Origin of the sequence: Mesorhizobium sp. M0030, assembly GCF_040323695.1 — a bacterium.
Classification (GTDB): domain Bacteria; phylum Pseudomonadota; class Alphaproteobacteria; order Rhizobiales; family Rhizobiaceae; genus Mesorhizobium.
The window spans coordinates 1-112,671 of the sequence record NZ_JAMYVE010000008.1 but is presented as its reverse complement, the minus strand read 5'-3'; the positions used below and the strand labels follow the sequence as shown (position 1 = coordinate 112,671).

At 62.3% G+C, this 112,671-nt stretch carries 110 protein-coding genes and 5 pseudogenes (1 of these 115 only partly in view); 44 read left to right on the top strand and 71 right to left on the bottom strand.

Annotated features, from left to right (window positions below):
* The 3 genes in view from NKJ80_RS17595 to NKJ80_RS17585 are tightly spaced (at most 30 nt apart) and all read left to right on the top strand, a layout consistent with a single transcriptional unit that may run on beyond the window.
* On the top strand, positions 1-500 hold the 3' end of the coding sequence (locus NKJ80_RS17595) for an aminotransferase class III-fold pyridoxal phosphate-dependent enzyme (protein WP_352498024.1). It extends 853 nt beyond the left edge of the window; 500 of the gene's 1,353 nt are visible here — the last part of the coding sequence; its start codon lies beyond the left edge, outside the window; its stop codon occupies positions 498-500.
* A gap of 30 nt (positions 501-530) precedes the next feature.
* Positions 531-1,838 carry an aminotransferase class III-fold pyridoxal phosphate-dependent enzyme gene (locus tag NKJ80_RS17590; RefSeq protein ID WP_352498023.1) on the top strand — a complete coding sequence of 436 codons (1,308 nt, stop codon included), beginning with the start codon at positions 531-533 and terminating at the stop codon, positions 1,836-1,838.
* The gene (locus NKJ80_RS17585; RefSeq protein WP_352498022.1) at positions 1,835-2,866 is read left to right on the top strand and encodes a phosphotransferase enzyme family protein; all 1,032 of its coding nucleotides are present in this window, start codon (positions 1,835-1,837) and stop codon (positions 2,864-2,866) included. The genes NKJ80_RS17590 and NKJ80_RS17585 overlap by 4 nt, the downstream gene beginning before the upstream one ends.
* Before the next feature lie 17 nt (positions 2,867-2,883).
* Here the strand turns inward: NKJ80_RS17585 and hpaH are convergent, their stop codons facing one another.
* The 5 genes from hpaH to NKJ80_RS17560 are packed head-to-tail and all read right to left on the bottom strand — an operon-like array spanning position 2,884 to position 7,502.
* Complete coding sequence (hpaH, locus tag NKJ80_RS17580; RefSeq protein WP_502902206.1) at positions 2,884-3,690, bottom strand: 2-oxo-hept-4-ene-1,7-dioate hydratase; 807 nt, start codon at positions 3,688-3,690, stop codon at positions 2,884-2,886.
* Positions 3,687-4,562: a fumarylacetoacetate hydrolase family protein gene (locus NKJ80_RS17575; protein ID WP_352498021.1), complete on the bottom strand. Its 876-nt coding sequence runs from the start codon at positions 4,560-4,562 to the stop codon at positions 3,687-3,689. The genes hpaH and NKJ80_RS17575 overlap by 4 nt, the downstream gene beginning before the upstream one ends.
* Before the next feature lie 29 nt (positions 4,563-4,591).
* A complete protein-coding gene (hpaD, locus tag NKJ80_RS17570; RefSeq protein WP_023682712.1) occupies positions 4,592-5,572 on the bottom strand; it encodes a 3,4-dihydroxyphenylacetate 2,3-dioxygenase in 981 nt (326 codons plus the stop codon).
* A 14-nt stretch (positions 5,573-5,586) separates the two neighbouring features.
* A complete protein-coding gene (gene hpaE / locus NKJ80_RS17565; RefSeq protein WP_352498020.1) occupies positions 5,587-7,104 on the bottom strand; it encodes a 5-carboxymethyl-2-hydroxymuconate semialdehyde dehydrogenase in 1,518 nt (505 codons plus the stop codon).
* An 11-nt stretch (positions 7,105-7,115) separates the two neighbouring features.
* Positions 7,116-7,502, bottom strand: a complete 387-nt coding sequence (locus NKJ80_RS17560; protein ID WP_023667827.1) for a 5-carboxymethyl-2-hydroxymuconate Delta-isomerase — start codon at positions 7,500-7,502, stop codon at positions 7,116-7,118.
* A 201-nt stretch (positions 7,503-7,703) separates the two neighbouring features.
* Here NKJ80_RS17560 and hpaR point away from each other — a divergent pair, with 201 nt between their 5' ends.
* Positions 7,704-8,099 (top strand): homoprotocatechuate degradation operon regulator HpaR, encoded by a 396-nt coding sequence (gene hpaR, locus NKJ80_RS17555; RefSeq protein WP_023714916.1) that lies wholly within the window; start codon positions 7,704-7,706, stop codon positions 8,097-8,099.
* 10 nt (positions 8,100-8,109) lie between these two features.
* Here the strand turns inward: hpaR and NKJ80_RS17550 are convergent, their stop codons facing one another.
* Positions 8,110-8,619: a flavin reductase gene (locus tag NKJ80_RS17550; protein ID WP_023692271.1), complete on the bottom strand. Its 510-nt coding sequence runs from the start codon at positions 8,617-8,619 to the stop codon at positions 8,110-8,112.
* Positions 8,620-8,625: 6 nt separating this feature from the next.
* Entirely contained in the window at positions 8,626-10,170 is a 1,545-nt protein-coding gene (locus tag NKJ80_RS17545) for a 4-hydroxyphenylacetate 3-hydroxylase N-terminal domain-containing protein (protein WP_023825931.1), read from the bottom strand.
* A 92-nt stretch (positions 10,171-10,262) separates the two neighbouring features.
* Here NKJ80_RS17545 and NKJ80_RS17540 point away from each other — a divergent pair, with 92 nt between their 5' ends.
* The 3 genes from NKJ80_RS17540 to NKJ80_RS17530 all read left to right on the top strand — a co-directional run bounded on the left by NKJ80_RS17540 (position 10,263) and on the right by NKJ80_RS17530 (position 12,400).
* The gene (locus tag NKJ80_RS17540; RefSeq protein WP_023699850.1) at positions 10,263-11,132 is read left to right on the top strand and encodes a helix-turn-helix domain-containing protein; all 870 of its coding nucleotides are present in this window, start codon (positions 10,263-10,265) and stop codon (positions 11,130-11,132) included.
* 268 nt (positions 11,133-11,400) lie between these two features.
* On the top strand, positions 11,401-12,147 hold the full coding sequence (locus tag NKJ80_RS17535; protein ID WP_023667822.1) for an IclR family transcriptional regulator: 747 nt from the start codon (positions 11,401-11,403) through the stop codon (positions 12,145-12,147).
* Positions 12,148-12,169: 22 nt separating this feature from the next.
* Complete coding sequence (locus NKJ80_RS17530) at positions 12,170-12,400, top strand: helix-turn-helix domain-containing protein (protein WP_023708113.1); 231 nt, start codon at positions 12,170-12,172, stop codon at positions 12,398-12,400.
* A gap of 86 nt (positions 12,401-12,486) precedes the next feature.
* Here NKJ80_RS17530 and NKJ80_RS17525 read toward each other — a convergent pair whose 3' ends face one another.
* Positions 12,487-13,212, bottom strand: a complete 726-nt coding sequence (locus tag NKJ80_RS17525) for an SDR family oxidoreductase (RefSeq protein WP_023682721.1) — start codon at positions 13,210-13,212, stop codon at positions 12,487-12,489.
* A 147-nt stretch (positions 13,213-13,359) separates the two neighbouring features.
* Between NKJ80_RS17525 and NKJ80_RS17520 the strand changes: the two genes are divergently transcribed.
* Positions 13,360-14,256 carry an AraC family transcriptional regulator gene (locus NKJ80_RS17520; RefSeq protein ID WP_023667819.1) on the top strand — a complete coding sequence of 299 codons (897 nt, stop codon included), beginning with the start codon at positions 13,360-13,362 and terminating at the stop codon, positions 14,254-14,256.
* Positions 14,257-14,326: 70 nt separating this feature from the next.
* On the opposite strand, the gene NKJ80_RS17515 is transcribed toward NKJ80_RS17520, so the two are convergent.
* Positions 14,327-15,346 (bottom strand): NAD-dependent epimerase, encoded by a 1,020-nt coding sequence (locus NKJ80_RS17515; RefSeq protein WP_023695199.1) that lies wholly within the window; start codon positions 15,344-15,346, stop codon positions 14,327-14,329.
* 31 nt (positions 15,347-15,377) lie between these two features.
* The gene (locus tag NKJ80_RS17510; protein WP_023823578.1) at positions 15,378-16,658 is read right to left on the bottom strand and encodes a nucleotide sugar dehydrogenase; all 1,281 of its coding nucleotides are present in this window, start codon (positions 16,656-16,658) and stop codon (positions 15,378-15,380) included.
* 88 nt (positions 16,659-16,746) lie between these two features.
* Between NKJ80_RS17510 and NKJ80_RS17505 the strand changes: the two genes are divergently transcribed.
* From NKJ80_RS17505 to NKJ80_RS17495, 3 genes are all read left to right on the top strand, one after another.
* A complete protein-coding gene (locus NKJ80_RS17505; protein ID WP_352498019.1) occupies positions 16,747-16,944 on the top strand; it encodes a hypothetical protein in 198 nt (65 codons plus the stop codon).
* A 179-nt stretch (positions 16,945-17,123) separates the two neighbouring features.
* Positions 17,124-18,101 (top strand): UDP-glucuronic acid decarboxylase family protein, encoded by a 978-nt coding sequence (locus NKJ80_RS17500; RefSeq protein WP_023667815.1) that lies wholly within the window; start codon positions 17,124-17,126, stop codon positions 18,099-18,101.
* Positions 18,102-18,325: 224 nt separating this feature from the next.
* On the top strand, positions 18,326-20,287 hold the full coding sequence (locus NKJ80_RS17495) for a 3-hydroxyacyl-CoA dehydrogenase NAD-binding domain-containing protein (protein WP_352498018.1): 1,962 nt from the start codon (positions 18,326-18,328) through the stop codon (positions 20,285-20,287).
* A gap of 8 nt (positions 20,288-20,295) precedes the next feature.
* On the opposite strand, the gene NKJ80_RS17490 is transcribed toward NKJ80_RS17495, so the two are convergent.
* The 5 genes from NKJ80_RS17490 to NKJ80_RS17470 all read right to left on the bottom strand — a co-directional run bounded on the left by NKJ80_RS17490 (position 20,296) and on the right by NKJ80_RS17470 (position 25,428).
* Positions 20,296-21,567, bottom strand: a complete 1,272-nt coding sequence (locus NKJ80_RS17490; protein WP_023748007.1) for a cysteine desulfurase-like protein — start codon at positions 21,565-21,567, stop codon at positions 20,296-20,298.
* A 45-nt stretch (positions 21,568-21,612) separates the two neighbouring features.
* Positions 21,613-22,287: an amino acid ABC transporter permease gene (locus NKJ80_RS17485; protein WP_023667812.1), complete on the bottom strand. Its 675-nt coding sequence runs from the start codon at positions 22,285-22,287 to the stop codon at positions 21,613-21,615.
* Positions 22,288-22,437: 150 nt separating this feature from the next.
* Positions 22,438-23,235, bottom strand: coding sequence for an ABC transporter substrate-binding protein (locus NKJ80_RS17480; RefSeq protein ID WP_023682726.1), 798 nt, complete (start codon positions 23,233-23,235; stop codon positions 22,438-22,440).
* A 76-nt stretch (positions 23,236-23,311) separates the two neighbouring features.
* Positions 23,312-24,511 (bottom strand): pyridoxal phosphate-dependent aminotransferase, encoded by a 1,200-nt coding sequence (locus NKJ80_RS17475; RefSeq protein ID WP_023745664.1) that lies wholly within the window; start codon positions 24,509-24,511, stop codon positions 23,312-23,314.
* Between the two features lie 155 nt (positions 24,512-24,666).
* Positions 24,667-25,428 (bottom strand): HpcH/HpaI aldolase family protein, encoded by a 762-nt coding sequence (locus NKJ80_RS17470; RefSeq protein ID WP_023686922.1) that lies wholly within the window; start codon positions 25,426-25,428, stop codon positions 24,667-24,669.
* 120 nt (positions 25,429-25,548) lie between these two features.
* Between NKJ80_RS17470 and NKJ80_RS17465 the strand changes: the two genes are divergently transcribed.
* Positions 25,549-26,640, top strand: a complete 1,092-nt coding sequence (locus NKJ80_RS17465; RefSeq protein ID WP_286460991.1) for an LLM class flavin-dependent oxidoreductase — start codon at positions 25,549-25,551, stop codon at positions 26,638-26,640.
* A gap of 23 nt (positions 26,641-26,663) precedes the next feature.
* Here NKJ80_RS17465 and NKJ80_RS17460 read toward each other — a convergent pair whose 3' ends face one another.
* The 14 genes and pseudogenes from NKJ80_RS17460 to NKJ80_RS17400 form a co-directional block, all read right to left on the bottom strand.
* Positions 26,664-27,059: a RidA family protein gene (locus tag NKJ80_RS17460; protein ID WP_023667806.1), complete on the bottom strand. Its 396-nt coding sequence runs from the start codon at positions 27,057-27,059 to the stop codon at positions 26,664-26,666.
* A gap of 55 nt (positions 27,060-27,114) precedes the next feature.
* Positions 27,115-28,263, bottom strand: a complete 1,149-nt coding sequence (locus NKJ80_RS17455) for an acyl-CoA dehydrogenase family protein (protein ID WP_023667805.1) — start codon at positions 28,261-28,263, stop codon at positions 27,115-27,117.
* Positions 28,263-29,075 (bottom strand): enoyl-CoA hydratase family protein, encoded by an 813-nt coding sequence (locus tag NKJ80_RS17450; protein WP_023667804.1) that lies wholly within the window; start codon positions 29,073-29,075, stop codon positions 28,263-28,265. Before NKJ80_RS17450 ends, NKJ80_RS17455 begins: the two co-directional genes overlap by 1 nt.
* Positions 29,072-29,542, bottom strand: a complete 471-nt coding sequence (locus tag NKJ80_RS17445) for a MarR family winged helix-turn-helix transcriptional regulator (protein WP_023667803.1) — start codon at positions 29,540-29,542, stop codon at positions 29,072-29,074. Before NKJ80_RS17445 ends, NKJ80_RS17450 begins: the two co-directional genes overlap by 4 nt.
* Complete coding sequence (locus NKJ80_RS17440; protein WP_023667802.1) at positions 29,536-30,309, bottom strand: SDR family NAD(P)-dependent oxidoreductase; 774 nt, start codon at positions 30,307-30,309, stop codon at positions 29,536-29,538. Before NKJ80_RS17440 ends, NKJ80_RS17445 begins: the two co-directional genes overlap by 7 nt.
* Positions 30,306-32,600 (bottom strand): bifunctional salicylyl-CoA 5-hydroxylase/oxidoreductase, encoded by a 2,295-nt coding sequence (locus tag NKJ80_RS17435; protein ID WP_023667801.1) that lies wholly within the window; start codon positions 32,598-32,600, stop codon positions 30,306-30,308. Before NKJ80_RS17435 ends, NKJ80_RS17440 begins: the two co-directional genes overlap by 4 nt.
* Before the next feature lie 141 nt (positions 32,601-32,741).
* Entirely contained in the window at positions 32,742-33,341 is a 600-nt protein-coding gene (locus tag NKJ80_RS17430) for a VOC family protein (RefSeq protein ID WP_023667800.1), read from the bottom strand.
* A gap of 77 nt (positions 33,342-33,418) precedes the next feature.
* Positions 33,419-34,249, bottom strand: coding sequence for an ATP-binding cassette domain-containing protein (locus NKJ80_RS17425; RefSeq protein WP_352498017.1), 831 nt, complete (start codon positions 34,247-34,249; stop codon positions 33,419-33,421).
* Positions 34,242-35,120, bottom strand: a complete 879-nt coding sequence (locus NKJ80_RS17420) for an ABC transporter ATP-binding protein (protein ID WP_023695186.1) — start codon at positions 35,118-35,120, stop codon at positions 34,242-34,244. Before NKJ80_RS17420 ends, NKJ80_RS17425 begins: the two co-directional genes overlap by 8 nt.
* Positions 35,117-35,965, bottom strand: coding sequence for an ABC transporter permease (locus tag NKJ80_RS17415; protein ID WP_352498016.1), 849 nt, complete (start codon positions 35,963-35,965; stop codon positions 35,117-35,119). The genes NKJ80_RS17420 and NKJ80_RS17415 overlap by 4 nt, the downstream gene beginning before the upstream one ends.
* Positions 35,958-36,965: an ABC transporter permease gene (locus NKJ80_RS17410; protein ID WP_352498015.1), complete on the bottom strand. Its 1,008-nt coding sequence runs from the start codon at positions 36,963-36,965 to the stop codon at positions 35,958-35,960. Before NKJ80_RS17410 ends, NKJ80_RS17415 begins: the two co-directional genes overlap by 8 nt.
* A gap of 42 nt (positions 36,966-37,007) precedes the next feature.
* Positions 37,008-37,120 (bottom strand): annotated as a pseudogene (locus NKJ80_RS31475) (endonuclease domain-containing protein); the annotation flags it as partial.
* A gap of 33 nt (positions 37,121-37,153) precedes the next feature.
* Positions 37,154-38,680: an ABC transporter substrate-binding protein gene (locus NKJ80_RS17405; protein ID WP_352498014.1), complete on the bottom strand. Its 1,527-nt coding sequence runs from the start codon at positions 38,678-38,680 to the stop codon at positions 37,154-37,156.
* Between the two features lie 110 nt (positions 38,681-38,790).
* Positions 38,791-40,365 (bottom strand): phytoene desaturase family protein, encoded by a 1,575-nt coding sequence (locus NKJ80_RS17400; RefSeq protein WP_023827958.1) that lies wholly within the window; start codon positions 40,363-40,365, stop codon positions 38,791-38,793.
* A 119-nt stretch (positions 40,366-40,484) separates the two neighbouring features.
* Between NKJ80_RS17400 and NKJ80_RS17395 the strand changes: the two genes are divergently transcribed.
* Genes NKJ80_RS17395 through NKJ80_RS17375 form a run of 5 tightly spaced genes read left to right on the top strand, consistent with a single transcriptional unit; the run spans position 40,485 to position 47,127 of the window.
* Complete coding sequence (locus NKJ80_RS17395) at positions 40,485-41,276, top strand: cyclase family protein (RefSeq protein ID WP_352498013.1); 792 nt, start codon at positions 40,485-40,487, stop codon at positions 41,274-41,276.
* A gap of 14 nt (positions 41,277-41,290) precedes the next feature.
* Entirely contained in the window at positions 41,291-42,862 is a 1,572-nt protein-coding gene (locus tag NKJ80_RS17390; protein ID WP_023827956.1) for a phytoene desaturase family protein, read from the top strand.
* Positions 42,862-43,344 (top strand): MarR family winged helix-turn-helix transcriptional regulator, encoded by a 483-nt coding sequence (locus tag NKJ80_RS17385; RefSeq protein ID WP_023726247.1) that lies wholly within the window; start codon positions 42,862-42,864, stop codon positions 43,342-43,344. Before NKJ80_RS17390 ends, NKJ80_RS17385 begins: the two co-directional genes overlap by 1 nt.
* Positions 43,345-43,388: 44 nt before the next feature.
* Positions 43,389-45,542, top strand: a complete 2,154-nt coding sequence (locus NKJ80_RS17380) for a thiamine pyrophosphate-dependent enzyme (protein WP_023834932.1) — start codon at positions 43,389-43,391, stop codon at positions 45,540-45,542.
* On the top strand, positions 45,535-47,127 hold the full coding sequence (locus NKJ80_RS17375) for an indolepyruvate oxidoreductase subunit beta family protein (protein WP_023834933.1): 1,593 nt from the start codon (positions 45,535-45,537) through the stop codon (positions 47,125-47,127). Before NKJ80_RS17380 ends, NKJ80_RS17375 begins: the two co-directional genes overlap by 8 nt.
* 133 nt (positions 47,128-47,260) lie before the next feature.
* Here NKJ80_RS17375 and NKJ80_RS17370 read toward each other — a convergent pair whose 3' ends face one another.
* Positions 47,261-48,157 (bottom strand): LysR family transcriptional regulator, encoded by an 897-nt coding sequence (locus NKJ80_RS17370; protein WP_023834934.1) that lies wholly within the window; start codon positions 48,155-48,157, stop codon positions 47,261-47,263.
* Between the two features lie 229 nt (positions 48,158-48,386).
* Here NKJ80_RS17370 and NKJ80_RS17365 point away from each other — a divergent pair, with 229 nt between their 5' ends.
* From NKJ80_RS17365 to NKJ80_RS17350, 4 genes are all read left to right on the top strand, one after another.
* Entirely contained in the window at positions 48,387-49,121 is a 735-nt protein-coding gene (locus tag NKJ80_RS17365) for an SDR family NAD(P)-dependent oxidoreductase (protein ID WP_023699875.1), read from the top strand.
* A gap of 50 nt (positions 49,122-49,171) precedes the next feature.
* The gene (locus NKJ80_RS17360) at positions 49,172-49,924 is read left to right on the top strand and encodes an SDR family NAD(P)-dependent oxidoreductase (protein ID WP_352498012.1); all 753 of its coding nucleotides are present in this window, start codon (positions 49,172-49,174) and stop codon (positions 49,922-49,924) included.
* Between the two features lie 32 nt (positions 49,925-49,956).
* Positions 49,957-50,556, top strand: coding sequence for an NADPH-dependent F420 reductase (locus tag NKJ80_RS17355; protein WP_023732290.1), 600 nt, complete (start codon positions 49,957-49,959; stop codon positions 50,554-50,556).
* 129 nt (positions 50,557-50,685) lie between these two features.
* The gene (locus tag NKJ80_RS17350) at positions 50,686-51,318 is read left to right on the top strand and encodes a class I SAM-dependent methyltransferase (RefSeq protein ID WP_023751775.1); all 633 of its coding nucleotides are present in this window, start codon (positions 50,686-50,688) and stop codon (positions 51,316-51,318) included.
* A gap of 270 nt (positions 51,319-51,588) precedes the next feature.
* Here NKJ80_RS17350 and NKJ80_RS17345 read toward each other — a convergent pair whose 3' ends face one another.
* Together NKJ80_RS17345 and NKJ80_RS17340 are read right to left on the bottom strand one after the other, a co-directional pair.
* Positions 51,589-52,182: a DJ-1/PfpI family protein gene (locus tag NKJ80_RS17345; RefSeq protein ID WP_023667783.1), complete on the bottom strand. Its 594-nt coding sequence runs from the start codon at positions 52,180-52,182 to the stop codon at positions 51,589-51,591.
* 155 nt (positions 52,183-52,337) lie between these two features.
* A complete protein-coding gene (locus NKJ80_RS17340; protein ID WP_023682751.1) occupies positions 52,338-53,036 on the bottom strand; it encodes a GntR family transcriptional regulator in 699 nt (232 codons plus the stop codon).
* Positions 53,037-53,211: 175 nt separating this feature from the next.
* On the opposite strand from NKJ80_RS17340, the gene NKJ80_RS17335 reads away from it, so the two are divergent.
* From NKJ80_RS17335 to NKJ80_RS17325, 3 genes are read left to right on the top strand one after another with little or no spacing between them, the layout of a single operon-like run.
* Positions 53,212-54,441: an iron-containing alcohol dehydrogenase gene (locus NKJ80_RS17335; RefSeq protein ID WP_352498011.1), complete on the top strand. Its 1,230-nt coding sequence runs from the start codon at positions 53,212-53,214 to the stop codon at positions 54,439-54,441.
* 58 nt (positions 54,442-54,499) lie between these two features.
* On the top strand, positions 54,500-55,948 hold the full coding sequence (locus NKJ80_RS17330; protein ID WP_352498089.1) for an NAD-dependent succinate-semialdehyde dehydrogenase: 1,449 nt from the start codon (positions 54,500-54,502) through the stop codon (positions 55,946-55,948).
* Between the two features lie 41 nt (positions 55,949-55,989).
* Entirely contained in the window at positions 55,990-56,772 is a 783-nt protein-coding gene (locus NKJ80_RS17325) for an alpha/beta hydrolase (RefSeq protein ID WP_352498010.1), read from the top strand.
* A 332-nt stretch (positions 56,773-57,104) separates the two neighbouring features.
* On the opposite strand, the gene NKJ80_RS17320 is transcribed toward NKJ80_RS17325, so the two are convergent.
* Positions 57,105-58,001 carry an NAD(P)/FAD-dependent oxidoreductase gene (locus NKJ80_RS17320; protein WP_023667777.1) on the bottom strand — a complete coding sequence of 299 codons (897 nt, stop codon included), beginning with the start codon at positions 57,999-58,001 and terminating at the stop codon, positions 57,105-57,107.
* A gap of 129 nt (positions 58,002-58,130) precedes the next feature.
* Here NKJ80_RS17320 and NKJ80_RS17315 point away from each other — a divergent pair, with 129 nt between their 5' ends.
* From NKJ80_RS17315 to NKJ80_RS17305, 3 genes are all read left to right on the top strand, one after another.
* Positions 58,131-58,760, top strand: a complete 630-nt coding sequence (locus NKJ80_RS17315) for a TetR/AcrR family transcriptional regulator (protein ID WP_352498009.1) — start codon at positions 58,131-58,133, stop codon at positions 58,758-58,760.
* A gap of 538 nt (positions 58,761-59,298) precedes the next feature.
* On the top strand, positions 59,299-60,474 hold the full coding sequence (locus NKJ80_RS17310) for a zinc-dependent alcohol dehydrogenase (protein WP_023682758.1): 1,176 nt from the start codon (positions 59,299-59,301) through the stop codon (positions 60,472-60,474).
* A gap of 10 nt (positions 60,475-60,484) precedes the next feature.
* Positions 60,485-61,033: a hypothetical protein gene (locus NKJ80_RS17305; protein WP_031199265.1), complete on the top strand. Its 549-nt coding sequence runs from the start codon at positions 60,485-60,487 to the stop codon at positions 61,031-61,033.
* 255 nt (positions 61,034-61,288) lie between these two features.
* Here the strand turns inward: NKJ80_RS17305 and NKJ80_RS17300 are convergent, their stop codons facing one another.
* Positions 61,289-61,513: a hypothetical protein gene (locus tag NKJ80_RS17300; RefSeq protein WP_352498008.1), complete on the bottom strand. Its 225-nt coding sequence runs from the start codon at positions 61,511-61,513 to the stop codon at positions 61,289-61,291.
* 997 nt (positions 61,514-62,510) lie between these two features.
* Between NKJ80_RS17300 and NKJ80_RS17295 the strand changes: the two genes are divergently transcribed.
* Positions 62,511-62,768 (top strand): hypothetical protein, encoded by a 258-nt coding sequence (locus NKJ80_RS17295; RefSeq protein ID WP_245260390.1) that lies wholly within the window; start codon positions 62,511-62,513, stop codon positions 62,766-62,768.
* Positions 62,769-63,050: 282 nt separating this feature from the next.
* On the opposite strand, the gene NKJ80_RS17290 is transcribed toward NKJ80_RS17295, so the two are convergent.
* The gene (locus NKJ80_RS17290; protein ID WP_245270154.1) at positions 63,051-63,470 is read right to left on the bottom strand and encodes a hypothetical protein; all 420 of its coding nucleotides are present in this window, start codon (positions 63,468-63,470) and stop codon (positions 63,051-63,053) included.
* A 642-nt stretch (positions 63,471-64,112) separates the two neighbouring features.
* Between NKJ80_RS17290 and NKJ80_RS17285 the strand changes: the two genes are divergently transcribed.
* On the top strand, positions 64,113-64,529 hold the full coding sequence (locus NKJ80_RS17285; protein WP_352498007.1) for an EF-hand domain-containing protein: 417 nt from the start codon (positions 64,113-64,115) through the stop codon (positions 64,527-64,529).
* A 202-nt stretch (positions 64,530-64,731) separates the two neighbouring features.
* Here the strand turns inward: NKJ80_RS17285 and NKJ80_RS17280 are convergent, their stop codons facing one another.
* Positions 64,732-64,896 carry a hypothetical protein gene (locus tag NKJ80_RS17280; protein WP_023667766.1) on the bottom strand — a complete coding sequence of 55 codons (165 nt, stop codon included), beginning with the start codon at positions 64,894-64,896 and terminating at the stop codon, positions 64,732-64,734.
* A gap of 1,010 nt (positions 64,897-65,906) precedes the next feature.
* On the opposite strand from NKJ80_RS17280, the gene NKJ80_RS17275 reads away from it, so the two are divergent.
* Both NKJ80_RS17275 and NKJ80_RS17270 read left to right on the top strand, forming a co-directional pair.
* A complete protein-coding gene (locus NKJ80_RS17275) occupies positions 65,907-66,566 on the top strand; it encodes a L,D-transpeptidase (RefSeq protein ID WP_023686888.1) in 660 nt (219 codons plus the stop codon).
* Between the two features lie 10 nt (positions 66,567-66,576).
* Positions 66,577-67,089, top strand: a complete 513-nt coding sequence (locus NKJ80_RS17270) for an OmpA family protein (protein ID WP_023686887.1) — start codon at positions 66,577-66,579, stop codon at positions 67,087-67,089.
* 302 nt (positions 67,090-67,391) lie between these two features.
* Here the strand turns inward: NKJ80_RS17270 and NKJ80_RS17265 are convergent, their stop codons facing one another.
* The 10 genes from NKJ80_RS17265 to NKJ80_RS17220 form a co-directional block, all read right to left on the bottom strand.
* The gene (locus NKJ80_RS17265) at positions 67,392-68,261 is read right to left on the bottom strand and encodes an SDR family oxidoreductase (RefSeq protein WP_023815136.1); all 870 of its coding nucleotides are present in this window, start codon (positions 68,259-68,261) and stop codon (positions 67,392-67,394) included.
* Between the two features lies 1 nt (position 68,262).
* The gene (locus NKJ80_RS17260) at positions 68,263-68,427 is read right to left on the bottom strand and encodes a hypothetical protein (protein ID WP_023815135.1); all 165 of its coding nucleotides are present in this window, start codon (positions 68,425-68,427) and stop codon (positions 68,263-68,265) included.
* Positions 68,428-68,450: 23 nt separating this feature from the next.
* Positions 68,451-70,217 carry a thiamine pyrophosphate-dependent enzyme gene (locus NKJ80_RS17255; RefSeq protein WP_352498006.1) on the bottom strand — a complete coding sequence of 589 codons (1,767 nt, stop codon included), beginning with the start codon at positions 70,215-70,217 and terminating at the stop codon, positions 68,451-68,453.
* 10 nt (positions 70,218-70,227) lie between these two features.
* On the bottom strand, positions 70,228-70,371 hold the full coding sequence (locus tag NKJ80_RS17250; RefSeq protein WP_023686882.1) for a hypothetical protein: 144 nt from the start codon (positions 70,369-70,371) through the stop codon (positions 70,228-70,230).
* Between the two features lie 132 nt (positions 70,372-70,503).
* Positions 70,504-70,692: a hypothetical protein gene (locus NKJ80_RS17245; protein ID WP_023707234.1), complete on the bottom strand. Its 189-nt coding sequence runs from the start codon at positions 70,690-70,692 to the stop codon at positions 70,504-70,506.
* A 174-nt stretch (positions 70,693-70,866) separates the two neighbouring features.
* On the bottom strand, positions 70,867-71,112 hold the full coding sequence (locus tag NKJ80_RS17240) for a hypothetical protein (protein WP_023707235.1): 246 nt from the start codon (positions 71,110-71,112) through the stop codon (positions 70,867-70,869).
* Positions 71,113-71,125: 13 nt separating this feature from the next.
* Positions 71,126-71,341 (bottom strand): hypothetical protein, encoded by a 216-nt coding sequence (locus NKJ80_RS17235; protein WP_023686879.1) that lies wholly within the window; start codon positions 71,339-71,341, stop codon positions 71,126-71,128.
* 187 nt (positions 71,342-71,528) lie between these two features.
* On the bottom strand, positions 71,529-72,656 hold the full coding sequence (locus NKJ80_RS17230) for an NAD(P)/FAD-dependent oxidoreductase (protein WP_023707236.1): 1,128 nt from the start codon (positions 72,654-72,656) through the stop codon (positions 71,529-71,531).
* A 60-nt stretch (positions 72,657-72,716) separates the two neighbouring features.
* Positions 72,717-74,258 carry an amino acid ABC transporter permease/ATP-binding protein gene (locus NKJ80_RS17225; protein WP_023820869.1) on the bottom strand — a complete coding sequence of 514 codons (1,542 nt, stop codon included), beginning with the start codon at positions 74,256-74,258 and terminating at the stop codon, positions 72,717-72,719.
* Positions 74,259-74,352: 94 nt separating this feature from the next.
* Positions 74,353-75,195, bottom strand: a complete 843-nt coding sequence (locus tag NKJ80_RS17220; protein WP_023823606.1) for an ABC transporter substrate-binding protein — start codon at positions 75,193-75,195, stop codon at positions 74,353-74,355.
* 212 nt (positions 75,196-75,407) lie between these two features.
* Between NKJ80_RS17220 and NKJ80_RS17215 the strand changes: the two genes are divergently transcribed.
* Positions 75,408-76,502, top strand: a complete 1,095-nt coding sequence (locus tag NKJ80_RS17215) for a LacI family DNA-binding transcriptional regulator (RefSeq protein WP_023667753.1) — start codon at positions 75,408-75,410, stop codon at positions 76,500-76,502.
* A gap of 177 nt (positions 76,503-76,679) precedes the next feature.
* Here the strand turns inward: NKJ80_RS17215 and NKJ80_RS17210 are convergent, their stop codons facing one another.
* The 8 genes from NKJ80_RS17210 to NKJ80_RS17175 all read right to left on the bottom strand — a co-directional run bounded on the left by NKJ80_RS17210 (position 76,680) and on the right by NKJ80_RS17175 (position 85,219).
* A complete protein-coding gene (locus NKJ80_RS17210; RefSeq protein ID WP_031243865.1) occupies positions 76,680-78,098 on the bottom strand; it encodes an NAD(P)/FAD-dependent oxidoreductase in 1,419 nt (472 codons plus the stop codon).
* A complete protein-coding gene (locus tag NKJ80_RS17205; protein ID WP_352498005.1) occupies positions 78,095-78,958 on the bottom strand; it encodes a PfkB family carbohydrate kinase in 864 nt (287 codons plus the stop codon). Before NKJ80_RS17205 ends, NKJ80_RS17210 begins: the two co-directional genes overlap by 4 nt.
* Positions 78,955-79,809, bottom strand: a complete 855-nt coding sequence (locus NKJ80_RS17200) for a sugar phosphate isomerase/epimerase family protein (protein ID WP_352498004.1) — start codon at positions 79,807-79,809, stop codon at positions 78,955-78,957. The genes NKJ80_RS17205 and NKJ80_RS17200 overlap by 4 nt, the downstream gene beginning before the upstream one ends.
* Positions 79,810-79,830: 21 nt before the next feature.
* Positions 79,831-80,691: a carbohydrate ABC transporter permease gene (locus NKJ80_RS17195; protein ID WP_023686871.1), complete on the bottom strand. Its 861-nt coding sequence runs from the start codon at positions 80,689-80,691 to the stop codon at positions 79,831-79,833.
* Positions 80,688-81,647 carry a carbohydrate ABC transporter permease gene (locus NKJ80_RS17190; protein WP_352498003.1) on the bottom strand — a complete coding sequence of 320 codons (960 nt, stop codon included), beginning with the start codon at positions 81,645-81,647 and terminating at the stop codon, positions 80,688-80,690. Before NKJ80_RS17190 ends, NKJ80_RS17195 begins: the two co-directional genes overlap by 4 nt.
* 11 nt (positions 81,648-81,658) lie before the next feature.
* Entirely contained in the window at positions 81,659-82,981 is a 1,323-nt protein-coding gene (locus tag NKJ80_RS17185) for an ABC transporter substrate-binding protein (protein ID WP_023686870.1), read from the bottom strand.
* Positions 82,982-83,009: 28 nt separating this feature from the next.
* A complete protein-coding gene (locus tag NKJ80_RS17180) occupies positions 83,010-84,023 on the bottom strand; it encodes an SIS domain-containing protein (RefSeq protein WP_023729125.1) in 1,014 nt (337 codons plus the stop codon).
* Between the two features lie 173 nt (positions 84,024-84,196).
* Positions 84,197-85,219, bottom strand: coding sequence for a LacI family DNA-binding transcriptional regulator (locus tag NKJ80_RS17175; RefSeq protein ID WP_023753931.1), 1,023 nt, complete (start codon positions 85,217-85,219; stop codon positions 84,197-84,199).
* A 1,012-nt stretch (positions 85,220-86,231) separates the two neighbouring features.
* On the opposite strand from NKJ80_RS17175, the gene NKJ80_RS17170 reads away from it, so the two are divergent.
* The 6 genes from NKJ80_RS17170 (at position 86,232) to NKJ80_RS17145 (ending at position 93,132) form a co-directional block, all read left to right on the top strand.
* Complete coding sequence (locus NKJ80_RS17170; protein WP_023692318.1) at positions 86,232-87,311, top strand: substrate-binding domain-containing protein; 1,080 nt, start codon at positions 86,232-86,234, stop codon at positions 87,309-87,311.
* 363 nt (positions 87,312-87,674) lie between these two features.
* The gene (locus tag NKJ80_RS17165) at positions 87,675-88,667 is read left to right on the top strand and encodes a substrate-binding domain-containing protein (RefSeq protein ID WP_023704355.1); all 993 of its coding nucleotides are present in this window, start codon (positions 87,675-87,677) and stop codon (positions 88,665-88,667) included.
* Positions 88,668-88,747: 80 nt separating this feature from the next.
* Positions 88,748-90,262: a sugar ABC transporter ATP-binding protein gene (locus NKJ80_RS17160; RefSeq protein WP_023704356.1), complete on the top strand. Its 1,515-nt coding sequence runs from the start codon at positions 88,748-88,750 to the stop codon at positions 90,260-90,262.
* Positions 90,255-91,262, top strand: coding sequence for an ABC transporter permease (locus NKJ80_RS17155; protein WP_023681803.1), 1,008 nt, complete (start codon positions 90,255-90,257; stop codon positions 91,260-91,262). The genes NKJ80_RS17160 and NKJ80_RS17155 overlap by 8 nt, the downstream gene beginning before the upstream one ends.
* Positions 91,259-92,284 carry an ABC transporter permease gene (locus NKJ80_RS17150; protein WP_023667740.1) on the top strand — a complete coding sequence of 342 codons (1,026 nt, stop codon included), beginning with the start codon at positions 91,259-91,261 and terminating at the stop codon, positions 92,282-92,284. Before NKJ80_RS17155 ends, NKJ80_RS17150 begins: the two co-directional genes overlap by 4 nt.
* A complete protein-coding gene (locus NKJ80_RS17145) occupies positions 92,281-93,132 on the top strand; it encodes a sugar phosphate isomerase/epimerase family protein (RefSeq protein WP_023704358.1) in 852 nt (283 codons plus the stop codon). The genes NKJ80_RS17150 and NKJ80_RS17145 overlap by 4 nt, the downstream gene beginning before the upstream one ends.
* Before the next feature lie 204 nt (positions 93,133-93,336).
* Here the strand turns inward: NKJ80_RS17145 and NKJ80_RS17140 are convergent, their stop codons facing one another.
* Positions 93,337-93,870: an ABC transporter permease gene (locus NKJ80_RS17140; RefSeq protein ID WP_502882089.1), complete on the bottom strand. Its 534-nt coding sequence runs from the start codon at positions 93,868-93,870 to the stop codon at positions 93,337-93,339.
* Here NKJ80_RS17140 and NKJ80_RS17135 point away from each other — a divergent pair.
* Together NKJ80_RS17135 and NKJ80_RS31470 are read left to right on the top strand one after the other, a co-directional pair.
* Positions 93,857-94,039, top strand: coding sequence for a hypothetical protein (locus tag NKJ80_RS17135; protein WP_050588819.1), 183 nt, complete (start codon positions 93,857-93,859; stop codon positions 94,037-94,039). The two genes, NKJ80_RS17140 and NKJ80_RS17135, sit on opposite strands and share 14 nt — an antisense overlap.
* Positions 94,036-94,188 (top strand): annotated as a pseudogene (locus NKJ80_RS31470) (GMC oxidoreductase); the annotation flags it as partial. The gene NKJ80_RS17135 and the pseudogene NKJ80_RS31470, both read left to right, overlap by 4 nt.
* 143 nt (positions 94,189-94,331) lie before the next feature.
* On the opposite strand, the pseudogene NKJ80_RS31465 reads toward NKJ80_RS31470, so the two are convergent.
* Positions 94,332-94,456 (bottom strand): annotated as a pseudogene (locus tag NKJ80_RS31465) (aldehyde dehydrogenase family protein); the annotation flags it as partial.
* A 16-nt stretch (positions 94,457-94,472) separates the two neighbouring features.
* The gene (locus tag NKJ80_RS17125) at positions 94,473-94,637 is read right to left on the bottom strand and encodes a hypothetical protein (RefSeq protein ID WP_023715648.1); all 165 of its coding nucleotides are present in this window, start codon (positions 94,635-94,637) and stop codon (positions 94,473-94,475) included.
* On the opposite strand from NKJ80_RS17125, the pseudogene NKJ80_RS17120 reads away from it, so the two are divergent.
* Positions 94,597-94,850 (top strand): annotated as a pseudogene (locus NKJ80_RS17120) (MBL fold metallo-hydrolase); the annotation flags it as partial. The gene NKJ80_RS17125 and the pseudogene NKJ80_RS17120 overlap by 41 nt on opposite strands.
* A 23-nt stretch (positions 94,851-94,873) precedes the next feature.
* Here the strand turns inward: NKJ80_RS17120 and NKJ80_RS17115 are convergent.
* The 7 genes from NKJ80_RS17115 to NKJ80_RS17085 all read right to left on the bottom strand — a co-directional run bounded on the left by NKJ80_RS17115 (position 94,874) and on the right by NKJ80_RS17085 (position 102,529).
* On the bottom strand, positions 94,874-95,617 hold the full coding sequence (locus NKJ80_RS17115) for an ATP-binding cassette domain-containing protein (protein ID WP_023686849.1): 744 nt from the start codon (positions 95,615-95,617) through the stop codon (positions 94,874-94,876).
* Positions 95,618-95,626: 9 nt separating this feature from the next.
* Entirely contained in the window at positions 95,627-96,826 is a 1,200-nt protein-coding gene (locus NKJ80_RS17110) for an alanine racemase (RefSeq protein ID WP_023729115.1), read from the bottom strand.
* Between the two features lie 12 nt (positions 96,827-96,838).
* A complete protein-coding gene (locus NKJ80_RS17105; protein ID WP_352498002.1) occupies positions 96,839-97,807 on the bottom strand; it encodes an ABC transporter permease in 969 nt (322 codons plus the stop codon).
* A 35-nt stretch (positions 97,808-97,842) separates the two neighbouring features.
* Positions 97,843-98,904 (bottom strand): substrate-binding domain-containing protein, encoded by a 1,062-nt coding sequence (locus NKJ80_RS17100; RefSeq protein ID WP_352498001.1) that lies wholly within the window; start codon positions 98,902-98,904, stop codon positions 97,843-97,845.
* A gap of 67 nt (positions 98,905-98,971) precedes the next feature.
* The gene (locus NKJ80_RS17095; protein ID WP_031194643.1) at positions 98,972-100,033 is read right to left on the bottom strand and encodes a substrate-binding domain-containing protein; all 1,062 of its coding nucleotides are present in this window, start codon (positions 100,031-100,033) and stop codon (positions 98,972-98,974) included.
* Between the two features lie 31 nt (positions 100,034-100,064).
* The gene (locus NKJ80_RS17090) at positions 100,065-101,318 is read right to left on the bottom strand and encodes a M20 family metallopeptidase (protein WP_352498000.1); all 1,254 of its coding nucleotides are present in this window, start codon (positions 101,316-101,318) and stop codon (positions 100,065-100,067) included.
* Positions 101,315-102,529: an ROK family transcriptional regulator gene (locus NKJ80_RS17085; protein ID WP_352497999.1), complete on the bottom strand. Its 1,215-nt coding sequence runs from the start codon at positions 102,527-102,529 to the stop codon at positions 101,315-101,317. The genes NKJ80_RS17090 and NKJ80_RS17085 overlap by 4 nt, the downstream gene beginning before the upstream one ends.
* 919 nt (positions 102,530-103,448) lie before the next feature.
* Between NKJ80_RS17085 and NKJ80_RS17080 the strand changes: the two genes are divergently transcribed.
* Positions 103,449-104,795, top strand: a complete 1,347-nt coding sequence (locus tag NKJ80_RS17080) for a family 1 glycosylhydrolase (protein WP_352497998.1) — start codon at positions 103,449-103,451, stop codon at positions 104,793-104,795.
* A 237-nt stretch (positions 104,796-105,032) separates the two neighbouring features.
* Positions 105,033-105,374, top strand: a complete 342-nt coding sequence (locus NKJ80_RS31460) for an SDR family oxidoreductase (RefSeq protein WP_502896635.1) — start codon at positions 105,033-105,035, stop codon at positions 105,372-105,374.
* Between the two features lie 172 nt (positions 105,375-105,546).
* On the opposite strand, the gene NKJ80_RS17065 is transcribed toward NKJ80_RS31460, so the two are convergent.
* The 7 genes and pseudogenes from NKJ80_RS17065 to NKJ80_RS17035 form a co-directional block, all read right to left on the bottom strand.
* Positions 105,547-106,089, bottom strand: coding sequence for a protein TonB (locus NKJ80_RS17065; protein ID WP_245260041.1), 543 nt, complete (start codon positions 106,087-106,089; stop codon positions 105,547-105,549).
* Between the two features lie 240 nt (positions 106,090-106,329).
* Positions 106,330-106,554: pseudogene (locus NKJ80_RS17060) on the bottom strand (Arm DNA-binding domain-containing protein); the annotation flags it as partial.
* Between the two features lie 282 nt (positions 106,555-106,836).
* Entirely contained in the window at positions 106,837-108,399 is a 1,563-nt protein-coding gene (gene guaA / locus NKJ80_RS17055; protein WP_352497997.1) for a glutamine-hydrolyzing GMP synthase, read from the bottom strand.
* Positions 108,400-108,454: 55 nt separating this feature from the next.
* Positions 108,455-109,123, bottom strand: coding sequence for a 5'-methylthioadenosine/S-adenosylhomocysteine nucleosidase (locus NKJ80_RS17050; protein WP_023804484.1), 669 nt, complete (start codon positions 109,121-109,123; stop codon positions 108,455-108,457).
* Between the two features lie 127 nt (positions 109,124-109,250).
* Complete coding sequence (locus NKJ80_RS17045) at positions 109,251-109,709, bottom strand: PaaI family thioesterase (protein WP_023701303.1); 459 nt, start codon at positions 109,707-109,709, stop codon at positions 109,251-109,253.
* An 84-nt stretch (positions 109,710-109,793) separates the two neighbouring features.
* Positions 109,794-110,246, bottom strand: coding sequence for a TspO/MBR family protein (locus NKJ80_RS17040; RefSeq protein WP_023804485.1), 453 nt, complete (start codon positions 110,244-110,246; stop codon positions 109,794-109,796).
* Between the two features lie 72 nt (positions 110,247-110,318).
* Positions 110,319-111,608: an RsmB/NOP family class I SAM-dependent RNA methyltransferase gene (locus NKJ80_RS17035; protein WP_352497996.1), complete on the bottom strand. Its 1,290-nt coding sequence runs from the start codon at positions 111,606-111,608 to the stop codon at positions 110,319-110,321.
* 319 nt (positions 111,609-111,927) lie between these two features.
* On the opposite strand from NKJ80_RS17035, the gene NKJ80_RS17030 reads away from it, so the two are divergent.
* Positions 111,928-112,605, top strand: a complete 678-nt coding sequence (locus tag NKJ80_RS17030; protein WP_023686840.1) for an MIP family channel protein — start codon at positions 111,928-111,930, stop codon at positions 112,603-112,605.
* Positions 112,606-112,671 lie beyond the last annotated feature (66 nt).

The window sequence follows — 112,671 nt, the reverse complement described above, 5'->3', positions numbered from 1 at the left end:
TCGCCAAGGCGATCACCTCGGGCTATTTCCCGCTCGGCGCCACCTTGATCGGCGCCAAGGTCGCCGACGTCTTCGAGGCCGACAAGACCAGCTTCGGGGCGATCGGTCATGGCTATACCTATTCCGGCCATCCTGTCGGCTGCGCGGCAGGGCTGGCTGCACTTGCCGAGACCAAGCGGCTTCGCCTGGACGAGAACGCAGCCGCGCGCGGCATCGAGCTCGCGGCGACGCTGAAGGGGCTAAAATCCAAGCACGCGATCGTCGGCGACATCAGGTACAAGGGCCTGATGGCTGCGCTAGAGCTGGTCTCCGATCGCACGACGAAAAAGCCGGTGGACAAGAAGACCATGGCCGTGGTTTCGGAAGCCACTTATGACGCCGGCGTCATGCTGCGCGTGTCCGGCAACAACATCATCCTGTCGCCGCCGCTGATCATCAGCGCCGCCGACGTGGCAAAGATCGGCAAGGCCATCGATGCAGGTCTGTCGAGGGCCCGATAGACCCGCTGACGCAATGGAGTTTGGTACGCAATGACCCAATCTGAGAAGAACCCGAGCGAGGAAGCGCTCGTCAAGCGGCGTGCCCGCCTGCTCGGCGCGAAATCGCAATTGTTCTACGACGAGCCCGTGCACCTGGTGCGCGGCGAAGGCGTCTGGCTCTACGATGCCGACGGCCGCAAGTATCTCGATGCCTACAACAACGTCGCCCATGTCGGCCATTGCCACCCGCATGTGGTCGAGGCCTTGTGCCGTCAGGCAAGCCTGCTCAACACCCACACACGCTATCTGCACACCGCAATTCTCGACTATGTCGAGCGGCTGACGGCTACCTTCGATGCAAGCCTCGCCACCGCAATCCTGACCTGTACCGGCAGCGAGGCCAACGACATAGCGCTGCGCATGGCGCAGGCCGCCTCCGGCAATGTGGGCATCATCGCCACCGACGCCACCTATCATGGCAACACGGCGGCGGTTTCGCAGCTCAGCACGCGCATGCCTCCGATCCGCGGCCGCGCCCCCCATGTCAGGCTGGTGCCGGCCCCCGACAGCTATCGCCATCCCGATGCGATGGCCAATGGCAAGGCCTTTGGCGACGCCGTGCGTCAAGCGATCGCTTCGCTGGCACAGGACGGCATTGGCCTGTCTGGCATCATCTTGTGTCCGCTGCTCGCCAATGAAGGTTTCCCGGCTCTGCCCACCGGATTTTTCGACGACGCCTTGGCGGCCGTGCGCGAAGCCGGTGGTCTGGTCATCGCCGACGAAGTGCAGCCCGGCTTCGGCCGCACCGGCAGCCATTTCTGGGGCCATCAGCGCGCCGGCTTCGTCCCCGACATCGTCACCATGGGCAAGCCGATGGGCAATGGCCATCCGATCGCGGCCGTGGTCACCACCAAGGAGATACTGGCGACCTTCCGCGACGCTTTCCGCTACTTCAACACCTTTGGCGGCAACCCGGTCTCCTGCGCGGTCGCCAATGCCGTCCTCGACGTCATCGAACAGGAAAACCTTGTCGCCAACGCGCAAGACGTCGGCGCCTATGCGCTTGGCCTGCTGCGCCCGCTGGCCGATCGGCATGAGTGCATCGGCGAGGTCAGGGGGGCCGGACTGTTCTTCGGCGCCGAGCTGGTCCACGACCGCGACACGCGCGAGCCGGCGCCCGACATTGCCGAGCAGGTCGCCAACCGCATGCGCCATCGCGGCGTGCTGATGGGCAAGACCGGCATCCACGGCAATGTGCTCAAGATCCGCCCGCCCATGCCGTTCTCGCGCGACAATGCCGATTTCCTGATCGGCCTGCTGGACGAGGTGCTGGGCGAAGTCGGCGGAGTGCCGGCGTGAATTCTGTTTCCACCCAATCCGAGCCCGAAACGGCAGCCGATGTCACGGAGCTCGCCAGGCGTGCGCTCGAGCATTGGGGCGTCCGCAACTCTGAGCCGGAACTTCTGAAGCACCGCGAGAACGCCGTCTTCCGCGTGCGGCTGCCGGATGGCCAGCCGGCAGCCATGCGCATCCACCGGCTCGGCTACCACACGGACGCCGCGCTGCGTTCGGAACTGCAATGGATGGGCTTCCTGCAATCCGCCGGCGTCGCCACGCCGTCTTGCGTCGCAACACAGGCCGGCGATCCGTTCGTGCTTGTCAGCACGGCCACCTCGGCGCAGCCCCGGCAGGCCGATTGCCTGAGCTGGCTGGAGGGCCGCGCCGTGGGCGCACGCGGCGTGCCACTGGCCTACACGGCCGACCAGTCGATCCAGATCTTCACGGCGATCGGGCGGACCATCGCCCATATGCACAATGTCACTGCCTCGTGGACGCCGCCCGCGGGCTTCGCCCGCCATGCCTGGGACTTCGACGGCTTCTTCGGTGCGAACCCGGTCTGGGGCCGGTTCGAGACCTCGCCCTTTCTCGATGGTCCTCGCCGCGCGCTGGTCTTGCAGGCGCGCGACAAGGTAGTGAAGGCGCTGTCGGAACATGAGCGCAGCGCGCGCAATTTCGGCATCATCCACGCCGATCTGGTGCGCGAAAATGTGCTCATCCATGACAGCGCGGTGCGCATCATCGATTTCGACGATTGCGGCCATGGCTGGCACATTTACGACCTTGCCGTCGCCCTCTACCAGAACCGCGAGGAGGCGATCTACCCGCTGATCGAAACCGCTTTGCTTGACGGCTACCAGCAAGAGCGTGCGCTGATCCCGCAGGACATCGCCGCATTGCCTCTATTCGCCGCCTTGCGTGCCTTCGCCTTTCTTGGCTGGGTGCAAAGCCGCGTCGAAGGCGACATCACCAGGGATGTCGGCTTGCGGATGTCGACCATCGCAGCCGATGTGGTGATTGACTACCTGCGCGGCGAACAGCCCAACTGACGAGCCGATGAGAGCCGTCAGCTCTTGGCGAAATGGATGCTGACCGTTCCCGAGCTGCCGAAGTCGGCGACGATCGTATCGCCGGGCCGCGCCTCGACCGGGCGCACGAACGATCCGGACAGCACCACCTCGCCGGCCGCGATGGACATGCCGTAGCGGGCGAGCCTGTCCGCCAGCCAGGCAATGCCCATCGCGGGATGGTTGAGCACGCCGGCGCCAAGCCCGGTCTCCTCGACCTCCGCATTGCGCGAGACGATGGCGCCGATCCAGCGCATATCGGCTTCATCGGGTCGTTGCGGCCGGCCGCCGATGACAATGCCGGCATTGGCGGCGTTGTCGGAAATCGTATCGAAGAAAGTGCGCGCCTTCTTTGTCTCGGCATTGACGCGTTCGATGCGCGTGTCGAGGATTTCGAGCGCCGGCGTGATATAATCGGTGGCGTTGAGTACGTCGAAGATGGTCACGCCTGGGCCCCTCAGCGGGGCCTTCATGACGAAGGCTATCTCGGCCTCGACGCGCGGCTGGATGAAGCGGCCGACGGGTATCGTCGCGCCGTCGTTGAAGAACATGTCGTCGAACAGCACGCCCGAATCCGGCGTGTCGATTGCGAGCGCATATTGCATCGCCTTCGATGTCAGGCCGATCTTCCAGCCCTTCGGGGTCAGCCCGGCATCGGTCTTGCGGTTCACCAGCGCTGCCTGGACGCGATAGGCATCCTCCATCGTCGCCTCGGGAAAGTCGAGGCTGAGCAGACTGATCTGGCGGCGCGAACGCTCGGCTTCGAACAGCCTTGCCGCGGCATCTTCAACTTGCTCGGGGGTCACGATGCTGCCTCGTCGACGACGCCGTTGCGGAGCACGCCGATGCCGTCGGCTTCGACTTCGATCACGTCGCCCGGCTTCAGCCAGATCGGCGGGTCGAAGCGGGCGCCGGCGCCGGTCGGTGTACCGGTGACGATGATATCGCCTGGCACCAGCGTGGTGAAGGTGGAGACATAGGCGATGATCTTGCGGAACGAGAAGATCATCCGGCTGGTGCGGTCCTGCTGGCGCAATTCGCCATTGACGCGGGTGGTCAGCGCGATGTCGGCAATCTGCGCCTCGTCGGTGAAGGGCACCAGCCACGGACCGAGCGAGCCGGTGCGGTCGAAATTCTTGCCCTGCGTGACGTTGAACTTGGCGTGCCGTACCCAATCGCGAATGGTGCCTTCGTTGCACAGGGATAGTGCCGCGATATGGTCAAGCGCATCCCTCTCGGCGATGCGTCGTCCACCCTTGCCGATGACGATGACGATCTCGCCCTCATAGTCCAGCTGGGGCGATTCCGGCGGCCGCACCAGCGGCGCGTCGTGGCCGACGAAGGAGCGGGGGAAGCGGATGAACAGCGACGGGTTGGAAGGCGCGGCCTGGCCGTCCTTGTACTCTTCGTTGCGGTCCGGGTAGTTGACGCCGACGCAGATGATCTTTTCCGGCGACGGCAGAGGGATTTCATAAGCGATGGCGCCGACTGGAAAATCGACGGCGTAGGCTTCGGCCTCTTCCGCCAGCCGCCGTAGCACGCCGGCCTCGATCACTTCGCGCAGCGTCGGCCACTGGCTGTGCCGCGCCGACAGGTCGACGGCGCCCTTATCTGTGACCACGCCATAGCGCGTCTTGCCGCCGACGGTGAAGGTGGCGAGCCGCCCAGGTGCAGTCATCCCGGTCTCCGTCAGGTTCGCGTCTGTGGTCACGGTGCGATGATCGGCGACGCCGTCAAATCCGGTTGGCGTGCGGCCGCGCCGGCAAAGGTGCTGCCCTCCTCGAACCAGCTTTTCGGCGCCGGCGCGCCCCATAGCGTCTGGCGCTGCGGGTCCTTGAGGTCCCATTTGATCGGCTCCAGATCCGGATCGACCGTCTGGTAGTCCGAGCAATAGATCTCGATGCGGTGATTGTCCGGGTCGCGGACATAAAGGAAGAAGGCGTTGGAAATGCCATGCCGGCCTGGGCCGCGCTCGATGTTTGCGAGGTAACCGGTCGTCGCCATCAGATCGAGCAGGTCGATGATGTTGAGCGGTGTCGGCACCCAGAAGGCGACGTGATGCAGGCGCGGACCCACACCGTTGGTGAAGGCGATGTCGTGGACACCGCCCTTGCGGTGCGTCCAGGCCGCCCACAGCTTTCCGCTACTGGCATCCTCGGTGTATTCCGTGACGCGGAAGCCAAGCTCGTTGTAGAAGGCGACGGACTCGTCGACATTGGGCGAGAAGCAGTTGAAGTGGTCGATGCGCAGCGGCTTCACGCCCTTGTAGAGCGCATATTTCTGATGAATCGGCGGCAGCCTTTCCATTTGGGCAAAGAACTCGAGCGGAATGCCGTGCGGGTCGCGGGTGCGGAAGGTGCGCGACTGGTACGGTCGCTCGACCCACTCGACCGGCAGGCCTTTTGCCTTGAAGAAATGCTCGGCCTTGTCGAGATCCTCATCCGAAAAAACCTTGAAGCCGAGATCGCGGGCTTCGGCGCTGCCGGCCTTCTTCAGCACGATGCAGTGGTGTCCGCGCTCTTCCAGGGCCCTTAGATAGATGGCGTCCGATGTCTCGTCGGTAACCTGCAGGCCAAGCGTGTCGACATAGAAGGCGCGGGATTTCGCAAGGTCGGTGACCGCCAGTTCGACATGGCTGAGGCGCACGATGTTGAAGGCGGGATAGAGGTTTGGTTTGGGCAGTGGCATGCGATGTCCTCCGGTCAGCCGCCGAGCTTCTGGATCGTGTGCGCTGAAGTGGCGAAGGCGATGTTCTTCGTCTCCATGTAGAAATCGAAGGAATGGTCGCCGCCGTCGCGGCCGATGCCGGAATTCTTGACGCCGCCGAACGGCGTCGGCAAATGCCGCACATTCTCCGAATTGACCCAGATCATGCCGGCGTCCAGCGCATCGGTGAAGCGGAAGGCGCGGGTAACATCCGACGTCCAGAGATAGCCGGTCAGGCCGTATAGGGTGTCGTTGGCCAGCGCCAGCGCTTCGGCCTCGTCCTTGAAGGAAATGGCGGTCAGCACCGGCCCGAAAATCTCTTCCTGGGCAATGCGCATCCTGTTGGTGGCGCCGGTAAACAGCGTCGGGCTGACATAGCAGCCACCGCCCGGACCGGCGAACTTGCCGCCGCCGGCGGCTACCACCGCGCCTTCCGATTTGCCGATCTCGATATAGGAAAGCACCTTTTCCTCGTGCACCGGATGGATCAGCGGACCAACCACCGTTTTGGGATCGAGCGGATGGCCAACCTTGATGCGCTTTGCCTTCTCCGCAACCAGATCCGTGAATGTGTCGTAGACCGAGGCTTCGACCAGAAGCCGCGACGATGAGGTGCAGCGTTCGCCGTTGAGCGAGTAGATCATGAACACGGCCGCATCCGCCGCACGTTCGAGATCGGCGTCGGCGAAGACGATCACCGGGTTCTTCCCGCCCAGTTCGAAATGCACGCGCTTCAGCGTATCGGCGCCTTGTTTCATGATCATCGAGCCGGTGCGGCTCTCACCGACAAAACCGATCGCCTTGATGTCAGGGTGCTCGGTCAGCGCCTTGCCGGCGTGCTCGCCGAGGCCGTTGACCAGGTTCCACACGCCTTTCGGCAGGCCGGCCTCCTCGGCGATCTCGACCAGCAGGCGAGCGGTCAGCGGCGAAAATTCGGCCGGCTTGTGGACGACGGTGCAGCCTGCCGCCAGCGCCGGCGCGATCTTCCATGTCGACAGCATGAACGGCGTGTTCCACGGCGTGATGATGCCGACCGGGCCGATCGGCACGCGCGTGGTGATGTTGACCTGGCCTGTCGTGCGCAGCGTCTCGCCGTCGCGCGCTTCCGGCGCGCGGTCGGCGAAGAAGCGGAAATTCTCGGCGCCGCGCAGCGCGGCCTTGGCCATGAATTTCAGCGCCTGGCCGGTGTCCATGCACTCGACGAAGGCGATCTCCTCGGCGCGCGCTTCGATCGCATCGGCTATCTTGTGCAGCAGCTTCTTGCGCCCGTCGCCCGGCATGGCGGCCCAGGCCGGGAACGCCGCCTTTGCCGCCTTGGCGGCGCGGTCGATATCGGCGGCACTGCCACGCGCGACCTTGGCCAGCGGCTTGAGATCGACCGGCGACATGCTCTCGAAGGTCGAGCCATCCACCGCCGGCACCGCTTCGCCGCCGATCTGGTTCAGCACGCCGTCGCGCTTGAAACGGGCCAGATAGGCCTCGGCCTTTTTCAGATTGCCTTCGAGGTCGGACATATCAGCTTCCGTCACTTGCCGCGCAGTCGCGGATGGATTGCGTTTTTCTTCCAGCTCAGTACCGGGTCGATCTCCCTGATCTCCAGGGAAAGAGCGAAATGCGGGGTATCGAACAGGGGGCCAAGGTATTCGCTCACCGCGGCGAAGACCGCCTCCCCGGTTCGTTTCTTGTCCTCGGCGCTGCGCCCGGTTCCAATGCGAAACGACATGTCGAGGAAAGCGTTTTCCGGCAGGCTGTCGGCGATGGCATAGGCTTCCGCACGGAAGGCCCGCACCCGCACCGCGCCGGTTTCAAACAGCCCGGTGCCGAGCACGGTGCGCAACACCAGCGCGCACAATTCGCTCATGTCGACCTTGGCATCGAGGTTGGCCGAATACTCGATGGAAAAGTGAGGCACCGCGTCTCGCCTCCCGGATTGTTGCGCTGCTGTAGTTAACGCGTTAATTACATGCAGCATCACTGAAGTCAAGCCTTGCATCCAAGTTGAGGCGACGATACGGGATGGAAAGGTCAGGTTTTGGCGTGCGGTCCCGCCGACCGCCCGCATCATTGGGGACGCTGCTTCTTGCTGCCTGAAAACACCCGTCGTTCTCTGCCGATGGCGCTGCTCCATGCCCGCGAAGTGGTGATGGCGCGGTTTCGCCCTATGCTGGCGGCGCATGACGTGACCGAACAGCAATGGCGTGTGCTGCGCGTTCTGAGCGAGGCCGGCCCTGTCGAGGCGACGGAACTTGCCGATCGCGCTTCGGTGCTGCCGCCCAGCCTGACACGCATCATCAAGACGCTCGAGGGCCGAAAATTCATCACCCGCAACAGGGCGGAAGGCGATGGCCGCCGTGTCGTGCTGACGATCGCCCCGGCGGGCTCCGCCCTTATCGATGCCTTGTCGCCGGAACGCCTCGTCATCTACCGCGACATCGAACAGCGCTTCGGACATGAGAGGCTCGAGCAATTGCTCGATCTGCTGGAGAGCCTGATCGCCGGCGAGAACTGACTGCTCCCGCTCAGCCGCCAAAACTGCCAAGCCGCGTCGGCTGCGTGTAATTGCGGTCGACATAAAGCAGCGCCGAGCCGCCGCTGCCGTGCCTGACGTCGATAACCCGGCCGATCATGACATTATGCGTGCCGACTATGTGCACATCCTCGATCTCGCAATCGAAATTGACGATCGCATCGGACAGCGCCGGCGTGCCTGAGGCCAGCGTTTGCCAGCGCGCCGCCGAATAGCGTGCCTCCATGTCCCTGGTCGCGCCGGCGAACTTGCCGGCCAGGTGCATATGGTCATGCGTCAGCACGTTGACGCAGAAGCGCCGGTTGGCGAGGAACATGGCGGCCTGCGTCGAGCGGCCGTTCATGCACACCAGCAGTGTCGGCGGTTCGTCCGACACACTGCACATGGCGGTGGCGGTGAAGCCGCCGCGCCCGGCCGGACCATCTGTCGTGACGATGTTGACCGGCGCGCAGACCCTTGCCATGGCGTCGCGGAAATCGGCCTTCGAAATCTGCGTGGCCATCTGACATCACCCGGCCGTAGAAGCGAGCGGATTGAGCCAGGTATCTCCCGTCCAGCCGTTCTCGTCATAGTCGGCCATGCAGGTGTCGACCAGTTCTTCCATGGCCTTCAGCCGGCCGCCGCGTTCGGCGCCCTTCAGCACCTGCAGCCGCACCTCTTCCGGCGCACCGGCATAGTTGAGTTCGTAGAGCGCGTGGCGGCCGCCGAACTCGGTGCCGGTCGCGTCCCACAACAGTTTCATGATCTTGATGCGCTCGACATGGCCCATGTCGTTGGAACCGCGCACATATTGCGCGAGGTATTTGTCGATCTCGGGATTGTTGAAGTCGCGCACCGATGACGGCAGGTAGATCAAGCCGGAGGCGATCACCCGGCGCACCGTGTCGATGACGCGCGGGTAGGCTTCCGACATGAAAGTCCGGTAGGCAAGGGCTGCTTCCAGGTTGGGCAGGACAGCGCCATTCGCCCAGGGGATCGGATTATAAGCCATGGCGTTGGAAAAGCTCCAGAACATGTGCCTGAGCGCGATGACCTCGCCCAGCGCCGCCTGGTTGCCTCGGAAGGCATCTCCGCCGGTGGCGCGCAGCGCCTTTGCCAGCAGGCCGGCGAGGAAGTCGAGCTTGACGGCAAAGCGTGTGCAGCCCTGGAAGCAATAGCCATGCATGAAGCCCGAAGCCGGATGGAAGGACAGGATTTTCTGCGCCTCGCGCAGCACCAGCACGTCCTCCCAGGGGATGAAGACATTGTCGAGCACCAGGATGGCATCGTTCTCGTCGAAGCGCGACGACAACGGATAGTCGAACGGAGCCGCCGCCGTGTTGGCCGTCTGCTCATAGGAGACGCGGCAGAACATCTTTACCCCCGGCGCATTCATCGGCACGATGAACATGACCGACAGCGACGGATCTTCGGTGACCGTCGCCGAACTCTGCGCCAGGAAATTGTAGTGGGTCAGCGCCGAGGACGTCGCCACCACCTTGGCGCCGGAGACATAGATGCCGGCGTCGGTCTCCTTGGTGATGTGGACGAAGACATCCTTCACCTGTTCGGCCGGCTTGTGGCGGTCGATCGGCGGGTTGACGATGGCGTGGTTCATGAACAGCACGGCTTCCTGCGCACGCTTGTGCCAGGCGAGCGCATTGTCCTTGAACGGGCCGTACCAGTCGGCATTGGCGCCGAGCGTGTTCATCAGTGCCGCCTTGTAATCGGGCGTGCGGCCCATCCAGCCATAGGACATGCGTGACCACTCGGCGATCGCGGTCTGCTGGGCCGCGAGTTCGCCGGAGGATTTGGCGACGCGGAAATATTTGTGGGTGTAGCCGCCCGAAGCGGTATCGGTAGGCGAGGTCAGCGTGCCCTGCCGCTTGGGATCGTGCAGCGCATCATAGAGGCGCGCCAGCGACCGCGCCGAATTGCGCATCGCCGGATGGGTGGTGACATCGGCAATGCGCTCGCCGTTGATGTAGACCTCGCGGCCGTCGCGCAAGCTCTCCAGATACTCGGCCCCGGTGAACGGGCGCCCATTGTCGGCACGAAAGTCTTCCGATCGCATGATGTTCCTCCACTTATGGCATCAACTCTAGCGCTCCTGGCAAGGATCGGTTAGGACGTAACGGCAAAACCGATTGGACTTTTTCCGGCGCAATGAGCCTCAATTCCATTCCTGATTTCTTTGTCTATGGCGAGCCGGTGCGGCCGCTCGATGTCGGCTTCCTGCATGTCGAGACGGTGCTTGCGCGCAGCAACATTCATCTCGGCCAGGTTGCCGCGCACAAGCATCCGCAAATGGGCCAGATCACCTACTGGACCAGCGGCTCCGGCACCTACCGCATCGAAGACCAATCCTGGGACTTTTCGGCACCGGCCGTCAGCTTCGTGCCGAGCACCATCGTGCATGGCTTCTCGATCGGGCCCGGCACCGACGCCATCGTCGTTTCGGTCGCCGATGATGCGCTTGCGGCAATAGCCGCTCACAGCCTGCTGCCATTGGACCGGCCGGTCTTTGCCGATAGCCTTCCTCAGCACGTCGCGTGGAAAAGGCTGGCGGCGGTGCTGGAGATGATCGCCGCCGAATATGCCGAGGCGCAGGCCGGCAGTGACAAGACCCTGCCGGCGCTGATCGCCGTCGCGCTCTCGCACATCGCGCGCCTTGGTCCCGAGGTGAAGGATGCCACCGGTTCTTCCGATGCTGCATTGGCGCGCGGCTTGCGCCGTCTGGTCGATGCGCATTTCCGCGACAACTGGCCCGTCGACCGCTACGTCGGGGCGCTGGCCACGACACCGCATCTTCTCGACAAGGCCGCCCATACGGTGCTTGGCAGCGGCGTCAAGCGGCTCATGGGCGAGCGACGGTTGCTGGAGGCCAAGCGGTTGCTGCTGTTCACCGTGCGCACCGTCGAGGACATCGCCTACGAAATCGGCTTCGAAGATCCGGCCTATTTCTCACGCTTCTTCCGGGAGCGGGTTGGCCAGGCGCCCGCCGCCTGGCGCCGCGCGCAGCTGGGGCAGAGTTGAAGCTTCCGCGCCGGCCAGGATCAGGCGTTTGGGCCGACACGCCGGCCAGGCGCAGCGCCGCCGAGTTGATCCACCTGTTGATAGGTGTTGCCGCGCAGCATCACCCCGCGCACGGCGCGGCGCATCGAGATTGATGTCGCCGCGAAACTTGCTGGTGTTTTTTGTCGCTTCCAAACGGTTCGTTATTTGAACCACCATTTTATGTGCTATGAGCGGACTGCAAGGTGGATTGGCTTCCGTCCCATGCGAAGTATCTTGAGGACGCACGATGAGCACAGTCGGCAAAGCGATATCGCTGTTGGAACAGTTCACGCTCGGCGAACCGGAGATCGGCCTGTCCGAGCTCGCCCGCAAAACCGGCCTCGACAAGGCGACGGCGCGGCGCCTGCTGATGGCGCTGGCCGACCACCGCCTGATCGAACAAGAGCCGGCAAGCCGCCGCTACCGGCTCGGCGCCGGCCTGTCGCGGCTGGCCCGGTTTCGCGACGCGCATTTTCCCTTCGTGCGCGTGGCAGCACCTGTGGTTCGCGAGCTGGCGCTGGAAACCGGCGAAACGGTGCATCTGTCGGAATTCAGCGCCGGCGCACTGCTGACGGTCCATGTCGAGCTGTCGGCAAAGGCCAACCGGGTCAATGTCGATGTCGGCCAGGTGCTGCCCTTGCACGGCACCGCCTCCGGCATCGCCTTTCTCGCCGCTTCGCCTCGGGAAGCGGCCGAGGCCTATGTCGACAAGCCGTTGCCGACCTTCACGCCACACACGGTGACGCAGCCCGAAAGGCTGATGAAGGCGATCCGGCTTGCCGCCAAGCGCGGCTATTCCTCGAGCTCCCAAGGCTATGAAGAAGGCGTGCACAGCATAGCCGCGGCAATCCTCGGCTCCGATGGGCGTCCTCTCGGTGCGCTCGCGGTGGCCTCGCCTGTGTCTCGCGCCGATGACAGCATGGCAGCCAGCCAGGGCGAAGCGGTGATCCAGGCGGCGCGGCTGATTTCAGCGCGCCTGGCCGGCGAAGCCTGACATCTCTACCGTCGCAGGGGAGATGATTAGCGGGTTAAGTTCCCAGCGGCGCACCGGCCTTGCCGCGAGACCGGAACGCTTCGTCTGGGACAGGCGGCTGGAGCGCAGCAAGGAAGAATTGTTGTCGCCCGCCCGCGCGTCGCCCACGATCTCGGAAATCGCCTTTGCCTGCGGGTTCAATTCGAGTGCGCATTTTTCGCGCGCGTTCGAGAGCCGGTACGATGTGGCCCGCGGGAGTTGCGCCAGAGGCTGAGGGCGGTGGTGCATTAAGGGGTGGGCCGTTTGCCGGATCTTGGAGAGCGCCGTAGCTCGCCGAAAGCCGGCATCCGGCAGCAAGTTCTACATATTGGCGGCGGTTGGCCGCACGATCACTTCGTTGACGTCGACGCCATCGGGTTGATCAAGCGCAAAACGGATCGCCCGTGCAATGGCGTCCGGTGTGAGCGACTTCTGCCGCCATTCTTTCAGAGCCGTGGCGACCTGAGGATCGCTGATATCGTCGCCCAGTTCGGTTGCGGTCACTCCGGGGGAGATGATCGTGGCGCGGATGTCGTCATGCTCCTGCCGCAGCCCCTCCGTGATTGCCCAGACGGCATATTTCGTGCCGCAATAGACCGCCGCGGTGGGCAGCACGATATGCGCGCCGACCGAGGCGACATTGACGATATGCCCATTCTTCTGGGCGACGAAGCGCGGCAGCACCGCGGCGATCCCGTTCAGCACGCCGCCGATGTTGACATTGATCATGCGAGACCACTCATCGCGCTTCAGCGCGGCAAGCGGCGACAGCGGCATGACGCCGGCATTGTTGACCAGCACATCGATCTGCCCGAATTCGGCATGAGCGGCATCGGCAAAGGCGTCGAAATTCGCCGCGTCAGTCACGTCGAGTTCGCGCCACGCGACGCCTTTGCCTATTTCTGCGGCCAGCGCCTTGAGCCGCTCGGTGCGGCGGGCCCCGATGAACAGTCTGGCGCCGGCACCGGCAAGTTCCCGAACCGTCGCTTCGCCGATGCCGCTGGAGGCGCCGGTGATGAGTACAACCTTGTCTTTAAGTCCCGTCATGATCGTTCCTTTTTCGCTGCGGTGACGGGGAGATAGATGGCGCGAACCGGCAAAGGCCGGTAGCGTGATCGTCCAAAGAGTTTGCACGATCCTCCAAATGAACTCGAAATGCCTTGCAACATTTCGCGCCATGAAGATTTATGCGGCATGGAGAAAATCAATGAACTCGCCGAGCTGATCACCCGCTTTGCGCCGAAATCTGGCATGGCCGGCACTGCGGTGCCGCGGCTGTCGCTCATTCGCGCCAACCAGCCCAGTGCACCCGTGCCTGCGGTCTACGAGGCGTCGCTTTGCATAATCGCCCAAGGATCGAAGCGCGTCTCGCTGGCCGACCAGAGCGTGGTCTATGACGCATCGAGCTACCTGCTCGTCTCGGTCGACCTGCCGCTGGTCGGGCATGTGTTGGAGGCGAGCCCGGCGGCGCCCTACCTCTGTTGCAAGATAGATTTTGATTCCACCGCGCTGGCCGAACTGCTTGTGAAAGAAGGACGTGCATCCCCCAGCAGGGATCTGCCGGTGTTAGCTGCCTATCCAAGTGACCCCGACCTGATTGATGCCGCCTGTCGGCTTGTCAGGCTGCTCGATCGCCCCGAGAGCGTCACCGTGCTGGCGCCGCTGATCGAACGCGAAATCCTTTACCGGCTCCTCACCGGACCGCACGGTGACACGCTTCGCCAGATGGCGTCGGTGGACAGCCACCTGAACCAGGTCAGCCGCGCCATCGCCACGATCCGCAATCATTTCCAGGCACAACTGCGCATCGAAGAGATTGCGGCGGCATCAGGCATGAGCGCGTCGTCCCTTCATGCCCATTTCAAGGCGATTACGCGCATGACCCCGCTCGAATACCAGAAGCAGCTGCGCCTGCAGGAGGCGCGAAGGATTATGCTTGCCGGCGGCGCAAACGCAGGCACGGCCGGGTTCGCGGTGGGCTATGACAGCCCTTCGCAGTTCAGCCGAGAATATCGTCGCCTGTTCGGTGCGCCGCCCCGGAAAGATATTGACCGCCTTCAGGCAACACCCAGTTCGGCTGCGGCTTATTGAGTTTTCCGAGCGGCATGCGCCAGCCATGGCTGGTCAGGAGCCAGCCGCCTCCAGGTGGCGAAGCGTCCGATCATGCTCGGTAGAACTCCCGGTACCATTCGACAAAGCGCGGAACCCCTATTTCGATCGGGATTTTGGGCTTGAAGCCGGTCGCCTCCTCGAGCGAGCTGACATTGGCGAAAGTTGCCGGAACGTCGCCTGGCTGAAGTGGCCTGAGGTTGCGGTTTGCCTTGCGTCCCAGCGCGTCTTCGAGCACCTCGATCAATCGGTTCAGTTGAACGGGCGAATTGCCGCCGATGTTGTGAATCCTGAACGGGGCGTTGCTGGTCGCTGGGTCTGGCGCGACACTTTTCCACTCAGGATTGGGTGTCGCGGGTTGCTGCATGACGCGGATAATACCTTCGACAATGTCGTCGATATAGGTGAAATCCCGCTGCATGTTGCCATAATTGAAGACCTCGATCGGCTCGCCGGCGAGGATAGCCTTGGCGAAGATGAACAGCGCCATGTCCGGCCGCCCCCACGGACCATAGACGGTGAAAAAACGCAGCCCGGTGGTCGGCAGTCCAAACAGATGGCTGTATGTGTGCGCCATCAGCTCGTTCGCCTTCTTGCTTGCGGCGTAAAGGCTGAGCGGATGGTCCGCCGGATCGTGCACGGAAAACGGCATGCGGGTGCTGCCGCCATAAATCGAACTCGACGATGCATACACCAGATGGCCGACGGAGGCCTGCCGGCATCCTTCCAGGATGTTGACAAAGCCGCTGAGGTTGCTTTCCACATAGGCGTGCGGATTGCTGATCGAATAGCGTACGCCGGCTTGCGCCGCGAGATTGACGACAACCTCCGGCGCGGCCGAAAGGAAGAGCTCCGAAATACGGTCCCGCTCCGTGAGATCGGCATGCTCGAAACAAAAATTCGAAAACGCTTTCAGCCGCTCGAGACGAGCCTGCTTCAGGCTGACGTCATAATACTCGTTCATGGAGTCGAGGCCGATAACCTGGCGTCCTTCGGCAAGCAGCCTCAGGCAAAGATGAAACCCTATGAACCCGGCTGCGCCGGTGATCAGTATCGGCCTGCTTGATGTCACTGCATATCCTAGCGTTAATTTCAGGCGAGCTTTACAAGCTCCAGTATTTTATGTTGTCGGGAACTTCATTGGGCTTGATGGCCGACTTGACATCGAACAGTGTCCCCCCCGGCCTGATCATTTGAAAAAGACGCACTCTTTCGTTGGTGAGATATTGCCTGTGAGGCACCGCCAGAACAAGCGCCTGCAAATCGTTTATCTCATCGAGCGGCAGGATTGTTTCGCCGTGATCACGCCGAGCGGTTTCGACATCGGCAAGGGGATCATGGACTTTGGGGACAATTCCGAACTGCCTTAGTTCCTTGACCATGTCGAAAACGCGGCTGTTGCGCAAATCCGGCACGTCCTCCTTGAATGTCAGCCCGAGAATGCCGACAGAAGCCCCTTTGACGGGCGTGTCAGAACCAATCAGCCGTTTGACAACCTGCTGGGCGACGAAGGCCCCCATGCCGTCATTGATGCGACGTCCGGCGAGGATGATCTGCGGATGGTAACCTTCGGCCTCGGCCTTGGCGGTCAAATAATATGGATCGACGCTGATGCAGTGGCCGCCGACGAACCCCGGTTTGAAGGGAAGGAAGTTCCATTTCGTCGACGCAGCATCAAGAACATCCTGCGTCCGGATATCGAGCCGCTCGAAGATCATTGCCAGTTCGTTCATCAGCGCGATGTTCAGATCGCGCTGGGTGTTCTCGATAACCTTCGCTGCCTCGGCCACCTTGATCGACGGGGCGCGGTAGACGCCGGCATCGATGATACGGCCATAAACGTTCGCGACGCGCTCCAGCGTCTCGTTATTCTCGCCGGAGACGACTTTGACGATCTTTTGCAGCGAGTGTTCCCGATCGCCGGGGTTGGCGCGTTCGGGCGAATAGCCGAGGGCAAAGTCGCGGGGATGTCGCAGGCCGGAAACCTGCTCGATGATCGGCCCACAGAAATCTTCGGTCACACCTGGATAGACTGTCGACTCAAAAACGACGACGGCGCCTTTGCTCACCGCCTCGCCGACGAGTTCGGACGCCAGTTTCAAAGAAGCTAGATCGGGAGCGCGATTTGCGTCGATAGGGGTTGGCACGGCAACGATGAAGAAAGTAGCGCCTTTCAACATCTCCCGGTCGGTGGTCAGCCCTATCGAGGTCTCCTTGAGCGCCGTTGCATCAACTTCTCCCGTACGATCGACGCCGCCACGCAATTCCCCGATCCGACGCTCGCTGATGTCAAAAGCTATGGTGCCGGGGAAAACCTTCCCGAAGGCGATGGCTACCGGCAGGCCGACATAACCCAGGCCGATAACTGCAATGCGTTCGGACATCCGTGGGGTTCCTCGAGCCACCTGTTGAGCCGACGTGCTTGTATGGCAGCCTGTTGGCCAATTCAACGATGCTCTATCGCGAAGAGGAATGTCTCATGAAAAATGGTCGTTGCCATGTTTCATGTTGCCATCCGCCGATGCCATCGATGTTGTGGATAAAATCCAGCAGGACCGGGTTTCGAGCCACTCTCTGCTGCGGATTGGGGTGAACCGTCAGGTTCTGCCGGCCACCTACGCAGCGGCGGCCCTGACGACAGGGCTGATATTCTCTGCTGCCAATCCATAGGCCACTATCGGCCTCAATCGTGCCTTCTGATCAAACCAAATGCCCGGATCGGAATTCGCATCGGCACCGAGCGGATCTGCGAAATTTCAGTTTGGTCCTTGTGCATTGGCTGCGGACACGTCGTATCCTGCGTGTGGCGACCGATATCTGGTCGATCAGCATTTGCCTGGGAGCAGAAATTGGCCAGACTCTATGACAGCCGCAGACGCATTCTCGTTACCGGGGGCGCAGGGTTTATCGGCTCGCATCTTATTGACCGCCTGTTGGAACGAGGCGACGAAATCTTGTGTGTCGACAACCTTTTCACCGGATCAAAGCGCAATATCGACCATTTGGCCAAGCATCCCCGCTTCGAATTCATGCGCCATGACGTGACCTTTCCGCTCTACGTCGAAGTCGATGAGATTTACAACCTGGCGTGTCCGGCCTCGCCTGTTCACTACCAGTACGACCCGGTTCAGACGATCAAGACCGCCGTGCACGGCGCCATCAATGTTCTTGGACTGGCAAAGCGGCTGAAATGCAAAGTCTTTCAGGCCTCCACCAGTGAGGTCTATGGTGACGCGTCTGTGCATCCGCAGCCCGAGAGTTACTGGGGCAATGTAAACCCGATCGGGCCGCGCTCATGCTACGATGAAGGCAAACGCTGCGCCGAAACGCTGTTCTTCGACTATCACCGACAACATGGCTTGTGGGTCAAGGTCGCGCGGATTTTCAATACGTTCGGGCCGCGCATGCACCCGGCAGACGGCAGGGTTGTCTCAAATTTCATCGTGCAGGCGCTTCGTGGTGAACCGATAACCATTTTCGGCGACGGCTCACAGACAAGGTCGTTTTGCTACGTCGACGACCTGGTGAGCGGCATGCTGCGCCTCATGGATACGGGGCCGGAGGTGACCGGTCCAGTAAACATCGGCAATCCAAGGGAAGTAACGATCAGGCGCTTGGCCGAACTGACGACGCAGATGACCGGATCAGGTTCGGATATAATTTACCGCGATCTTCCGCAAGACGATCCGCGGCACCGCCAGCCCGATATCACCCTTGCCAAAAGGCTTGTCGGCTGGGAGCCGACGGTGACTTTGGAAGCCGGGCTGCAACAGACGATCGACTATTTCAAAGCCCTGCTGCCGAAGGTTTCCACAAACTCGCCTTGACCCGGCACCGCAGTGCAACCGTCAAGTCTGACCGATCACCGTCGTGGTAGCGACGCCTTTTGCAGTCGACTCCGGTAGGCTTGAAGTTTTTCGAATTCTAATTATTTTAAGCTTGAAATTATTTTGAAGATCCATGGCGCTTCATCCGTCCGAGCCGGGACACCGGCATTTGGCGGAGAGCAGAAGGAGGAGGAAGATTTGCCGTCGTTCCGGGATAAAACTCCATGAACACAGCACGATTTTCCGAGAGTGTCACAGGCAAGATCGTCGATGGCGTTCTCGTCGTCACAATCGAAAATCCGCCGGTCAACGCGCTGTCCTTCCATGTCAGGGCCGGACTGATGGCTGCGCTTGGGCGTGCGGCGTCGGATGAAGTGTCTGCCGTGGTGCTGACCGCCATTGGGCGCACCTTCATCGGTGGCGCCGATATCAAGGAATTCGGCAAGCCCGCTATCGAGCCCACACTGCCTGAAGTGATCGAAGCGATCGAGAGCTTCGCGAAACCGGTCGTCGCGACAGTTGGCGGCGCGGCGCTCGGCGGCGGCTGCGAGATTGCGCTGGCCTGCCACTACCGGGTGGCCAGCAAGGCGGCCAGCTTCGGCCTGCCCGAGGTCAAGCTCGGGTTAGTGCCTGGGGCCGGCGGAACCCAACGCCTGCCCCGCCTCATCGGCACGGTCGCCGCAATTGACCTGATCGGCACGGGTCGGCCCGCAAATGCCGACGAAGCGCTCGCTCTCGGTCTGATCGATACCATTGCCGACGATCTTCCCGAAGGCGCGCTCGATGTCGCCCGCCGTCTCGTTGGCCAACCGTTGCGGCGCACGGGTGCGCTTTCCGTCCCACGCTCGCAACCCGAAGCCGAAGCGGCAGCCGCAAGAAAGGTGCTTTCCCGCAGCCGTGGACAGATCGCGCCTGCAGAAGCCGTGAGATTGGTCCAGGCTGCGTCCATGGCCAAACTTGAGGACGGTCTTGCGGACGAACGCGCGACCTTCCTGCGCCTCCGGGATTCTCGCGAAGCGGCAGCGTTGCGCCACGTCTTCTTTGCCGAGAGGCAAGCCAGCAAAGTCGACAAGCTGGAGGGTGTCACGCCTCGCAAGGTCGAGACCGTCGGTATCGTCGGAACCGGCCTGATGGGTGCAGGCATCGCGGTCTCGGCCTTGAATGCCGGCTATCGCGTAATCGGCATCGAGCAGAACGACGACGCCGCGGCAAAAGGATACGAGCGTATCGCCGGGCTTCTCGACAAGTCGGTCCAATCCGGCCGTCTCACCGATCATGCGCGCAGGGAGGCGCTGAGCCGGTTTGAAGCGGCCAGCGACGCCGGCAGGCTGGTGCAGGCCGATCTGGTCATCGAGGCAGTGTTCGACGATCTCGCGGTAAAAACCGAACTCTTCCGGAAGCTCGAACGTATCGTCCGCCCCGACGCCATCCTTGCGACCAACACCAGCTACCTCAACCCCGACGAGATCGCCTCTGCAACCGCCCGGCCCGAACGGATCGTCGGCCTGCATTTTTTCTCCCCGGCCAACGTCATGCGGTTCACCGAAGTGGTGGATTGCGCGGCGACGGCGCCCGATGTGCTCGCCTCGGCGATCGCCTTCGTCAGGAAGCTCGGCAAGCTGCCTGTCGTGTGCGGCGTTACCGAGGGTTTCATCGGCAACCGCATCTATTCCGCCTACCGCCGCGAGGCGGAGTTCATGGTGGAGGATGGCGCAGCACCCGATGAGGTGGATGCCGCGCTGGAGGCCTGGGGCTTCCCGATGGGGATCTTCGCGGTCAACGATATGGCTGGGCTGGAGATAGCCTGGGCGCGGCGCAAGCGACAGGCGGCGATGCGCGATCCGCAAGCACGTTATGTCGAAATCGCCGACCGGCTGTGCGAGGCCGGCCGCTTCGGCCGCAAGACCGGGCGCGGCTGGTACGATTATTCGGACGGCGAACGCAGGAGCGACCCGCAAGTAACGGCGCTGATCGAGGCCGTGCGAGCGGCCAACGGCATCGTGCCGCGCCGCTTTTCGTCCGATGAGATCGTCACGCGCTTACTGGCGGCAATGGCCGAAGAGGGCAAGGCACTGCTGGCCGAAGGCATCGCGGCGCGTGCCTCCGACATCGATCTGGTGATGATCAACGGCTATGGCTTCCCGGCCCACAAGGGCGGGCCGATGTTCCACGCCGGAGACATCTGACGATCGAGCTAAGACAGCTTGGCGATGACGGCGCGCAGGGCTTCGCCGAAACGCCTGACCTCGTCGACCGTGTTGTAATGAACCAGCGAGGCGCGGATGGCGCCGCTGTCCATCGACAGGTTGAGACGCTTCATCAGCCGGGGCGCATACATATGGCCGTCGCGGATGCCGATCTGCATGTCAGCCATTTCCTCGACGATCCGCTGCGGCGACAGCTTGCCGATGTTGAAGCAGAATGTCGGCACGCGTTCGTTGATGCGGGCTTCCTCGGCGACGCCGTAGATCGTGGCATTGCATCCCTTGAGCACGGCGAGCATCTCACGCGCCAGGAGCACTTCGTAATCGCGGATGGCGCCCATGCCGGCAACGATGTTGTCGCGCCGCGAGCGGTTGTTGGAGGGCGCCAGATTGCGGCCGATCAGTTCCAGGTACTGCACTGCGGCATCCATGCCTGAGACGTTCTCGTAGATGAAGGTGCCTGCCTCGACCTTGTAAGGCGGCTCGTCGGGGATGAAATCCTCGCGGAAGGTCGGCAGCCGCTTCAGCGTTTCGAAGCGGCCCCACAGAAAGCCCATATGCGGCGAGAAATTCTTGTAGCCGGAGCAGACGAGATAATCACAGTCCCAGGCCCGCACGTCGATCAGCCCGTGCGGTCCGTAATGCACGCAGTCAAGGAACACTTCGGCGCCGGCCGCATGCGCGATCGCGGCCACCGAAGCGACGTCGACGATCGAGCCGATCGAATGCGCGGTCACCGTGCAGGCGACGAGACGGGTGCGATCGGAAACCAGCGGCTTGAGGTCGTCGACATGCAGGTTGCCGTCCTCGCGCATGCGCCACCATTTGAACTTGGCTCCGGCGGGCTCCAGCGCCAGCCACGTGGCGATGTTGGCGTCGTGGTCCATATCGGTGATGACGATCTCGTCGCGCTCTGTGTCCTTGGCCAGCATCTGGCCGATGCCGAGGCTGACCAGGCGAATGAACGAGGTGGCGTTCATGCCGAAGCAGATTTCCGACGGACTGTAGGCGTTGATCAGCAAGGCCACGCTCGTTCGAGCATCCGCAACCGATTGGTCGACCGTGACCGAGCGCCCATAGCGACCACCACGCTGCACATTGTGCGAGACCAGGTGATTGGTCACCGCGTCGAGCACGCTCTGCGGGATCTGCGCGCCGGCGGCGTTGTCCATGAAGATGAAATCACCGGCGCGCTGCAAGGCCGGAAACATGGCGCGGATGGTGTCGACCGGAAAGCCGCCGGCGGCTTGGGAATTGCTCAACTGTATCTCCTGCGAATGGCTTGGGAAGCGGGACGGTTGATGAGGTCAGCGCGTCTTCTCGGTCTTGAAGCGGTCTTCGAGCAGGCTGACGAGGCGGACCATCGGCCAGAGGAAGATGAGATAGACCAAAGCGGCGCCGATCAGCGGCGAGGGATTGGCATAGAGCGACTGCGCGTTGGTCGCTTCCTTCAACAGTTCAGGCAGCGCAACGGTGGAAGCGAGCGACGTGTCCTTGAACATCGAGACGCAATTGCTGGTCATCGGCGGGATGACGACGCGGATCGCCTGCGGCAGCACCACCTTGCGCAAGGTCAAAAGGAAAGGCAGGCCGAGCGCCTGTGCTGCCTCGAATTGGCCTTTCGGAATGCTCTCAATGCCGGAGCGGAACACTTCTGCTGAATAGGCCGACATGATGATGGCGAACGCCGTCACGGCGGAGGCCCAGGACGACAGACGGATGCCGAGGAAGGGCAGCGCATAATAGATCAGGATCAGCACCACCAGCACCGGCAGGGCGCGGAAGATGTCGGTGTAGCCGACCGCCAGCCAGCGCAGCGGCTTCGGCGCATAGAGCCGCAACAGGCTGATCCCCAGGCCGATGGGAATGCCGATGCCGATACTCAAAATGCCGAGCAGCAGCGTGTTCAGGAAGCCACGCAACAGCGCCGGCAGGCTGGACATTATCACGTCAGGATTGAAGAAGGTGTCGATCAGCGACATGGGAGCGTTCCCGAACCCCAGAGCAAAGGATGCTCAAGTTAAAACCAATCGACCTTGCCTCCGATGAGGCTATCCGTGTGGCAGCAGGCGCCGGAGCGTAAAATGAATCGTGCCGGCCTGGGAGCCGGCACGATTTAAGTGCATTGCCGGTCAGGCCTTGGGCAGCGGCATTTCCTTGACCGTCGAGGAATCGGCTGGCGCGTCGCTGCCGAACCACTTCTTGTGGATCGCGGCCAGCGTTCCGTCCTTCTTCATCGCGGTCAGCGCGTCGTTCAGCTTGCCGAGCAGCGGATGGTCCTTGCTCATCATCAGGCCGTACTGTTCGCCGGTCTTGATGCGCTGCTTGACCTTCAGGTCCTTCATCTTGGTGAAGGAGTATTCCATGCCCGGAATATCGCTGACGGCGGCGTCCACGCGGCCCGCGCTGAGGTCGAGCAGAAGATTCTGCTGCGTGTCATAGCCCTTCACGTCGCTGTAGCCGTCAGCCTCCTGATGCGCCTTGACCCAGGTCTCGCCGGTCGAGCCTGAAAGCACGCCGACGATCTTGCCCTTGAGGTCGGCCTCGGTGTTAACAGCGCTATCGGTCTTCGTCGCAATGCCCATGTCGGAGTCATAATAGGGCTGGGTGAAGGACAGCGTTTTCAGTCGCTCCGGCGTGATGGTGATGGAGGAGATCGCGACATCGATGCGGTTGGAACTGACAGCCGCGAACAGCGCCTGGAAGCCGAGGTCGGCAATGTCGGTGGTCATGCCGGCACGCTTGGCCGCTTCGTTGACGATGTCGACTTCAAAGCCCTCGAACGTGCCGCTCTCGTTCTTGTATTCGAAGGGCGGATTGGTCGGGTAGGCGCCGACATTGAGCACATCGGCGGCAAAGGCGGTGGCCGGGCCGGCAGCGATGCCGATCGTGGCGGCGAGAAGAAGCAGGTTGCGACGAGTGAAGCTCATTTTGTGTTCCCTCTGGTTGTGATCGGGCGGGTTTGCTCCCGCACGGTTTGTTGCCGTCCCACCTCCCAGCGGGGCGTCAATTTATGGCGGCGACCATGCGCTCGAGCGCGGTCGCTATCTGGTCGCGTTCACGGCACACGCACATCCGCAGGAAGGCCGCTGCCGAATTTCCAAAGAGGTGGCCGGGAGCCAGCCCGACGCGCGCCGTCTCCAGTATCCTGGCGCAGGCCTGCCGGGCGTCGCTTTCGCCGTCCATGGCAAAGAAGGCATACATGCCTCCGCGCGGTTTCGTCGGCAGGATGATGCCGGGAATCTGGGCCAGCCTGTCATAGGCAAGGTCGAGGCCGGTTTTGATCCGCTGCCTGATCTCCTCGACCAGCGGCTCGCCTTGGCGGATGGCGGCGACAGCGCCTGCCTGGATAGGCGCGGCGGTGCCGCTGTTGATGTACTGCGTCATGGCGCCAAGCTGGTCGGCCACCCCCGACGGATGCGTCAGCCAGCCGATGCGCCAGCCGGTCATCGCCCACGCCTTCGAAAAACTGTTGACCGACAGCACCCGGTCGCCATCCTCGGCGATCTGCAGGATGGAAGGAGCAACATTGCCGTCGAAATAGAGCCGGCCATAGACCTCGTCGGAGATGATCCAGATGCCGGTGCGCCGGCTGAAGTCGAGCAGCGCCTGCATCTCCTCGCGCGACGCGGTCCAGCCGGTCGGGTTGGACGGCGTCGACAGGAAGATCGCGCGTGTGCGCGCATCGCAAGTGGCGAACAGCCGGTCGAGATCGAGATGCCAGTCGCCCTTGAAGTCGAGCGAAAACGGCCTTGGCTCGCCGCCGATCAGATGGATGGCGTTGTGGATGTTGGGCCATTGCGGCGCGACATAGACGACGTTGCTGCCGGTATCGACCAGCAGTTCCAGCGCCAGGTACAGCGCCTGCATGCCGCCGGGCGTGACCGTGGTGCGCGCAATCGGGATCGTCCGGCCGTGAATGCGCGTTTGGTATTCCGACAGCGCCTCGTTCAGTAGGGGGTGCCCACGCATGTTAGGGACGTAGAACGTCTGGCCTTCATCGAAGGCGGCCTTCGCCGCGTCGCGGATGAAAGCGGGCGTCACCATGTCGCCTTCGCCGTACCAGAGCGCGATCACGTCGCCCAGTTCTCGGGCGCGCACGGCAAGGTTGGCAATGTTTTCGGTGTGCAGGTCACGGATCTGGGCACGTACGCCGTCGAAAGCATAACGCGCGCTGGACGATGACTGGGGCAGTATGAACGACAAGGACTGAAACCCCTCCCACCCGGAGCACCGCGACGGACTGCCCGGCAAGCCCCACCGGCACGACAGTCGCCATCGAGTTTGGATGCTATCCAATGTGCTGCGCTTTTCAAGGAAAAAGTTTTAAGCTTAAAAAGTTTTTGCCCGATCCCGCCCGTCTACCGCAGCTCGGCGCGCGCAGCGGTGCAGTTGGCCGCAGCGCCGGCGCCAAGAAACATCGTATCGCTGGCCAGCACGAAGAAGCTCGCGCCGATAGCGGCCCACTGGCTGATCGTCTGTGGGCTGGCGCAAAATATACCCGATGTCCTGCCATGCGCGACGGTCGCGCGGATGATCCTTGTGATCGCCTCATTGAGCTTGTCCACGCCTTTCGGCCCGATCGCATCGATCGACACGGAGAGATCGCCGGGGCCGACGAAGACCACATCGATGCCGTCTATGGCCGCGATCGCCTCGATGTTGGCCAGCCCCTCCGATGTCTCGACCTGGACCGCGACGACCACCCTATCATTGGCCGCGGCCAGATATTCGGGAATGCGATAGCCATAGCCGGCCGCGCGGCCAGGCCCGACGCCGCGCTCGCCCAGCGGCGGATAGCGCGAGGCTTTCACCGCCGCCTCGGCCTGAGCAGCGGTCGAGACGCGCGGCACGAGCACGCCTTGTGCGCCGCTGTCGAGCGCCGCCTGGATAGCTTCCGGCGCATGACCGGGAACACGCACCATGGCCGGCACGCGATGCACGTCGGCCGCGCGCACCATGGTTTCGATCGTGTCGCGCGCGATCTGGGCATGTTCCCAGTCGATGCAGACGAAGTCGAGGCCGGTGAGCGCCATCACTTCGACGGCGACGGGATGGGGAATAGCGGCGAAGGAGCCGACGAGATTGGTCTTGCCGATGCACTTCTGACGGAACGCGCTCATATCCATCCCCTTTTCCCCTCCGAATTCATATCCGCAATCGGCGGCGAGGCGAAGCTATTTCAGGCTTGAAATATTTTTGCGCGGGCCTAGCGTGTCGGTCTCCCGCCACGAGTTCCCATGATGATCAAAACGCATCCCCTGCACGGCTCGAACAAACTGAAGCTCGGCGTCTTTTCGACCAATGCCGATGGCGGTCTGGCCATCACCGATGTGCCGGAACGCTGGACGGCAAGCTGGCAGGACAATCTGACGGCGGCGCAGATCGCCGACCGCGCCGGGCTGGAATTTATGCTGCCGATCGCGCGCTGGCGTGGCTTTGGCGGCCGCAACAAGGTGCGCGAATGGTCGTTCGAGACCTTCACCTGGGCAGCAGCCCTGGCGGTGGCCACCGAGCAGATCGGCCTGTTCATGACCGTGCATGTGCCGCTGGTGCATCCGCTCTATGCCGCCAAGGCGCTGGCAACTGTCGACCATATCAGCCAGGGCCGCGCCGGCCTGAACATCGTCTGCGGCTGGAACCCGAAGGAATTCGGCATGTTCGGCACGCCTTTGGTCGAGAAGGGCTACGACCAGGCCGCCGAATGGATCGAAATCCTGGAAAAGCTCTACGCCTCGGACCAGCCTCTGGACTATGAAGGCACCTACTATCGCCTCAAGGAGGCGGTGAGCCGGCCGGCGAGCCTGCAGGTTCCACGCCCGGTGACCATGAACGCTGCTTTCGGTGGCCCGGGCCGGGATTTCGCCGCCGCCCGATGCGATTATCTGTTCACGACCTTTTCGGAAATGAGCGATGCCGGCAAGCATGTCGCCGACATCAGCGAGCGGGCCGACAAGGTTGGCCGCAACGTCGGCGTCTACACGGTGGCGCATGTCGTCTGCCGTCCAACCATGGAAGAGGCGCAGGCCTACTACACGCGCTATGCCGTCGATCTGGTCGACCACGATGCGGTCGATGCTCATATGGCAGGCAAGAAGGAGTTCTCGCAGTCGCATGACCCGCATGCCTATGACCGCTACCGGCAGCGTTTCGCCGGCGGCGCCGGCACCTACCCGCTGGTTGGAACGCCGGAGACGATTGCCGCCGAGATGGCGGCAATAGCCGGGCATGGCTACCAGGGCATCGCGCTGTCGTTCGTCAACTACACCCAGGAACTGCCCTATTTCTGCGACCACGTATTTCCGCTGCTGAAGCGGGCGGGGCTGCGCTGCTGATCAATCCGGGAATAACGAATTCGTTAATCCGGAATGACGGCGGTTGCCTGAATTTCGATCTTGGCGCGATCTTCCACCAGCGCCACCACCTGCATGGCGGCCATCGCTGGGAAATGCCGGCCGATCACCTCGCGATAGGCCTCGCCTATACCCTTGAGATTGCCGAGATATTCGGCCTTGTCGGTGAAATACCAGGTCATCGCGGTGATGTGCCGTGGCTCCGCGCCGGCTTCCGCCAGCACGGCGACGATGTTTTGCAGCGTCTGCCGCACCTGGCCGGCGAAATCGTCGGTCTCGAACTGGCACTGCCCGTTCCAGCCGACCTGTCCGCCGACGAAGACGAGCCTGCCGCGCGCGGCAATGCCGTTGGCGTAGCCGACCGGTTTCGCCCAGCCCTCCGGCTGCAGGATCTCGTGCATTTTCAAGCCTCCCCGGTATTCTTAAAACCAAATCTCAAAATCCAATACGTCGCTGTCAGGCCGCGCCCATCACCTGCCGTGCGATCACCACCTTCTGCACATCGGATGCGCCCTCGTAGATGCGTAGCGCGCGGATCTCGCGATAGAGGCTCTCGACGATATGGCCCTTGCGGACGCCGTCCCCCCCATGCAGCTGCACAGCCTTGTCGATCACCTCTTGCGCCTTGTCGGTGGCGAACAGCTTGGCCATCGCCGCCTCGCGGGTGACACGAGCCGCGCCCATGTCCTTGGTCCAGGCAGCGCGGTAGACCAGCAGCGCTGCGGCATCGATGTCCAGCGCCATGTCGGCGATATGGCCTTGCACCATCTGCAGCTCTGCCATCGGAGCGCCGAAAAGTTTGCGCTCGGCCACCCTGCTGATGCTTTCGTCCAGCGCCCGGCGGGCAAAGCCGAGTGCCGCCGCGCCGACCGTGGAGCGGAACACGTCAAGCACCGACATGGCGATGCGGAAGCCGTCTCCCGGTTTGCCGATCAGCGCCGAAGCCGGCACCCGGACCTGATCGAAGGAAAGCCGCGCCAGCGGATGCGGCGCGATCACTTCAAGGCGCTCGGCAATGCCAAGCCCCTTGGTATCAGCGGGTACGAGAAAGGCGGAAAGTCCCTTGGCACCCGGTGCCTCGGCGGTGCGGGCAAAGACGACGTAGAGATCGGCAATGCCGCCATTGGAAATCCAGGTCTTCTCGCCGCTGAGGATATAGAAGTCGCCATCGCGGCTCGCCGTCATTTCGGTGTTGGCGACATCCGACCCGGAGCGTGGCTCCGAAAGCGCGAAGGCGGAAATCGTCTTGCCGGCCCTGGTCTTTGCCAGCCATTGCTGCTGGTCGGGTGTGCCGAACAGGCTGAGCGCGCCGGTGCCGAGCCCCTGCATGGCGAAGGCGAAGTCGGCCAACCCGTCATGGCGCGCCAGCGTCTCGCGCGTGATGCACAAGGTGCGGACATCGAGCGGTCCCGGATTGTCGGTATCGAGCGCCGTCGGCTTCAGCCAGCCGTCGCGGCCAAGTTTCGCCACCAGCTCGCGGCAGGCGGCATCGACGTCGTGGTGATCGACGGGCAGGTTCCTGGCGCACCAGGCATCAAGGCGTTCGGCGAGTTCGCGATGCCGGTCTTCGAAAAACGGCCAGTTGAGGAAACTCTTGTCAGCCATCAATTGCCCTCGAACACCGGTTTCTCCTTGGCGAGGAAGGCCTTGTAGGCGCGCTCGAAGTCACGCGTCTGCATGCAGATCGCCTGCGCCTGCGCTTCCGCTTCGATCGCCTGGTCGAGGCCCATCGACCATTCCTGGTTGAGCTGCGTCTTGGTGATGCCGTGCGCGAAGGTCGGACCCGAGACGATGCGCGCCGCCATCTCGAGCGCGTCGGCCTCGAGCACTGCGGCATCGACCAGCCTGTTGTAGAAGCCCCAGCGCTCGCCTTCCGCTGCCGTCATCGTGCGGCCGGTGTAGAGCAATTCGGCGGCACGGCCCTGGCCGATGATGCGCGGCAGGATCGCGCAGGCGCCCATGTCGCAGCCGGCAAGGCCGACGCGGGTGAACAGGAAAGCGGTCTTGGCCTCCGGCGTGGCGATGCGGATGTCGGCGCTCATGGCGATGATGGCGCCGGCGCCGACCGCGACACCGTCGACCGCCGCGATGATCGGCTTGCCGCAGTTGAGCATCGCCTTGACGAAATCGCCGGTCATGCGGGTGAAGGCGAGCAATTCCTTCATGTCCATCTTGACCAATGGGCCGATAATGTCGTGGACATCGCCGCCCGAGCAGAAATTGCCGCCATTGGGCAGGAACACCACGGCGTCGACGTCGTCGGCATAGACGAGATCGCGGAACGTGTCGCGCAGTTCCGCATAGCTGTCGAAGGTCAGCGGATTCTTGCGCTCCGGCCGGTCGAGCCGCACCTTGGCGATCCTGCCTTCGACTTCCCAAAGGAAGTGCTTCGGCTTGAGGCCGGCCATCGAACTCATTCGCGTCCCTCCCAGTTGCTGCGGAACGAGGTCAGCATGCCGGTCAGCCGGCGCGCATCCTCCTCGCTGACCTTGGCCAGCAATTCTCCGATCCAACCCTCATGCGCCGCGGCCATTGCGGCAAAAGATTTGGAACCCTCGTCGGTCAGTCGCACCATGGATGTGCGGCGATCGCCATTGCGGCGCGCGCGCGCGACCACCCCTTCCGAAACAAGCCGGTCGACGATGCCGGTGACATTGCCGTTGGATACCAGCAGGAAGCGCGACAGATCGCTCATCAGCATGCCTTCCGGCGCGCGGTAGAGGGCGGCCATGACGTCGAAACGCGGCAGCGTCGTATCGAATTCCTTCTTCAGGCGCTCGCGCAGCTCCGCTTCGATCGTGCGCGAGGCGCGCAGCAGCCTGATCCAGAGACGCAGCCGGTCCTTGCCGGGTCCCGACGGCGCGGGCAATGGGCCGGCTACCATGTTTCGCCTCCTGAGATCGAAATTGCTTGTCCGGTAATCGACGCAGCCGCATCGCCGCACAGCCAGAGCACCGCTGAGGCAACTTCCTGCGGCTGGATGAAACGGCCTTGCGGGTTGGTCGAGGCAAGGCTCGCCCGCGCCTGCTCGACTGAGCGGCCGGTCTTTTCGACGACGCGCTGAATGGACTCCTCCAGCATGCCGGTCTCTACGAAGCCCGGGCAAACGGCGTTGACGGTCACGCCGGATTTCGCCGTCTCGGCCGCCAGTGCCCGCATCAGCCCGACCACCCCATGCTTGGCCGCCACGTAGGGCGCGACATAGGCGTAGCCTTTCAGCCCTGCGGTCGAGGCGACGAAGACGATCCGGCCCGCCTTGCGCGCGGCCATGCCGGCCAGCGCCGGCTTCACCGTCAGGAAGGCGCCGGTCAGATTGACGTCGAGCGTCCGCTGCCAGTCGGCAAGCGAGGTCCTGTGCGCCGGCGTGCTGCCGGCCATGCCGGCATTGGCGACGACGATGTCGAACGGGCCGCGCACGGCTTCCGCTTGCGCGTAGAGCGAAATCATCGCCGCCTCGTCGGTGACATCGGCTGACATGGCGTGGATGCGGTCGTTCTCGCCGGCCAACTTGGCAAGCTCGGCGTCGCGCCTCCCGCATATGGTCACCTCTATGCCGGCCTCGGCCAGCACGAGCGCGATGGCCCGGCCGACGCCGGAGCCGCCGCCAGTGACCAGCGCATGTTTGCCTGAAATCGCCAAGGCCGTCGTCATACTTTCAGCCCCGCCGCCGCATCGCGCTCGGCCAGCCGGTAGATCTGGTCGCGTCCGGGCAGATAGGGATCCGGCCATTTGACACCACGATCACCGAGCGTCACGGCTGCATGCAGCGTCCAGTAGGGATCGGCGAGATGCGGCCGTGCCAGGGCCACCAGGTCGGCGCGGCCGGCCATCAGGATCGAATTGACATGATCCGGCTCGTAGATGTTGCCGACCGCCATCGTCGCCATGCCGACCTCGTTGCGGATGCGGTCCGAGAACGGCGTCTGGAACATTCGGCCATAGACAGGCTTGGCGGCAATCGAGGTCTGGCCTGCCGAGACGTCGCATATGTCGACGCCGGCTTCGTGCAGCATCCGCGCGATCTCCACCGCATCGGCCGGCGTCACACCTTCGATGCCGACCCAATCATTGGCCGAAATGCGCACCGAGATCGGCTTTCGCGTCGGCCAGGCGGCGCGCACCGCATGGAAGATTTCCAGGGGATAGCGCATGCGATTTTCCCGCGAACCGCCATACTCATCCGTGCGCTGGTTGGTGACCGGCGTGATGAAGGACGACAGCAAATAGCCATGCGCGGCATGGATCTCGAGCATGTCGAAACCGCAGCGATCTGCCATCTCGGTGGACGCGACGAACTGGTCACGCACCTCGTCCATGTCGGCGCGGTCCATGGCTTTCGGCACCTGATTCTCAGGCGACCATGCAATCGCCGAGGCCGCCATGACCGGCCAATTGCCCGAGGCGAGCGGCACGTCGGTGCCTTCCCACCCGACACGGGTCGAGCCCTTGGCCCCGGAATGGCCAATCTGGGCGCAGATTTTCGCCTCGGTCTCGGTGTGGACGAAATCGACCAGCCGCTTCCACGCCACCTCATGTTCGGACGCATAGAAGCCGGGACAACCGGGCGTGATGCGTCCTTCCGGGCTGACGCAGGTCATCTCGATATAGACAAGCCCGGCGCCGCCCTTGGCACGCTCGGCATAGTGGGCGAAATGCCAGTCGGTCGGGCAGCCATCGACTGCCTTGTACTGCGCCATCGGCGAAACGACGATGCGGTTGTTGAGCTGCATGTCGCGCAGTTTGAACGGCGCGAACATCGGTGCCCGGCGCCGCCTGTTGCCGCCTGCCCCTGCCTGGCGCTGGAACCATTCCTCGGCGCTTTCAAGCCATTTGGCATCGCGCAGCCGCAAATTCTCGTGGCTGATGCGTTGCGAGCGGGTCAGCAGCGAATAATTGAACTGCACCGGATCGAGGCCGAGATAGCGCTCGACCTCCTCGAACCACTCCAGCGAATTGCGCGCCGCCGACTGCAGCTTCAGCACCTCGGTGCGGCGCGCATCCTCATACTTGCGGAAGGCGGCGTCGAGGTCCGGTTCGGTTTTGACATATTCGGCCAGCGCCACCGCGCTTTCCAATGCGAGCTTGGTCCCGGAGCCGATCGAGAAATGTGCCGAGGCCGCCGCGTCGCCCATCAGAGCCAGGTTCTTGTAGGACCAGCGTTCGCACAGCACGCGCGGGAAATTGATCCAGGCCGAACCTCTGATGTGATTGGCATTGGTCATCAGCGCGTGGCCGCCGAGATGTTTCTCAAAGATGCGCTCGCAGACGGCGATGGATTCCTGCTGCGACATGGCGCCGAAGCCGAAGGCAGCCCAGGTCTGTTCGCTGCACTCGACAATGAAGGTCGCTGTCTCGCTGTCGAATTGATAGGCGTGCGCCCACACCCAGCCATGCTCGGTCTTCTCGAAGATGAAGGTGAAGGCGTCGTCGAATTTCTGGTTGGTGCCGAGCCAGACGAATTTGCATTTGCGGGTGTCGATGTCGGGCTTGAAGACTTCGACGAAGGTGTTGCGCGCCCTTGAGTTCAGCCCATCGGCGGCGACGACCAGATCATGCGTCGCCATATAGGGCTGAGGGTCGGCGATATCGCTCTCGAACATCAGCCTCACGCCAAGTTCGCGCGCGCGTCGCTGCAGCAGGACCAGAAGCCGCTTGCGGCCGATGCCACAGAAACCGTGGCCCGACGAGACCGTGCGCACGCCGTCATGGATGACGGCGATGTCGTCCCAATAGGCGAAATGCTTCTTGATCCAGACAGCGCTGACCGGGTCGTTTTTGGCAAGGTTGTCGAGTGTTTCGGCCGACAGCACGACGCCCCAGCCGAACGTATCGTCGGCGCGATTGCGCTCGAACACCGTGATCTCGTGGGCGGCGTCCCGCAGCTTCATTGAAATGGCAAAGTAGAGGCCGGCTGGTCCGCCACCGAGAACCGCAACCTTCATCCGTGCGATCTCCTCTTCGCTTGCTGCATATCAAGTATCGCGCCGGAGATAAAATATTTCAAGCTTAAAGTTTCATGTTGGAACGATTGCTGGACACGGGTGGCGCGCCTGCGGGCTGGCCCCGCAAGCGCGCTCTGGAAATCACTTGTCCGGGTTCTTCGGGCTCCACAGCACAGTCTCGGCACCCTTCTCATAGGCCATCCCATCGGGATAGCTGATCGCCTCCAGTTGCAATCCCCATGGCGCCTGGAAATAGAGGATGGTCTGGCCGGCCGCCGGACCTTCCTTGACCGGCAGCGGACCCATCCGCGTCTTCACCCCCTTGCCGTCGAGATAGGCTTTCGCCGCGGCGACATCATCGACATACATGGCAATGTGGAAGCCGCCGATATCGCTGTTCTTCGGAGTCAAATCCTTCTGGTCAGGCGCAGTGTACTTGAACAGCTCGATGTTCGATCCATAACCGCAACGCACCATGGTGACCTGCTCGATGACAGCCTTCGGATCGACGCCCAGAAGATCCTGCATGAAGGTGCCCTTGTCATCGGCGAACGGACCAAACGACATCGCCTTCTCGCAGCCGACGACTTCGGTGAAGAAGTCGACTGCCTGCTTCATGTCGGGCACCGTGATGCCGGTGTGGTCGTGGCCGCGCATGCCGGGGATCGCATCGGCCGAAGCCGTTCCCATCGAGCAGAACAGGATCGCGGCAAGCATCGTGCCGCGGGCTGCGTAATTCATATTACCCTCCGTTCGCGGGCTGATTTTGCCCTCATGCACGTCCGAAGCCCGCTGTTCGGCGTGGTGGGTGAACAGTCCTATGCCGGCGCTTTCGTTGCTGGCCGCAACCAGTCGGCGTCGATCTCAGGCAGTGGGATGGCGGCAAGCAGGTCGCGCGTGTAGGTCTCCCTGGGATTGTCGAACAGCGCATCGGTGGCGCTCGCCTCGACGATCCCGCCCTCGCGCATGACGATCACTTGTTGGCACAGCCGCCGGATGACCGACAGGTCGTGGCTGATGAAGGCGACCGTCAGCCCCATCTCCGCGGCCAGTCTCTCCAAAAGGGTGAGGATCTGCGCCTGCGTCGATACGTCGAGGCCGGAGACGATCTCGTCGGCCAGCACGAATTTCGGCGAAAGCGCCAACGCGCGCGCAATTCCGACGCGCTGGCGCTGCCCGCCCGACAGTTCATGACGATAGCGACTAGCGAAGCTTTGCGGCAGGCCGACGCGATGCAATGCCTCGGCGACGCGTTCCCTAAGCCTGTCGCCAAGCCCATTCTGCTTGAGCGGCGCGGCAATGATGCCGGCGATGGTGCGACGCGGGTTGAGCGACGACATCGGGTCCTGGAAGATCATCTGCAGGTCGCGGCGCAGAGGTCGCAGCTCCGCATCCGGCAGATGGGCGATATCGCGGCCCTCGAAATGGATGCTGCCGACGCTCGGCTCCAGAAGTCTGACAAGCGTGCGGCCGAGCGTCGATTTTCCGGACCCGGATTCACCGACGATGCCGGTCACCGAACCTCTCGGCAGATCGAAGTCCAGTCCTTTCAAAATCTCGGCCAGCGGCGCGCGGCCGATCAGCGGCTTGCGGGTCATGTCGGGCAGCGCCACCTTCAGCCCGCGCACGGAAAACAGCGGCTCAACCATGCGGCCGCCTCCACGCCTGGTCTGCCGCGCCGATCTCGGCGGCAAGCCCGGCCAGCACGGTCTCGTCCACCGGCTTCAGCGAGGCCAAGGGATGGGTGTAGCGTGGCGTGGCGGCTATCAATGCCCGCGTATAGGGATGCTCAGGCGCGGCGAAGAGAGCGGCTGTATCAGCCTCTTCCACCACCTTGCCGGCGTAGAGCACAGACACTTGCTGGCTGATCTTTGCAACGACGCCGAGATCGTGGGTGACGAACAGGATCGCGGTGCCATGCTCGCGCTGCAGCTCGGCGATCAGGCGCAGGATCTGCTTTTGCACGGTCACGTCGAGCGCGGTTGTTGGCTCGTCGGCAACGATCAGCCGTGGCTCGGCGGCGAAGGCGGCGGCGATCAGCACACGCTGGCGCATGCCGCCGGACAGCTCGTGCGGATAGCATTTCAGCACCCGGTCGGGATCGCGGATCTGCACCTCATCCAACAATTGCCGGATACGCTTGTCCGCCTTGTCACCGTTCCAGCCGAGAATGCGCACCAGCCGGTCAGTCATCTGCGGACCGATGCGGCGCGACGGGTTGAGCGCAGTCAACGGATCTTGCGGGATCAGCGCCGTGCGAGCGCCGATCAGCGTGCGCCTTGCCTTGGGCTGCAGCCTGCCGAGGTCTTCGCCTTCGAGCTGCATGGCGCCTTCGACGATGCGCACGCTTGACGGCAGCACACCGAGCACCGCCTTGCCGATCATCGTCTTGCCGGCGCCGCTCTCGCCAACAAGAGCACGCACCTCACCCGGCTGCACGGAGAGCGACACCGACCGCAGCACGCGCTGGCCGTTCGGCAGCACGGCGCTCAGATTGGCAATATCCAGGCAAGCGCTCATCGCAGCACCGGATCGAAGCGTGTCTTCAGCGCCTCACCGAACTGGCTGAACGACAGCACGGTGAGGATCAGCGTGACAAGCGGAAACACCAGCACCCACCAGGCCTGATGGATCGACAGCCGGCCCTCGGCGATGATGCCGCCCCAGGTCGGATCGTCGGTCGAGATCGACAGATTGACGAAGGACAGGATGGCCTCGACGATGACGGCGATGCCCATCTCCAGCGACAGCAGTGCCACGATCGACGGCACCACATTGGGCAGCACCTCGCGCAGCATGATGCCGATGCGGCCATAGCCGGCGATGCGGGCGTTCTCGACATAGTCCATGCGCGACTGGCCCATCGCTTCGGCGCGGATCACCCGGCAAAAGCGCGTCCAGTCGATTATGACGATGGCGAGGATGACGGAAGTGAGGCCGGTGCCGAGCACCGCGACCAGCAGGATGGCGAACAGCACCGGCGGGAATGCCATCCAGACGTCGACGATGCGTGAAATGATGCGGTCGGCCCAGCCGCCGAAATAGCCGGCGACCAGTCCGAGCGTCGAGCCGACAAGGCAGGCGGCGATCGCCGCCGCGAAAGCGACGATGAAGGCGATACGGCCGCCGAAGATCAGCCGGGAGAGGAGATCGCGGCCGAGGCTGTCGGTGCCCAGCCAATAGCCGGATTCCGCACCACTCATCCAGAATGGCGGCAGCCGTTCCAGCATCAGGTCTTGCGCCAGCGGGTCCTGCGGTGCGACCAGCGGCGCGAAGATCGCGGCCAGCAGCGCCAGCAGCAGCCAGCCGCCGGCCAGCGACAGCCTCGGGCCGAGTCCGCGCCGGGCGATGCGTGCCTCATCCATGGCGCAGCCTCGGATTGAGCAGCGCGTACATCATGTCGACGCCAAGATTGATCAGCACGAACAGCAGCGCGAACACCAGCACGATGCCTTGGATCAGCGGCAGGTCGCGGTTGATGACGGCATCGATCGCCATGTTGCCGAGCCCTTCGTAGGAAAACAGCCGCTCGACGATGACCGTGCCGCCGACAAGGAAGGTGAACTGGACGCCGACGAGAGTCAGTGTCGGCAAGGCAGCGTTCTTCAGCGCCTCGCGCAGGATAACCTGCGTTTCCGAAAACCCCTTCACCCGGGCCAGCACGACATAGTCGAGGTCAAGCACTTCCTTCAGCGACTGTTTCAGCAACTGCGCGATGATTGCCGCCAGCGGCAATGCCAAGGCTACTGCGGGCATCAGCATGTGTTTCAGCAGATCCCAGGTCAGGTCGAAGCGCAGCCGAAGCAAGCTCTCGAAGAAATAGAACTGGGTGACGAAGGGCAGATCGAGCTGCGGCGACACGCGGCCGGAGATATCGAAGATCGGCACCAGCACGCCAAACAAAAGGATCAGCACGAGGCCCCACAGGAAATCGGGAATGGAAAGGGCGGCGCCGCTGGCGATATCGATGCCGGCTTCGACCGCCGTGCCGCGCTCGCGGGCTCCGAGGATCGCCGTCGTGCCGCCGAGCCCAACCGCCATGACGAGCGCGATGATGGCAAGTTCCAGCGTTGCCGGCAAACGATTGAAGACAAGGCTGAGCACATCTTGCCTGAGCGAAATCGAGGTGCCGAAATCGCCCCTGACGACGCCGGACAGCCAGATGAAGAATTGCTGCACGATGGTCTTGTCGAGCCCGTAGAGTGCACGCAGCCGGTCGATGTCGGCATCTGTCGCACCGGGGGGCAGCATCATGGCGATCGGGTCACCAGGCGCGACGCGGATCACGATGAAGACGACGACAGCCACGCCGAACAGCGTGATCAGCATCGTCAGCAGACGGATCAGGAATCGTTGCAGGAGCATTCTGGTGTTGGCCCAGTGCGTTTCTAACGAAGAGCCCCCTCATTCGTCCGCTTCGCGGCCACCTTCTCCCCGAGGGGAGAAGAGGTCACGGACAGCTGAGCTGGTCTCTTCTCCCCAGCGGGGAGAAGGTGGCCCGAAGGGCCGGATGAGGGGGCCGCTCAGCGAAGGGTGGCGCCCACAAGCCGATATCAGGCCGGGGTCATCAGCGCCGGCAGCAGCGCGCCGGACACATGCTGCACCACGTTGACGCCCTTGGCATGCACGATAGGTTGCGCATACTGAATCAGCGGCAGCACATAGGCCTGCTCGGCGATATACTTGTCGACAGCCTTCCAGCCGGCGATGCGCTTGGCCTCGTCCTTCTCGCCCCAGAGCGGATTGATCATGTCGATCAGGTCCTGGCTGTCCCACACCGAGTGCGGGCTCGGCCCATACATGGCAAAACCCGTCGACGTCGTCGGGTCGCCGATGGCGTTGCCCCAATTGTAGAAGGCGGCCGGCGCCAGCTTGTCGGCGGCGCGCAGTTCATAGTGCTTGGCGATCTCGTAGACCTCGATCGTCGCCTCGATGCCGACCTTGCGCCACATGCCGACGATCGCCTGGATCATCTCATAATCCTTGGGCTTGAAGCCCTTGGTCGTTTGGATGGTGAACTTGACCGGTTTTTCCGGCGAATAGCCGGAAGCCGCGAGCAGCTCCTTGGCCTTTTCCGGATTGTGCTCGACCTTGATCGAGGCGTCGAAGGCCGTGTACTCCGGGGTCTCCAGCGTAGCGATCGGCTGGCCATAGCCGCGCAGCAGCCGTTTGACCAGAAGCTCCTTGTCCACAGCCATGACAGCGGCCTGGCGGACGTTCTTGTCCAGCATCGCTTCAATGTCATTGAAGAAGATCATGCCGATGTCGGAAACAGGCTTGCACGAGCCGGCAAGCCCGTCCTTGGCGATCAGCCGGTCATACTCTTCATAGGGGACCTCCAGGGTCACCTGCGAGGAACCAGATTCGATCTCGGCAACGCGGCTCGCCGCGTCGGTGACGAACTTGATCGTCACATTCTCGAAGGCCGGCTTGTCGCCCCAATAGTGCGGGTTGGCCTTCAGTCGGAGGAAAGCATTTCGCTCGAATTTTTCCACCATGTACGGGCCGGTGCCGATCGGCGCCTTCTCGAAACCTTCCGCGCCAACCTTCTCGTAGTAGGCCTTCGGCAGGATGTAGCCGGTCAGGAACGACATCCATTTGAAATAGACCGGATCGAACTGCACGACGTCGCCGGTGATCTTGTTGCCGTCGATCTTGAAATTGTTGACGTTCTTCCAGACGAACTGGATCGGATTGCCGGTCTTTTCGTCGCCCGCCCGCTGCAGCGACCAGACCACGTCGTCGGGCGTGAACGGCGAGCCGTCATGCCAGGTCACGCCTTCGCGCACCGTCATCGTCACCTTGGTGCGATCCTCGTTCCAGCCCCATTCGGTGAGCAGGCCAGGCGCAAAGGACAGGTCCGGCTTTTGCGGAATGAACTGGTCGAACACCGACTGGTAGAGGCCCTGGATCGTCGGGTTGACGGCCGAGGGTCCGGTGGTCGGATCCCAGGACGGCAGGTTGACGTTATAGGCGATGGTCAGTTCGCCCGCTGCCTTGGCGATCTGCGGCAGGCCGATTGCGGCCGCACCAAGTGCCGCGGCACTGTATCCCAGCAATTCGCGTCTGTTGATTGTCATGGTCGTTCCCCTTGTTGTTTGTTGTCTTTGCGCGGCACTACCAGTTCATAGCTTCAGGCTTCGTGGGCAGCAGCGCCTTGCCTCTCGTCGCCCTCCTGAAATCTTCCGAGCTACCTCCCGCCAAGCTGTTGCGCGAGCATGTAGCCCGAGGCCGCGCCGCTGCCGGCGCCCGGCCATGTCGCGGCGCCCGTGAGGTGCAGATTGGCGACCGGCGTGTTCCAGCCGGCATAGCCGCGCGCCGGGCGAAACAAGAAGTTCTGCGCCAGATGATGGCTGCCGCAGACCTGGTCGCCACCGACGAGATTGGGGTTCTCACGCTCGAGGTCGATTGGCGAGAACACTGCACGGCCGAGGATTTTCGCGTGCAGTCCGGGTGCGTAGATCTCGATGGTGTCGAGCACGCGTTCGGCATAGACGTCCTTGACCTGATCCCAATGCGCGGGCGCGATCTTGCCGGCCGCATCGCCCAGGATTTCGGCGGGCAGCATGCGCACCTGCACCCACAGCACATGCTTGCCCTGCGGCGCGCGTGACGGATCGACCGCTGTCGGCTGGCCGACGACCAGCACCGGTTCGTCCGGCAGCATGCCCGCCATCGCCTGCTGATAGGTGCGCGACATCGCGTCGAGCGAGGGCGACAGATGCACATAGGCGAACTGCCGCAGCTCGGCCCCGGCGCGCCAGTCCGGCAGGTCGTCGAGCGCCAGATGGATCATCATCGTGCCCGGCGCGTGCCGGAACTTCTGCATCGCCGTGTCGAAGCCGGTGTCGCCGGAACCGTTGGGCAGCAACTTGCCGGTCAGCGCCCTGGGCGCGACCCCGGCAATGACCGCCTTGCTTGCCGTATGCGTCTCACCGGAGGCGAGCCGGACGCCGGTCGCCTTGCCGCCGGAAACGGTGATTTCGGCAACCTCTGCCCCGGTAACGATCTTGCCGCCCGCCGAGGTGACCATACCTGCCAGCGCCCGGATGATCGTGTCGGCGCCGCCCTTGCCCAGCACCATGCCAAAGGTCTGGTTGGCCATCGATTCCAGATAGGGGAACACGGCGCCGCCGGCGATGTCGGGTGCAAAGTCGAGATGCATGCCCCAGGTGGCGAGCGTTGCCCGCACATGCGCAGACTCGAAATTTTCCTCCAACCAGGCGCGAGGCGATGACAGCAAAAGCCGACCGGTGTCGAGCGCGCCTGAGATACCCTTCTTGCGCCACAGGTTCCAGGCGGTGCCGGCAAGCGCACGCACACTCATCGGCGAGCCCAGCAGCCGGAACAGATGCTCGGCCTCATCAGGGAATGCGGCAACGAGCTTGCGCCACGTCTCGGCATCGGCAGCGGAGAACGCGGCCATGCGCGTGGCGGTCTTTTCCAGGTCGTTGCTGACGCCGAACCAGCGTCCGTCTGGGAAGGCGCTGGCGAAACAATCGGCGACCGGCGCGAACTCCAGCCCGTGGGTTTTCAATTCATTTGCATATTTCCGGTGGAAGGCGGAGCCGGCGAACAGGCTCAGATTCATCGCACCGAAATCGTGGCGGAAGCCGGGAAGCGTATATTCGTGTGTCTGGACGGCGCCGCCGATTGCTGCACTGCGCTCGAAAATCCCGGTTTTCCAGCCCTTGAGTGCCAGATGCGCAGCGCATGCCAGACTGTTGTGGCCCGCCCCGACAAAGATGGCGTCGAACTCGCTCACGCCCCGTTCCCATTTCCTTTATGCTTAAAGATAATTGCAGATGCATATGTTTTCGTCTAGTAGGATATTAAGGGCCGAGACGAGCCTTGATCTTCACCAGAAAGAGGGAACTTCAGACCATGGACACGCAAAAACTCCTCGGCGAAGTCGCCGGCCAGCTGCTTTCAGGCGCCATCAGGGTGGTCGACCTCTCTGCGCAACTCGGACCCGACACGCCTCTTATCAAGCTGCCGCCGGAGCTTGCCGTCGACACGCCAAAGGTCGAGATCCATAACATCTCCCGTTATGACAAGAACGGCCCGTGGTGGGCATGGAACTGGCTGAAGCTTGGGGAGCATTCGGGCACGCATTTCGATGCGCCGCAGCATTGGATCAGCGGCAAGGATTATCCGGACGGCGCCACCGACACCATTCCGGCGCAGAACTTCGTCGGCCCGGTCAATGTCATCGACTGCTCGAAGGAAGCCGCCGCCGATCACGATTTCCTGCTCACCGTCGACCACATCAAGGCGTGGGAAGCCAAGCATGGCGCCATCAACGCCGGCGAGTGGGTGGTGATGCGCACCGACTGGTACAAACGCAATGGTTCGGAAGCCGAATTCCTCAACGCCAATGAGACCGGCCCGCATACGCCAGGTCCGACGGCCGAAGCCATCCAGTATCTGATCAGCAAGGATATCAAGGGCTGGGGCTCGGAGACGATCGGCACCGATGCCGGCAAGGCCGGCGGCATGGAGCCACCATTTCCCGCGCACACGCTGATGCACAAGGCCAATCGCTATGGCCTCGCCAGCCTCTGCAACCTCGACCAGCTGCCGCCGAAGGGCGCCATCCTGATCGCCGCACCGCTCAAGATCGAACATGGCACCGGCAGCCCGATCCGCGCGCTGGCGCTGGTGTCGAAAGGCTGAGAAAGCACGCTGAGGTGAGCCAGCCGGATCACATCATCGTTGGCAGCGGCATCAACGCGCTGGTCTGCGCGGCGATGCTTGGCGGCAAGGGCGCGAAGGTGCTCGTCCTCGAGCGCAACGACCGCATCGGCGGCTGCATGCGTACCGAGGAGATCACCGCGCCCGGCTTCATCCATGACGTGATGGCGACCACCTTCGTGCTGTTCATCACCTCGCCGGCCTTTGCGGCATTGGGCAGCGATCTCGCGCGGCACGGGCTGGAGTTCTGTCACACCGGCACGCCAACCGGCGTGCTGCGGCCGGACGGCAGCCATGCCGTGCTCACCACCGACCGCGCCGCCAACGTCGCTGCAATCAATGCGATCGCCCCCGGCGATGGCGACCGGCACGCCGACGATGTCGGCAGCATCGAGCGCAATGCCGGCCTGCTGTTCGGCCTGCTCGGCGGCAGCCTGTGGTCTTATCCGACAGCCAAGCTGTTGGCCGGCAATGCCTGGCGGCGCAGCCCGCGTGGCCTTGCCGCTTTTCTGGGTGAGGCACTGGTGCCGGCGCGCAGCTGGTTGGAAAGCACCTATCAGTCCGAGACAATCCGCGCGCTGTGGGCGCCCTGGGTGCTGCATGCCGGGCTTGGACCGGAAGATGCTTTCTCAGGGCAGATCGCCAAGGTCATTGCCTTCGCGCTGGAAGCGGCCGGCGCGCCGATCGTCAAGGGCGGGGCGAAGACCCTGCTCGCCGCCTTCGAAGCCTTGATCCGTGAACGCGGCGGCGAAATCCGCACCGGCGCCGATGTCGCCTCGATCGTCCAGAGCGGTGGCCGCGCGACCGGCGTGCGGCTGGCATCCGACGAAACGATTACAGCAAACAAGAGCGTCATCTGCTCGGTCACGCCGACGCAGCTTTACGGCCGGCTGCTCGGCGCGGATCCTCCCAAAGCCGAGGTCGAGGCGACACAGAAATATCGCTACGGCAAAGGCAATTTCCAGATCCACTATGCGCTGGCCAAGCCGCCGTCATGGCGCGGCGAAGGCCTCGACAAGGTGGCGCTGCTGCACCTGACGCCGGGGCTCGACGGCGTCTCGAAAGCCTGCAACGAAGCCGCGCGCGGCATGCTGCCGGAAGTGCCGACCATCTGCGTCGGCCAGCCGCATGCGCTGGATCCGTCGCGCTGTCCGCCTGGCAAAGCAATTCTGTGGCTGCAACTGCCCGAGGCGCCCCGTCACATCAAGGGCGATGCCGCAGGCACGCTGCATGCACCGGCTGGCGGCCGCTGGACCGACGCGCTGCGCGAGGCCTATGCCGACCGCGCGGAGGCGATCCTCGCCAGCCACATCGACGGCTTCAAGGATAGCGTCATTGCGCGCCGCGCCTATTCGCCGGCCGATCTCGAAGCGATGAACATCAATCTGGTCGGCGGCGACCCCTATGGCGGCTCGTCGACTATCGACCAGTCGTTCCTCTGGCGGCCGTTCAAGACCAGCCGCAACCATCAGACCGGCATCAAGAACCTCTACCATATCGGCGCCTCGACCCATCCAGGCGCGGGCCTCGGTGGCGGTTCCGGCTTTCTCCTGGCGGGGAGGCTGTGATGGAGCAGAAGGTTCTGGAAAAGCGCCAGCGCATCTCGACCCTCGGCCAGATCGGCCTGCAGCAATTCGCGCCCTATCTGATGAACCGCATCATGGGGCGCTACAACGCCACCTTGCGCGACGATTTCCGCAAGCAGGGCCTGACTATTCCGCAGGTCCGCACGCTGGCCGTGCTGTCGGTCACCGACGGCGTCACCGTCAACGACCTCTCGGTCTACACCGTCATAGAGCAGTCGACCTTGAGCCGCACGCTCGACACGCTGGAGGGACAAGGCTTCGTGCGACGCGAGCAAGGCGTCACCGACAGCCGCATCCGCCATGTCTTCCTCACCGATGAGGGCCGCGCAGAGTTCACCCGCGCCTGGCCGGCTATGCATGACGCCTTCGAGGCAATGTTCGACGATGTCGACGATGCCGAATATGCAGCACTGATCGCGACGCTCTTGAAGATGCTCAAGAACATTCGCAAGCACGAAATCTAGACGTACGCGCTGCCAAGTTTCGGCGGCAACGGAAGGTTGGAAAAATGGCCGAACGGTCTTTTGCCAAGGAAGTCGAAAAGCTCCGGCTCGGCGCCGGCGAGGAGTTTGCGGGCGAAGGCATTCTCGCCATCACCAAGGCGCTGCTGCAATGCGGCGTCGGCTATGTCGGCGGATACCAGGGCGCGCCGATCAGCCATCTGATGGACGTGCTGGCCGACGCACAGGAGATTCTGGGCGAACTCGGGGTGCATTTCGAGGCGAGCGCCTCGGAAGCCACCGCCACCGCCATGCTGGCGGCCTCGGTGCATTACCCCATTCGCGGTGCGGCGACCTTCAAGTCGACCGTCGGCACCAATGTCGCGTCCGACGCACTGGCCAACCTCGCCTCCGGCGGCGTCACCGGCGGCGCGCTGATCATCGTCGGCGAAGACTATGGCGAAGGCTCCTCGATCATGCAGGAGCGCAGCCATGCCTTCGCCATGAAGAGCCAGGTCTGGCTACTCGACCCGCGCCCCAATTTGCCGTCGATCGTCAAGGCGGTGGAGGATGGTTTCGAGCTGTCCGAGGCATCCAACACGCCGGTGATGCTGCAGGTGCGCATCCGCTGCTGCCATGTGCATGGCCATTTCATCGCCAAGGACAACAAGCGCCCGCCGATGACGGTGGCCGATGCGCTCGACGCGCCGCGCCGCGACACCGGCCGCATCGTGTTGCCGCCCGCCTCCTTCCTGCACGAGAAGGAGAAGGTGCAGAAGCGCTGGCCGGCGGCGGTGGAGTTCATCGCCAAGAACAAGATCAACGAATTCTTCGGTTCGGACCATGGCTCGGTCGGCATCGTCATGCAGGGCGGCATGTACAATTCGGTCATCCGCGCCTTGCAGCGGCTCGGCCTTGCCGACACCTATGGCGAGACGGATGTGCCGCTCTACGTTCTCAACGCCGTCTATCCCCTGATCGATGACGAGTTCCTCACCTTCTGCGAAGGCAAGCAGGCGGTGCTCGTGGTCGAGGAGGGCCAGCCCAACTACATCGAGCAGGCCTTTGCCGCCATGCTGCACAAGGCCGGGCGCGGCACCAGGCTGGTCGGCAAGGAGTATCTGCCGATGGCCGGCGAATATACCGGCCAGGTCATGCTGGACGGCATCGGCGCCTTCCTGCGCGCCGAGGCCCCGCATCTCTTGCCGGGTGAGGTGCGCGCGCCCAACAAGGTCGGCGACGGCGTTGACGCCGCGGACCTGATCAACGTCGTGCCGGGACGTCCGCCAGGCTTCTGCATCGGTTGCCCGGAGCGGCCGATTTTTGCCGCGACAAAGCTGGTCGAGCAGGAACTCGGGAACCACCACATCGCATCCGACATCGGCTGCCATTTGTTCTCGATCATGCCGCCTTTCGAGCTCGGCGCCACCACCATGGGCTACGGGCTGGGGCCGGCATCGGCATCGGCGTTCAATTCGCCCGACGCCAAACGGCGGTCGATCTCTTTCGTCGGCGATGGCGGCTTCTGGCACAATGGCCTGACCTCCTCGATCGGCAACGCGGTCTTCAACAAGAACGACGGCGTCATCGTCATCGTCGACAATTTTTACTCCGCCGCCACCGGTGGGCAGGACATCCTGTCGTCGCGTGCGGGCAACAAGACCAAGTCGACCAAGCATCCGATCACCGAGGCGGTGAAGGGCATGGGCGTCAAATGGCTGCGCCATGTCGACCGCACCTATGACATCACCAAGATGCAGGACACGTTACGTGAGGCGCTGACGACGGACGAAAAGGGTCCCAAGGTCATCGTTGCCTCGTCTGAATGCATGCTCAATCGCCAGCGCCGCGAAAAGCCGCTGGTCGACAAGGCGATCAAGGATGGGACTCGCGTCGTCAAGCCGAAGTTCGGCGTCGATGAGGATATCTGCACCGGCGACCATGCCTGTATGCGGCTGTCCGGCTGCCCGTCGCTGTCGGTAAAGTCGCTCGACGATCCGTTGCGCGACGATCCGGTGGCATCGATCGACCAGAGCTGCGTCGGCTGCGGCAATTGCGGTGAAGTGGCGGATGCAGCGGTGCTGTGCCCTTCCTTCTACCGCGCCGATGTCGTGCACAATCCCCGCCGCTGGGATCGTTTTCTGGAAGGCACGCGCCGCGCCGTGATCGGCCTGCTGCAGCGGCGCCGTGAAAGCCGCAGGTTGACGTTCGCCGATGCTTGACCAGGCTTCGCCCTTGCGCCCGAAATCCGATGCCGCCGATACCGAGCCGGTGATCAAACTCGCTTTGCTCGCGGTCGGCGGCCAGGGCGGCGGCGTGCTCGCCGACTGGATCACCGATGTCGCCGAGCGCAATTCCTATGTCGCGCAATCGACCTCGGTCGCCGGCGTCGCCCAGCGCACCGGCGCTACGATCTATTACGTCGAGATGGCCCGCGACACCGGCCGGCTGCCGGTCTTTGCCCTTTCGCCTTCGCAAGGCGATGTCGACATATTGATCGCCGCCGAGCTGATGGAAGCCGGCCGCGCCATCATCAGGGGCTTCGTCACGCCCGATCGCACCACGCTGATCACCTCCTCGCACCGTATCGCCGCGGTGTCGGAAAAGATCGAGCCGGGTGACGGCCGGGCCTCGTCTTCCAAGGTACGCGCGACGGCGGAAGCTGCATCGAAACGCTTCATCGCCTTCGACATGGAAAAGATCGCCGCGGACAATGGCTCAATGATCTCGGCCAGTCTGCTTGGCGCGCTGGCCGGCTCCGACGCATTGCCGTTCACGCGTGAAAGCTATGAGCAAGCGATCGGCGCCGGCGGCCGGGGTGCGAAAGCCAGCCTTGCTGCCTTCGCCGTCGCCTACGACCGCGCGCGCGGTACGACGGCCCCCGCGCCACAGCCGGCAGAACCGGCCACGGTCGACCCCGCTCCGGGTTCAGGGCGCGTGAGCGGTCCGCCGAACCTGCTGCAGGGTTGGCAGGCGCTGGCCGCCCGCATCGACCTGATGCCCGCGGCGGTGCGCGACATGGCGCTCCGGGGCCTGAGAAAGGTCGTCGACTACCAGGACATCTCCTATGGCGGCGAGTATCTCGACCGGCTCGACCAGGCGGTCGCGCTGGATAGCGCTGAACATGCCCATGCATTGTCCATCGCTGCCGCCAAGCATCTGGCCAACGCGCTGTGCTACGACGACATGATCCGCGTCGCCGATCTCAAGACACGTTCGACGCGTGACCGGCGGGTGCGCAAGGAGGTGGGCGTCAAGGACGGCTCCATCCTGCAAGTGACCGAATATTTCCATCCGCGCATCGAGGAGTTCTGCGGCACCTTGCCGGCGGGGTTTGGCAGCTACATCGAGAACCGGCCGAAACTTGCCGGCTTTCTCGACCGGCGCATCAATCGCGGCCGGCGCATCCGCACCGACAGCTTTGCCGGCTTTGCGGTCCTCTGGTTGATTGGCGGCCTGCGCCGCTGGCGGCGGCGCCTGTTGCGCCACAAGGTCGAGACGGCGCATCTGGAGCGCTGGTTTGCGCTGGCGCTCAGCCACGCGCCTCAGGACTACGCGCTCGCCGTCGAAATCTTGAACTGCCGCCGGCTGATCAAGGGCTACAGCGACACCCACCTCCGCGCCCAGTCCAAATTCGATCGCGTGCTGTCGGCGCTCGATCTGGTCAGGAGCCGCGATGACGCTGCCGACTGGATCAGGCGGTTGCGCGAAGCTGCGCTGAAAGACGAGAAAGGCGACATGCTCGATGGCGCGCTGAAGACGGTGGCATCGTTGTCTGATCATGGTGTGGGAAGAGGTCGAGCTTAGGCTGGTACCTCTACGCTACTGCCGCCGTTTCCCTACTCCCACTGGATTCGCGGATTGAACACGCCGCTTCAAGCGATCGCAGCTCGGCTTCCACCCGGATTGCGGGAAGCGTTGCCGGCGGATCTGCCGGGCGTCAGTCGCGCGATATGGACAGCCCCGAGAGAAGCGGAGCGTACGCGGCGAGCCTGCGGGATACGAACTCTGTGAAGAGCCGCACCCGCTTCGTCTTGCGTGTCTCGCCTTGCGTGAGAAGCCAGAGTGTCCCATGCATGGGCACGTCGATCCCCGGCACCCTCACCAGCAGGGGGTCGGTATCTCCGACGAAGCACGGCAGTTTCGTTATCCCAATCCCCTGGTGCGCCGCGATGATCTGCGTCTCGGCGTCAGGTGTCCTGAACGGTACTCCCGTGACGTGAACTTCTCCCTCGCGCGCCCAGTCCGGAATTCCATGATTGTCTATGCCTATCCATCGGATAGGATCAGGCGTGCCCGCACGCCACGCGGCTAGTCGATCGCGAGACATGTAGACGCCGCTGAACAGCTCCGGTCCCTTCAGGCCGTGAAGATTGAGCGGCAGGGTCTTGCGGTCGGCGACAATGCGGATCGCGACGTCGGCCTCTCGGTTGGTCAGATTTGCCAGCTCACCGGACGACAAGATTTCCATCTCGATGTCGCGATGCAAACGCGCGAAGTCGGCGAGATCCGGCATGAGCAGGTGTGTGGCGAGGAACGGTGGAAGCGTCACCCGCAAAAGTCCGCGCGCGCTCTGGTCACGACCGAAGACGCGCGTCTCCAGCAGGTGCGACGACGCTTCCATCTGGGTCGCGAGATCGAGGACCTCTTCGCCCGCAGCCGTCAGGCGGTAGCCGGAAGGCAGCTTTTCGAACATCTGCGCCCCGAGGCGTTCCTCGAGCTGAGCGATGCGTCGCAGCACGGTCGAGTGGTTCACACCGAGGCGCGCGGCGGCGGCACGCACCGAGCCTCCGCGCGCGGCGGCAAGAAAGTAGCGAACGTCATCCCAGTCGATCATGGTGCATTCCTGCGCAGCGCAGTGCGGCTTGCAAAAGCCCATACTAACACGATCAGCCGTAAGTTCGTGCGGTCATCGTGGCGTTCAATCATCTACTGGATCGTTTTCGCACCAGCGATGTGCGCGATTGCGCACTCACCGCCCGACTTCGGCGAACCCATCTTGAGGCTCTCGCGGGACTTTCCCGTACAGCCAAAGACACGAGACGGCGAAACGAAGGATGCATGACATGAACAGACTGAATGGAAAGACCGCTGTGATAACCGGCGGCGCTACGGGCATCGGCCGCGCCGCAGCCAAGCGCTTTATCGAGGAGGGCGCCTTCGTCTTCATCTTCGGCCGCCGGCAGGAAGCGCTCGACGCCGCCGTGGCTGACCTTGGGCCTAATGCCCGCGCGGTTATGGGCTCGGTCTCGGATGAGGCCGACCTCGACCGACTCTACGCTGCGGTGAAGGCCGAGCGCGGAAGCCTCGACATCGTCTTCGCCAATGCCGGGGCGGGAAGCCCGCTTCCGCTCGGCCAGATCACCGCCAGGCACATTGACGAAACCTTCGACACCAATGTGAAGGGTACGATCTTCACGGTCCAGAAGGCGCTGCCGCTGATGAGCCAGGGCGGTTCGATCATCCTGACCGGGTCGAGCGCCGGCACCACGGGCGCTCCGGGGTTCACTGCCTATAGCGCGAGCAAGGCGGCAGTGCGCAACCTGGCGCGGACCTGGGCGGAAGACCTGAAGGGCACCGGCATCCGCGTAAACGTGCTGTCGCCCGGAGCGACGGCGACCGAACTCGCGAAGGAGGCGTTAGGCGAGGAAGGCCAGAAGGCCTACGGCGCGATGACCCCGCTCCAGCGCATGGCCGATCCGGCGGAGATCGGGGCCGTGGCCGCCTTTCTCGCGTCGCCGGACAGCAGCTTCATGACCGCCAGCGAGGTCGCCGTCGACGGCGGCCTGGCTCAACTCTGACCCCCAGCGCGGTCCGTACCTGGCCCGTGCGCAACGAAAGACAAAGAATTATGAAAAAACTCGAAGGCAAGATCGCAGTCATCACGGGCGGAAGCAGCGGGATCGGATTGGCCACAGCCAAGCGCTTCGTAGAAGAAGGAGCGCGCGTCGTGATTACCGGGCGAAGAGAGAAAGAGCTGAACGAGGCCGCAGCCTTCATCATGAAAAGCGTTACGACGGTCGTGGGTGACGTGTCGCTCCTGGAAGATCTGGATCGCCTCTATGCCGTCGTGAAGGAGAAACATGGTCATATCGACATTCTCTTCGCCAACGCCGGCGCGGGGACGATCGCACCGCTCGCCGTCGCTACCGAGGCACATTTTGATCAGACCTTCGATGTGAACGTGAAGGGTCTGTTCTTTACCGTGCAGAAGGCCCTTCCCCTGTTCAAAGACGGCGGTTCGATCATCCTGAATTCTTCAGTGTCGAACGTGTTGGGGCTTCCAGGGTTTAGTACCTACGCCGCGAGCAAGGCGGCTGCACGCAACTTCGCGCGCGCTTGGACACTGGAATTCAAAGACCGCAAAATCCGCGTCAATGCAATGAGTCCGGGACCAATCGAGACGCCGGCCTTGGAGACAACGACTGGCCTTACTCCTGAGCAAGCCGAGCAAGCGGCCGCCCAGTTTGCGTCACAGATCCCAATGGGTTGCAGGGGCAAACCAGAGGAAATCGCTGCTGCCGTCACGTTCCTCGCCTCCGATGAAAGTTCTTTCGTCACCGGCGTGGATCTCGCCGTCGATGGGGGCATGGCGCAAGTCTGACCCCGGCATTAGCACCAGATCGGAGAAATACTATGAACTATGCAATCGTAGGATTCGGCAATATCGGACGGGCCCTTGCCAAGGCGTTTGCCCGAAACGGCATCGAAGTTTCCGTTGCAACCACACGCGACCCGGAAAGCTTTGCCGCCGATGCGGCCGCGATCGGACCCACCATCATCCCCAAAAAACTGGCGGAAGCCATCAAGGCGGACATCATCTTTTTGGCTGTCCGCTTCGAGGCGCACCCGAATGTTGCGAAGGCGCTCCCCACCTGGCAGGGGAAGACGATCATCGATGTGACCAATGCCTATGGCGTGCCCCCTGAGGAACTGGGAGGACAACCTTCTTCCAAGTTAATCGCGCAGGCCTTCTCTGGCGCAAAACTGGTCAAGGGCTTCAACCATCTGGTCGCCCCGGTGCTTGATCAGGATCCGGCCGTACATGGTGGCCGGAGGGTCGTGTTCTTGGCAAGCGACGATGATGCTGCCGCAACACAGACTGGGGAGCTTGCGGAAAATCTCGGTTTCGCGCCGATTAAGCTTGGCGGGGTGTCGGAAGGTGGCCTGCTGGTCCAGGCGCGCGGAAACAGCTGGGGTCATCTGATCTTCAAGGACTTGGTCAAATTCGACTGACGAGCGCGACGTCCCCGGCAAAGAGACGACGCACGCGATCGGAACTCGGATCGGATCAAGCCCGATCCGATCCGAGCAAATGGAGAAATCAGTATGAGCACCCAGAAGAATATCCACTAGGAAATTTCGATGTACGACCAATCCAAGGTGTCCGATTTAATCCGGTTCGCACGAATCGAGGCGGGCTCCACCGTGATCGACGTTTACCCTGGCGACGGAGACTGGACGCGCCTCTTCTCCGACATCGTCGGATCAGAGGGGCGGGTCTACAGCTTCGTGCCGGCCGAAGTCGCCCACTTCAAGAACGATCCGGTCGGCCTCATGCGGACGCTCGCGAAGGAGCCGAGCCGAGAGAACGTCGAAGCCGCCTCGGCGGATCTCGTCGCGATGCCGAAGGTCACGCCGCCAGCCGATGTCCTATGGCTGCACCTGTTTTACCACGATCTTCACACCGCCCTGGTCCAGAAGAAGGGTGCGACGGCGGCCGACTTCAATCGAGCTGTCTACAAGCGGCTGAAACCCGGTGGGTCCTACGTTATCGTCGACCACGCCGCCGCCACTGGGTCGGGCACGAGCGACACCCGGTCGCTGCATCGGATCGACCCTGCATTCGTCCGCGAGGAGGTGGAGGCGGCCGGCTTCGTACTGGACGCGGAAAGCACCGTGCTCGCGAACAAGGATGACCCGCACTCGATCAAGGTGTTCGATCCCGCGATCAAGGGCGAGACCGATCGCTTCGCGTTTCGGTTCGTGAAGCCCTGACAGCTCCCGGGCGCCGACTTCATGTCGACCTCCCATTGAGTCCATCAACTCGGGTTCGCACCCGTCAAGCTGGGAAAGCTCAACGAGGATGGCGCGCTGGTGCACGCACGCGATGCGGCAGCGCCTTGAAGGCGTCCGAGGTGATGATGGCACAAGGTTCTGGAGCACACCTGCCGCAGGTTCCTGATCTGAACTTGATGAAATGACGGAAGTCGCCGCGCCGTTGAGGGAGCCGGCGCATCCCCTCAGGGATGCGCCGGGACAAACGGTTCAAGAATGGTGGATTTCCGTTCCCAGCACCTTCAGGCATTCACGGATGAACGCCGCAAGCGCGGTCCAGCCTTTGGCTGAAACCATGGTCCCATCGACATAGGCGTCGGTGGGAGACAAATCGATATAAGTGCCGCCGGCAAGCGTCACCTCCGGCTCGCAGGCGGCGAGCGCCGCCACCTTCTTGCCGCGCACGACGCCGTCGACCGCGATCAGAATCTGGACGCCATGGCAGATCGTGAAGATCGGCTTTTTCGCCTCGTGGAAATGGCGCACCATTGCCTGTATCCGCTTGTCGGTGCGGATGTATTCGGGGCCACGACCGCCGGCGCAATAGACAGCGTCGTACTGGCTCAGCTGCTTCTCGGCGTCGGCAAAGGTCTTGTTGATCAGCGCATTGTGGCCGGGCTTTTCGGTGTAGGTCTGATCGCCCTCGAAATCGTGCAGCGACGTCTTGATCATGTCTCCGGCGCTTTTGTCGGGGCACACGACATGAACGGTGTGTCCCACCGCTTCCATCGCCTGCTGATAGACGAAGATTTCATACTCCTCGGTGAAATCACCGGTCAGCATCAGGATTTTTTTGGCTGGCATGTCTTTCCTCTCGGTTTGTTTCAGGGGCGAGGTGCACTGCGCGCCTCCTTCCGGTATCGAAATCGGCTCAGAACGGGGAGTACAATTCGTAGGCGGCAGGCTGGGCGAACAGCGGCGCGCCGCGCTTGAGGGGCCTCGGACAAGACATCGCCAGGCTACTCGAACGCAGGCAGGAGCCTGTCCCGCGAATTTTCGATGTGCGCACGCATGGCTTTTTCGGCGGCGTCCGGATCGCCCCCGGCAAAGGCAGCGAGAATAGCCTCGTGCTCGTCGAGCGCCTCTTCGGTCACCCTGGAGTGATACATCAGGCGGAAGATATGGAAGTGGGTATGCTGGTGATTCAGCGTCTCGCGAATGAGTTCGTTCTGGGCGAACTCGACGATCTTGTCGTGGAAGATCGCGTCCTGACGGGCGAAGTTCGAATAGCGCAGGCGTTCGTCCTTGCCGACCCGCCGAGCCATGACGCCGGCCGCCTCCTGCAGCGCGGCAAGGCGCTCGCCGTCCATTGTTGCGGTGGCTTTGGCCGCGGCGGCAGGTTCAAGCAATAGACGCAGCTCGTAAAGCTCGTCGAAGCGCCGGCGGGTGATTTGTGGGGCGGCGCGATAGCCGATCAGGTGGGTTTTCAGAACCAGCCCTTCCCCCTCCAGCCTGCCAAGCGCTTCACGAATGGGGGTATGCGAGACGTTGAATTCCTTGACGAGATTGTCGACGGTGATGCGCGATCCCGGAGCAATCCTCAAAGACATGAGCTGCGCGAAGATTGCTTCGTAAACGTCGCCAGCCAGACTGTTGGCGCGCTGAATACGACCGGTCGCACGGGCTTCATTGTCAACCGTCAGGTCCGTGTTCTGCATCGTTTGCCTCTTGACAGAACCACCCACTAACATGATGCTCCGCGAAACTCAATCCTATATCCTATACGATTTTATTAGAGGGGTATCGCATGATCATGACCTGCAGCGCCGAGGTCGGCCTCTGGCACGAAGCCAAGCCTGTCGGCTTCCAATCCGTCTTCGCAGGATCTTGTGCATGAGCTTGTTTGCAGCGGCGCGCCTGCCGAGCGAGATTCTATTTGGCAAAGGCCAGCGCCATGTCCTGCCTGCCATTGCCGCCAAATATGGACGGCGTGCGTTCGTCTGTACCGATGAGCGCTTCGCGGCGACGTCGCAGTTCGCCGAGATTCTGGCTGGCTTGCACAACGCGGTGATCGAGGCGCTGGTCTTCGACCGAACGCTGCCGGATGTGCCGCGCGACAGCGTCGCCACCTGCATTGCGCAGGCGAAGGATTTCAAGCCGGACATGGTGATCGGCATCGGGGGCGGCAGTTGCCTCGACATGGCCAAATGCGCTGCACTTCTGCTCAGCCACGGCGGCAAGCTCGAGGACTACTATGGCGAGTTCAAGGTACCCGGCCCTACCCTTCCGGTGGTCGCAGTGCCGACGACGGCTGGAACAGGCTCCGAGGTGACCCCCGTCGCCGTGATCTCCGACCCGGATCGGACGCTGAAAGTGGGTATCGCCAGTCCGCATCTCATCGCGGCAGTGGCGCTTTGCGATCCGGATCTGACGGTGACCTGTCCACCGTCCTTGACGGCGATCGCCGGCGCCGACGCGCTGACGCACGCAATCGAGGCCTTCACAGCGGCCAAACGCGGCGCCGACCCTCATTTGCCGCAACAGCACGTGTTCATCGGCAAGAGCGCTCTGACCGATCATTTCGCGCTTCTGGCCATCAGGCTGCTCGGCCGCAGTCTGGAAAAGGCATATCGCGACGGATCGGACGAGGATGCGCGCGCCGACGTCATGATGGGAGCGCTGGCCGCCGGTTGCGCCTTCGGTACGGCGGGAACGGCCGCCGCCCATGCGGTGCAGTATCCCGTTGGCGCGCTTACCCACACCCCGCATGGCCTGGGAGTGGCCACGATGCTGCCCTACGTGATGACCTACAATCTGGCCGCAGCAGCCGCGGAGATTGCGGAAGTCGGCACTGCTCTTGGCCTTTCCCGTCAGGGCGGCGGCGACGCCGATGCCTTGGCGCACGCCACCATCCGTGAGGTGAGCCGGCTGTTTGGCGCCATCGGCATCACACCGACATTGGCCGAACTGGGTCTTCCCGAAGACAAGATCGACTGGACGGCCGAGCAGGCGCTCGGCATCGACCGGTTGATCAAGAACAATCCGCGTCCGTTCGACCGCGCCGCGATGCGACAGCTGGTCAGGGCTGCCTATGACGGCGACATGTCCGCCACCATGATGTGATCGACCAGGAGTTCATCCAATGAACATTGCCGCAGGCATATCCGACGAGGATCAAGATATGTTCGACTACGCCACGGTCTCGCACGGTCTCTACATTGGCGGACGCTGGCGGCCCTCATCGGAGGGCCGCGTGATCGAAGTGGTCGATCCCTCGACCGAAGCCGTGATCGCTGCGGTTCCCGACGCCACGCTCGCAGACGCCGCCTCCGCCGTCGACGCGGCCGCAAAGGCGGCGGCCGGCTGGCGCGAGACCCCGCCACGCAGGCGATCGGAAATCCTGCGGCGCTGCTTCGAACTGATGACCGAACGGGCGGAGACGTTGGCCGCGCTGATCTCGCTGGAGAACGGCAAGGCGCTGCGCGATGCGCGCGGCGAAGTCGCCTATGCGGCGGAATTCTTTCGCTGGAACGCCGAGGAAGCGGTCCGCATCAACGGCGAGTTCGGCCTTGCGCCCTCGGGCGCGAACCGGATCATTGTCGACTACCAGCCCATCGGCATTTGCGTGCTCATCACCCCATGGAATTTCCCGGCTGCCATGGCGACACGCAAAATCGCTCCGGCGCTCGCGGCCGGCTGCACGGTGATCCTGAAGCCCGCCAGCGAGACGCCGCTGACGGCCTATGCGCTTGCGGCGCTCTACGAGGAGGCCGGCGTGCCGCCCGGCGTCGTCAACGTGCTGACGACCTCGACCCCCGGGCCGGTGACGGCGGCCATGCTGGCCGATCCGCGCGTGCGAAAGCTGTCCTTCACCGGCTCGACCGGCGTCGGCCGCGTGCTGCTGGCCGAAGCCGCAAAGCACGTCATTTCCTGTTCCATGGAGCTTGGCGGCAACGCACCCTTCATCGTCTTCGACGACGCCGACCTGGAAGCAGCCCTCGACGGTGCGATGGTTGCCAAGATGCGCAACGCCGGCGAAGCCTGCACGGCCGCCAACCGGCTTTACGTCCAGGCCGGCATCCATGATGCTTTCGCGGAAGGCTTGAGCAAACGCATGGCGGCACTCAACGTGGGCCCGGGCACAGACTCAGACACAGAATGCGGGCCGATGATCACCAGGAAGGCTGTGCACAAGATCGACCGGCTTGTGCAGGACGCCGTTGCCCGCGGCGCCAAAATCCTGTGTGGTGGCGGCGTATCTGAAGGCAGAGGCTTTTTCTATCCGCCAACGGTGCTCAAGGACGTGCCGGCCGACGTTGCCATGGCTCACGAGGAGATCTTCGGTCCCGTGGCGCCGATCAGTCGCTTCGACAGCGAGGCGGAGGTCATCGCCAAGGCCAACGACACAGAATACGGTCTCGCGGCCTACATCTACACGCGCGACCTGGCCAGAGGAATGCGCGTGGCATCAAAGATCGAGTCGGGCATGATCGCGCTCAACCGCGGCCTGATGTCGGATCCGGCGGCGCCCTTCGGCGGAGTCAAGCAAAGCGGGTTGGGGCGAGAAGGCGGCCAGAAGCATGGCGTTGCCGAGTTCATGGAGGCCAAGTACATCGCCGTGACCCTGTGAGCGGACATCCCGCCAAAGATCCGTTTCGCATTCGCGATCATGTGGTCGAGTTCGACGACATGGTCGCCGAGATCGTTCGCAGAAGCGAGGAGACCAGGGCGAACGTTCCCATGGTCGCCGATGTCGCCTACGGGGCTGACGCCACCGAAACCATCGATCTGTTCTTTCCCGAGGGCAAACGGGACCGCCTGCCGGTGCACATGTTCATCCACGGGGGCTATTGGCGCATGTTCTCCAAGCGCGACTATTCCTACGTCGCCGAGACCGTTACGAACGCAGGCGCGATCGCGGTCATTGTCGACTACGCGCTGATGCCGACCGTCAGGATGGCCAGGATCGTCGACCAGGTGCGCCGCGCCAAGCGATGGGTATTTGACAATGTCGCACACCATGGCGGCAATCCCGGCCTGCTGACCGTTAGCGGTCATTCCGCCGGTGCGCATCTGGCAACAATGCTTTTCGACGGTGACGAGCGGCCTTCCGGCATCAAAGCTGCGCTGCTGCTTGGCGGCCTTTACGACCTGAAGCCATTGCAGATGTCGTTCCTTGCCGCGGAGATCGCGATCACCGACGAGGAGGCCCGCCGATTCTCGCCGATCGACCACAGTTTCGATCCATCCGTGGGCGTAGATATCTCGGTCGGCGCCGATGAAACGCCGCCGTTCCACAGCCAGGCCGCACTCTTCACGGACCACCTTGACACACAGGGACTGACTGTTTCGCGCACCACCCTTGGTGGGGCCAATCACATGAGCAGCGTCCGTGACCTTGGCTTGGCTGGTACCGAGGCCGCGTCACTGCTGGCCCGCGTCGTGGCCGCCTGAGACTTCCGCCAGAAGCGCTGCTGGGCGCGACCGTTCTTCAAAGTAGCGTCGCAGCATCGAGGTGCCGACAGCGGTGGCAAATCTTCCGCCACCGGTCGCCATACCGTAAGCCCGCCGGCGATGTCGACGTCGACGTGGTTCATGCTTTCCAGCGTGATTGAGCTTGATAACCGACGTCGGCGATCGCCGTCATGCAGGCAGCCCAGTTGAGTTCTCAAGGCTGGCCGGCCAAAGACGCCCTTCAGGGGAGAGCGGGCCGACGTTCCGCAACACCGGCCCGCAACCTCAGAATATGATAGCCCGCGGCACCCCGGAGAAGGGAATCTGCGCTCTCACACCAGCATCGACTGCTGGGCGAAGATGCCCGCCATCGCGCCGTGCGATATTGCCAGGGTGACCGATGGCGGCGTGAGGGGGTTGGCGAGGTCGCCCGCGGCGTAGATGCCGGGCATGCTGGTTTCGCGGCGCTCGTCGACCTTGAGGATTACGCCGAGGGGCGTATCGACCGTGGCGAGGCCCAGTGATTCATGCAGGCTTGCGGACGGCTTGTTGCGCGGATGCGCGAACAGGATGTCGACCGCGACCTTGGGGCCGGTATCGAGCTTGACGGTGGCGTTATGCCCCCCATGATGGGCGATCTCGCTGATCCGGCCGTCGACGACAGGTATGTTGCGGCGCGCCAGACCGGCCCGGATATCGGGCGGAATGTCGTGACCATCAGCGAAGACCGTCAACCTGTCGGTCCAATCGTGGAACAGCCTGACCTGATTCATCGACTGTGGGCCGGACCAGACGAGGCCCCAATGCTGGCCGGCGACTTCAAAGCCGTCGCAATAGGGGCAGGGCACGATGGACGTGCCCCAACCTTCGGCAAAGCCCGGAACATCAGGCATCTGGTCGGCGACGCCATAGCTCAGGATCAGCCGGCGCGCGCCGAGGCTTCCGCCATCGCCAGTGAGGACGGAGAAATCGTCGATGGCCCCGGAGAGGCTGTCGGCCCGGGCATTGACCAGCTTGATCGTGGGATAGCGCGCCAGCTGCCGCCGCGCCTCGGCCAGGATGTCCAGCGGTGGCTTGTGATCGTGGCCGAGCAGGCCATGCGAGTGGCCGGCGAAGCGGTTGCGCGGCAGGCCGGTATCGAGAACGGTGACCTTACGGCGGGCACGGCCGAGTTGCAGGGCGCCGGCGAGACCGGCAAAGCTGCCGCCGATGATGATGACGTCATCCATGATGGGCTCCGTGTTGTGGATGAGGGGCTGGTTAGACCTGGTTGAAACCTACCCATCGGCTTGCGCATTTCAGAAACTACATGGTATCGTAATCCAAGGATTAGGATACTGTCAAGGACTGGAATTGTCGTGACCGAAAATAGCCAGGGCCGGCGCGGCCGGCCCGCCAACGAGGCGCTTGGCCAAACGATACTCGACGCTGCGTCCGAACTCTTTGTGGAATTGGGTTTTCAAGCGACCACATTGGACAAGGTCGCCCAGCGGGCGAAGATATCCAAACTCAGCATCTATCGGCACTTCGAGAACAAGGAGGCGCTGTTCAGCGCGGCCATCGCGTCCGGCTGCCATCAGTTGTTTGCACCACAGGCCCTTCTTGAAGGCGTCGGCGGTTCGGTCGAAGATCAGCTCATGGCGGTGGGATCATCCCTGCTTCGGACGCTGTTGAGATCAGACGTCCGCAGTGTCGAAGCCATGGTCATGGCCGACCAGACGAATCCAAGGTCGTTAAGCAAGCTCCATTTCGAAGCCGGCCCCGCCCATGTCATCGCCCAAATCGAGGTCCTGTTGCGTCAGTTGCACGCGAAGGCGGTTCTGAACGTGCCCGATCCTCTCCGGTCCGCCCGCTTGTTTGCCGCGCTTTTCAAAGGATCCGATCTTTTGATTATCGCACGCTTCGATGAGGCGAGAGCGGCGGACGACAACGAAATCGAATCCTATTGCCGGTCGGCCGTCGCCATGTTCATCGCTGCGCACGGCTAGCAGTCCGCCCTGCCCGCTAATCATTGTATTTCTGCGAAATACTCCGCTAGAGTCGGCGGCGCGATGGCGCCCATCCACCCCATGTCGATCGCGCCGGGTCGGGCTGCGCGCCCGCCGGTGAGCGGCATCTCCTACCTGCTCCGGTCACACAGCGCTGACCCTTGAGCGCCTCCGCCGACCTGTGAGGGCGAGGAAGAGAATGCCGGTTATGGCCGCGAGAATCGAGCAGATGAGGTGTCGATCGCCGCGAAGGGACACCTGCGGACGGAACGTTTTTGGTACACTTGAGTACGTCCATTCGTGGGTCGGGCTCCAGCGGCTCGTGCCCGACGCGCCCCGGGGAAGGCCGCTGGTGCCCGCGACAGATCCTTCCAAGGTGCGGGTCTGGAACGGCCCAAAAATTCTCTCGAGCTCCCGGAACATCGGTCCGCCCCTGTGGTTCGACAAGCAGCGGCACAGTCGATCCAACCAGGCATCGGCCCGCTTAGGACAGGCGCGAGGTCCCTACCCACAGATCTTGCGAAAATAGGAGCAAGCTATGCGAGCGTTGGTCTGGCACGGCAAGGAAGACATACGCTGCGATCAGGTTTCGGACCCGGAAATTGAGGATGAACGTGACGCGATCATCAAGGTGACGAGTTGTGCCATATGCGGCTCCGACCTTCACCTCTACCACAACTATGTGCCAGCCATGCTGCCCGGCGACATCATGGGCCACGAGATGATGGGAGAGGTCGTTGAGGTCGGCAAGGGCGTCAACGGCGCTCTGAAGGAGGGAGACCGCATCGTCGTGCCGTTCACCATAATCTGCGGTGAGTGCGACCAGTGCAAGCGACAGAACTTTTCGGTTTGCGAACGCACAAACCGCAAGAAGAATCTCGGTGACAAGGTGTTCGGGCACACCACCGCGGGTCTGTTCGGCTACACTCATTTGACCGGCGGCTATCCCGGGGGACAGGCGGAATACATGCGTGTGCCGTTCGCCGATGCCACGCACGTAAAGGTGCCTGACAGCCTTACCGACGAGCAGGTTCTCTTCCTCGGCGATATTTTTCCTACCGGATGGCAGGCGGCGGCACAGTGCGACATTGAGCCCACCGATACGGTTGCGGTGTGGGGCTGCGGCCCAGTCGGGCAGATGGCCATACGCAGCGCCCTGCTGCTCGGCGCCAAACAGGTGGTGGCGATCGATTGCCTGCCGGAACGGCTTTCCATGGCCGCGGCCGGCGGCGCCATCGCCATCAATTTCGCCGAGGAAAGTGTCGTCGAACGACTGCGGGAACTCACCGGCGGAAAGGGCCCGGAGAAGTGCATCGATTGCGTCGGCATGGAAAGCCACGTCTCGCTGGCCCAGCCCGATACCGTCTACGATCGCGCAAAGCAGTTGATGCTGATGGAAAATGATCGACCGCACGTTCTGCGTGAGATGATCTATGTCTGCCGGCCGGCCGGCGTGATCTCGATCCCCGGCGTCTACAGCGGGCTGGTCGACAAGATTCCGATGGGACAGGCAATGAACAAGGGGCTCACCTTCCGAATGGGGCAGACCCATGTCAACCGTTGGACCGAGGATCTGTTGCGCCGCATCGAAGATGGCCAGATCGACCCATCCTTCGTCATCACCCATACCGTGGGGCTCGAGCAGGGACCCGAGATGTACAAGGTGTTTCGCGACAAGCAGGACAGTTGCATCAAGGTTGTACTGAAACCGTAGGGAAATCGTCATGAACGTGATTGCCAAACTTACCAACATCACCCGATCGCCTGGCGATCCCAAAGTGCTGAAGACTGGGCAGAGTGCGGTCGCGGCCTCCGATGGCCTTGCCCGCAAGCTCGGCTGGTTCAGCATCGCGCTTGGCGTCGCCGAGCTGGTTGGCGCCGAACGGATTGCCGGCGCGCTCGGCATGCGCGGCAAGGAAGATCTGATCCGCGCTTATGGGGCGCGGGAAATAAGCAGCGGCATACTCTCGCTTTCAGTGGACAAGCAGGCCGGGCTTTGGAGCCGGGTGGCCGGCGACGGCCTGGATATCGCGACATTGCTGACAGCATATCGGCATGGCAACCCAAAGCGCGATAATGTAGGCCTTGCGCTTGCCATGGTCGCCGGCATCACATTGCTCGACATCATCGGTGCGAAAAGCGTGACCGCGCGCCACTCTCGGAGCAGGACCAAGCCACGCGACTACAGCGATCGAAGCGGCTTTCCCGGAGGCACTGCCGCAGCCCGCGACCGTGCCCGCTCGCAGCGTAGCCAGGAGGCCGGCGCAGCCTGATAGAGATTTCCGAACCCTGGCGCTATGCGACCTGGACAGGTGGCATCTCGTCAGGCCCTAACGCCAGAGGTGGTTGCTCTCGGCGAGCCGAGTTTGCTGGAACAGAGTGGACCGTCGCGCGGCCGTTCTCGCCGTCTCCTGGGTCACCGCCGCGCATGGGTTGTGTGGCCGGTGCGTTAAAGGCACGAAGCAAGCAGCGATCCGACCGGTGTCGAGCCTTCCATGTCTCTTGCCTTGGCAAGGTTCCGGCGATCCTCAGGCCGAGTCGCGTTCGGGAAGCTCGGTCTCTTCCGCCACCCCTTTCCGCAGGTCTCGGCGCAAGCGTTCCGCTTCGTCGGAATTATTATCGTCGTCTGTCCGCTCGAGTTCGCGATCGATTGTCTCGCGCGACCCCTCTGCCGGATCCTGTTGCGGAGATGTGTTCGGGCCGGTTTCGATCTTGCCGTCGCCGGGAACGGTGCGGTCGCGAGACTTCGTCATCTTCAGCTTCCCTTTCATCTGTCATCTGCCTCGGCATCTCCGATGGCATGAATTTTGGCCGCTTCCCTGCCGAACCGGATCGTCGACGCTTTGTTCCGGGAAAGCCCCCGCAGGTTCGTGCTGGTCGGCCCCGGGGCATTGGTCGATGCCCTTGCCGGGAAGCATCCTATGCCAACGAGGTCGGCGGCAGCCTCATCAATGTCGTTATCAACATATGGGCTGTGAAGGCGTTTTCGGCCCGGACACGCGAGCACGCCAGGCTCGCGGCGAGTTTTCGAACCGAAGCAGATGCGCAGCGTAACAACTGGATGTATACGGAAAAGGCTGCCTCATCCACGACATCGCGCTTTCGGTAATGGCCGGCGGCATGCTCGCCTGGGCGGTCCGGCAGCTGGTAGCGAACTGGTCATAGGCCTTTGCAAAGCCGCGTCGATGAAGCGGGTGCGGTAGCGCTGGTCGGTGTAGCGTCGAGGCATCTGTCAATCGGAGACAAGCGCGACCGCTTGTGGGACCTCACTGTTTTTCCACCGGGACTCGACATCTCACTATCATAGTTGATTGTGGCTGCCGGTGACCCTGCGTAATGGATAGCCATTCCAACTCTCCAACAGGAAAACGGTATGTTGTATCCGGGTCGGTTTTTGGGGCCAAGCGACATTGAGATGCTCGCCCAGGTTTGTCACACGGTCTGCAAAGAGCGCGCCCTACCTCTTGCTTCGCAGAACGGAGAGCGCATAGCTGCGCACATACTCAGGCTGTTTATGAACGGCTTGATTGGGCAGAATGAACTGCTTGATGCTGAGAGGAACTGGGCTCGTCGGCCTGACCGTTCGGTCCAGCAGACGATGTCAACTACGCGCACATGAGAGGCCGCGTGACCCAGTCTTGGTAGTCGGGAAGCCGCCAAGGCCAGTTGGGAACAAACCTGACATTTAAGCGTTTGTAGAGCCCTTCCACCGGGCAACTCACCGAAATGCTTCTTGCCGTGCATGATGCGATGTCGACGGCCGTTTTGGCGGGCAGGAGCGCCAATGCGGAAATAGTAGGCGTGGTCGACCTCACCAACAAAGCTGAGGTCGACATCGGCATCACCAGCTTGGGAAGAGCCATCCAGTTCGTGGCCAACGCCTCGGTGCTTGGATACGACATTCGCGGCGCCATGGTCTTCTATGGCGCGCCCGGCACCCCGAGCCTAAGGGCGAGAGAGTGCGAGCGCTTGTGGGCGCAGTTTGGCGGCGCGCTTCTACAGCCGTAGCTCCATCAGGACGTTCGCCCCGCCCGTTCTTGGTATGAACGCGTACGGAACTAAGGCGCTACCCAGCCGCAGCGGGAATGGCTCAGTGGTAGCTCTAGCTGGCGACCGCACTAAGCAGCTTTTCGGTGATGGGCTTTGAGCGGCTGAGCCAGCGTGAGAACGTTCGGCCGCATATCTGCCGGTGCCTGCTTTCATGTGACTGGGCGGGGCTATTGGGGAGCCGTGTTGACCGCTGGCCCTTAGCCGAGGGAAGCACAGTACGGCAACCTCGCTCTTTGCTGGCTAACATCCTTCCGCTCTCAGGGACCGGACCATGCGCACAACAACAGGGTCATACGGTTTCTTTTCGGATTTCCGATAATTCATTGTGAAAAGCGCAGCACGCTGGTTGCAGACCATAATTGCACGGACGTAGCGAATCTCGCCATTCTTGACCCCGGAGTAGCTGGCCCATTTCGGGGCTAGGCGCCGATAGGTCAGTCGCCAACCGGCCTTTTCGTCCTCGATCATGCGATGTTCAATCTCGGCGCGAAAACTTGCTTTGCCCAGTCGCGCGCCCCAAACGACCAGAAACGCGTCTCTTGGGCCCTGAAAAGCCGCGCCCTGCTCCGAATTCTGGGTCAGGACGAAATTCGGAGGAATATCGAAACTAAAGCCAAGCTGTCGGACGCCGAAGGGCTGCCACGCCTCGGCCTGAAGCAACGTGGTCCAAAAGAGAAAAACTGTAAGTCCCAGCAGTAGGCGTCGCATTGCTCTGATTTAGCGCTGGCTAACATCGTGTCCAGACGGACAGAGGTCCGTGACATAAAAAATATGCTTCATGGCCGCGCAGCATATGGACGCGGGATTCGCGATTGACGGCGTGCGGTCGAAACGGCTTCCGTCCCACGAAAGGAGAGGACGCAGAGGGAATTGGTGCGTCGGTATGATCGATTGGCAGAAAATTGGCGAGGCCGAATGTCCAACGTTCATTGCCCGCAAAAATGGGCGCCGGCTTCCTCTTGTGCCTAGGGAAGAAGAGCCGAATTATTCCCTGGCGGAGACCCTGATCTACCTCAGACGGGGCATGCCTCAGTAACTTCGCCGTGACCTGATCCCTTCGGGGAACAATCACATCGAGCTCCAGTTTGGCCTTCAAGCGAAAGCACTGATGGAGCATGCCATGAGATTTCCACACAGCAGACGGCCGCGGCCGCCGTTTTCATTGCCCTGACCTCCCCCGCACTCGCCCAGACAAGCGGAACACCATCACCCTCGACACCTGCACCCGCTCCGGCAACCGAACCGCCGACCGCCGGACAGTTGCCGGATGCGACCGGACAAGCGGATGCACCAACACGCGAAATGATCCGCCAGATGGTTGAGCAAGCTGTCCGGGAGAGACTGCAGCAGGATCGCGGTTCCGAAGAAGGTTTCCGCGAGCAAGATAGTCGCAACTATCAAGGCGATCGCAACGAGGGTGCTGACCGCCACGATGAAGATGGCGGCCGTTGGCAGAACCACGGTGGCCGCGATCGTGGACACAGAATGGCTGGACGCTGGCATCATCAGCTGATGCGCAGTGCCGGCATGCGACTGATGTTCGGGCTGTTGGACACCGATGGCGACGGATCGGTTTCCGAGGACGAGGTTCAACGCGCGGTGGGCAGGATGTTCAGTAGCATTGACGAGAATGGTGACGGCAAGATCGATGCGGACGAGATCCAGTCCTTCATGCATGGCTCCAGCATGCATGGCACTGATAGCGAGGACACGCCGTAGCTGCCTTCAAAGTGAATGCCCTCCCTCGGACAAAGCGGGCGCGTGGCGGCCGATCCCGAAGAAGAGGTGTCTCTTGGCTGTTAGGCGCCCGGCCAGCACCCTTTAGGCTTGAGCTATTCCCGCAGTCCCGCGAGACGCCAGCCGTGAAAAAAAAGGCTTCGCATTGCTGATCGAGGAACGATCGAAGCCGACCAACGCAAGGTCACTCGGGCGCTCGGTCTTCCAGCAGAACGAAGGATGCGGCGATCAAGTCGTCGCCATTGATACGTCCTTGGCTGTCCTCCAACATAGTTGCAACCTTGTGGAAGGCCATCATTTCACCCGCGTCAATCTGCGCTTCACGCATCTTGGCTGTGAGATCAGCCACGCGATTTCCTAACGAATGTGATTTTGCAGTCTCGCAATTCGACATGATTAGTCATCCTTTGCCTTGGCGTTTCACGCTGCCGAACGCAATGCTTCAGCGGATGTTCCGAATTTGGCCATCAGTCTTATGGGATAGGACTTGCGTCTGATTGCGGTTGGAAGAAGCCCGAACGGCGGAACACGCAGCCGGACGCCGAATTGGAAACCCACCGTCGATCGAAGTCCCTTGTCGCCGGTTGAGATCCCGCATCTTCACTGTCGAGAGGGTGGCGGGATCACCTTCCGAGGAGCGAGCGCATATGAGGTAATAGATATTTGGCAGATGTACTCACGGCCATCCTGCTCGCTTCTTTTGTCTGCGCATGTTCATTCTTTTCGGGAAACCCCATCTCTCCAACAACACGCAACAACCGCGTTGCTACCCACGATTGATGCGATGACAACTGCATCAACAAAGCAAAGCCTCTTCGCCTAAGGTGCGATTGCCGCGGGCTTTTCGACTTGAAGGTCGTCCAACAGGTCCCGGTGGTCAGGCGGTGGCGTTCAGCGGGAGCCAGGTAGACTCATCGCGAAAATCCCGCAGCGAGGCATGTCGCAAGTCCTCCTCGCCGCGTGCGGATACTGGAATCCGCCTGGCTCGTTGTGACAGGCATGCGAAGATGAGTGTCGGCGCATGGACGCGGAAAAACCCGCCAGCGTGAGCCAGCGGGCCTTGTGATGGGATGGCCCGCGCGTGCGGTCAAGGCTGCGCGGGCCGACCATGATGAATGAGGGGACATCTTGGTCACCGGCACGACCGATGAAGAACGAGCCGGGTGTGACAAAACACCCTTGGAGCGAGGATGTTCCCGTCCGCACAAAAAAGCCCGCCGGCGTGAGCCGGCGGGCAATCGCTATTTTGCCGTCAAGCGGACAGACCGCTTGCGGCCCACCCACTGCAGCATTTTTCCACTTTGAGCCGAAATCATTCTCAACTATGGTTCGCCAGGCTTAAGGCATGGGGGATTGCCGATGGTTTTATCACGCAGGGGTGTCGTGCTCGGCGGTCTGGCGCTGGTCGCGGTCGGTGGAACCGGCAATATTGTTCAAGCCGCGGCGGCAAAATCCTTTTTCGCCGGTACCGCCAGCGATAACGATTTCGTCTATCGCAAGACCAACTTCGCCAAGATCGACAAGAGATGGCATCGCCAGATCGTCAAGTATTTCAGCAGCGAGCCGGTCGGCACCGTCGTGGTCGATACCCGCCACCACTTCCTCTACCTCATCATGGAAAACAAGACTGCCATCCGCTACGGCGTCGGCGTCGGCAAGGAAGGCTTCAAATGGTACGGCCGCGCGACGATCGATCGCCGCGCGCTGTGGCCGCAATGGGTCCCGCCCCCCGAAATGCGTGAGCGCAAACCGGACTTACCGCCCATGATCGCAGGCGGCGCGTCCAACAATCCGCTCGGGCCGCGCGCGCTCTATCTGTACCGCGACGGCGCCGACATCGGCTACCGCCTGCATGGCACGCTGGAGCCATGGAGCATCGGCACCGACGCTTCCAGCGGCTGCATCCGCATGTTCCCCGAAGACATCATCGACCTCTACCAGCGGTGCCCGATCGGCACCGCGGTGGAGGTCCTGCCGCACATCGCCGACCAGGCGCCCGCTTCCACCACTGTCGAATGATTGGCGCATCATGAACCGCATGATTGAAAACACGTGCCGGCTGCTCGCAGCCGGCCTGCTGGTTGTGGCCGCATCCTGCTCGACCAGCAACACGCTGGCCCCGTCCACGCCTGACGTCACCAACGCCGAGATTGCCGGCTTCCAGAACGTGCAGCCGGGAAGCGAGGAGGATTTTATCCTCAATGTCGGCCGCCGCACCTATTTCACGAAAGGTTCGGCCGCGCTCGATTCTGTCGCCAAGGCCACCCTCGACACCCAGATCGCCTGGTTGACAAAGCATCCGCGCTGGCTGCTCAAGCTGCAGGGTTTCGCCGACGATCCCGGCGCAAGTGAAACGGCGCTGTCGCAGCAGCGCGCCGATGCGGTGATGGACTACCTCGCCGCCGGCGGCATAGACCGGAACCGCATGTGGGCCAAGGGCTACGGCAAGGACAGGCTCGTCCGCGACTGCCCCGACTCCGCCTGCAGGTCGCAGAACCGCCGCGTTGTGTCTAATTTGCGCGATGAGAGGGACGAGTCGTAGAGGCTGCTGTTTTGCTGGCCGCCAAATCAGTCTCACAACGCGACGGCGGCATGGCTGCAATGCGCCTATCAGGGACATTCACCCAGCGTTTGCCCCCCCGAAACCTGACGCTCCGGTGAACCCGGAATGAAGTCAGCTTCCCGTCTACCAACCTCCGGCTCAGGGCCTGGTGGGAGGCTTCGGCATGCGCCTCGACCAGTTTGCGGACGTGGCGGTTGTCCGCGATCCTGATCGGCATGAGCCTCGCCACATGTCGGTGTGCTACGGGGAGTGGGCGCCGTGGAGCTAGCAGGTACGCTCGCTCAAAGCATCGGCCGTCCACCGGTGACCTCGTAGAGTGCGCCGGTGGTGTAGCTCGATCCTTCCGAGGCAAGCAGCACATAGGTCGCTGCAAGCTCTGCCGGTTGCCCGGGACGCTTGAGCGGTGTGTTCTTCCCGAACTCCTTGACCTTCTCAGAGGGCATTGTCGACGGGATCAGCGGCGTCCAAATCGGCCCGGGAGCGACCGCGTTTACCCGAATGCCGCGTTCAGCTACCAGTCCTGCAAGTCCGGCGGTGAAGTTGGCGATCGCTCCTTTGGTAGTGGCGTAGGCAAGCAGTGCCGGCGAGGGACTGGTCGCGTTGATTGAGGATGTGTTGATGATGGTCGAGCCGGGTTCCATGTGCTTCACTGCTTCCTGGGACAGATAGAACATCGCATAGACATTGGTGCGAAAGGTGAGATCCCATTCCTCCGCGCTGATGTCCTCCAGCTTCTCGAACGACGCCTGGTGGGCTGCATTGTTGACGAGGATGTCCAGGCGCCCGCATTCATCGATAGCTCGCTGCACAAGCGACCGCGCGAAGATTTCGTCCGAGATGTCGCCGGGTGCGAGCACCGCCTTGCGCCCCGCTTCCTCGACCAAGCGCGCCGTCTCCTGCGCATCTTCGTCCTCTTCAAGATAGGAGATCATGACGTCGGCGCCTTCGCGTGCAAACGCGATAGCCACCGCCCGGCCGATGCCCGAGTCCGCGCCGGTGATCAGCGCGACGCGGTCCGTCAGCTTACCGCTGCCGCGATAGCTCTCCTCTCCGTGGTCGGGCCGTGGATCCATCTCGTCGGTATAGCCGGGCATGTCCTGCTGCTGTTCGGGAAGCGGCGGCTGAGGATATTTCTGCTGGGCATCCTGCATGTCAGCTCCTTTTTTGGCTGGAGTTGCGGTTGTGTCGATCCGGTTCCGTGATCGGTCCCTTGGCGGCTTTCGAGCCACCGCCCCATTCCTCGGCCTTGCACGCTTGGTCGCCGCCCATGAGGTCCGGCGAACCGCGATTGGCGGTGCCGCTGTCGGTCTTGTTCAACTCGTGCTCCTTCTTGCGTGTGGTCAGTCTTTCTCGCCGGCGGTAATCATCGACCTCAGCGGCTCTTGCGCCACATTCGCCTCGATTTCCGCGCGTCCGGGGGTATCCGGTAGCGCCTTGCGGAAATTTCTCGCATAATCCGGTGGCATCTTCGGTGGCATCATCGGTTCGTACGGGTCGACCACGGCCTCGATGACCACCGGACCCTCAGCAGCCAGGGCAGCGTCGAGAACACCTTCCACCTCCTCGGCGCGAGAGACGCTGTAGCCGATGCCGCCCATGGCTTCGGCGGCCATGGCGAAGTCGATGGGCTGGAGTTCGCAGGCGAATTGCGGGTTACCGAGGAACATCATCTGCTCCCAGGCGATCTGATTGAGCATGCCGTTCTTGAGCACGAGCACCTTGAGTGGGACCCGGTACCGAACTGCCGTCGAGAACTCGCCGAGTTGCATCGCGAGACCGCCGTCGCCGACGACCGCGAAGACCGGCCGGCCGGGAAAGGCCAGGCCCGCGGCGATCGCATAGGGCAGTCCGCATGCCATCGAGGCCAGCGCGCCCGAGACGCCGAAGGCCTGCCCGTCACGCAGCTCGATATGGCGGGCCGCCATCTCGGTGTTCTGGCCGGAATCGGCAACCAGGATCGCATCATCGGGCAATCGTTTCCCAAATGCGCGTGTAACCACCTGGGGCTTGAGCGAAGTGGCGGCCTTTTGCTCCGACTGCGCCATCATCTCGCGCCAGCGTCGCATGCCCGCCTGCGCCTTCTCGAGGAAGCTGCGATCATCCTTGCGCTTCAGGCGCCTGTTCAGCAATCGCAGCGTCACGGCGGCATCGCCGGCAAGGCCGGCCTCAACGGGATAGCGCAGGCCGATGCGCTGCGGGTCGCGCTCGATCTGCACCCCGCGCGCCTGTCCCGGCTTCGGGTAGTATTCGATGTAGGGAAAGGTCGAGCCGACGACGAGCAGCGCGTCACATTCCTCCATGATTTCCTGCGACGGCAGCGTGCCGAGAATTCCGATGCCGCCAGTCGTCAGCGGGTGATCGTCGGGCAAGGCAGCCTTACCGAGCAAGGCCTTTGCGACGGGGGCACCAAGCAGCTCCGCCGTCTCTTCCAACTCGTGCCTGGCACCAAGCGCGCCCCGACCGGCGAGGATCGCGACCTTCGTCGCCCCGTTCAGGATCTCGGCGGCTTTCGCAAGTTGTTCTTCGTCGGGAAGCCTGCTTCCTTCGAACCAACGATCCGGCGTATGCGACGGTTTGTTGCGCTTCGAGCGCTTGGCTTGGTAGAGCGTGTGCTCCTGCACATCGCTGGCGATCGACAGATGCGCAACGCCGCGACGTGCCAGCGCCGACCTGCAGGCGAGACCGGCCAGGCTTTCCATATGCGCCGCGTCGGAGACCTGCGCGCTGAAGACGGCGACATCGCTGAAGACGCGCGTCAAGTCGACATCCTGCTGGGTGAAGGTCTCGATGAGGTCGTGGAACTGCATGCCGGTAATGGCGAGCACCGGCGCTTGGTCGAGCTTGGCATCGTAGAGTCCAGTCAGGAGGTGTGTGCCGCCAGGGCCGGAAGTTGCGAGGCAGACACCGAGCTTGCCTGTCCATTTTGAGTAGGCGCACGCCATGAACGCCGCGGATTCCTCGTGCCGCACCTGAATGAAGCGGATGCGGTCCTGCCGCTTGCGCAGCGCCTCCATGATGCCATTGATGCCGTCGCCCGGCAGGCCAAAGATGATATCGACGTTCCAGTCGATCAGCGTCTCGATGAGGATGTCCGCGGCGGTCGGCATGTCTCAGTCCTTACCGCGATGCGGATCCCGCCGCCTGGCTGCTCTTGTTCGCGGTCTTGTCAGTCTTACGCTGGTCTTTGTTGCCGCCGCGATTGCCGCCATGCAACTCGTCGGAAGATTGAGCGGTCTTGCCGTCTTCCAAATTAGTGGCCATGCGCAAAGCTCCCTACATCCGGCCTGCCTAACCAGAAAGTCGGTGAGATGTTCCGTGCCCGAAGGCAAGGCCGCCTAGTCAGGTGCCGAAGGCAAACGTGTCAGTACCACCCGATGAGGCGCTGTTCGGCAGTCAGCGGCTGAACAGGCGAGGTGCGATCGAACAGACGAAGGCATCGAACTGCTGCGAGGCCGAGGATTGCATGTAGTGGCCGAGGCTGTCTGATCGCCAAAAGCTCTCGCGGCAGAGCTGGCCGATGTTCAGGTCGCGTCTTCGCAGGTCCCTATAGCCAGAGCGCAACGCCGCCCGGACCGTCCCCATAGGCGAACTCCTCGCACCCCTCGTCGACGATTTCTCGCGCGGGATTCCGCCTCAGTGGCGAAAGGACTCGTTCGTCGCGCACACCGCGGCGGGCGATGTGCGCCTCGACCATGCGGTGCCTGGCGTGCCGGTAGTCTGGGATGGCTCCTCGATAGCCTTAAAAAGACGGCAGGCTTAGTCGTCCTGCCTGCGCTTGTGGTGCTCGCTCTCCTGGTTTTCGCCGCGGATCATCTGGCGATCGTCCTTGTCGGTCAATTCCACGCCCTCGTCGCGTAGATTGGCGCCGTCTTGCCGCGCCTCGCGCTCCTGCTTGGATGTCTTCAGCTCATCCTCGGCATTGAAATCGTCGCCGGCATTGCTGGAGTTCTCGCGCTTTTCGATGATGCGCAGCTGCTGCTCGTGGGTCTTCCGGCCGGCCATGGCAAGGTGCCTCCTACTTGTTCGTGCGTCCGGTCTGGTCAGGGTTGATGCCGCCCTGAGGCGTGACGTCGTTCTCGACATCGCCTTCGAACGTATTGTCCCCATCGAGAGCATCGCTCTCGTCGAGCATATCGCCGCCCTTGACCGCGCCCTTCGAGGTGCCGATTCCCGGGTTGTCTCGCAGATCCTTGTCCGTGGGCTGTTTAGTCTTGGGGTGTTGGTTGGTCATGGAATTTCTCAGCGCTGGTTGAGCTTGGACGAAAGACGGTCCTGGCGCTGTCCAACTTCAACGTGGAGAAAATGTTCCGGAACATATTCGCTTGTCAGGTGCGCGTAAGCGGCCAGGCGGCCGCCGTCTCGGCTAGCGAAACTCCAAGCATGCCACATTACATCCCATTCCGAGGCGAATTGGCAGGCTAAAGTGAAAATCGAGACGGTCGAAAGCTTGCAAGGAGTGGGTGCTCTGTTCCGGTGGCGATCTCGGTTGCAAGCAGTTCGCCGGCAATCAAGCCAAGTGTTGCGCCGCTGTGGCTGAAGGCGACGTAATACCCCTCGATCTCCCGCAACTGGCCGAAGACCGGCTCGCCGTCTCCGGGGATCGGCTTGGGCCCGACACCGTAGCTCTCCAATTCCAATTTCGGATGACCGTCGAGAACATTCGACGCTTCGTCGAGAAGCCCCTGGATGGTCGATGCTTTTACGCGATAAGTCCCGTCCGGATTGACTACCACCTCTTTTTCCGACCAGGCAGAATCGAGCGCGAGGGCGCCATCAGGCGTCGGCCGGATGGCGACGCGCGGCGTGTTGAGCACGGCGCGTAGAGGCAAGTCGACTGGCTTGGTGCTGACCAGCAGCGCGATCGGTGTCCCATCGGCAATACGCTGACCGGCCACGGCAACCATTCGCGGCACATCCGCACCGGTCGCCAGAAGCACCGCGTTGGCGGCGAAGCTGATCCCGCTGGTGGTGGTGACGCCGGTGGCGCGGCCGTTGGCGACGGTGACGGTAGCGCTTCCGGCCTCGGTGACCACCTGGCCGCCCCGCTCCACGAATTCCGCGATCAATATTTCGATCAGCGACGGCAGGTCGACCCAGCCCTCGCCCGGGTTGAAGATCGCGCCTTGAGGCGTGACAGCGCTTGCGCAGACACCCGGCGCGACCAACCTTATGGCGTCCGCGGACAGATGCTGCGCATCATAGCCGAGACGTTTTTCGTGAGCGAAGACATCGGCGATCTCGTTTGAGGCATCGTCCGCATCCCACGTCAGGCCACCGTCGAAACGCAGCCAGGCGGCATCCGGGCATCGCGCCGACAAACTGCGGTAGCGGTCGATACCGATCATGCGCAGGCGATGATATTCAGCCGAGCGCCTGCGCGCCGAATTGATCCAGGCGAGCGAGCGGCCGGAAGCTCCCTTGGCGAGCGGTCCATCATTGACCAGCACGGTCTCGATGCCGAGCCTTGCAAGATGAACGGCCGAGGAGACGCCAAAAATGCCGCCGCCGACAACAACGACCTTGGAAACCTGATGTGATGCAGCCATGAGATATCTTTCACTGGTGGAGGTTGGTTTGGGCGGCCGTCTTGAAGGGCTCATGCGTGATCAAAGCACTTCGGCAAGGAAGTGCTTCAGACGTGGGCTTTTCGGCGTGTCGAAAATCGCTGCAGGCGTGCCGGCCTCGATGATGCGGCCTTCATCCATGAAGACGACCTGATCGGCGACCTTGCGGGCGAAGCCCATTTCATGTGTCACCACGACCATTGTCATGCCGCGCCGGCCGAGATCCGCCATGAGGTTGAGCACGCCCTTCACCAGTTCGGGATCGAGTGCGCTTGTTACCTCATCGAACAAGATGACCTCCGGGTCCATCGCCAATGCACGAGCGATTGCCACACGCTGCTGCTGGCCACCGGAAAGGCTCCCTGGACGGTGGTGTTTGCGGGTCGCAAGCCCGACGTCGGCAAGGCGCGCCTCGGCGATGCGCTCAGCTTCCTGTACAGGGAGCCCCTTTACCTTGGTCAGCGACAGCATGACGTTTTCGAGCGCGGTGTGGTCGGGAAACAGATTGAACTGCTGGAAAACCATCCCGACACGCCGGCGCAGTTTTTCAGGCTTCATCGCCAGGATGCTCGCACCATCGAGCAACACCTCACCGCCCTTGGGCTCGACCAGGCGGTTGAGGCAGCGCAGCAGGGTCGACTTGCCCGAACCTGATGGGCCGATCACGCATGTGACCGTGCCAGGCTTGACTGCCATGCTGACGCCTTTGAGAACATCGAGGTCGCCATAGGCCATGTCGAGATCGGTGATGGCGAGACTGCCGCCCTTGAAGCGGGGCAGCGCTGAGCGGGCATCAGAGCCGGCCTCCGAAGGTGCACTGCCGGTGGCGCCCTCCAGTTCGCTCACTTCGGCCAGGCCGCTGATGACGAGGCCGGCCTTTTGCTTTCCGACCCGCAGCGAGTTGTCGATGTAGTTGACCACATGGGTCAACGGCACGGTGATGACGAGATAGAACACGCCGGCCAGAAGCAATGGCGAGAGGTTTCCGGTGACCACTGCCTGGTCCTGACCGACACGGAAGATCTCGCGCTCCGAGGCGAGCAGACCGAGGAAGTAGACAAGGCTTGAATCCTTGACGTTGCCGATGAACTGGTTGACGAGGGCCGGCAAGACGCGGCGGATGCCTTGCGGGATCACGATCAGGCGCATGCCTTGGCCGTAGCTCATGCTGAGCGCCCTGCAGGCCTCCATCTGCCCGCGCTCGACGCTCTGGATGCCCGAGCGGAATATTTCGCCGATATAGGCGCCGGCGATCAGGCTCAGCGCAAGAATGCCGAGCGGAAAGGGCGAAGGGCCGAAGATTTCACGGCCGATGCGGGCAAAGCCCTGGCCTATCAGCAGGATGGTGACGATCGCCGGCAGCCCACGGAATATATCCGTGTAGACCCGCGCCGGAATGCGCAGCCAGCGCGATTGCGAGATGCCCATGACCGCCAGGATCATGCCGAGAATGACACCCAGCACCGTCGACGCGGCGGCGAGGATCAACGTGTTCTTCAATCCGATGGTGATCATGCTGGGCAGCACGTCCGCCATGGCCTGCCAGTCGAGGAAACTGCGCCGCAGGTTTTCGAGCCAGTTCATTTGCCCCCCTTTCGGTTGCGCTATTCACATCGTCCGCATCAAGGACGGCGGCGTAATCCGGCCGCCGGCATGAGAGCCAGCGGCCGGGTACGGTCTACTTCTTGGGAAGATACTGGTCGGGCATCGGCGAGCCGGGGAACCACTTTTCATAAAGCGTTTTCCAGGTGCCGTCCTGCATGGCCTCGTGAAGGGCGGTGTTCAGCGCATTGCGGAGCTTGTCGTTGCCCTTGCGCAGGACGAAGCCGGCCGGCGCGTCAAAGGAAGGAATATTGACCGCGATCTTCAGGTTCGCATAGCGAACGCCATAGTCCTTGGCGGCCTCGTAATCGAGGAAATGGGCATCCACTGTTCCATTGTTAAGTGCTGAAACGGCGGAGTTGTTGTCGGGGAATTTGACGAGATCGGTTCCGACAAAATTCTTCGCCGCGTAGATTTCCTGGAGCGTGCCTTGCACGACGCCGAGACGTTTGCCCTTGAGCCCGTCCGCCGACGTGATCGACTTGTCGGCGGTAAGCACGGAGAGATAGCCTGCGATATACCCGTCGGAAAAGTCGACGGTCTTCTTGCGTGCTTCCGTCGTGCCGATTGCCGCGACCGCGACATCGAAGCGCTCGTTTGCAACCGAAGGCATAAGCGCCGAGAATTCCTGGCCGGTGAAGATCACCTGGTCGGGCTTGAATCCAAGGCGGCTCGCCACGTTGCGGAACAATTCGATGTCGAAGCCGGTGAACGACCCATCGGCCTGGGTGAAAGCGTAGGGTTTGGCATCGCCCATGGTTCCGACGCTGATGACCTTCGCATCAATGAGGCCATAGGGATTGTCATCCGCGGCGGCCGCTCCTGAAACCAGCGCGGCGCCGACGCACATCGCCATAAGAGCCATTGCGCCGGTTCTGACCGGGCACATCAACGACTTGAGAATTTCTTTGCTGCTCATGTCTTTCTCCACTCTGAAGGTCTGTTCTTCTTGGTATTCCGTCGAGCCGCCATCTGGCGCCCCGACATGCCCTTGACGAGATTACGGTCCGTCACGCCTCTCGGCTCCACTCCTTTTAAAGAGACCGGTCTCATATTGCGTGAGACCGGTCTCTTTGTTAATCGTTATCGCCACGTTGACCTCCCGTCAACAACTCTTGTAGTCGTCATCCGATGAAAAGAACCGCCCCCAAGACCCCGTCGATAACGGTCAGCGACGTCGCCCGCGCGGCCAACGTTTCGAAAGCGACAGCCGCGCGCGTGCTCGGCGGATACGGCGTCGTCAGCGACATGATCCGCGCGGAAGTCATGGCCGCGGCCAAGGCCTTGGACTATCGTGCGAACGAGCTCGCCCGCAGCATGACGACCGGCCGCTCCGGCATCATCGGCGTGGTTGTCGGCGACATCGAGAACCCGTTCTTCAGCCTCGCGGTACGCGGCATCAGCGACGCGGCAAAGGCAGCCGGGTTCAACGTCATCCTGGCCAATTCCGGCGAGAAGATCGAGGCGGAAAAGGCGGCCGTGAAACTGCTCATCGGCAAGCGCGTCGACGGGCTGATCGTCACGCCGTCGGAATCGCGCGACATCGCGCACCTGCGCGATATCCACCGCTCGGGCCGACCGCTTGCCCTGCTGGATAGGGCGCTGGCAGATCTGGATGTCGATACGGTCACGACCGACGATCGCGGCATCGCCATGCTGGCGACCCGCTTTCTAGCCGATGCCGGCCACCGCAACATCGCCTATGTGACCGCGGTCGACGCCGAAGGGCACGAGTACCGCGATCTCGGGCAGATCTACACCTCGTCGGTCCGTGAGCGCATCGACGGTTTCCTCACCGTGTGCCGAGAGGCCGGACTTGATCGGCCAGAACGCTTTGTTCGCCTTGGCGCGACAAGCCCCACCGAAACGCGCAGGGTTGCCGGCGAGATGCTGTCGGCGCCGGATCGGCCGACGGCGATCCTCGCCTCCGACAGCGTCATTGCGCTGGAGATCTTCAAGGTGACCCGCGAGCGCGGCCTGCGGGTTCCCGACGACATTTCGCTCATCACTTTCCATGATGCGGACTGGACGAGCGTCACCACGCCGCCCATCACCGTTATCGACCAGCCCGTCTACGCGCTTGGCAAGAGCGTCGCGGAATTGCTCATCCGGCGATTGAAGGGAGATTCCCGCCCGGCGGAAAGGCTCGTTTTGCCGACCGCCATCATTGCACGCGGATCCGTTGGCCCGCCCTCGGATGGAAAGCCACAAGTGCGCCAAGCATAGGCCTGGCGGCGGTACGGCCCACATGAATACGTTAGAACAAGGTCGACGCACTCCGCTTTAAGAATGTACGTCGATCAACCCAGCAAACACCCTGATCGCAATGCCGCGTCCACCGTCATCGGGACGGCACGTGCCGGCTCATGGTTTGAAGAGCGTGACGATGAGCCAGATGCCCGGCTACTTCTTGCGCCTGCCTGGCTTCAGGGCCGCCAAAAGACTGCTGATCCTGCCGGCCTTGCGGTTGCGGATCTCGGCCTCGTTCTTGCGGCGCACCGCGGCGCGGACAAGTCTGGCGCCGAGATAACGCAAAGGCTCGGGCGGCAGCGACATGCGCCGCTCGATGCCGACCAGACCGCTTTCGCTCCAGCGATCCTTTCGCTCGAGCACCAGGCTCGCCAGAATGCGTCCGGCTATCGGCGTCTGCGCGATGCCGGTGCCGTTAAATCCCATGCCGTAGAAGATATTGGGATGATCGCGCAGGTGGTCGAAGACAGGAACGTGTTCAGGCACGCAGTCGATCGGCCCCGACCAGTCATATTCGATCGCCACACCGCGCAGCGACGGGTAGACCCGATGCAGCTCTCGCATATTGTCGCGGCCGTGCTCCGGGCTGCGGTTGAAGCTGGCGCCGAAATTTCCACTGAAGGCGACGTTGCCGCTGCCACGACCGAAGACCACCCTGCCCCCGATGGTGCGCTGGTAGTAGAGCACCTGGGCCTGGGAATCGCAGATCGAGGCACCGTCGCGCCAACCGATGCTGTCGAGCAGTTCGGGAACGGCGGCAGTGGCAATCACCTCGCTGCCGACGACATAAAGATGTCGCCGCAGTTCCGGCAGCGCGGAAAGCCAGGCGTTGGCGGCAAGCACGATTTTGTCAGCCCGTACCGCGCCATGCGCCGTGCGCACCGTGCATGTCATGCCGGGTTCGATGGCGAGGACCGGGCTGCGCTCATGGATGATGACGCCGCGTGCCAGTGCCAGCTTGCGCAATCCGATGGCAAGTTTGGCGGGATGGACCGTGCCGGCAGTGGTCTCGACGACGCCGACATAGGAGGCCGATGAACCGGTGCGGCGTTGAATGTCCTCGGCTGTCAGCGGGCTGAAACGGTTTTCTCCAACAACCGCCGTCAAGGCCACGGCGGTCTCCCAGGCGCCTTCCTGCGCAATGGAGCTTGCTGTCCACAACCATCCGTCCAGCCTCAGGTCCATGTCTATGGTGCCGTTTTGCTGCAGCGTCTTCAGCTCCGCGATCGATGCCACCGTGTCGGCGCACAGCAGGCGCGCTTCCTCGAGACCGACGACCGCACTGATCTGGTCGATTTCGGCGAACCATGAATGGACCTGACCGCCGTTGCGCCCCGAGGCCCCCGATCCGCACAGATCGGCTTCAAGGATCACCACCCGCGTTTGCGGCGCAAGTTCAAGGATCCGCAGCGCCGTCCACAGACCGGTATAGCCGCCACCGACGATCACCACGTCGGCGCGCTCGTCGCCTCGCAATGGCTCGGTCGCAGGGGCGGCGGCAATGTCCTGCAGCCAAAACGACCGGTCAGATGCAAGCGCGACCGCAGGCTGCCGCAAACGAACTGTACTCACGCTTGGGCTCCCTGCGCATCGACAATGAAGCTGGCATATTTGGCTGGCAGCCAATCGGGTATCGGACGCGGTCTCTGGGGAAACCCGCCAAGATGGGTGCAGGTCTGCGCCGCCGCGATCGACGCCCTGTGCAATGCCTCCAGGGCGCCGAGGCCGCCGAAATGGAAGCCGGCGAGGAAAGTGGCAATGAAACTGTCGCCGGCGCCACACGTATCCACGACATCGACAAGCGTCGCCGGCGCATGCACGACATTCGTGCCATCGTCGAAGTAGGAGCCGCGTCGACCACAGGTCAAAACTACCTGCCTTGCGCCGGCCGCCCTGAGCGCGCCCAGCGATGGCTCGATGGGAACATCGACATCGTCCGGTCCGGACGCAAACAAAAGCGGGACACCGTCGAGCGGCAGCGCCATATGGGCGGTCGATAGATCGATGCTGAACGGCACATGGTCCGCCACCAATCGTTGAACAAGGTGCTTGTTGGCGTTGGTGCCGAGATGCACCCAGTCGGCCGCGGCGATGACCGCATAATGCGCGGGCGCCGGCATGTAGTTTTCGCCCACACCGAAGGATTCGTGCAGGAACTTCCGGTCGCCGGATTCATCGCGCAGCAAGGTGACGGCCGTATCGCCGGGAAGCCGTTCGACGTCGTCCGGAGATAGGCCGGCACCTTGCAGTTCGGCAAGCACCACGTCGCCTTCGGGATCGTTCCCGACGGCGCCGAAATAGCGCGCGGACCAGCCGTTGCGCCGCCATTGCGCCGCGACATTCAAGGCATTGCCGCCCACCGTCATCAAGTTGTTGGTCAAATAGGCATCAAGGCAATTGTCCCCGACCGCGATAAGCTTTTTCGACCTCATGCCGGCACCGTTGCGCGATCGATATACGGCGCGATGGCGCCAAGGCAGCGTGTCCAGGCTTTTACCGGATCGAGCGCGTAGGAGCCGTTGCCGAACGGCTCGAAGGTGAACTTACCGGCATAGCCGAGGCGCGCGAGTTCGCTGACATAGTGGTCGAGCGGCAGCGTGCCCTCCCCCCACACCAGATGCCCGCCTGGCGTGCCGTCGACCAGATGAACATGCGCCAGCCGCGAGCCGAACAGGTCGACATAGCCGGCCACGGTGTCGCCGGCCGTGGCCATGGCGACAGTGTCGAGCACGATATCGATATTGCCGGCGCCCACCTCATCCAGCATTTGGCTCAGGCCTGCCGCATTATTGACGAGGTTGCTCTCGAACCGCTGCAACGGCTCGAGCAGGCAGCGCACCCCGTTTGCGGCGGCGCGCCGGGCGATCTCGCCGATCGAACCGACCGCGCGGTCCCATGCCGGTTGCCGGGGTTCGCTCTCGTAGCCCCGGCCGGGCGTCAGGAAGAGATAGCGGGCGCCAAGCGCCGCGCAGATGTCGGCTGCACGCCAAAACCGCTCGATGCTGTCCTGGCGCAGTGCGGCGTCGCCGGAGGCAATGTTGATTGGATACAACACCTGCTCAGGCGTAAAGCACCAGGCCGACAGCTCGTTGTCGGCGAGTACCCGGCGAACGGATTCGACACGTGCGTCCGTGGCGTGGAACAGGTCCAGATGCTGGGCAATCCCCCACAGCTCGATCTCGCGCAGGCCAAAGCCTCGGATCGTCCTGGCGACCTCATCGAAGGGGAAGTGCTGGAAGCTGAAATTGGCTCCGATCAGCTGATGAGCAGCGAGCTGCGGCATGAAGGCTCCTTTCGGGAATTGTTATTTGCCGATGCCTTCGGCCAAGCCACGGATGAAGTAGCGTTGCGCGCCAAAGAACACGATCACGATAGGCAGCGCCGAGATCGTCATGGCCGCGAACACCACGGCATAGTTGGTCCCGTGGGTTGCCATGATCGACGTCAGTCCGACCGGCAGCGTCTGCACATCCGAGCCGCTCGTGAAGATCATGGCGAAGAGATATTCGTTCCAGGCGAACAGGACGTGCAGGATGACGCAGGAAATGATGATCGGCCGGCACAGCGGCAAGGTGATGCGCCAGAAGATCTGACCCTCGCTGGCGCCATCCATCGTCGCCGCCTCGTCGATGTCTTCAGGCAGATCCAGCATGTAGGCGCGGATGAGGAAGGTGGTGAACGGCACACGGAACGCCGTGTAGAGAATGATCAGCGCCCAGTAGGTGTTGTAGAGACCGAGCGCCTGCAACATCTTCACCAGTGGAATGATCGCCACCGTGGGGCTCAGCATCAAGCCGCCCAGAACGATGGCGATAACCAGCGGCTTTGCCGGCATCTTGGTGCGGGTCAGGCCGAAAGCCGTCCAGGCGCTGATGAGCACGGTGCATATGGCCGAAGCGACGGTCACCAGCACCGAGACTGTCACGTAGCCACGCACGCCCTGGTTCCACGCTTGCACGTAATTGTTCCACGACCAATGGGTGGGCAGGGCGAAGGGATCGCCGAAGATCTGCGCATTGTCCTTGAAGCCGCTCAGCGCCATCCAGATCAGCGGATAGATGACGACGACACCAAGGCAGACCAGGAACGAATAGAGCAACGTCCTGGCGATGACCGACCACACATTGACGTGCCGGCTGCGACCGGCTGCGACCATCGCACTCATAGCTGCACCCGGCGGCGCTTGGTGTACCAGAGCTGTGCCGCACCTGTGAGCATGGTCAACATGAAGATGACGGCGGCGATCGCCGCGCCATAGCCGAAATTGTCCTCGATGAAGGCCTTCTGGTAGAGCCACGTGCCCAGCACCTGGCTGCTGTTGTTGGGCCCGCCTGCGGTCATCACCATGACCTCGTTGAACACCTGGAACGCGCCCGCGATGGTGACGATGATCATCAACCCCGTCATTTCCCGGGTCAGCGGAAAGGTGATGCTCCACAGGCGGCGAAGAGGACCCGCGCCGTCGATCGTTGCGGCATCGTAGAGGTCGCGCGGGATCTTCTGGATGGCGATGGCGAACAGCAGCGTCGAATAGCCAAAACCCTGCCATTGGCTCATGGCGATGATGGCATAGATGGCGGTGTGCTCATTGCCGAGCCAAGGCATGACGAGCTGGCTCAGTCCAACACGGCTGAGCGCGGCATCCAGCAAGCCGATCTGCGGCTGGTAGATGAAATAAAACAGCAGGCCGGTCACCGTGATCGAGATTGCCGACGGCACGAAATAGACGGCGCGCCACAGCCGGCGCCAGCTTTCGCTTTTCAGGTCCTCGATAATGGCCGCCAGCAGGAACGCGCCGAAGACCTGGAAGATGACGGAGATGAGAGCGTAGAGGCAGTTGTTCCACAGCGCCAGCAGCACGACCGGGTCATGCAGCAGCCGGTCGTAGTTGGCGAGGCCGACATTGGTGACCTCGCCGGTGTAGATGTCCTGGTCGGTGGTGCTGACGATGAAATTGTCGACGATCGGATAATAGACGAACCAGCCGATGAGGATGAGCGCGATCGCCGCCCATCGCAACGACAACAGGTTGGCGAAGCAGGCCCGCCGGCTCTTTGGCCGTTGCGGCCTGGCGACGCCGATGTCGGCGCCGCTGTCCACTGTGTCCGAGGCCCTTGCCATGCTCGCCTGCTTTATTTGGCCGCGGATGCGGCTTTGCGCACCTCGTCCATCACTTGCTCGGGCGTCATCGAGCCGCCCGCCAGCGCCTGCAGGCTGGACAGCCAGACGGCGGCGACGCGCGGTGGGTTGGCCGTATCCAGCCAGGGCATGAGGTATGAGGCGGCGTTGATATCCTTGAGGCCATCGACCACAGCCGCGCTCATGTTCGATTCCGAGGCGCCGCCGATGGTGGCGCTCGGCTGGCCATAGGGTGGCGCAGACAAGACCTGCGCATTTTCCTTCGAGGTCACGAACTTCATGAAATCGATCGCCAGCGGGATGTTCTTCGATGCCGCATTGATCATGTAGCCCTCCGGCGCGCCCTCGATCGACTTGGCGTCACCCTTGGCGCCGGCGGGCACCGGCAGCCGGAAGAATCCGAAATCGGCGGGCTTTAACGCCGACTCCGGCGTGGCGGCCTGATCGAACTCGATGATTTCCTGGTAGTACATGGCCGACTGGGCGTTGGTGAAGGCCTGGAGAGCCGAGGCATAGGATGTGCCGTTGACGCCGGCGCCATCGGTGCAGCGCTCGACAAGCTGGCTGAACTGCTTGAGTGCTGCGACATAGCCTGGATCGCTGTATTGGGCGGTGGCCGGATCGAAGTCGCGTTCCAGCGTTGCCTGCGGCACGTTGTAGGCGAGCAGCTGGCCTGCAAAGTGGATCGCCGGCCAAGCCTCCTTGTTGCCGAAGGAGATCGGTGTCACGCCGGATTTGCGGATGGCGTCGCAGCTGGTCAGCAAGTCCTCGAAAGTGGCGGGTGCCTTGAGGCTGAGCTTGGCGAAGATCTGCTTGTTGTAGCCCATGAACTTGGCATCCTGGTAAAGCGGAATGCCATAGAACTTGCCGTTGTACTGGAACGCCTTGACGGCGGCTGGAGACAGCGACTTGCCCCACTCGGTATCGGCAGCAATGACGGGCGTGAGATCAACGGCGCGATTGCCGCGCACGAAATTGCCACCCCAACTGCCTGTCCAGGAGAAATAGATATCGGGCAGCGAGTTGGAAGCGACCAGCGTCTTGGTCTTGCCCTTCACGCTGTCGTCGCTCTCCTGGATAAGTTCGACCTTCACATCCGGATGGAGCTTCTCATAGGCCTGTGCCAGGTTGACGAAATAGGGCGACAGCTGTTGCAGCCCGAACTTGGTCAGGACCGAAAGCGTGCCGGTGTATTCCACCTTGGCGTTTGGGTCGGCCGTGACAGCCGGCGAAGCGGCGGAACTGCCGCTTATCGACAACCCCAATGATGATACCGCGGCCACCGTGACCGCCACGACTTGCAGCGAACGTTTCATGGATAGCTCCTTCAGAGGTAAGAGGGGATCAATATTCCACGCGTTTGTAGTAGCGACGGGTGGTCAGCGGGTGGTTGCGCAGCACCTCGAGATGGGCGCTCAGCCGCTCGAGCAAGGTGGCGAGCAGAACCGGCGAGATCATGCCGCGGACCTTTGCGGAGATGCCCGGCAACTTGACCGAGGCCGCGTCCAGCGTGCGAACGCGGTCCGTGTAGCGCTTGGCGAAGTTCTCGACCCGGTCGGCCAGTGGCCGAAGGGCATCTTCGCCCTTGAACACGAAAACGCTGACGCCCGGCTCGACCAACTCGAGCGTACCGTGGAAGAAGTCGGCGGCGTGCACCGGGCGGGTGCGAATCCACTGCATCTCTTCGAGGATGCACATGCCGTAATAGTGTGCCTCGGGCCACACCGAGCCGGCGCCGGTGAAGATGTGATAGGTATCGTCCTTGATTGTCTGGGCCAGTTCGGCCGCCCTGTCCTCAAAGGCAGCCTTGGCGTCGGCAAGCAGATCCGGCAGCAGTTTGAGTTCGGCGACAGTGCCATCAAAATCATCATATTCGCCGCGCTCTTCCAGCAGGGCCAGGACGATCAGCAGCGTCTGCAGGTAGAAGGATTCCGACGAGGTGTCGTCTTCGGCGAAGTTCGTGAAATTGTGGTCAGCCTCCCGTGCGATTGGCGTATCCGAATGGCCGGTGAGCGAAATCGTGCGCACACCACGTTTTTTCAGAAAGGCCATGAGCTCGACGCCTTCCTTGGTCGTGCCCGACAAGGACGGGATGACCACCACGGCCTTGCTGTCGAGACCGGCGGGCGGATCGATCACGACCTGCGCCGGATAGGCACCGCTCACCGGGAAGGTGGAACAGCGCTGCGCCAACTCGATCGCGGGCAAGGTTAGAAGCTGCACGCCGCCGGTGCCCATGAAAAACAGCCGCTCGACGCCATCTGCCAGCAGTGTGCGCATCAGTGAGCGAACCTCACCTGCGACGGCGACGGCCCCGCTTTGGATCTTCACGAAGCGGTCCCTATCGAAGTTCAGCATGACGTTTTCCTTGTATTTCGCATGTTACAGGCCTCTAGCCCGCCTTAGGCGTCGGTGGGCCGTCTAGCTCGTTTTCCCGATGTGAGATCGATCTCACAAGCAATAATGGGCACGCAATTTCGCCAATGGCAAGTCCTTTAGACGAAATTCTCCGAAATCGAGGGGTTTGCTCTTTAGCGCACAGCGCGCCGGGCAACCGATCCGCGTACGATCAAGCGGGTCTGAAATCGGGTACGGCGCGGTGCAACCTTTTTGCCGGCAAGCCGCTCCAGCAGGTATCTGGCGGCGAGCGGTCCGATCTCGGAGATGGGTTGCGCCACGACCGTTATCTGCGGATCGGTGAACGTGGCGAGGTTGAAGTCATCGAAGCCAACCACCGACACATCATGCGGAATCGAGAGCCCCATTGAACGCAGGCCAAGAAGCGCGCCTTGCGTCATGAGGCTGTCCACCGTGAACAGTGCGGTCGGGCGATTGCGCCGGCTGAACAGGCGGATCGTGGCTTCGATGGCGTGCTCGACGGTCGAGCGCGATACGCCGATGAGCGCTTCATCGATTGCGATCCCATGCGAGTGGAGCGAGTTTTGGTAGCCAGCCAAGCGTTCCTGTGCCGTAAAGATGCGTGACTCGTCGCGCAAAAGACCGATCCGGTGGTGACCGTTGCCAACCAGATAGTCCACTGCCTCGCGTGCCCCGCCCTCGTTGTCGACGACGACGCTGTCGCATTGCAGGTCCTTTACCACGCGGTCGATGAGCACGATCGGTGCGCCTTCGCGGGCCAGTTGCACGATATGGTGGCTGTCGGTTGCAGACGTTGGGGCAAGGATGAAGCCGCGAATGCTGAGCGAGCGAAGGCTCTCAAGCAGTTCTTTCTCCTGTTCTACATTCTCCTCGCTGCTGGCAATCAGAAGATTGTGGCGGTGCTTGCGCAGTTCCACCTCTATGTCGTGCGCGATTCGGGCGAAGAACGGATTCTGGATATCGCCGGGCACGAAGCCTATGATCGGCAATTGTCCGCTGCGCAGCGCCTGCGCGACGAGGTTGGCCCGATAGCCCAGCCTTTCGGCTGCCTCAACCACGCGGAGCGCCGTCTCGTCGCCAACGTAACCATAGCTGTTGAGCGCCCGGGCGGCCGTGGCGCGCGACACCTTAGCCGCTGCGGCAACGTCCTTTAGTGTGATTCCTTTCTGGGCCACAGGTAACCGTCCTTCTTGGATCTGAACATTGCGTCAGATCATCCTCGGCTCGTCTTGCCGGCATCGTTGTGCGGCATATCGGACGATTCTCAAACTGCGAACATAGCTTTCGCAACTCCTTGCCACCTAATCGAGATACGCGCGCTGTTTGGCTATCTGGAAATTTGATCCACGAATGCACCTACATGTTGTGCAGTCAGTTCATTGCCTTGCACTGCCAGCATACGGCAATGAGTTCACGCCATGGTCCAGGCGGCCTCCCTGGCATCGATCATAACACCGATGGAGACGACTAGCCTTGCCGCCAAACTCGTCCAGCGATTGGAGGCGAGCTTTCAAAAAGGTCGAGCCAGACGCTCAAGGCCCGCTGCACGGAGAGCCATAGGCTGGGAGACTCTGAGCAAATCGGGAATCTGAGTCGCTTGCTCTGAACCGTCGGCATCATGCTGCTAACCGGTTTTGATCCTCCGGGGCTCCGCATTGGCAATAGCGACGAAAATGCTGTCGAGCAGACCCTTGTCGCGGAAGGAACTTGCCAAGCAAGGGCACCTCGGCCAAGTACGCAAACAACGCCCGGAGACGAGGCGCATCCGGCAGCACCCTTTTGGGGCCAGATAGAGACTCAGAAACCCAAAGCTTTCATCTTCCCGCTATTGAAACGGAGGACTCGATCGTGACGCGTGCGCCCGACCATCGCCAACGGTGGGCTCCAAACTGATCGAAACTTCTCGTCGACCTTTGCAAGGTGATTGATCATCGGGGAGACCAAAGCCGAAACACTGGGGTTGGTGTCTCCAGTGACGCTGAACGAAGCTTCAGGGAAAATCCCAAATCTGCCGATTTCCCTGGCGCTGTCATTGCAACGATCGAGACAATCAGGGAGACCGGACCGGAGGCACGAGACGCCGCGTCCTTCCGTGGGGTCGCTCCTCCAAACCGTTTGACGCAATTTAGAGATGTTGCCTTGACCCCGCACTAGCGTCTACTGCATCTCCCAGCGGGAGCGTCACCAATGGCGAGAAAGTCTGTCCGACGCAAGTCAACGATTTATGATATCGCGGTGGCGGCAAAGTCGTCCCCGACCGCCGTCAGTCTCGTCCTCAATGGCTCGTGGCAACAGCACCGGATCAAGGCGGAAACCGCAGCGACCATCCTCGATTGGGCTGAGCGGCTTGGCTATGCTGTCAACCTCAAGGCACGAGGATTGCGGCTTTCCCGATCCGGACTCGCTGGAATGATCTTGCCACATTACCGCAATCGCTTCTTCGCCGGATTGGCCGAAGCCTTTGAAGCGGAATCCCGCGTCCACCGCTTGTGCCCGATCGTCGTCAGCACCCATCGCAATCCTGATAACGAGTTGAGTGTGACGGAAACCCTGCTGGCTCAGCAGGTGGAATTTCTCTTCCTTGCGGGCGTTCGTGACCCCGATCCGCTGAATGATCTGTGCCGGGCAGCGGGCGTCCGGTGCATCAACATCGATCTGCCAGGCCGCCGGGCTCCCTCAGTTGTTTCTGACAACTACGGGGGCGCCAAGGCGCTCACAGAGATCATTGTTCAGAAATTGAAAGAACGAGGGGGCTCCACCGAAGATCTCTTCTTCTTTGGCGGGGTCAGCGATGATGACGCAACACGTAGCCGTTTGCTGGGTTTTCACGATGCGCTGGCAGCGCATGGGATTGTTACGGGCCCGGGCACGATTGACTGCTGCGGATACGCACCGACCAACGCTGCTCGGTCTCTCGCTGCACGATACGCTCAGCTTGGGCATCTGCCCTCAGGTATGTTCGTCAACGGCGTGACCGCTCTTGAAGGAACATTGCGGTTCACTTCGACGCTAGCCTCAAGTGAGCTTGGACGGGTTGTTGTCGGAAGCTTCGACTGGGATCCATTCGCGGCGCATTTGCCCTTCGATGTGACCATGGTCCGACAGAATGTCGAGGTGATGATTGCTGAAGGATTTTCGCTTCTCGAGAATTATTCGATAGACCACTTTCCGCTGGTGACCGTACCGACCAGCTTTGGGCGAACCGGAGAGCATGACGGCGCCCAAGAAGATTGGGATTCGGCATCCAAATCGAGCATCGACCACTAGCAATTCTTTGTCACGAGACATCGTTGCAGAAGTTCAACTCCGTTCATCAGCACCTCGGATCTGGGTAGCACCGCCTCCACCCAAGGCTCGCGGGCGATCGCATGTCGTTCTACGGGTGCAGCCTGAGTGCGAAGGGCGGATCGTTTACATCAATCGAGAAATGTTTTTAGACGCTGGTGGCGTGACCGCCTTGCTAAATCTATTTAGCACCTTGACCGGCCGGCATTCAAAGTCTTTTATGGCGCGTTCTGGGAGGAATGCGGCGCCGAGTGCGTCAATGCCGTCGGGCACAAAGGGGTGGGCCAAACAAAGCCGACATGGGCAATAGGCAACTGAAAAACTCGTCAATCAGGGAGGAATTAAATGTTAGCAAAAACTATACTCGCGGCAGCGTTCGGCGCAGCCCTTTCGGTCGCCACAATGAATGCTGCGCTGGCAAAGGACGTCAAGGTTGGAGTTGTCGTGAAGATCGGCGGCATTCCCTGGTTCAATGCCATGGAAACGGGAATAAAGGAAAAGTCGAAAGAGCTTGGCGACGACGGCTTCATGGTCGGGCCGACCAGCGCCGACCCGGCACTTCAGGTCCGCGCGATCGAAGACCTGATAGCTCAGGGCGTCAGCGTAATTGGCGTCGTGCCGAATGATGCAAACGTTCTCGAGCCGGTTCTAAAAAAGGCGCGCGACACGGGCATCAAGGTCATAACCCATGAATCGCCAGACCAGGTGAACGCTGATTGGGACTTCGAAATGGTCTCGGCCGTTGGTTTCGGTGAGGCCCATGCCAAGCTATTTGCCGAGAAAATGGGCGGCAAAGGCAAGTACGTTGTGTACGTAGGTTCTCTTACTGTGCCCGCACACAATGCCTGGGCCGATGCTGCAATCGCCTACCTGAAGAAGAACTTTCCCGACATGCAGATGGTTGGCGACAGATATGGCGTCGCCGAGAGCGCCGATGACAGCCGAAAGACGGCTCTGGATGTGCTTGCCGCCAATCCTGACCTCGGCGGCTTCCTGACGTTCGGCAGTCAGGGACCGATCGGCGCCGGACGCGCGATCGAGGAGCAGAAGCTTGGTGACAAGGTGGTTCTTGTCGGTTCATTCTCGCCTAGCCAAGGCAGCGCAATGCTCAAATCCGGCATTATTGACGGCGGCTATATGTGGAATCCTCTGGAAGCGGGCAAAGTATTCGTAACGATGGCTGATTTTCTGGCGGGCGGCGGTGAAATTACCGACGGCATGACGATCGAAGGTCTGGGTGTCGTTCACCCTGACTTCAAAACCGGCACCATCATCGTGGACGCTGTGCAGCCTATCACGGTCGAAACGGTCGATGGTCTTGCAGCCCTAGGGCTTTAGATGGCGGACCATGGCTGGCGTGCCGGGGTGGCAAATCAATCCCGGCACGCCCCATCCTAGTCATTTCAGAAGGGCCCGCCGTGAACCTCGTCGCGTCTACGACGCAGGACCTCCCATCGGTTCTGTCGTTTAGCAACATAAGCGTCACATTTGGTGGCGTTAGAGCCCTCCAGGATGTCGCCTTCGAGGTTCTCCCGGGTGAAGTGCAATGCATCGCCGGTGAGAACGGCAGCGGCAAGAGCACCCTGATCAAGGTAATCACCGGCGTTTGTCAGCCGCTAGCCGGCGCAAACATGTCGATCGCCGGAAAGTCTGTCGACATCATGTCGCCGGCTGCGGCGCGCAGCGCCGGGGTGGAAGTCATCTGGCAGGACCTCGCACTGTTTCCTGAAATGACAGTCGCGGAAAATATCGGGATCAGAACTGTCCTCGGCAACATGCCTCGGCTCGTCGATCATTCGCGCATTCGCGAGGTGGCGCGAGGGCTGTTGGCGCGGCTTGGCGCCGACCTCGATGTCGACGCGCCTCTGCGTAGCTTTGCAATCGCCCAACGTCAGATCGTCGCCATCGCCCGGGCGCTCGCCGGCGATGCGAAGGTTATTTTCATGGACGAGCCCACATCGTCGCTTACTCAATCGGAAACAGACCGGTTGCTCGCGATCGTTCGAACACTCTCGAATGAAGGCATGGCCATCGTCTTCGTCAGCCATCGCCTTGCGGAAGTTCTGGAGATCTCAAGTCGCGTCACCGTTCTGCGCGACGGTAAGGTCGTTGGGGTGTTCCCGACCGCCGGAATGACCCAATCACGCCTCACCGAACTGATGACCGGCAAGACGTTCGACCAAACCGTGAGCACGAGAAACCTTAGTGGATCACCCGTCGTGTTGAAGATCGATCGATTGACCCGCGCAGGCGACTATGACGACGTTTCGCTGACAATACGGCGAGGTGAAACGCTTGGCCTGACCGGGCTACTCGGCGCCGGTCGCACAGAACTCGCGCTTTCTATTTTCGGCATGCTGCGCCCAGACCGCGGCAGCATCGCACTCAACGGGACGGTTCTTCATCTGAACTCCAACCGCGACGCAATCCGCGCGGGTATTGGATATCTCTCCGAAGACCGCTTGTCCCTTGGTCTCATACAAGCTCAGTCCATCGCCGACAACGCCGTTATCCCGGTGCTCGACAAGATCCTTGATCGAGGGCTGATCTCCTCGGAGAAGAAGGACGCGCTCGTCAATCATTGGATCGAGGAATTGGCGATAAAAGTCGGGCGGCAGACCGATGCGATTTCCACGCTCTCGGGCGGCAACCAGCAAAGGGTGGCCATCGCCAAATGGCTGGCGGTCGGCCTGAAACTGATCATTCTTGATTCGCCAACCGTGGGGGTGGACGTTGGCGCGCGGGCCGGCATCTTCGAGATTGTCGCCAAGCTCGCTGCCGAAGGCCTGGCGATTCTGCTGATATCCGATGAAGTGCCGGAGGTCTATTTCAACGCCGATCGTATCCTTCATATGGCTGCGGGCAAGATAGTCGCCGAATACGATCCGCACGCCATCCCGCTCGGCGACCTGGAAGCTGCCGTCTATGCGTAACCGCGGCAAGCTCTTCCGGGCTCATCCCACCGAGACATGGCTCGTTGTGGTTCTTCTCATCATGAGCGCAGGTCTCTCCGTTGCGAGCGACAAATTCTTCACCATTGCCAATCTCTTCAATCTGCTCAACACAAGCTCGACAAATCTGATCTTCGCGGTTGGGCTGCTGGTGGTGTTGATCGCTGGGGGCATCGACATCTCCTTCGCTGTGGCCGCGTCAGTGGTTCAATACGTTGTGGCGCTGGCTCTAGCCCAAATGGGAGGTGGTGATTGGTTCATCGGCCTCACCTTGGCGGCAATTGTCGGGATCGCCCTGGGTGCGGTGAACGCCGGCCTCATCTACTATTTCCAGATCATTTCAATCGTTGTCACCATCGCCACCTTCAATATTTTTTTCGGCCTTCTGATGTTCTTCACGCACGGTGTATCGATCTACAATCTGCCTGCATGGTGGACGCATCGCACTGTGCTTTTCGAGTTCCAACAGGCGAATGGCAATTGGGCCGAGCTAACACTGCCGGTTGCGATCATGGCGGTCTGCGTCGCCGCCACCTGGGGGCTTATCCGGTATACCACCACGGGACGGCAGCTATACGCTTTTGGCGATAACCCGGAGGGCGCCCGTCGCCTCGGTATCAACATCGCGGCGATGCACTTCATTGCCTTCGGCTGGCTTGGTTTGATGGCCGGGATCGCGGGACTTGTGCAGGTGCACTATTCCCAGGAAATCGTGCCCAACGCATTGGTGGGGCGCGAGCTGGACGTGCTGGCAGCTGTTGTCCTTGGCGGTGCCAGGCTGGGTGGCGGGCGCGGCACCGTGCTCGGTTGCATCCTTGGCGTGTTTCTTGTGTCGGTGACGCAAAACGGGCTGAACCTCCTCGGCATCTCTCCCTATGCTTTCAAGATGATCGTCGGGGCGATCATCTTGATTGCCATCACGCTGTCCAACGCGCCGCTCGGGCATATCCTCGCGGGCTTGCGGCAGAGGATGGGTACATGACGCAGCGCGTGCTCGAAACTGGAGCGCTACGGCACGGATTCTTGCGCCGTCTTGCCGGCACGTTGGGCGCCGAGAATATCGGACTTTTGCTGGCATTGATTTTGGTGATTGCATTCTTCGGATCTCTCTCGCCGCGATTCCTGTCCAAAGCTACCTTTGAATCGGTGGCCTTCCAGTTGCCTGAACTTGGACTGCTTACGCTCGCGATGTTGATGCCGATCATCTCGGGCGGCATCAATCTCGCCGTGACGTTCACGGCCAATCTCTGTGGCCTCACGCTCGCCTGGGTTCTTCAGGCCAACGGAGGACCGGACGCAAGCATCTATGCCTTTCTACTCGGTTCCGTTCTTGCGGTCGGCGTTGGCACGGCAAGCGGCTTGGTCATGGGCCCGGTGATAGCCTATACCGGCGCGCACCCCATCCTCGTTTCGCTCTCGGTGATGATTTTCCTGCGCGGCCTTGGCGAGTTTCTGACCCGCGGCGCCGATATTTCGGGCTTTCCCGAATTCATCCAGCCCCTGGGCCACGGCAGCATCGTCGGCATTCCTGTCCCGCTGCTGATACTGCTCGGCGCAGTCATCGTCTGGCATGTTTTGATGACCCGAACCAGGCTTGGCTTTTCAAACTATATGGTCGGCTCCAACATCGAGGCGACGCGCTATTCCGGCATCTCGACGCGACGCGTGATCATTCTGATCTACGCGCTGTCTGGCGCCATGTGTGCGTTGGCCGGCATTATCATGATGGCACGATTCAATTCCGTCCGTGTCGGCCATGGCGAGTCCTATGTGCTGATTACGGTGCTTGCCTGCTTTTTGGGCGGGGTGAATCCGTTTGGCGGCTTCGGCAAGGTCGTTTCGGTCTTCCTAGCCCTCATCGTTTTGCAGTTGCTTTCTTCGGGACTGAATCTCTTGGGCGCCAGCCAGCACCTGGCCACAGCCATTTGGGGCATCATGCTGATCGGCGTCATGATCTTGCGGTGGGCTGCCGGGCAGCTCAATTTCATGAGGATAACACGATGAAGGGTTTTGGCGTTCATACGAGCATGTGGACGAGTGGTTGGTCCGTAGAGGGCGCCGAGCACACTGTAGCGGCGGTGAAAAAATACGATCTCGATTTCATTGAAATTTCGCTGGCCGATCCATTTTCTTGCGATGCCGATCACACCCGCAAGCTGCTGGCGGCAAATGGCATGCAGGCGGTGTGCTCGCTAGGGTTGCCCGAATATGCGTGGGCATCGCGCCACCCACAGGAGGCGATTGACTTTCTCAAGGTGGCTATCGACAAGACGGCCGACATCGGAGCCCAGGCGCTATGCGGCGTAATCTATGGCGGCATCGGCGAGCGTACTGGCGTGCCACCTACGCAGGACGAACTTGATAACATTGCGAAAGTGATGACGTCCGCCGCCGCGCAAGCCAAGTCTCGCGGCATCGAACTCGGTGTTGAAGCCGTGAACCGCTACGAGAACCACATCATCAACACCGCGGCTCAGGCGGTGGCACTAATCGAGAGAGTCGGCGCCGACAATATGTTCGTGCACCTTGATACCTATCACATGAACATAGAGGAGAAAGGTATGGGCAACGGTATTATCGTCGCCCGCGATTACCTCAAATATATCCACCTCTCCGAGTCTGATCGCGGCACCCCAGGCGAGGGCAATTGCAATTGGGATGAGACGTTCGCAACGCTGGCCGCGATCGGCTTCAAGGGCGGGCTCGCGATGGAGAGCTTCATCAACATGGATCCGCGTCTGGCGTTTGGCCTCAGCGTGTGGCGTCCGGTGGCCGAGAGTGAAGCGGTTGTAATGGGCAACGGTCTGCCGTTCTTGCGCAACAAGGCACGGCAGTACGGGCTGATCGCATAAGTTACATCGCCATGCGAGATCGAAACTCGGCACATCATGAGCCGACTGCATCGACATTGCGGCGACTGCCTTCGAAGCAGGAGCCGCTTGAGAGGCAATATTGCGGCGTTTTAGATCCCGGCCTTCGGCTGCCCCCCGGGCGCAAGCAGCCAACCGGTCGGCGATCGCAACTGCCGTGAACAATCTATTTCACCGGCTCGGGCATCACAGCCTGCCTTCGGCGGTTGCGAGCCGGCCCCGCATCAATTCGCGGCGCTTTCGAAACTCTGTGTATTCCTGGTCGGCCAGTACCCCGATCAGGATCACCGATCCACTCACGGCAAAGTTGAGTGAGGAGGGAATGCCTAGAAGATTGACAAGGTTCTGAAGCACCTGCAGCAAGATCGTTCCAAGCACCACACCAATGATTGAGCCTTCCCCGCCCCGCAACGAGAACCCTCCAAGGACGGCGGCGGCGATGGCGTAGAGCTCGTAGAAATTGCCGTGCGAGCTTGGCAGGATCGAGCGTGTGTACATTGCGAGAAAGATGGATGACAGCGCCGTCAGCCCGGCGCAGATCACATAGGCGCAGATGATCACCCGGCCGGTACGGATTCCCGAAAACCGCGCGGCCTCTTCATTTTTGCCGACGGCGTAGAGGTATAGTCCGAAGGCGGTACGGTGCAGAACGACCAACATCACCGCCGCCAGGACAAGCAGGAAGACAAAAGAATGAGGAATGGGAATGGAGGTAGGCATTGTTGGTAAGAACCGAAACCAGATCGGTGCGACCGGTGGTGAGATATTCCAGATCCTCGAAGCGGGTTTCGTAGGGAAAGCCTGCCGTCGCATCTTGCGTGTTGCCCTGCTGCTCGCCGGCATGAAGATCGCCCGCACCATCCTGCGTCAGCCGGCCTGCAGGCGGTGATCGCCGACGAGCTGTCGCCGGGCGGGGCCGCCGACCTTTCCGATCAGTCCATAACAGACCACATCCTCGAACACGCCAAGACGGTCTATCACCCCTGCGGCACCTGCCGGATGGGCAGCGATGACCAGGCGGTGGTCGACCCGCAATTGCGCGTGCGCGGCGTGCCGCGCCTACGCATCTGCGACGCCTCGATCATGCCCGCGTCTCATCAGCGGCAACACCAACGCGCCGGTGATCATGATCGCCGACCGCTGCGCCGATTTCATCCTCGGCAGCGCTTAGCGAGAAACGGTCAGCCGAGAGAAATCCAGGCTGTTTTGGGACGGTGTATCTGTCCAGCGCATGCAGCGACTTGTCGCGACCGAAACCGGACAGCTTGACTCCGCCGAGCGGCACGGTGATGTCGGCGCCGCCATACATTGCATAGGTCCTATCAAATCGAGACTGGGATAGCGATGCCAACGCGCTGCTGTTGGCCGCCAGAAAGCTGGTGCGGATACGCCTGGAGAAATTCAGGCGATGCAGGCAACTTCACCAGACGCAGCAGCTCCAGCAGCATCCATGACGGCGCCGAAGTCGCGCCCGGCTTCCAGATCATCGCTGCGCCGGCCACACGCCCGGCCACTCGGTCTACCTCGCAAACTCCGGCAAGGAACAGCGCATGATTTCGGCCGACACGATGTATGTGCCAGCGCTGCTGGCGCCGCATCCGGAGTGGCAAGGCAGCTACGACCAGGACGGGCCGATGGCGATCACCAGGCGGCACAAGCTGATCGATCGCGTGATCGCCGACAACATCCGGATCTCGGGCGGGGGCTCTCAGAGAGGTTCCTGCTATTGCTGCTGCAGGCCAGTTATCATGGCAATGATCTCGTTCTTATCGGTCTTCGCGGTCTCGCGAATTCCAATCTGCTTGCCACGCCTTAAAACACAGATGCGGTCGGAGAGCTTGAAGACCTGGTCGAGGCTGTGGCTGATGATCAGGATGCCGACATTGCGCTGCTTCAGAGACTGGACGATAGCCTCCACCCGGGCGGTTTCGGCAACGCCCAGAGCCGCCGTCGGCTCATCCAGCAGGATCAGTTTGCTTGCCCAATGCGTGGCGCGCGCGATCGCAACGCCCTGGCGCTGGCCGCCGGAGAGATCGCGGATGGTGGCGTGCGCGGAGGGGATGCGCACGTCCAGTTCCTTCACCAGTTTCTCGGTCTCGTCGATCATGCGGCGGCGGTCGAGCAGACCGAGGCGGTTCAGCGGCTCGCGGCCGAGGAACATGTTCATGTAGACCGTCTGCTGGTCGGCCAGCGCCAGGTCCTGGTAGACGACCTCGATGCCGTGCGCGCGCCCCATGGTGGCATTCGACATCGTCACCGGTTTTCCTTCGATGACGATGGTGCCGGACGAGGGCGGGTGGACGCCCGAGACGATCTTGACCAGCGTCGACTTTCCGGCGCCGTTGTCGCCGACGAGTGCAACGATCTCGCCCGGGAAAACCTCGAGCGAAAAACTCTCGATCGCGGTGATGCCGCCGAAATTCTTGCGAATGTCGTGCAGCTGAAGGATGGGCGCGCTCACCGTCATGTGTTTCTCCTAGACTGGCCAGGCATAGGGTTCACCGAAGCCGTTCTCGATGGTTTCCACTTTCGGATTGTCCGTCGAAATGCCCGACACGCCGACAATATGGGCGCGGGTGACGAAGGCCTGGCCACGGAAGCCGAACACGGCGCTGTCGCCAGGCTTCGGCGCGTTCGCGCCGGCGGCATCGATCATGGCGTAATAGTCGATCGCAGAGGGCGGCGGCACCTCGACGCTGCGCAGTGCCGAGCCTGCCGTCGTCGGTTCAGCCGAGACGATCGCCTTGACGTCGTAGTCGGGGAAGATCGGATCGATGTAGAAGCCGCCGCCAAGGCAATAGGCCTTGCCGCCGGAGAGATGCGAGACCTCGGTGAGATAGAGCACCGCCGGCAGCTCCGGCAAATCTTCCATGACATGCAGCGCGGTGGTGCCATGCAGTCCATTGCCGGGCTCGCACTGCGTCGCGCCAGCCTCGGCGAGTGCCGCCAGCATGACACTCGACGTGGTGCCCGGCGCGTTGATCTCAATGTCCTTGCGGCCTGCCTTGGCCAACGCTTCCGCAGCTTTCGCGAGCGTCGCCAGATTGGGGGTCGGCAGCACTTTCCGCGAAGCATGGTCGAACAGCAGAGCAGGGAAAGTGGTGATGCCGGCGAAACGGCCGCCTTCGACGGCATCCAGCCGGTCGGCGACATCGATAATGTCGGCGGCATTGAAACCGCCTTCATGGCCGCGATAGAAGATATCGCCTTCGGCGGCGATGCGGGCCAGCAGATGCTGCACATAGCCGGCCGCCTTGGCGCCTGTTGCCGCTTCCCCAGCCTTGGTATCATTGAACACGGTCCAGTAGTCCGGCTTGAAGGTTTTCGCCGCAGCCGCCGCTTCGAATTTTGCGACCTGCTGGAGATGGCCGAGATGGCCAAGCTTCATGCCTGCCTTGTGGGTGGCGCGGGCGCAAGCCATGTCGACGGCGACCGCGCGGTCAATGCCGCCGCGCATCACAGCCCGGCAGAACGACGAGGAGCGGCCGACCTGCTTGGTCATGGCGAAGATCTTCAGGCCGTTGCGGTTGGCCTCGCTCTTGAGAACCCGCGCATTGGCCTCAACCGTGTCGAGATCGAGCACATAAGCATTGGCCGGCAGCTTACCTTGCTGGTGCAACCGGATAGCTGATTCGATAAAGGCGGGGTTGCGGCGGCGCAAAATGTCGAGAAACATGGATGGCTTCCTTCAGCGGTTCTTTTCGCGCAGCGACACGGCGACTGCGGTCAGGATGATGAGGCCGCGCACGATCATCTGGTCGGAGACCGACAGGCCCATCAGGATCAGGCCGTTGTTGAGCATGCCCATCATCAACGAGCCGACCAGCGCGCCGACCACGGAGCCCTTGCCGCCATTGAGCAGCGTGCCGCCGACGATGACGGCGGCGATGACCGTCATCAGGTCGGTTTCCCCGAGAGTATATTTCGCCGCCTGCAGGCGACCGGCATAGAGCAAGCCGGCAAGACCGGCGAGTCCGCCGCTGATGGTCAGCACGGCGAGCCTGATCCTGGGCACGCTGATGCCCGATACGCTTGCGGCGCGGGCATTGTCGCCGGTCGCCAGCAAATGCGCGCCGAAACGGGTTTCGCGGAACACCAGGTGGCCGATGGCCACGGCAATCACCGACCACCAGACGAGTGAGGGGACACCGAGCAGCGAGCCGGAACCGAAGAAGCCGGTGAACGCTTCGTTGGTCACCGAGATCGAGCGAAGGTCTGTCATCGAACGCGAAACGCCGGCGAACAGGCCGAGCGTCGCCAGCGTCACCAGGAAGGAGGGCAGCCTGACATACGCCACCAGCACGCCGTTGATGACGCCGATCAGCAGGCCGGCGCCGAGGCCGGCGACTATCCCTGCCGGCATGCCGTACGCGTTGATGGTGACGGCGGCTGCAAGGGCCGCCACCGCCACGATCGAGCCGATCGACAAATCTATTTCGCCGGCCGACATGACGAAGACCAGGCCGATGGCCATGATCGTCACCGGCGTCGTCTGCAACACGATGTTCGATAAGTTTCGGACGGTGAGGAAGCCGCTGTCCCTCAGCACAATGGCGAAGAACAGGAAGATCGCCAGGAAACCGAGGTAGACGACATATTGCTGCAGATTGAAGCGGCTGGCGAAGCTGCTACCGGCGCTGGTGTTGGCACTGGACATTTTATTCCTCCGGTGGTGAGCGCTTCGCCTCGAGCCTATTTCACCGCGTCCGCGATAGCCGCCGGTACGTCCCTGTTGAGGGACTTCTTCCAACCGTCCTTCACCGTGTCCTTGGTGACGGCGATGGAATCTACGGCATAGAATGGTTCGGCCTTCTTGCCGACCAGAGAACCTGCCGAGGCGCGCGCCAGCGTCACGCCAATGCTGTAGGCCTCGTCGGCGACGAGGGCCGCGATGTTGCCGCCCTTGACCATGTCGAGCGCGGCAGGCTCATTGAGGTCGAGCGTGACAATCTTGGTGTGCGTGTTGCCGGCACCGCGCAAGGCCGAAAGCACGCTCAGCGCCGGTTCGGCCCAGGTGACATAGATGCCGTCCAGGTCCGGATGCTGGGTGATCATCGCCTGGGCGATGTCTTCGCTGCGCGCCGGGTCGGCCATGCCGGTCTCGGCCTCGATCTTCATATCGGGATAGTCCTGCTCGATGGTCTTCTTGAAGGCCTGGTCGCGCTGGTTGGTGACGTAGAAGTCGGCATCGTGGAAGATGTAGCCGACCTTGCCTTTCTTGCCGAGCGCCTCGGCCATGGCGATGCCGGCCTTGTTGCCCATCTGAAAGAGATCGTCGGAGACGATGGTGACATAGTCCCTGCCCTGCTTGTAGCCGGCCGGGGAATTGTCGACGAAGCCGAGCTTGACGCCGGCCTGGCGTGCCGGATCGTAGACCGAAGCTGCAGTCGCCGGATCGACGGGAAGCGACAGGATGATCGACGGCTTTTTGGCCATCACCGTCTCGATATCGGCCTTCTGTCGCGCGGCGTCGAAACCGGCATCGGTCTGCGCCACCACCTCGATGCCGAGGCGCTTGAATTCGTCATGGGCGCCGGCATTGACGGCGTTGGTGTATTCGCTCATCTCGTGCCAGACGAGGGCGGCGGTGAACTTGCCGTCCTTGATCTGCTGCTCTTCGGCTGGCGTCAGCGTAAGACTGCTCGCCGGCACCGGCTTTTCACCATTCGGTCCTGTGGTGACGCCTTCGGCGGCGAAGGCGTGCATGGCTAGCAGGCTCGCCACCGTCGTTATGATTGCAGATGCTATGCGCATGTCCCGATTCCCCTTTTTGTTGTCGAAGAAAAGCTCCGGTGCGGCGGGCCGCGCCGGAGCGAGAGCCTTACTTGAACGCGTCGAGCACCGGCTGCGGCGCGTCGCGGTTGAGCGAGTCCTTCCAGCCCTGCGCGACATTCTCCTTGGTGACGGTCAGGGCCGGGGCGACGACGAAGGCTGGTGTCGGCTGGCCAAGCAGCGACTTCATGCCGGAAGCAGCCATGGCGCGGCCGAGTTCATAGGCCTTGTCGGCGACGAGGGCTGCGACATTGCCGCCCTTGACCATGTCGAGCGCGACCGGCTCGGCGAGGTCGAGCGTGACGATCTTGGTCCTGGCGTTGCCGGCGCCGCGTAGCGCCGACAGCACGCCGTCGGCCGGCTCGGCCCAGGTCACGTAGATGCCGTCGAGATCGGGATGTTGCAAAAGCATCGCGTTGGCCAGTTCCTCGGCGCGGGCCGGGTCGGATATGCCCTGTTCGGCGACGATCTTGATGTCGGGATAGACCTTCTCGATGGTGGTCTTGAAGGCTTGGTCGCGCTGGTTGGTGACGTAGTAGGCAGCGTCGTGGAAAATGTAGCCGACCTTGCCCTTGCCGCCGATCGCCTTGGCCATCGCGTCCGCAGCCTGCTTGCCCATCTGGAATAGATCGTCAGTCACGATCGAAGCGTAGTCGGTGCCCTGCTTGTAGTCCTTGGGCAAGTTGGACAGGAACACCAGCTTGGTGCCGTCCTTGACCGCCTGGCGGAAGGCTTCTGCCGAGGTGACCGGGTCGAGCGGCAGCGCCAAGATGACGTTGGGCTTGGCGGCCAACGCCGTCTCGATGTCGCTGCGCTGGCGGGCGGAGTCGAACTGGGCATCCGTTTTGACCGCAATGGTGATACCGGCGCGGGCGAATTCGTCGGTGGCGCCGGCGGTTACCGCATTGGTGAAATCGGACGAGGTGTGCCAGAGCAAGGCAGCCTTGTAGCCCTTGTCCTTGAGCGCGGCGATGTCGGCATCGCTTAGGATCACGTCGGCGCTCGGCGTGGCGCTCTCGCCCTGCGGGCCGACCGTCTGTGCGAAAGCTGGGTTGGCGGCAAGCATCAATCCGCCGGCAAAGGCGGCGGCGATCAGTGTCTTCATCGGCATGTCAGTTCTCCCATTTTGCTTCGTTGGTGGTTCAGTCGGCCACGCCGCAATAGCGGGCCATGAAGGCGGCGAAGCCGACTATGCCGGCGAAATATTCCTCGACATCCACGTGCTCCTCGAATGTGTGGCAATTCCTGATGTCGCCGGGCGCGCAATAGACGGCAGGAATACCGAGCTGATTGATGATGAAGGGGGACTCCGACCAGAACGGTGCGCCCTCGATGACGCCGCGTCCGCTCATTGCGCCGGCCATCGCGTCGGACAGCATGGCGACTTCCGCCCGCGTTTCGCCGATCTCGGCAGCGGTGCCGCCCAGCCTGTGGTCGCGGCCGGCGGGGTAGGCGAACTCTACCGAAATATCCGGATCGGTGATCGCGCCGCGCACGGCAGCCTCGATCTCGGCGGCGGCGGTGTCGAGGTCTTCGCCAGGCAACAGCTTACGGATCAGCGAGAGCGTGCAGCGCTCGGGAACGGCAATGTAGCCGCCGCAGGCAAGCCCGGTGATAAGCAGGAAGCCGCGCCCGACCAGTTTGTGCTCGGCGCGCGCGGCGACCTCATCCGAATGCTTCCAAAGCGCCGTCATCGCGGCATGGCTTGCACGGAGCGCATCCTTGCCGAGTTCTGGCACACCGAAATAGGCGGATTTGCCGGTAATCGAGATATCGGTGATGAAGAAGCCGATCTGCGCCGCATAAACGGCCAGGCGGGTCGGCTCGACATAGACGCTGAAATCGGGTGCTGTGACCTCGCCGGTCTCGATGCGTCCGACGAAGTGCTTGATCCCGGCGGAAATGCCGGTGCCGGGCTGGCCGCTCTCCTCGTCGCCGATGAAAGCGAAGGCGACGTCGCCCTTGAGGCGAACGCCTGCCTTGTCGAGTAGCGCGAGTGCCGCCAGCGAAGCAGTGATGCCGGCCTTGAGGTCGCCTGAGCCGCGGCCCCAGACAGCACCATCAATGATCGGGGCGGCGAACGGATCCTCACGCTCGGTGCCTGCCCAATGCTCGCGCCAGCCGTCGACATGGACGGTGTCGGTATGGCCCATGAACAGCAGGCGCTTTCCCTGGTCGGCCCCCTTGCGCTCGCCCCAGATGTTGGGCCGCCCGGGAAGAAATTCCGTCCTGGTCAGGCCGCTGAGGTTAAGGTCGCGCATCCTGGCTTCTAGGAAGTCGACGAAGTTGGCTTCGTTGCCGGTGATGCTCTCTCGGCCGATGGCGCGGCGAAACAGCGTTAGTGCGTCGTCGCGGTCGAGCGCTGCCTGCAGGCGGGCGGTAATATCGTGAGTCATATCGCGGCCTCCTTCAGGGCGGCGGCCTGGGCAGGCGGCAGCGAAATCCGGCCATCAGGCGCGTCGACGCCGAACAGCGTGTTGTGCAACTGGCCAAGGCCGATTGCCGCCGCGCCGATGAGGGCTGCGCGTGCGCCGAGTTCGCTCGCCTCGACCCTGACCGGATAGGGGAAGCATAGCGGCAGAAGCGCCTGCACCCTGGACAGGATTTCGGGCCGCAACCCAATCGAGCCGCCGAGGATAAACTTTTCTGGATTGGCGATCGCCGCGATTGCCGCAACGCCTTGCGCCAGATGGCGGGCAGTTTCGTCGAGCACGGTGAGCGCGTCCTTGTCGCCAAGCGCGGCATTCTCGAATATTGCCGGCACCGAGACCTGCCTGCCGGTGAGGGCGTGGTAGCGATCGGTCATGGCGTGGGTGGCCACCGCGCGTTCGAATGCGCCGGTGCGCAGTGATTCCTCGGTGAAGGGATCGGCCCCGATCGGCATGAAACCGATCTCGCCGGCGGCGTGCCCAGCACCCCGCACCAGATGGCCGCCCAGCATCAGCCCGCTGCCGATGCCGGTGCCGAGCGCGATGTAGGCGAGATTGTCGATGCCCTGGCCTTGGCCGAGCCAGTTCTCGCCAAGCACCGCGAGATTGACGTCGTTCTCGATCATCACCGCGACGCCGAGCGCTTCTTCGAAGGCATCCAGCACATTCATTGTGTCGAAGCCGGTAATGTTCGGCGCCATTAGAATGCGGCCGGTGGCCGGGTCAGGAGCGCCAGGCGCGCCGATGACGGCCAGGCGTATCTTCTTGCGCGCGACGTGCTGTCTGGCCGCGGCATCGAAGGCCAGCGCTGCAATCTGATCGACGACGAACTGGCCGCCGCGCGAGTCGGTCGGTGTGGCGGCTTCGGCAAAGATCTGGCAGGCAAGGTCGGTCAGCGCGACCCGCACCTTGGTGCCGCCAAGGTCGACGGCGATGATATAGGCTGCGTCGTGGACCAGTTCGTAGGTGACGGCGGTGCGCCCGACATGGCCGCTGGTGCGGCCGGTTTCCTGGACCCAGCCCTCCTGCTCGAGCCCGCGCATGATTTCGGAGATGGTCTGCTTCGACAGGCCCGTCAGCTTGGCGATCGAGGCGCGGGAGATCGGCCCGCCCTGGACGATCGCTTCCATCACGGAGCGCTGTGAGAACTGACGGGATATGCGCGGCAGGTCAGTCACATTGAACTCCGGTTAATTCGTTCTATGACCGAACTTATTATTCGGAACTGGACCTGTCAATGTATGTTCGCGAGCGGCCGTTTTTGCGCACGCGAACATTGATCCGGAGGCAGGATTCAGGCGCGTTGCTGCCGTTCGGCAGAAGATAAAATGCGGTCAGCGAGTGGCTGGATCAGCTTCTTGAATCAATTGGGCGAACAGCTTCGTAACGCATTGACAAATAACGATCATGCTAGTCTCTGAGGGTCACTGTTTTCTACAGGAGATCAATACAGCGGATGGTTCGCCGGTCCATATCTCTCGTATCTCTCGTATGGGTCTGTCGAACCAAAGGACGATGAACGAGACTAACTATTGGCTTCGAGAATACCGGTGATGTATCGCGGGTCTGCCTCCTAGTGAATGGCTCAAATGGGTCCGGCAGCGGAACGTCCGTTTGCAGTTTGCAAACGTGGATAACTACCATACCGCCTTAACTCGCAAAGACCCGTTTGACGCCAACTGGGCTGGCCCGAAGCCGACCTCTCCGTCCAGCATGGTCCGATCATATTCGGCGCAAGCTGCTCGCTTGAACCGTGGGATAGAATTCCGCCAATCTCGACCCGCCTATGCCTGGGTGGCCCCTGCTCACAATCACGAGCGTAGCGCCATCTTTCCGAATGGCCGGGTGAGGCTGGAGAAATCGCCGCTGAACCTTCTCGACCAGCCATTCTCCGGCTTTGGCAAAAAGCCGGTTCGAAGGCTTTTCCGCCATGTGCCGTTGCCTTTCGCAACGAACGGTCAACCGACTGTGAATAGCACTTGCAGGCACGTGGTTGTCAGGCGCCCACCGAACTTGACAAGCAGTCTTGCAGGAACTGCGTCGAGCACTGAACGTTTGACCAAGCGCGGGCATCTCCGCCTTGGCTAAGGACCATCAATGTTCACGTTCATGTTTGCCACCGGCATCGAGAACAGCACCCCCACCATTCGACAAGGCCGGGAGCGCGTCGACGAAATGGAAAAATGCCGCTTCTACGAACGATGGCGCACCGACTTCGAACTGGTCCAGGATCTCGGGGTGCATTTCCTCCGCTACGGACCTCCCATCCACAAAACATGGCTGGGTGACGGACGTTATGATTGGGCATTCGCCGATGAGACCTTCGCGGACCTGAAGGCGAAAGACATTCTTCCGATCGTCGACCTTTGCCATTTTGGCGTGCCGGACTGGATTGGCAACTTCCAGAACCCGGACTTTCCGACACTATTCGAGCACTACGCCAGGGATTTCGCGATGCGCTATCCGTGGATCCAGCTCTTCACCCCAATAAATGAGATGTTCATCTGCGCCACCTTTTCGGCCCGCTGGGGATGGTGGAACGAACAACTGAGCAGCGACACTGCTTTCGTCACCGCCCTCAAGCACATCGTGAAGGCGAACGTGCTTGCCATGCGGGCGATTCTCGAGGTGCGGCCGGACGCCATCTTCATTCAGAGCGAATCCTCGGAATACTTCCACGCCGATTCTCCCGAGGCGGTCGGCAGAGCGGAACGGTTCAACAGCGAGCGTTTCCTGTCGCTTGACCTCAACTACGGTCATGACGTCGACGCGCACACCTATCGCTATCTTCTCGAAAACGGGATGACGGCCGAAGAATACAGTTTCTTCCTGGAAAGCCATCTGCGCAGGCATTGCGTGATGGGCACCGACTATTACCAGACCAACGAACATCGGGTTTGGGCAGACGGAACGACGTCCGGGTCCGGCGAGGTGTTTGGCTATGACGAGATCACGCGGCAGTACTTCAACCGCTACCGGCTTCCCGTAATGCATACGGAGACCAACATCAGCGAAGGCCCCAATGGAGACGAGGCCGTCTATTGGCTGTGGAAAGAGTGGGCCAACGTGCTGCGGATCCGCAACGATGGCATCCCCATCGTAGGCTTCACCTGGTACTCGCTGACGGATCAGGTGGACTGGGACAGTGCGCTTCGGGAGAACAACGGACGGATCAATCCGCTCGGCCTCTATGACCTCGACCGAAATCCGAGGGCGGTGGGGCGCGCTTTCAAGGCGCTGATCGCGAACTGGAACAAGCTGTTGGCCACACAAAGTGTCTGCCTTGCTTTGCCGGTCTTTCTTCCCTCACAGCAAGACGATGCCATTGTTCGCGCGCAACAGGATTATGCGCGCAGCCTGCTGAGCGTGGATCGGGTCGCTGAAGGCTGGACTGAACCACTTGCTGCTCCCCAGAAAGCGGTCGAACCCGATGCGCCTGGATAACAAGACTGCATTGTAACCGGTGCTGCAAGCGGCATTGGACTGGCCATCGCCATGCGGTTGGGCACCGAAGGTGCACGGGTGAGCCGACGTGGGTTGAGGCAAGGTCGAGAAGGCGCGCATCGGTTCGACAAGGGGCGCGCCGGGGAGGCCGCTATCACGGTGCTGTCGACTTGCGCTCACGCGTTCGGCAGGTTGGTGATAATCGTCAACAACGCGCCGGCCTGATAATCTTTAACCATTGAGGCATTCACTAGAGCGGGCTGGCTGAAGGTGCTGAGCGTCGACCTGCTGGGAGCAATTTATTTCGCCGGAAAGGCATTCGCTCATATGACATCTGGGGGCGTCATCGTAAAATATATTGAGTGTGCGCGGTCGAGACGAGCTCCGCATGTCGAGCTATACGCCGCGGCAAAGGCCACCCTCCTGTCTCTAACCGAGACCCGACGCAGTTCGCACCTTGGCCGACTGGGCATGAATCCGGACGATTACCGAACCAAATGGAACCTGCCTCGCAATTACCCGATGGTGGCACCCAACTATTCGGGAAGCGTTCCGCATATCGCCTCTAACACCCAGTAGCGGACAGCTCTCGCCTGAGGCGTCAGTCGTCGTTGAAGCGCTCCGGCATCGCATTCGAGGCCAAGGCTGGTGCACAAGGATCATGACATCGAATTCCACTCTTTACAGGAACAAGTGCCTTTCCTCGGGATTAGGATTCGACGCCGCAACGGCGTCGAACCCCAAAGGAGACTCACATGAAACGTAAGATTTTGACAGCTACAGCGATCTCTCTCTGTCTCGCCACCGCGGCCTTGGCGCAGTCGTCGGGAACATCCAGCGGCACGAACGGAACGTCCGGCTCATCGGCCGGGTCCAGTATGAGCTCTACGTCCGGCTCCGGCCAAAGCGGTATCCCGAGCGGCTGGGACAGCAAGCTCTCCGGCTCATTCTTCAGCGACGCCAATTCGGGAAGACTTCTGTCGCAGGATGAGATCCGCAAGAACTGGTCGTCCCTGAGCTCTGAACAGCAGGCACAGGTTCGCTCCGACTGCTCGAGGATGACGGCCAGTAACGGCACTGGCTCTGGCACAATGACCGGCACGTCAGGTAGCTCGGCTTCGACCGGCAGTGATACAACGGCGAGTATCGGCACCGGCTCTGGCACAGCCACCGGCACTTCAGGCAGCTCTGGTTCGACCGGCAGTAACACCACGGCCAGCAACAGCACTGGTTCGGGTACAACCACCGGCACGTCGGGATCCTCGAATACAGCTGGCGATACGACCGCCAGCACCAGCACGGGTTCGGGCGCGAACTCGGCTGCTCAAATGGCTTCGATGCGGCAACTCTGCACTCAGGTTCAAGGGATGTGAGTGAATGCGGCGCTCCGGGCCGGCTTGGCCGGAATAAGAAGAGGCCTTGAAGGCCCGGGCATCGCTTTGGTTTGGTAGCCATTTCGGCGCTGAAGTCGGCCGGAGACCGGGGTGACAACTCGGCGCTTGTCGCGCTGCTTTTCTATCGCCGGCGACCGTCACTCGCCAATAGCGCGCTTCGCGTCGAGACACTTCTCCCGGCTGAGGCAAGCGAGATTCCGTCCCGTCCATACCTGCCAAGATAGACCGTCTCGCGGCCTCCGTTGAGCCTGTAATCCAGCCGAAAGGAGATCGCGCCACTGGGCATGACGCGAACATACATGCCGTCGCAATCTTGTAGATGTTCTCTTTTGGTTCAGGGCTTTAAGGGCGACGTCCGTCAGCATTCCCCGCTACCTCCTGAAAAGTACCGTCAGTACAATTTCGAGGCTCTTCGGCAGAAATTTTGTTTTATCTTCAATTCCTTAAGGCATAAAAAAATACCGTCAGAGCCTCATTGGATCTGACGGTACTTCGAAAAATCTGAGCTACCAATATGCGGAAGGTCCGTCAGCCGGTCCGTCAATCCAATCTCTGCGCACCGATTGTCGCCGAATGGGTTTATATGTGTTGTCAAATAGTTATGGCGTACAATGGCGTGTTTTCGGCGGCGTTTGAGTGGGCCTGAATCACTCCCACTCGATGGTGCCTGGCGGCTTTGACGTCACGTCGTAGACGACGCGGTTGATGCCGCGGACTTCGTTGATGATGCGGGTGGCCGCCGCGCCGAGGAAAGCCATGTCGTAGTGGTAGAAGTCGGCGGTCATGCCGTCGACGGACGTCACGGCGCGCAGGGCGCAGACGAATTCGTAGGTGCGGCCGTCGCCCATCACACCGACGGTCTGCACCGGAAGCAGCACGGCGAAAGCCTGCCAGATGGCGTCGTAGAGGCCGGCCTTGCGGATCTCGTCGAGATAGATGGCGTCGGCCTCGCGCAGGATTTCGAGCTTTTCGCGGGTGATACCGCCGGGGCAGCGGATGGCAAGGCCTGGTCCAGGGAACGGATGGCGGCCAATAAAACTTTCGGGCAGGCCGAGTTCCTTGCCCAGTGCCCTCACCTCGTCCTTGAACAGTTCGCGCAGCGGCTCGACCAGCTGCATGTTCATGCGCGCCGGCAGGCCGCCGACATTGTGGTGCGACTTGATAGTCACCGACGGGCCGCCGGTGAAGGAGACGCTCTCGATGACGTCGGGATAGAGCGTGCCTTGCGCCAGGAAATCGGCGCCGCCGAGTTTCTTGGCCTCTTCCTCGAACACTTCGATGAACAGCCGGCCGATGGTCTTGCGCTTCTTCTCGGGGTCGGACTCGCCTTCCAGCGCCGAGATGAATTTTTCCGACGCGTCGACCAGGATCAGCGGCAGATTGTAGTGCTGGCGGAACATCGCCACCACGCCGGCGGCCTCGTCCTTGCGCATCAGGCCATGGTCGACAAGAATGCAGGTCAGCTGGTCGCCGACCGCTTCGTGGATCAAAAGTGCGGCGACCGAGGAATCCACGCCACCCGACAACGCGCAGATGACCTTGCCCTTGCCGACCTGCTTGCGAATGGTTTCGACCGCATGCTCGCGATAGGCGCGCATCGTCCAGTCGCCTTCGATGCCGGCGATGATGTGCACGAAGTTTCTCAGCAGCCTGGCGCCATCCGGCGTATGCACAACTTCCGGGTGGAACATGATGCCGTACATCTTGCGCGCGACATTGCCGAAAATGGCGAAGGGCGAGCCTTCCGACTTGCCGAAGACCTCGAACCCCTTGGGCAGCGAGATGACGCGGTCGCCATGACTCATCCACACCTGGTGACGCTGGCCGGGCGCCCACAGGCCTTCGAACAGCGGGCTGTCCTTTTCGATCTCGACGAAGGCGCGGCCGAATTCGCGATGGTTCGAGCTTTCGGCGACGCCGCCCATCTGCACGCACATGGCCATCTGGCCGTAGCAGATGCCGAGCACCGGCACGCCGGCATCGAAGACGATCTGGGGCGCGCGTGGGCTGCCGATGTCCGATGTCGAGGCGGGACCGCCCGACAGGATCACGGCTTTCGGATTGATGCGCTTGAAGGCAGCTTCGGCCGATTGGAACGGCACGATCTCGGAAAACACGCCAGCCTCGCGGATGCGGCGGGCGATGAGCTGCGTAAACTGGCTGCCGAAATCGACAATCAGGACTGTATCGGGATGATTGGCTGTCGTCATGGCGAGCCTTTAGAGAAAGAAACGAGTCGGCGCAATGGGGTGCGTAGCCCGACTTTCAGAGCGCTGCCGGCTCTTGCCCAGGCTGCTCCTTGTGTAGCGTGCCGGAGCCGATGGCCCGTTCGAGGCGCACGACTGCATCCGCCAGCTTCTCGTCGATGACATGCAGATATTCGGTCCAGTCGCCAACGTGGCGCAGATCGGCTGCGCCGTCTGAAATGCCGCGCAGGCCGATAAGCGGGACATCGAACAACTGGCAGGCGCGCAGGCAGGCGAAGGTTTCCATGTCGACCATGTCGGCGGCGATGGCGTCATAGGCGGCACCGGTGATGATGGCGCCGCCGGTCGACAGGCTGGCTTCTTTAATGCCCGGTATCCTGAATGATAGCGGGAGGGTCACCGGCAGGTCGAGGAACGGCGTCGCGCCTTTTTCGAAGCCTAGCGGCGAAGCGTCGATGTCGCGATAGCTGACCGAGACCGCCTGGTAGATTTGCGTCTGTTCAAGCGTGCGGCTGCCGGCGGAGCCGAGCGAGACGACGAGATCGGGCAACGCCTTCTCGGATTTCAGCCATGACAGTTCGGCGCCGAGCCGCACACCTGCCTCTACCGGGCCGACGCCCGTCATCAGCGGCGTGAACAGTTTTTGCAGATGCGGACCGTACTCGGCCTGCGCCGCCATGACGAAAAGAACGTCCTTGCCGCCAATTCGCGACACTTTGCCGGTCATGAATTCGACTCCCTCGGCTGCGGAACAAAAAGGGCGGTGCTCTCGTCGGCTGCCGGCCCTTCGCTATGGCTCCGGGTCGCTCGAAAAGCCAATTTGGGGGCTTTTCGTCGGTTACACGGACCACTCCTCATCCCGCTATCCCGTCACGGCCAACCACCGTCATCATCGTGCCGGTCATGGTCGCGATCAGCTTGGCCTCGCCATCGGCGGCAAAGGCGTACGCCTGGCCATCGGCGACAATGATGGTGCGGCCGGGTTTGGTCACCGAGCCGCGGAACAGGAAGCGTTCGCCCCGGCCGGGCGCCAGGAGGTTGACCTTGAACTCAATGGTCAGCACACCGGAATTTTCCGGCATCAGCGAAAATGCGGCATAGCCGCAGGCCGAGTCCAGCGCCGTCGAAATCACCCCGGCATGCAGGAAACCGTGCTGCTGGGTCAGTGCCTGGGAATAGGGCATTTCGATCTCGATGATGCCCGGCGTCACAAGCGTCAGTTCGGCGCCGATGGTCGCCATCGCCTGCTGGCGCGCGAACGACGCCCTGACGCGGTCCTCATAATCGGGTGCGGGTACGATCTTTGCTGCCATGGCCATCGCCCTGATTTATCTGCAAAGCTTATCGCAGACGCCTGAACGCCACGCAAATGCTTTTGCTGCACTGCAGCAAAGCACTCAGTTCAACAGGAGCAGCGACGCGTTGAGCAAGGTGGCGAAGGCTACCCACGCGGCATAGGGCGCAAACAGCCAGCCGGAAACCCGGTCGCGGTTCCACACCGTGGCTATGAACAGCGCAATGCTGGCGAGAAGAGCCAGGATCACGACCAGTGCCGGCCCCATCTGTTTGGCGCCGAAGAAAGTCGGCGACCACGCGAAGTTCAGAACAAGCTGGAGGGCCCAGATCTTCATCGCGGCGGCTGCTTGTTCCCGCTCCCATGTCCGCCAGCCGGCCACGGCGATCAGCACATAGAGGAGCGTCCAGGCCGGCGCGAAGACCCAGTTGGGCGGGTTGAAGGGCGGCTTGGCGAGCGAGGCATACCATTCACCCGGCAGCGTCGCATAGCCGATCAACAGGCCGCCGCCGAGCACCAGAAGGAGGAAAAGCAGAAGCGACACATATCTTTGCAAGAATTCTACCCCGTCTGGCGGCCGACGCCGCGCATCTGCAACTGGCGCTATGTCAGCCTGTCAATCGCAGCGTCAATTCGCCCGACGCAGCGCACAGAAATGGAACCCGTCGGTGCCGCTCAGAGCCGGCGACAGCGAGATATCGCTTGTCTTGCCGATCCGGGCGGCCGCTGCGTGACCGGGGAAGCTGGCATCCCAGAGCGCGCGATGATCGACCGGGACGAAGCCCTTGTGCCGTTCGCGAAAGGCGGCGACCTGCTCGCCATTCTCCTCGTCGAACACCGAACAGGTGATGTAGACCAGCAGGCCGCCCGGTTTGACATAGGCATTCGCCGCATCGAGGATCGCCGACTGCTCGCCCTTGCGGGCATCGAGCTGTCTTTGCGTCAGCCGCCATTTGGCGTCTGGACGGCGCCGCCAGGTGCCGCTGCCGGTGCAGGGCGCATCGACCAGCACGATGTCCATGTGGCCTGCGAGGGGGCTGAGCTCAGCCGGCTTGGTGACAACCTGGACGTTGCGGTTTTCCGAACGGCGGAGGCGGTCGAAGATCGGCGCCAGCCGCGCTTTTTCGGCATCATGGGCGAAGACCTGGCCTTTGTTGGCCATCGCCGCCGACAACGCCAGCGTCTTGCCGCCGGCGCCGGCGCAGAAATCGAGCACCTGCATCCCGGCTTGCGCGCCGGCAAGGGCGGCAACGATCTGCGAGCCTTCGTCCTGGACCTCGAACCAGCCTTTCTGGAAGGCCGGCTCGGCCTGTACGTTCGGGTGCCTGCCGTCGCCGTCGATGGGCGGGATGCGAATGCCTTGTGGCGCGATAGCGGCTGCCTTGGCGCCGGTTTCGGCGAGTTCCGCCAGCACTTTGGCGCGGTCGGACTGCAGCGTATTGACCCTGATGTCGAGCGGCGGGCGGGTCGCCAAAGCCGCCCCTTCCGCAACCCAGTCTGCGCCAAAGGATCGTTCGAAGAGCGGCGCGCACCAGTCGGGTATGTCCGCCCGCACCGCCTCCGGCGCGTCTTCAGGCCGGCGCTCGGCCAGCGCCTGCAACTCGGCGGCGCTGAGCAGCGGCGGCGCGAACTTGTCACCCTGGAGCGCATCGTTGAGCGACTGCGGCGTCTGGCCCCATTCGATGAGCAGCGCGCCGAAGCCGATGGCGCGGGGCGTGTCTTCACCCAAAAGCCAGCCGGCGGAACGTTTGTGGCGCAGCGCGTCGTAGACGATGTTGCCGATCGCCGCGCGGTCGCCGCCGCCCGCAAAGCGATGCGACAGGCCCCAATCTTTCAGCGCATCGGCCACCGGCCGGTGGCGCCGGCCAATGTCGTCCAGCACTTCAATGGCTGCCGCCAGCCGTCCGCCCAGTCGCATTCGTCATTCCATCTATCGAGCACAGTATCTTTCGGCCTGCTCTTAGAGCGTTTCTCGTCGAGATTGAACCCCGCTTGAATTTCGCGGCGACGAGGCCTTCCGCTCGCGGCCGACGATTTTCCCCGCCGGCAAATGTCTGCACGCCGGCGATAACAAATCTCAAATATATGCAAGGTCTCTAATGTTGGTAACTGGCCGCCGTAAGCACGATCTGTGGCGCAATTGCTCTGCTTTCCAAGCTTTTGCGTTGGGAATACTCTTTGCGCCATGATTCGCGGCGCGGAAAAGCGGACCGACGGATCGATGCGAGGAGAGGGCAATGAAAACGTATCTTGCGGAAGTTCTAGGGACATTTCTATTGGTGTTTATCGGCACGGCGTCGGTGGCGACGGGTGGCTTTCTCGCCGACTTGCCGCTGGGCCAGGAAGCCATCGGCCTGGCGTTCGGCATCGGCCTGATTGCGGCGGCTTACGCGGTGGGTCCCATCTCAGGCGCACATCTCAACCCGGCCGTCACGCTCGGCGTCTTCCTTGCCGGCCGGCTGCCGGCCAAGGGTGTCATTCCTTACTGGATCGCGCAGATCATCGGCGCCATTCTGGCCTCGCTGGCGCTGTGGATCATCGTCTCCGGCCAGACCGGCGGGCACACCACCGGTTTCGGCGCCAATGGCTGGGACGTGGCGAAATGGGGGACGAGTTCGGCCTTCCTGTGGGAGCTGATCGGCACCTTCACCTTCGTCACCGTCATCCTCGGCGTCACCGCCGAGAAGCACTCGACGGCGTTCGCCGGCCTGGTCATCGGCCTGACGCTGGCCGGACTGCACTTCGCAATGATCCCGGTGACCGGCACCTCGCTCAATCCGGCGCGTTCGATCGGCCCGGCGCTGTTTACCGGTGCCGCAGCCCTCAGCCAGCTCTGGCTGTTCATCGTTGCGCCGCTGATCGGCGGCGCAATCGCTGGCGTCGTCGCCAAGGCACGCATCTTCGAAAAGGACTGATTTCGAAGCCTGCGAAAACGAAGGGGGGGGGGGGGGGGGGGGCGGGGCCGCCGGGGGGGGGGGGGG

Bases quoted from the DNA above. Each gene is read 5' to 3' on its own strand.
- NKJ80_RS17590 (WP_352498023.1), top strand. From the start codon at position 531: ATGACCCAATCTGAGAAGAACCCGAGCGAGGAAGCGCTCGTCAAGCGG.
- NKJ80_RS17575 (WP_352498021.1), bottom strand. From the start codon at position 4,562: ATGACTGCACCTGGGCGGCTCGCCACCTTCACCGTCGGCGGCAAGACG.
- hpaD (WP_023682712.1), bottom strand. From the start codon at position 5,572: ATGCCACTGCCCAAACCAAACCTCTATCCCGCCTTCAACATCGTGCGC.
- hpaE (WP_352498020.1), bottom strand. From the start codon at position 7,104: ATGTCCGACCTCGAAGGCAATCTGAAAAAGGCCGAGGCCTATCTGGCC.
- hpaR (WP_023714916.1), top strand. From the start codon at position 7,704: ATGGCGCTGCTCCATGCCCGCGAAGTGGTGATGGCGCGGTTTCGCCCT.
- NKJ80_RS17550 (WP_023692271.1), bottom strand. From the start codon at position 8,619: ATGGCCACGCAGATTTCGAAGGCCGATTTCCGCGACGCCATGGCAAGG.
- NKJ80_RS17545 (WP_023825931.1), bottom strand. From the start codon at position 10,170: ATGCGATCGGAAGACTTTCGTGCCGACAATGGGCGCCCGTTCACCGGG.
- NKJ80_RS17540 (WP_023699850.1), top strand. From the start codon at position 10,263: ATGAGCCTCAATTCCATTCCTGATTTCTTTGTCTATGGCGAGCCGGTG.
- NKJ80_RS17535 (WP_023667822.1), top strand. From the start codon at position 11,401: ATGAGCACAGTCGGCAAAGCGATATCGCTGTTGGAACAGTTCACGCTC.
- NKJ80_RS17530 (WP_023708113.1), top strand. From the start codon at position 12,170: ATGATTAGCGGGTTAAGTTCCCAGCGGCGCACCGGCCTTGCCGCGAGA.
- NKJ80_RS17525 (WP_023682721.1), bottom strand. From the start codon at position 13,212: ATGACGGGACTTAAAGACAAGGTTGTACTCATCACCGGCGCCTCCAGC.
- NKJ80_RS17520 (WP_023667819.1), top strand. From the start codon at position 13,360: ATGGAGAAAATCAATGAACTCGCCGAGCTGATCACCCGCTTTGCGCCG.
- NKJ80_RS17510 (WP_023823578.1), bottom strand. From the start codon at position 16,658: ATGTCCGAACGCATTGCAGTTATCGGCCTGGGTTATGTCGGCCTGCCG.
- NKJ80_RS17505 (WP_352498019.1), top strand. From the start codon at position 16,747: ATGTCTCATGAAAAATGGTCGTTGCCATGTTTCATGTTGCCATCCGCC.
- NKJ80_RS17495 (WP_352498018.1), top strand. From the start codon at position 18,326: ATGAACACAGCACGATTTTCCGAGAGTGTCACAGGCAAGATCGTCGAT.
- NKJ80_RS17485 (WP_023667812.1), bottom strand. From the start codon at position 22,287: ATGTCGCTGATCGACACCTTCTTCAATCCTGACGTGATAATGTCCAGC.
- NKJ80_RS17480 (WP_023682726.1), bottom strand. From the start codon at position 23,235: ATGAGCTTCACTCGTCGCAACCTGCTTCTTCTCGCCGCCACGATCGGC.
- NKJ80_RS17470 (WP_023686922.1), bottom strand. From the start codon at position 25,428: ATGAGCGCGTTCCGTCAGAAGTGCATCGGCAAGACCAATCTCGTCGGC.
- NKJ80_RS17465 (WP_286460991.1), top strand. From the start codon at position 25,549: ATGATCAAAACGCATCCCCTGCACGGCTCGAACAAACTGAAGCTCGGC.
- NKJ80_RS17460 (WP_023667806.1), bottom strand. From the start codon at position 27,059: ATGCACGAGATCCTGCAGCCGGAGGGCTGGGCGAAACCGGTCGGCTAC.
- NKJ80_RS17455 (WP_023667805.1), bottom strand. From the start codon at position 28,263: ATGGCTGACAAGAGTTTCCTCAACTGGCCGTTTTTCGAAGACCGGCAT.
- NKJ80_RS17450 (WP_023667804.1), bottom strand. From the start codon at position 29,075: ATGAGTTCGATGGCCGGCCTCAAGCCGAAGCACTTCCTTTGGGAAGTC.
- NKJ80_RS17445 (WP_023667803.1), bottom strand. From the start codon at position 29,542: ATGGTAGCCGGCCCATTGCCCGCGCCGTCGGGACCCGGCAAGGACCGG.
- NKJ80_RS17440 (WP_023667802.1), bottom strand. From the start codon at position 30,309: ATGACGACGGCCTTGGCGATTTCAGGCAAACATGCGCTGGTCACTGGC.
- NKJ80_RS17435 (WP_023667801.1), bottom strand. From the start codon at position 32,600: ATGAAGGTTGCGGTTCTCGGTGGCGGACCAGCCGGCCTCTACTTTGCC.
- NKJ80_RS17430 (WP_023667800.1), bottom strand. From the start codon at position 33,341: ATGAATTACGCAGCCCGCGGCACGATGCTTGCCGCGATCCTGTTCTGC.
- NKJ80_RS17425 (WP_352498017.1), bottom strand. From the start codon at position 34,249: ATGGTTGAGCCGCTGTTTTCCGTGCGCGGGCTGAAGGTGGCGCTGCCC.
- NKJ80_RS17420 (WP_023695186.1), bottom strand. From the start codon at position 35,120: ATGAGCGCTTGCCTGGATATTGCCAATCTGAGCGCCGTGCTGCCGAAC.
- NKJ80_RS17415 (WP_352498016.1), bottom strand. From the start codon at position 35,965: ATGGATGAGGCACGCATCGCCCGGCGCGGACTCGGCCCGAGGCTGTCG.
- NKJ80_RS17410 (WP_352498015.1), bottom strand. From the start codon at position 36,965: ATGCTCCTGCAACGATTCCTGATCCGTCTGCTGACGATGCTGATCACG.
- NKJ80_RS17405 (WP_352498014.1), bottom strand. From the start codon at position 38,680: ATGACAATCAACAGACGCGAATTGCTGGGATACAGTGCCGCGGCACTT.
- NKJ80_RS17395 (WP_352498013.1), top strand. From the start codon at position 40,485: ATGGACACGCAAAAACTCCTCGGCGAAGTCGCCGGCCAGCTGCTTTCA.
- NKJ80_RS17385 (WP_023726247.1), top strand. From the start codon at position 42,862: ATGGAGCAGAAGGTTCTGGAAAAGCGCCAGCGCATCTCGACCCTCGGC.
- NKJ80_RS17380 (WP_023834932.1), top strand. From the start codon at position 43,389: ATGGCCGAACGGTCTTTTGCCAAGGAAGTCGAAAAGCTCCGGCTCGGC.
- NKJ80_RS17375 (WP_023834933.1), top strand. From the start codon at position 45,535: ATGCTTGACCAGGCTTCGCCCTTGCGCCCGAAATCCGATGCCGCCGAT.
- NKJ80_RS17370 (WP_023834934.1), bottom strand. From the start codon at position 48,157: ATGATCGACTGGGATGACGTTCGCTACTTTCTTGCCGCCGCGCGCGGA.
- NKJ80_RS17365 (WP_023699875.1), top strand. From the start codon at position 48,387: ATGAACAGACTGAATGGAAAGACCGCTGTGATAACCGGCGGCGCTACG.
- NKJ80_RS17360 (WP_352498012.1), top strand. From the start codon at position 49,172: ATGAAAAAACTCGAAGGCAAGATCGCAGTCATCACGGGCGGAAGCAGC.
- NKJ80_RS17355 (WP_023732290.1), top strand. From the start codon at position 49,957: ATGAACTATGCAATCGTAGGATTCGGCAATATCGGACGGGCCCTTGCC.
- NKJ80_RS17350 (WP_023751775.1), top strand. From the start codon at position 50,686: ATGTACGACCAATCCAAGGTGTCCGATTTAATCCGGTTCGCACGAATC.
- NKJ80_RS17345 (WP_023667783.1), bottom strand. From the start codon at position 52,182: ATGCCAGCCAAAAAAATCCTGATGCTGACCGGTGATTTCACCGAGGAG.
- NKJ80_RS17340 (WP_023682751.1), bottom strand. From the start codon at position 53,036: ATGCAGAACACGGACCTGACGGTTGACAATGAAGCCCGTGCGACCGGT.
- NKJ80_RS17335 (WP_352498011.1), top strand. From the start codon at position 53,212: ATGAGCTTGTTTGCAGCGGCGCGCCTGCCGAGCGAGATTCTATTTGGC.
- NKJ80_RS17330 (WP_352498089.1), top strand. From the start codon at position 54,500: ATGTTCGACTACGCCACGGTCTCGCACGGTCTCTACATTGGCGGACGC.
- NKJ80_RS17320 (WP_023667777.1), bottom strand. From the start codon at position 58,001: ATGGATGACGTCATCATCATCGGCGGCAGCTTTGCCGGTCTCGCCGGC.
- NKJ80_RS17310 (WP_023682758.1), top strand. From the start codon at position 59,299: ATGCGAGCGTTGGTCTGGCACGGCAAGGAAGACATACGCTGCGATCAG.
- NKJ80_RS17305 (WP_031199265.1), top strand. From the start codon at position 60,485: ATGAACGTGATTGCCAAACTTACCAACATCACCCGATCGCCTGGCGAT.
- NKJ80_RS17300 (WP_352498008.1), bottom strand. From the start codon at position 61,513: ATGACGAAGTCTCGCGACCGCACCGTTCCCGGCGACGGCAAGATCGAA.
- NKJ80_RS17295 (WP_245260390.1), top strand. From the start codon at position 62,511: ATGTCGACGGCCGTTTTGGCGGGCAGGAGCGCCAATGCGGAAATAGTA.
- NKJ80_RS17285 (WP_352498007.1), top strand. From the start codon at position 64,113: ATGATCCGCCAGATGGTTGAGCAAGCTGTCCGGGAGAGACTGCAGCAG.
- NKJ80_RS17275 (WP_023686888.1), top strand. From the start codon at position 65,907: ATGGTTTTATCACGCAGGGGTGTCGTGCTCGGCGGTCTGGCGCTGGTC.
- NKJ80_RS17270 (WP_023686887.1), top strand. From the start codon at position 66,577: ATGAACCGCATGATTGAAAACACGTGCCGGCTGCTCGCAGCCGGCCTG.
- NKJ80_RS17265 (WP_023815136.1), bottom strand. From the start codon at position 68,261: ATGCAGGATGCCCAGCAGAAATATCCTCAGCCGCCGCTTCCCGAACAG.
- NKJ80_RS17255 (WP_352498006.1), bottom strand. From the start codon at position 70,217: ATGCCGACCGCCGCGGACATCCTCATCGAGACGCTGATCGACTGGAAC.
- NKJ80_RS17250 (WP_023686882.1), bottom strand. From the start codon at position 70,371: ATGGCCACTAATTTGGAAGACGGCAAGACCGCTCAATCTTCCGACGAG.
- NKJ80_RS17245 (WP_023707234.1), bottom strand. From the start codon at position 70,692: ATGGGGACGGTCCGGGCGGCGTTGCGCTCTGGCTATAGGGACCTGCGA.
- NKJ80_RS17240 (WP_023707235.1), bottom strand. From the start codon at position 71,112: ATGGCCGGCCGGAAGACCCACGAGCAGCAGCTGCGCATCATCGAAAAG.
- NKJ80_RS17235 (WP_023686879.1), bottom strand. From the start codon at position 71,341: ATGACCAACCAACACCCCAAGACTAAACAGCCCACGGACAAGGATCTG.
- NKJ80_RS17230 (WP_023707236.1), bottom strand. From the start codon at position 72,656: ATGGCTGCATCACATCAGGTTTCCAAGGTCGTTGTTGTCGGCGGCGGC.
- NKJ80_RS17225 (WP_023820869.1), bottom strand. From the start codon at position 74,258: ATGAACTGGCTCGAAAACCTGCGGCGCAGTTTCCTCGACTGGCAGGCC.
- NKJ80_RS17220 (WP_023823606.1), bottom strand. From the start codon at position 75,195: ATGAGCAGCAAAGAAATTCTCAAGTCGTTGATGTGCCCGGTCAGAACC.
- NKJ80_RS17215 (WP_023667753.1), top strand. From the start codon at position 75,408: ATGAAAAGAACCGCCCCCAAGACCCCGTCGATAACGGTCAGCGACGTC.
- NKJ80_RS17205 (WP_352498005.1), bottom strand. From the start codon at position 78,958: ATGAGGTCGAAAAAGCTTATCGCGGTCGGGGACAATTGCCTTGATGCC.
- NKJ80_RS17200 (WP_352498004.1), bottom strand. From the start codon at position 79,809: ATGCCGCAGCTCGCTGCTCATCAGCTGATCGGAGCCAATTTCAGCTTC.
- NKJ80_RS17195 (WP_023686871.1), bottom strand. From the start codon at position 80,691: ATGAGTGCGATGGTCGCAGCCGGTCGCAGCCGGCACGTCAATGTGTGG.
- NKJ80_RS17190 (WP_352498003.1), bottom strand. From the start codon at position 81,647: ATGGCAAGGGCCTCGGACACAGTGGACAGCGGCGCCGACATCGGCGTC.
- NKJ80_RS17185 (WP_023686870.1), bottom strand. From the start codon at position 82,981: ATGAAACGTTCGCTGCAAGTCGTGGCGGTCACGGTGGCCGCGGTATCA.
- NKJ80_RS17180 (WP_023729125.1), bottom strand. From the start codon at position 84,023: ATGCTGAACTTCGATAGGGACCGCTTCGTGAAGATCCAAAGCGGGGCC.
- NKJ80_RS17170 (WP_023692318.1), top strand. From the start codon at position 86,232: ATGGCGAGAAAGTCTGTCCGACGCAAGTCAACGATTTATGATATCGCG.
- NKJ80_RS17165 (WP_023704355.1), top strand. From the start codon at position 87,675: ATGTTAGCAAAAACTATACTCGCGGCAGCGTTCGGCGCAGCCCTTTCG.
- NKJ80_RS17155 (WP_023681803.1), top strand. From the start codon at position 90,255: ATGCGTAACCGCGGCAAGCTCTTCCGGGCTCATCCCACCGAGACATGG.
- NKJ80_RS17150 (WP_023667740.1), top strand. From the start codon at position 91,259: ATGACGCAGCGCGTGCTCGAAACTGGAGCGCTACGGCACGGATTCTTG.
- NKJ80_RS17145 (WP_023704358.1), top strand. From the start codon at position 92,281: ATGAAGGGTTTTGGCGTTCATACGAGCATGTGGACGAGTGGTTGGTCC.
- NKJ80_RS17135 (WP_050588819.1), top strand. From the start codon at position 93,857: ATGGAGGTAGGCATTGTTGGTAAGAACCGAAACCAGATCGGTGCGACC.
- NKJ80_RS17140 (WP_502882089.1), bottom strand. From the start codon at position 93,870: ATGCCTACCTCCATTCCCATTCCTCATTCTTTTGTCTTCCTGCTTGTC.
- NKJ80_RS17125 (WP_023715648.1), bottom strand. From the start codon at position 94,637: ATGATCTGGAAGCCGGGCGCGACTTCGGCGCCGTCATGGATGCTGCTG.
- NKJ80_RS17115 (WP_023686849.1), bottom strand. From the start codon at position 95,617: ATGACGGTGAGCGCGCCCATCCTTCAGCTGCACGACATTCGCAAGAAT.
- NKJ80_RS17110 (WP_023729115.1), bottom strand. From the start codon at position 96,826: ATGTTTCTCGACATTTTGCGCCGCCGCAACCCCGCCTTTATCGAATCA.
- NKJ80_RS17105 (WP_352498002.1), bottom strand. From the start codon at position 97,807: ATGTCCAGTGCCAACACCAGCGCCGGTAGCAGCTTCGCCAGCCGCTTC.
- NKJ80_RS17100 (WP_352498001.1), bottom strand. From the start codon at position 98,904: ATGCGCATAGCATCTGCAATCATAACGACGGTGGCGAGCCTGCTAGCC.
- NKJ80_RS17095 (WP_031194643.1), bottom strand. From the start codon at position 100,033: ATGCCGATGAAGACACTGATCGCCGCCGCCTTTGCCGGCGGATTGATG.
- NKJ80_RS17090 (WP_352498000.1), bottom strand. From the start codon at position 101,318: ATGACTCACGATATTACCGCCCGCCTGCAGGCAGCGCTCGACCGCGAC.
- NKJ80_RS17080 (WP_352497998.1), top strand. From the start codon at position 103,449: ATGTTCACGTTCATGTTTGCCACCGGCATCGAGAACAGCACCCCCACC.
- guaA (WP_352497997.1), bottom strand. From the start codon at position 108,399: ATGACGACAGCCAATCATCCCGATACAGTCCTGATTGTCGATTTCGGC.
- NKJ80_RS17050 (WP_023804484.1), bottom strand. From the start codon at position 109,123: ATGACCGGCAAAGTGTCGCGAATTGGCGGCAAGGACGTTCTTTTCGTC.
- NKJ80_RS17045 (WP_023701303.1), bottom strand. From the start codon at position 109,709: ATGGCAGCAAAGATCGTACCCGCACCCGATTATGAGGACCGCGTCAGG.
- NKJ80_RS17035 (WP_352497996.1), bottom strand. From the start codon at position 111,608: ATGCGACTGGGCGGACGGCTGGCGGCAGCCATTGAAGTGCTGGACGAC.
- NKJ80_RS17030 (WP_023686840.1), top strand. From the start codon at position 111,928: ATGAAAACGTATCTTGCGGAAGTTCTAGGGACATTTCTATTGGTGTTT.